The organism is Streptomyces sp. NPDC040718 (assembly GCF_055593565.1).
This window is the reverse complement of sequence record NZ_JBVIXO010000004.1, coordinates 224,998-337,704: the sequence shown is the minus strand read 5'-3', so window position 1 is coordinate 337,704 and position 112,707 is coordinate 224,998. Positions and strand designations below refer to the sequence as shown.

Genomic DNA, 112,707 nt, shown 5'->3' with positions numbered 1-112,707 from the left:
ACCCGTACCCCGGCAACGGCAACGGGGAGTACGGCGGCCAGTACCGCCACTGACGGGAGCCCGGCGGGCCGGGGCTCACTGCGAGCCCCGGAACTCCGCCCCCTCCACGATCAGCCCGGCCACCAGGGCCCCGGTCATACCGGCGTGCGCGAGCCCGCCGCCGGGGTGCGCCCAGCCGCCCGCGAGGTACAGCCCGGGCAGGGCCGTCGTGTTCGCCGGGTACAGCATCCGGCCGCCGTCCCCCGGCAGCGCGGGCGCCGGCACCGAGCCGCCGCGCGCACCCGTGGCCGCCTCCACGTCCTCCGGGGTGCGCACCTCCTGCCACAGCAGCCGCTTGCGCAGCCCGGGAACGGCCCGTGCGGCGAGGTCCAGCAGCTTCTCCGGGTCCGGGACCGCCGCACCGCCCGCGGGGCCGCACACGGCGCTCACGGTGACCGCCTCGTGGTCCGCGTCGGGCCGGGTGGCGGGGTCGTCCGGGCGCAGCACCGTGACCAGCCGGACGCCCGCGGAGCCGGGGGAGTGCACCAGCGTGCGGTGGACGGCGTCCGCCGGGCGGGCGCCGCTCAGCGCCAGCAGCAGGGTCAGCCGCCCGGGCACCTCGCCGCCCTGGGCCGGTACGCCGCCGCGCGGCCGGGGCACGGAGGCGCCCGGCAGCTGCCTCGGGTCGATGCCGCACACGACGTGGTCGGCGGCGGCCTCGGTGCCGTCGGCCAGCCGCACCCCGGCCGCCCTGCCGTCGCCGGTCAGCACCGAGCGCACGTCGGCGCCGAAGACGAACTCCACCTTCCGCTCCCGGCAGCGCTCGTACACGGCGGTGGCCAGCTCGCGCATTCCGCCGCGGACGTACCAGCTGCCGAAGGTCTGCTCCATGTACGGCAGCGCGGCCGCGGCGGCGGGCGCCGCGTCGGGGTCCAGCCCGTACGCCAGGACCCGTCCGGCCAGCAGCTCGCCGAGCCCGCCGCCCAGCTCGCGGCGGGCCACCTCAGCCAGCGTCGGAGTACGGCGGCGCAGCAGGCCGCTGCCGCGCAGCGCCGGGTACGGGTCGCGGCCCAGCACCTGCCAGTCGGGGCGCAGCGGCTCCTCCAGGAGGGGGCGGCGGGTGGCGTCCCAGGTGTCGCGGGCCCGGCCCAGCAGGGCGTTCCAGCGTTCGCCCGCGCCCGCGCCGAAGGCCTCGTCGAGGGCGGTGGCGACCCCGCCCCGGGAGGCGCCCGGGAGGGTGACGGCGGCGCCGTCCAGGACGTGCCGGACCGCGGGGTCCAGCTGGACCATGTCGACGCAGTCCTCCAGCGGCCGCTTGCCGGTCTTCACGAACAGGTCGCGGTAGACGGCGGGCAGGTGCAGCAGACCGGGTCCGGTGTCGAAGGCGAAGCCGTCGCGCTCGTACCGGCCGACGGCACCCCCGTACGTGGACCCGCGCTCGTACACCGTCACCTGGTGGCCCGCCACGGCCAGCCGGGCCGCCGTCGCCATCGCGCCCATGCCGGCGCCGATCACCGCAATTCTTGCCATGGCGCTGAGCCTATCGAGCGAGGTCTGCCGGTCACCCGGGCGGTGCCCCGCCGAACGTTCGGGCGGCGGCGAGCTGCTTCTCCTCGCGGCGCTGGGCCCGACGCCGCCGGAAGCGGCGGATCCGGCTCCAGAGGTAGACGATCAGGGCCAGGCCGATGAGGAGCAGGACGGCCGCGATGACCGCGGCCGCCTGGGGGTTGAACATGGCGAAGGTGACGATGGCGCCCACGCCGAGGTCCTCGGCGGTGCTCAGCACGATGTTGCTGAACGGCTCGGGTGAGGTGTTGACCGCCATGCGGGTGCCGGCTTTGACGAAATGGCTGGCCAGCGCCGTGGAGCCGCCGACGGCGCCGGCGGCGAGGTCGGAGAGCGAGCCGCTCTGCCCGGCCAGGAGGGCGCCGACCACCGCTCCCGAGACGGGCCGGATCACGGTGTGGACGGTGTCCCACAAGGAGTCCACGTACGGGATCTTGTCCGCCACGGCCTCGCACAGGAACAGCACGGCGGCGACGATCAGGACGTCGGTGCGCTGGAGCGAGGCGGGGACCTCGTCGGACAGGCCGGTCGCGCCGAAGACGCCGAGCAGCAGGACCACGGCGTAGGCGTTGATCCCGCTGGCCCAGCCGCTGGTGAAGACCAGGGGGAGGACACTCATCTGATCAGCATGCCGCAGCGCGGGCGATCAGGTGGCAGGAAACGGTGAGGGGACGCCCGCGGTCGCGCGGCCGTCCCCTCACCGACGGAGTGTGTGCGGGGCTACTGCCCCTGTTCGTCTCGGCGGCGCTGCCACCGTTCCTCGATACGGGTCATCATCGACCGACGCTGCCGGTTGCGGCCACGGGCCGAACCGCCTGCACTTCCGGAGACGGGCTGCTCGCCAGGCTTGGGTGCCTTGCGCCAACCGGTGACCACGAGGACCGTACAGGCCAGCATGACGAGGAATCCCACCACGCTGATCCAGAGCACTTCCTGCCAGATCACACCAGTCATGAGGAGCGCGATACCCACCACAATGCCTACGACTGCCTGGTAGACCCGTCGCCGGGTGTACGTGCGCAGTCCACTGCCCTCAAGCGCTGTCGCGAACTTGGGGTCTTCGGCGTACAGCGCTCGCTCCATCTGCTCGAGCATTCGCTGCTCGTGCTCCGAGAGCGGCACGGGAGTCCTCCTCATCCGTCGGTCGCGGGGGGTAGCGACCAGGGGTCCCCTTCAGGATAGGCGGGGAATCGCCCCCGTGATACCCGCCCTCTACGCCACGTTCTGCAAACCACCGCACCCGGCAGATCCGGCGAGCCGGACCGGTGCCGAACGAACGGGGGCTTCGAACGTACCGGCGCCAAGGCGGTCATTGAGGCGCTTATTCCCCAATGAGCAGTCCGCCATGCCGACCGGTGCACCCGATCATACGTGTCGGCGCGCCGGAAGGGAGGGGATCCGCAGGAAGCCCGTCCGAGCAAGCCCGCAGATCAGGCGGGCTTCTCGCCCAGGACGTGCAGCTGCGTGGCCACCGCGTGGAAGGCGGGCAGCTCGGCGGCGGCCTCCTCCAGACGCAGCAGCGCCTCGACCGCGCCGGGCTCGGTGTCCACGAGCACCCCGGGGACCAGGTCGGCGAAGATGCGCACGCCGTGGACCGCGCCGACCTCCAGGCCGGCGTCCCCGACCAGGGCGCCCAGCTGCTCGGCGGTGAAGCGGCGCGGCACCGGGTCGCCGGAGCCCCAGCGCCCGGCCGGGTCGGTGAGGGCGGTGCGGGCCTCGGTGAAGTGCCCGGCGAGCGCCCGGGCCAGCACGGCCCCGCCGACGCCGGCGCCGAGCAGGCTGAGGATGCCGCCGGGGCGCAGGGCGGCGACGGCGTTGGCCACGCCCTCGGCCGGGTCGTCCACGTACTCCAGCACGCCGTGGCAGAGCACCACGTCGTACGCGTCCCGCTCGACGACGTCCAGCAGGCCCTGGGCGTCGCCCTGGACCCCGCGCACCAGATCGGCGACGCCGGCCTCGGCGACCCGGCGCTCCAGCCCGAACAGGGCGTTGGGGCTGGGGTCGACCACGGTCACCCGGTGGCCCAGCCGGGCCACCGGAACGGCGAACTTGCCGGTGCCGCCGCCGGTGTCCAGCACCTCCAGTGCCTCCCGCCCGGTCGCCTTCACCCGGCGGTCGAGGGCCTCCTTGAGGACCTCCCACACCACGGCGGTGCGGAGGGAGGCGCGGGGGCGGGAAGTGTCCGACACGGCTGGTGGCTCCTCGGCGCGTAAGGGTGGGGCGGTGCGTGCCCCACCCTATTGCCTCAGCCGACCGGCCAGCTCATCCGGCGTCCGGACGCTCCGGGCGAGGCTGTGGAAGGACCTGCGCCACGGGCTGGAGCGCCAGCATCCGCTCCACCAGCCGCAGGAACATGCCCACCTCCCGTACGAGGTCGTCCGCGTCCCGGCCGCTCGCCGCGTCCGGCATCCCGGCCTCGGCCCGGGCCCGGCGGGCCGCACCCGAGGCGAACAGCGCGCTCCACTCGGTCAGCTCCGGCGCTATCTCCGGCAGCACCTCCCACGCGCTGCGGATCCGGGGCCGCCGCCGGGGGTTCGCCGGCTCGGGGCGCCCGCGCGCGGCGAGCACGGCCGCGGCGGTGCGCAGCGCGGCCAGGTGGGCGGTGGCGTACCGCTCGTTGGGCCGGGGCAGCAGGGCCGCCTCGGCCAGGCCGCTGCGGGCCTTGGCGAGCAGGTCGAGGGCGGCCGGCGGGGCGGACGCCCTGCGCGGGACGGGGTGGACAGGGGACGGGGACGGTGTGGCCATGACGAACCTCCTGTCGTTGCGTGGTGTTCGGCGTGCTGCCGGTGTCTGTGTTCGTGGGTCAATCGTGACGGTCGCCACTGACAATCCCGCTGACCTGCGGGTTTCCGCGGAAGGGGTTCCGGAGGCGGGTGGCGGGCCCCGCGGGAGGCCTGCTCGGGGCCGGTCGGGCCTCCGCCGGAATCCCGCCAAAAGCCCCCTCGTGGGCGCCCCGTGGTCCCGAACCTGCTAGTTTTTGAACTGACTGGTCAGTTCAAAAGGAGGGGGAGGGGCGTGGACAGCCCGCACGGCGCCGCCGTCAAGGCCGAGGGCTTCGGACTCAGGGGCCCGCGCGGCTGGGTGTTCCGGGGCGTGGGGATCGACGCGGCCCCCGGATCGCTCATCGCCCTCGAAGGCCCCTCCGGCAGCGGCCGGACCTGCCTGCTCCTCGCCCTCACGGGGAGGATGAAGGCCACCGAGGGCCACGCCGAGATCGGCCGCCACCGGCTGCCGAAGAAGATGGCCGCGGTCCGCCGGATCGCCGCCCTCGGCCCGGTCCCCGGGGTCAACGACCTCGACCAGTCCCTCACCGTCGCCGAGCAGCTCCGCGAGGGAGCCATGCTCCAGCGGCGCTACGACGCTCCCCTGCGGACCCTGCTGCGCAGCCCGCGCGGCGACCGCCGCGCCACCGCCCGGACCCGGATCGACGAGGCCCTGGCCGCCGTCGGACTGGACCCCGCCACCCTGCCCAAGGGGGAGCGGACCTCCGTACGCGACCTGGAGCGCCTGGAGGCCGTACGGCTGTCCATGGCCATCGCCCTGCTGGGCGGCCCCCGGCTGCTGGCCCTCGACGACCTCGACCTCAAGCTCTCGGACGCCGAACGCGCCGAGGCCTGGGCCCTGCTCCGCTCGGTCGCCGACCGCGGGACGACCGTCATCGCGGTGTGCAGTGAGGCCCCGGAGGGCGTGACGGTGCTGCGCACCGGGGCGGAACCGGACGCCGATGCGGCCGCAACCGCGAAGTCGAAGTCCGGCGGGCACACGGGGAAGGCCGCGCCCGCGCCCCGGCCCGCCGCCGCGGGCGCCGACGGTCCGAAGATCACCTGGGGCCTGGCCGCCCCGGACAAAGACACGGACCCCGCCGCCACCGACACCGCGCAGCCCGGGCCGGAGGAGCCCGGGCCGGAGGAGCCCGGGCCGGAGGAGCCCGCCACCGCGCAGCCCGGGCCCGCCGCCGGCACCGACAACGACGAAGACGAAGACGAAGACACGAAGGGGGCGGACGATGCGCTCGCCGAAACTGGCCGCGCTTGAGCTGAAGCGGTTCGGGCGGGGGAAGCTGCCCCGGGCCGCCCTCGTCGCGCTGCTCCTGCTGCCCCTGCTCTACGGGGCCCTGTACCTCTGGTCGTTCTGGGACCCGTACAGCCGCCTCGACAAGGTGCCCGTGGCGCTCGTCAACGCGGACAAGGGCGCCGACGTCAACGGCGAGCACCTCGACGTCGGCGGTGAGATCACCCGGAACCTGCGCGAGCGCAAGACCTTCGACTGGCGCGAGGTCAGCGCGGAGGAGGCGGAGAAGGGCCTGGAGGACGGGACGTACTTCCTGTCCCTGACCATGCCCGCCGACTTCAGCGAGAAGATCGCCTCCAGCGGCGGCGCGGACCCCACCACCGGGGCCCTCCAGGTCCACACGAACGACGCCAACAACTACATCGTCGGCTCGATCTCGCGCACCGTCTTCTCCGAGGTCCGCTCGGCGGCCTCCACCAAGGCCTCCCGCAAGTTCCTCGACAAGATCTTCGTCTCCTTCTCCGACCTGCACGACAAGACCGCCGAGGCCGCCGACGGCGCCGACAAGCTCAAGGACGGCGCGGGCAAGGCCCAGCAGGGCGCCAAGGACCTCGCCGACGGCCTCGACACGGCCAAGGAGAAGTCCGGGGAGCTCACCGGCGGCCTGAAGAAGCTCAACGAGGCCGCCGGCAAGCTGGAGACCGGCTCCCGGCAGGTCGCCGACGGCACCCAGAAGGTCGCCGACGTGGTCAACGGCGCCGCCGACAAGGCCCGCCCCTTCGTCAAGGACCCCAAGAACCTGGCCGACACCGCCAAGCTGGTCGCCGACACCGCCAAGGTCGTCAACAGTCACCTCGACAAGGCCGTCGAGAAGGCCCCGGCCGCAGCCGCGATCACCAAGCAGGTCTCGGGCCTCGCGGACACCAACTACACCCGGTACTGCGTCAAGCCCGATCCCCAGCTGCCCGCGGGCTTCTGCGACCTGCAGAAGAAGATCAAGGACGACGCGGCCCAGGCCGCCCTGCTGACGGGCGACGTGAACACGGTCCTCGGCAACTCCAGGGGCGACGTCACCAAGCTCAAGGGCCAGCTGACGGACCTGGAGGCCAAGGCCCGCGAACTCGCCGTCAAGGCCCCCGGCCTCGCCGCCGACCTCGACGCGGCCGTCACCAAGGCCAACGCCCTCAACGACGGCGCCCACAAGGTCGCCGCCGGCATGGTCGAGCTGCACAAGGGCATCGGCACCGCCACGGGCGGCTCCGGCAAGCTGGGCGAGGGCGTCGGCAAGCTCGGCGACGGCGCGCAGCAGCTCAACGGCGGCATGTTCAAACTGGTCGACGGCAGCGGCCAGCTCGCCGGCGGCCTGCACGACGGCGTCGGCAAGATCCCGGACTACGACCAGCAGCAGCGCGACGCCCGGACGCAGGTCATGGCCGACCCGGTGCAGCTCGCCAACCAGGCCCTGCACAAGGCGCCCAACTACGGCACCGGCTTCGCCCCGTACTTCATCCCGCTGTCGCTGTGGGTCGGCGCGATGGTCGCCTACATGCTGATCGCCCCGATGAACAAGCGGGCCCTGGCCGCCGGCTCCTCGCCCTGGCGGATCGCCCTCGCGGGCTGGCTGCCCGTGGTCGGCCTCGGCGCCGCGCAGGTGGGCGCGCTGATGTCCGTACTCCACTGGGCCCCGGGCCTCGGCCTGAAGATGGCCCACCCGGCGCTGACCATCGGCTTCCTGGTCCTGGTCACCGCCTGCTTCGCGGCGATCATCCAGTGGCTGAACGCCAAGTTCGGCGCGGCCGGACGCATCCTGGTCCTCGCGGTCCTGATGCTCCAGCTGACCTCCGCCGGCGGCACCTACCCCGTCCAGACCAGCCCGGACTTCTTCAACGGAATCCACCCGTACCTGCCGATGTCGTACATCGTCGAGAGCCTGCGCCGCCTCATCACGGGCGGCGACCTCACGCCGGTGTGGCAGGGCTGCGCGGTCCTGGCGGCCTTCACGGCCGGGGCCCTGGCCCTCACCGCGCTCGCCGCCCGCGGCAAGCAGGTGTGGACGATGGACCGGCTGCACCCGGAACTGAGCCTGTAAGGGGCTGTTGACCTGTGAGAATCAGCGCCATGGAAAGCAGCAGCACCACCGCCGGCGGCGCCCGGCGGCAGGCCACGCGGCAGAAGCTGTACGAGGCGGCCGTCACCCTCATCGCCGAGCAGGGCTTCTCCGCGACCACGGTCGACGAGATCGCCGAGCGGGCCGGCGTGGCCAAGGGCACCGTGTACTACAACTTCGCGAGCAAGACCGAGCTCTTCGAGGAGCTGCTGCGGCACGGGGTGGGGCTGCTGACCGCCTCGCTGCGGGCCGCCGCGGACGGGACCGAGGCGCGCGGCGGCAGCCGGATCGAAGCCCTCGACGCGATGATCCGCGCGGGCCTGGTCTTCATCGACCGGTACCCGGCCTTCACCCAGCTGTACGTCGCCGAACTCTGGCGGACCAACCGGGCCTGGCAGTCCACCCTGATGGTGGTGCGGGGCGAGGCGGTGGCGGTGGTCGAGTCGGTGCTGCGGGAGGGCGTGGAGCGCGGGGAGCTCAGCGCCGAGATCGACGTGCCGCTGACGGCGGCCGCGCTGGTCGGGATGGTGCTGGTGGCCGCACTGGACTGGCAGGCCTTCCAGCGCGAGCGGTCCCTGGACGACGTCCACTCGGCGCTGTCGCTGCTGCTGCGGGGACGGGTGAGCGGAAGCCGCTGACCCCCCGGTCGGCGGTGCCGTGCGGGGGGCCGGGCGGCGTAGAACTGAGTATCCGTACCTAGACGTACAGATGAGTACGTGTACGGATGGGCTCCGACCTGCGAAGACAGCAGACTGGAAGCCATGGACAGGGCCGCTCGGCCCGCACCGCGGACACGGGGCCGCGGAGCGGACCGGGTCCCTGGCCGGGAAGACGGAACGCCGGTGCGGCGGGCTCGGGGGGAACGAGCCCGTGCCGCACCGGCGTTTTCCGTTTCTCCGCCGGCCCCGCCGGGGGTCAGCCGCGGCCCCGGAGGCGGGCGGTGGCCGCGCCCACCCGGGCCGAGGCCTCCGAAGCGCGGGCAGAGGCGGCGGCGGTGACGCGGGCTCCCGACCGGGGGAGCAGCAGGGCGCGCAGCCGGGCCCGGCGGCCCACGGCCGCCAGCAGGGCCGTACCGGCCAGCCGGACGTCGGCGGCCAGCTCCGGGTACGAGACGTCCGCGCCGGGCGGGGCGTACAGCGCCCGCTCCACCGCGCCCGCGACCCGGTGCACCGCCTGCGCGGGCTCACCGTCCAGCTTGCCCAGCACCACGACCCGGCCCGCCGCCCGGCGCGGGGACAGCGCCCCGTCGGGCGGGATGCCCACGTCCCAGGCGCTGTCGCCGAGTTCCTGCCAGGCGGCCAGCACGTCCGGGGCGGCCAGCCGCCGCTCGCGGACCCGGCGGCGCCACAGCAGCGGCAGCAGCAGGAGCGCCAGGACCACGAGGGCGGCGCCGGTCCAGCCGAGGACCACGCCCACCGGGAAGCCGCCGGCTCCCCCGCCGGTGTTCTGCCGGGCGGCCGGGACGCCGCACTCGCCGAGCTTCTTCAGCTCCGGCGGGCACGCCTCGGCCTGCGAGGGCATGGGCGCCGGGGCCGACGCGGACTGCGAGGGCAGCGCGGACGGCGCGGACGGCTGCGGGGCCGGGGTCTCGGCGCGGCTGTAGTCCGGCAGCGAGATGCCCGAGCGGGGCGTCGGCTCGAACCGGGTCCAGCCCACGCCCTCGAAGTACAGCTCGGGCCAGGCGTGGGCGTCGCGCATGGAGACGTTCACGCTGCCGTCGGACTGCTTCTCGCCCGGGGTGAAACCGACCGCCACCCGCGCCGGGATGCCCAGGGAGCGGGACATCGCCGCCATCGAGAAGGCGAAGTGGACGCAGAAGCCCTCCTTGTCCGCGAGGAAGCGGGCGATGGCCTGCGAACCCGTCCCCGAGGACACCTTGGTGTCGTAGCGGAAGCCGCCGTTCACCGCGAAGAAGTCCTGGAGCCGCACGGCCCGCGTGTAGTCGTCCTGCGCGCCCTGGGTGACCTTCCGCGCCGTCTCCGCCACCACCGGCGGCAGGTTGTCCGGCAGCTTCGTGTACTCCTCCCGCACCAGCGGGTTCGGGGACGGGGCGGCCTGGAGCTGCGCGGCCGTGGGCCGCAGCAGCAGGCTCCGTACGGTGTACTGCGCGCCCTGCACGTTCTGGAAGCGGTCCTTGCCCAGCTGGTCCCCGACCAGGGTCCGGCCGGCGGGCTCGTACCGCCACTTGCCGGGGATGTCGATCTGCGTGGCCGGGTAGGGCATCGGCAGGTAGCGCTGGGCGTACGTGTCCGCCGCCGAGACGGAGGTCCGTACCTCGGTCGCGCCCTCGCGGACCCGGTCGCTCAGCCCCGTCGGGTTCGGCAGCCGCTCGGGCACGTCCGTCAGCGGGCGGCCGGAGGCCTCCCACTTGACGCCGTTGAACTCGTCCAGCGCCAGGATCCGCAGGTACTGCTCACCGAGCTGGGGGCTGTCCGTGCGGTACTTCAGCACCACCCGGTTGTCCTGCGCGTTCAGGCTGCTCTGCAGCGAGACCAGCGGGTTCACCGCGGAGATGGTGCCGCCGCCCCGGCCCGAGGCGCCCGCCTCGTCGCCCGGGGTGCCCAGCAGCCCGCCGCCGAGCGACGGCAGCGCGGCCGGCACCGCCACGGCCACGCCCAGCGCGACCACGCCGATCCGGCGCCCGAAGCGCACGGGCGCCACGGCCCGGCCGCCGCCCCCGTACCCGGAGGCCGCCGACACCCGCGTGCTCGGGGCGCCGCCGAAGACCCGGCCCCACTGCGCCAGCCGGTCGCGGCCCTCCGACAGCAGCAGCATCAGGTAGCCCGCGCCGGCCAGCAGGAACGCGAACCAGGAGCCGCCCTGGCCGGTGGAGAGCCCGGCGGCCACCGAGTACAGCGCCAGCAGCGGCAGCCCGGCCGCCGCGGCGGTCCGCAGCGTCACCGCGAGCACGTCCACCAGCAGCCCGATCAGCAGCACCCCGGCCAGCAGCAGCAGCCGGATCCCATCGGTCAGCGGGGCCGGTATGGCGAACTCGCCCACGTCCCGCACGCCCTGCCGGAACAACGCCCCGAAGTCCGTGACCAGGAAGGACAGCGGCCCGCCCCCGGCGGACTCGGCCTTCCCCGCGAAGAGGAACGCGAGCAGCACCAGGGACACCAGCAGCTGCGCCGCCACCGTCAGCCACCGGGCCAGCGGCACCCGCCGCCCGCCGGCCCCGACCGCGGCCTGTACGCCGAGCAGGGCGGCCGCCTGGAGCAGCCAGCCGGAGGACTCCACCAGCGGGGCCAGTGACCAGGAGGTCAGCAGCGTCGCCAGCATTCCGAAGAGCGTCACCCGCGTGCGCCCGCTCATCCCCGGCCTCCGTTGGTCTGCGAGCCGAGGGGAGCGTTCCCGGCCTGCCGCCACAGCTCGGCGAAGGCGGCGCCGGGCGGGACGGCCAGTGCCGACCAGCCCGCGTCCCGCAGCCTGCGCAGCCGCTCCTCCGCCCGCGAGGGCGCTCCGGTCCAGGTCGCGGAGTCCAGTACGAACGCCACGGCGCCCGCGCTGCGCTGCCGCATCCGGGCCGCCATCCCGGTCTGTTCCTCGTCGAGGTCGCCGAAGAAGGCGATGAGCAGGCCGTCGCCGCCGGAGGAGGCCAGGCCCGCTCCGCCGCTGCGGACCGCTTCGTAGGCGCGGCCCAGCCCGCTCCCGTCGGAGTGCCCGACGACCGCGAGGGTGTCCATCATCAGCCCGGCGGCCTCGGCGGACTCCGGCCCGCCGGAGGAGAAGCCACCGCCGCCCTCGCCGGGCACGGAGTCGCCGGTGTCGGTCAGCAGCCGCACCGAGAACCCCTGCTCCAGGACGTGCAGCAGGGTCGAGGCGGCGGCCGACACGGCCCACTCGAAGGCCGAGTCGGGGCCGGCGCCCTCGTAGGCGAGCTCGCGGGTGTCCAGCAGGACGGTGGCCTTGGTGCGCTGGGGCTGCTCCTCGCGGCGCACCATCAGCTCGCCGTAGCGGGCGGTGGAACGCCAGTGCACCCGGCGCAGGTCGTCGCCGCGCCGGTAGGTGCGGGGGATCACGTCGTCGTCGCCGGCCAGCGCGAGCGAGCGGCGGCTGCCGTCGCCGTAGCCGCCCGCCTCGCCGGTCATCCGGACGGCGGGCAGGGGCTGGGTGCGCGGGACGACGGTGAGGGTGTCGTAGGCGGTGAAGGAGCGGGTCAGCTCGACCAGCCCGAAGGGGTCGGTCAGGCGCAGCTGGAGGGGGCCGAGCGGGTAGCGGCCGCGCAGGTCGGAGCGGACCCGGTACGACACCTCGCGGCGGCCGCCGGATTCGACCCGGTCCAGTACGAAGCGGGGCCGCGGGCCGAGTACGTAGGGCACCCGGTCCTGGAGCATCAGCAGTCCGGTGGGGACGCGGGACACGTTCTCCAGCCGCAGCTGTACCCGGGCCTCCCCGCCGGCGGGCACCCGCGGCGGGCTCAGGCGGCGGGTCGCGGTGACCCGGTGGCGGGTGCGGTGCAGGGCGAGGACGCAGATCAGCGGCAGCGCGACGAGGAGCAGCCCGACCCGCAGCAGCTGGCCCTGGCCGAGTACGTACGCGCAGACGGCGGCGGCGGTTCCGGCGGCCAGGAACGAGCGGCCCCGGGTGGTCAGTCCGGCCAGCGAGGCGCGCAGCCCGCCGGGGTCCCTGACCTGCCCGCCGGCGCCGTGCGGGGCACCGGCCGCCATCAGAAGCTCCGGGCGCCCGCGCCGGGCGGCATCTCGCCGCGAGGGTGCGCGGCGGGGACGGGGGTGCGCTGGAGGATGTCGTGGACGACCTGCTCGGCGGTGCGCCGGTTCAGCTGCGCCTGCGCGGTGGGCAGCAGCCGGTGCGCGAGGACGGGGGCGGCCAGTTGCTGGACGTCGTCGGGCAGGACGTAGTCCCGGCCGGACAGGGCGGCGGAGGCCTTGACGGCGCGCAGCAGGTGCAGGGTGGCGCGGGGTGAGGCGCCCAGGCGCAGGTCCGGGTGGCTGCGGGTCGCGGAGACGAGGTCGACCACGTAGCGGCGTACGGGTGCGGCGACGTACACCTCGCGGACGGCTTCGATCAGCTTGACCACGTCGTGGGCGTGCGCGACGGCGGTGAGGTCGTCGAGCGGGGAGAGCCCGCCGTGGACGTCGAGCATCTGGAGCTCGGCCTCGGGGCTGGGGTAGCCGACGGAGACGCGGGCCATGAAGCGGTCGCGCTGGGCCTCGGGGAGGGGGTAGGTGCCCTCCATCTCGACCGGGTTCTGGGTGGCGACGACCATGAACGGGCTGGGCAGGGCGTAGGTGGTGCCGTCGATGGTGACCTGGCGCTCCTCCATCGACTCCAGCAGCGCGGACTGGGTCTTGGGGGAGGCGCGGTTGATCTCGTCGCCGATGACGATCTGGGCGAAGATCGCGCCGGGCTTGAACTCGAACTCGCGGCGCTGCTGGTCGTAGATGCTGACGCCGGTGATGTCGGACGGCAGCAGGTCCGGCGTGAACTGGATGCGCTGGACCGAGCAGTCGATGGACTTGGCGAGCGTCTTGGCCAGCATCGTCTTGCCGACGCCGGGGACGTCCTCGATCAGGAGGTGCCCCTCGGCCAGCAGCACGGTCAGCGCGATCCGTACGACCTCGGGCTTGCCCTCGATCACGCTCTCGACCGACCGGCGGACCCGCTCGGCCGTGCTGGTCAGATCAGCGAGGCTCGCTCGGTCGTCGTACGTGGTCACCTGGTTCTCCTCGGCCCTTTCTCCGGGCCGACGCCGTTGGCGCATGACCGGCCCACCCCGAAACACGGACACCGCCCCGGAGGGGTTCCGGGTGACGTCTCCCCGCATTCTTGACGGCGTCCGGCGGGTCTGTCACTCAGGTGGCCGGATCGATCTCCCGCAGGAGCCCGGTGTGCACGTCGAAGACGAAGCCTCGCACATCGTCCTTGTGGAGCAGGAAGGGGTTCGTCCGGACCCGCTGCATGGACTGGCGGACGTCCTGGTCGACGTCGCGGAAGGCCTCCACGGCCCAGGCGGGGCGCTGGCCGACCTCGTCCTCCAGCTCGTGCCGGAAGTCCTCGGTCAGGCTTTCGAGACCGCAGCCGGTGTGGTGGATGAGTATGACCGAGCGGGTGCCGAGGGCCCGCTGGCTGATGGTGAGCGAGCGGATGGTGTCGTCGGTGACCACCCCGCCGGCGTTGCGGATGGTGTGGCAGTCGCCGAGCTCCAGGCCCAGGGCCTTGTGCAGGTCGAGGCGGGCGTCCATGCAGGCCACGACGGCCACGTGCAGGACGGGGCGGGCGTCCATGCCGGGGTCGGTGAACTGGGCCGCGTAGTGCTGGTTGGCGGCCACCAGCCGGTCGGTGACGGAGTCGCCGCCGGCCGCCTGGGCAGAGGAGTGGGCGGGCAGGGATGCGGAAGTCGTCATGGTTATGACGTTAGTGGTCACAGCCCGGTGAGGCATTGAGTGAGGATGGACAAAGAAGGTCAACAAGCCTTGTTGTGAGCTAACCCACAGGAGTGAGACGGGGGCCGCTGTTCGGGTGATTCGCGGCTTTTGGGCTTTGTTCGGGGGGAGGGCGCACCGGGCGCGGGGCGGTTCGTTGACCGCGGCGACCGTTGCACTAAAGTGACGCGAACCGGCCGGAGCCCGGCCCTCACCGGCCGCCCGGCCCCCTGGTAACACTCCGCGTGCGCGGCGCGGCGTATGCCTGCCGCGCCGTTATCTGAGAGGGCGCTTTGACTAGCGAGTCCCGACATGTCCCGGTGATGCTCCAGCGGTGCCTGGACCTGTTGGCCCCGGCGCTGGAGAGGCCGGGGGCCGTCGTCGTCGACTGCACCCTCGGCCTCGGCGGCCACAGCGAGGCCCTGCTGACCCGGTTCCCCGAGGCGCGACTGATCGGCCTCGACCGCGACAAGGAGGCCCTGCGGCTCTCCGGGGAGCGGCTCGCGCCCTTCGGCGACCGGGCCACGCTCGTCCACGCGATCTACGCAGACCTCGCCGAGGTGCTCGACGGCCTGGGGCTCCCGGCCGTCCAGGGCATCCTCTTCGACCTCGGCGTCTCCTCCATGCAGCTCGACGAGGCCGACCGCGGGTTCGCGTACGCCCAGGACGCGCCGCTGGACATGCGCATGGACCAGACGACCGGCATCAGCGCCGCCGAGGTCCTCAACACCTACGCCCCCGGCGAGCTGGTGCGGATCCTGCGCCAGTACGGCGAGGAGAAGCAGGCCAAGCGGATCGTGTCCGCGATCGTGCGGGAGCGGGAGAAGGAGCCCTTCTCCAACAGCGCCCGCCTCGTGGAGCTGATCCGCGACGCCCTGCCGCAGGCGGCCAAGCGCACCGGGGGCAACCCCGCCAAGCGGACCTTCCAGGCCCTGCGCATCGAGGTCAACGGAGAGCTCTCCGGGCTGGAGCGGGCCATCCCGGCGGCGGTCGACCGGATCGCGGTCGGCGGCCGGATCGCGGTGCTGTCGTACCACTCCCTGGAGGACCGCCTCGTGAAGCAGGTCTTCGCCGCCGGCGCCACCTCCACGGCCCCCCCGGGGCTGCCGGTCGTCCCGGAGAAGTACCAGCCGAAGCTGAAGCTGCTGACGCGCGGCGCGGAGCTGCCGACCGAGGAGGAGATCGCCGAGAACCGGCGGGCCGCCCCGGCCCGGTTCCGGGGCGTCGAGCGCATCCGGGAGGCGCGGCTGTGACCAAGGCCCGCCCGGGCGGGGCCCGGCCGAGGCCGCAGGGCGCAGGGGCGGCGCGGATGCCGTTCGTCCTGCTGGTGGTGGCGCTGCTCGCGGGCGGGCTGATCAGCCTGCTGCTGTTGAACTCGGCACTGAACGAGGGCTCCTTCCAGCTGAGCCGGCTGAAGAAGGAGACCACCGCGCTGACGGACGAGCAGCAGGCGCTCCAGCGGGACGTGGACGCCTACTCGGCGCCGGACGCCCTTCAGCGGCGGGCGCGCGAGCTGGGCCTGGTGCCCGGCGGCAGCCCCGTCTTCCTCGGCCCCGACGGCAAGACCGCGGGCACGGCGGCTCCGGCCGAGGCGCCGGTGGCTCCGCCGGTTCCGCAGAGCCCCGCCCCCGGGTCGGCTCCGGCCCCGGCCCCCAGCGGCACCCCGCAACCCACCCCTACGCCAGGCAGGTGACGTCGTGACGCGGACCCTCCCCCAGCCACCGCCGGGGGGACCCCCAGCGGGACTCCACCCCGCCCCGCGCTCCGCCGCAACGGGGACCCCTGCGGGGCAGCTCCCCGCCCCGCCCTTCGACCGTTCCCCGGGCGCCGCCCGGGCCCGCGCCTCGATCGCCGGCGGGGCTGGGTTCGGCTGTGGCCCGGCGCGGGGTCTGGGGTGGGGTCCCGGGGGTGGGACGCCGGAGGCTCCCGCGTCGTGCGGCGGGGTGCGGCGGTGAGCCCCAAGGCGGCGGTGCCGCGGGCCCGGGTCACCGCCCGGCCAGGGCAACCGCACACCATCCGGCTCGGGAACCCGAAACCCCGGCTGCGCCTGGTCGGCGTCGGGCTCACCCTCGTCATGCTCGCCTTCGTCGTCCGGCTCCTCCAGGTGCAGGCCGTCGACGCCTCCGCGTACTCCGCCAAGGCCAGCGAGAACCGCTTCGCCAGCCACACCCTGGCCGCCGAGCGCGGGGAGATCACCGACCGCAACGGCGTGGCTCTGGCCACAAGCGTCGACGCGTACGACATCACCGCCGACCCGAAGATGTTCACCCCCCAGGAGAGCAAGGCCCCTGACGCCCCCCAGCAGGCCGCGGCCCTCCTCGCGCCCATCCTCGGAGCGGACGCCGGAGAGCTCGCCAAGCGCCTCCAGACCAAGAACAGCCGCTACGTGATCCTGGCCCGCCGCCAGACCCCCCAGGTCTGGAACCAGATCAAGGACCTCAAGAAGCTCTTCGCCGACAAGGCGGCCGCCGACAAGAAGAAGAACGGCCCCGGCGCCAACGTCATCGCCGGCATCTTCAACGAGGTCAGCAGCAAGCGCGTGTACCCGGGCGGAGACCTCGCCGCCGGGATACTGGGTTACGTCAACGCCGACGGCAAGGGCGGCGGCGGCCTGGAGTCCGCCCTCGACAAGAAGCTCGCCGGCAAGGACGGCGAACTGACCTACGCCCAGTCCGGCGGCCGCCGCGTCCCCACCGCGGGATCCAGCGAGAAGCCCGCCGTGCCCGGCGACGACATCGAGCTGACCATCGACCGCGACATCCAGTGGGCGGCGCAGAGCGCCATCGCGGAACAGGTCGAGAAGTCCGGCGCCGACCGCGGCTACGTCATCGTGCAGGACACCCGCACCGGCGAGGTGCTGGCCATGGCCAACGCCCCCGGCTTCGACCCCAACGACCTGACCCGGGCCCGCTCCGCCGCGATGGGCAACGCCGCGCTCCAGGACGTGTACGAGCCCGGCTCCACCGCCAAGGTGATGTCGATGGCCGCCGTCCTGGAGGAGAAGAAGGCCCGCCCCGACACCCACGTCGAGGTCCCCAACCGGCTCCACCGCGGCGACCGGCTCTTCAAGGACGACATCGACCACCCGACCTGGTACCTGACCCTCAACGGGGTCCTCGCCAAGTCCTCCAACATCGGCACCATCCTGGCCACCGGCCAGCTCGGCGCCACCCAGTCCGAAGCGAACAAGGTCCTCTACTCGTACCTGGACAAGTTCGGCATCGGACGCCCCTCCGGCCTGAACTACCCCGGCGAATCCCGCGGCATCCTCGCCAAGCCCGAGGCCTGGTCCACCTCCCAGCAGTACACGATCCCCTTCGGCCAGGGCCTGTCCCTCAACGCCATGCAGGCCGCGTCCGTGTACTCCACCGTCGCCAACGGCGGCGTCCGCATCACCCCGACCCTGGTGCGCGGCACCAAGGGCCCCGACGGCCGGTTCACCCCGGCCCCGGCCCCCGAGCAGACCAGGGTGATCAGCGCCGAAACGGCCAAGACCCTCTCCGAGATGCTCGAATCCGTGGTCGACGACCAGGAGGGCACCGGCACCAAGGCGAAGATCCCCGGCTACCGGGTCGGGGGCAAGACCGGCACCTCCAACCGGGTGGATCCCGCCACCGGCCGCTACAAGGGCTACACCGCCTCCTTCGCCGGCTTCGCCCCCGCCGACAACCCCCGCATCACCGTCTACTGCGCCATCCAGAACCCCACCAAGGGCAGCTACTTCGGCGGCCAGATCTGCGGCCCGATCTACAAGACGGTCATGGAGTTCGCCCTCAAGACCCTCCAGGTCGCACCCACCGGAGCGGCCCCCGCCGGCCTGCCCGTGACCTACGACGCGGGCCCGCCGCCCGCCGCCCCGAGCAGCGCCCCCACCGGTCCCCAGCCCGGGCCGTGAACCGACCGTCCAGCCACCAGAGCGCGAGGCACGACCAGTGACATCGATCACCCCGGAACCGGGGAACCAGACGGCCGCCGGCGCCGAAGCGGGGCCCTCGCTTCGCGAGCGGCCCGCCGCGCCCGGTACGCTCACCGCCGTGCCCCACGCTGATCAGCCCAGAACCGCCCAGAAAGACGCCCCGGCAGCGCCGCCGGGAGCGCCCCGGCCCGTGTCCGCCCGCCCGACCCCCCTGGGCGAGCTGGCCACCCTGCTGGGTCTGCCCGAGTCCGGCGCCGCTCAGATCACCGGCATCACGCACGACTCCCGTGCGGTACGCCCCGGAGACCTGTACGCGGCCCTGCCCGGCGCCCGGCTGCACGGTGCGGACTTCGCCGCCCAGGCGGCCGCCCTCGGCGCCGCCGCCGTGCTGACCGACCCGGAGGGCGCCGAGCGCGCCGCCGCGACCGGCCTGCCGGTCCTGGCCGTCGCCGACCCGCGCGGCCGGATGGGCGAGCTCGCCGCCGAGATCTACGGCCGGCCCGGCGAGGCCCTGCTCCAGCTCGGCATCACCGGCACCTCCGGCAAGACCACCACCGCGTACCTCGTCGAAGGCGGGCTGCGCGCGGCGGGCCGCACCACCGGACTCGTCGGCACCGTCGAGATGCGCATCGGCGACGAGCGCATCAAGTCCGAGCGGACCACCCCCGAGGCCACCGACCTCCAGGCCCTGTTCGCGGTCATGCGCGAACGCGGCGTCGAGGCCGTGGCCATGGAGGTCTCCAGCCACGCCCTGGTCCTGGGCCGGGTCGACGGCTGCGTCTTCGACGTCGCCGTCTTCAACAACCTGAGCCCGGAACACATGGAGTTCCACACCGGCATGGAGGACTACTTCCAGGCCAAGGCCCAGCTCTTCACCGAGCGCCGGGCCCGTGTCGGCGTGGTCAACCTCGACGACGAGTACGGCCGCCGCCTCGCCAAGGAGGCGCCGATCCCGGTCGTCACCTTCTCCGCCGCCGGCGACCCGGCCGCCGACTGGCGCGCCGAGGACGTGGTCAGCGGCCACATGGACTCCACCCTGACCCTGGTCGGGCCCGAAGGACAGCGCGTACGGGCCAAGGCCCCGCTGCCCGGCCCCTTCAACGTCGCCAACACCGTCGCCGCGATCGTCACGCTCGCCGCCGCCGGCCTCGACCCGCAGGCCGCCGCCGACGGCGTCGCCGCGGTCCCCGGCGTCCCCGGCCGCCTGGAGCGGGTCGACGCGGGACAGCCGTACCTGGCCGTCGTCGACTACGCCCACAAGACGGACGCCGTCGAGTCGGTGCTGCGCGCCCTGCGCGAGGTCACCACCGGCAAGCTGCACATCGTCCTCGGCTGCGGCGGCGACCGCGACACCACCAAGCGCGCCCCGATGGGCGCCGCGGCGGCCCGGTACGCCGACACCGCCGTCCTGACCTCCGACAACCCGCGCTCCGAAGACCCCCTGAAGATCCTCGCCGCGATGTTCGAGGGCGCCGTCTCCGTGCCCGCCGAGGAGCGCGGCACCGTCCTCGTCGACGCCGACCGGGCCGCGGCCATCGCCGCCGCCGTCGCGCGCGCCGAGGCCGGCGACACCGTCCTCGTCGCCGGCAAGGGCCACGAGCAGGGCCAGGACACCGCGGGCGTCGTACGCCCCTTCGACGACCGCGCCGTGCTCCGCGCGGCCATCGAGAACCAGCAGCTCAGCGCCCGACAGGCCGAGGTGGACCAGTGATCGACCTTTCCCTCGCCGAGATCGCCGACATCACCGGCGGGCGGCCCCACGACATACCGGATCCGTCGGTGCGGATCGGCGGACCCGTCGTCATCGACTCCCGCCAGGTGGAGCCCGGCAGCCTCTTCGCCGCCTTCGACGGCGAGCACGTCGACGGCCACGACTACGCCGAGCGCGCCGTCGCCGCCGGAGCCGCCGCCGTCCTCGCCGCCCGGCCCGTCGGCGTACCGGCGATCGTGGTGCCCGACGTGGAGAAGGCGCTCGGCGCCCTCGCCCGCACCGTCGTCGAACGTCTCGGCACCGACGTGGTGGCCCTGACCGGCTCCGCCGGCAAGACCTCCACCAAGGACCTCATCGCCCAGGTGCTCCAGCACCACGCGCCCACGGTGTGGACGCCCGGCTCCCTCAACAACGAGATCGGCCTGCCGCTCACCGCCCTCAAGGCCACCGCGGAAACCCGCCACCTAGTCCTGGAGATGGGCGCCCGCGGCATCGGCCACATCGCCTACCTCACCGGCCTGACCCCGCCGCGCATCGGCCTCGTCCTGAACGTCGGCACCGCCCACATCGGCGAGTTCGGCGGCCGCGAGGCCATCGCCCAGGCCAAGGGGGAGCTGGTCGAGGCCCTGCCGTCCGAGGCGGAGGGCGGCGTCGCCGTACTCAACGCCGACGACCTGCTGGTGCGCGCCATGTCCGCCCGCACGAAGGCCCGTACGGTCCTCTTCGGCGAGGCCGAGGACGCCGACGTACGCGCCACCGAGGTGCGGATGACGCCCGCGGGACAGGCCTCCTTCACACTCCACACACCGACCGGGTGCAGCGATGTGACCTTGCGGCTGTACGGTGAGCACCACGTGTCGAACGCGCTCGCCGCGGCCGCCGTCGCCCATGTCCTGGGCATGCCGGTCGAGGAGATCGCCACAGCGCTCTCCGGAGCGGGCACGCTGTCCCGGTGGCGGATGGAGGTCACCGAGCGCGAGGACGGCGTGACGATCGTCAACGACGCCTACAACGCGAACCCGGAGTCCATGCGGGCCGCCCTGCGCGCACTCGTCGCGATGGGGGAGGCCGGCAAGGCGGACGGGGGACGTACGTGGGCGGTGCTCGGCCCCATGGCCGAGCTCGGCGACGCATCGCTGGCCGAGCACGACGCGGTGGGGCGGCTTGCCGTCCGGCTCAACGTGAGCAGGCTCGTGGCAGTCGGGGGCAGGGAAGCGTCCTGGCTGCAACTGGGCGCATATAACGAGGGTTCGTGGGGTGAGGAGTCGGTGCTCGTGTCCGACGCGCAGGCGGCGGTCGACCTGTTGCGCAGTGAACTGCGCCCGGGGGACGTCGTGCTGGTGAAGGCTTCCAGGTCGGTCGGCCTGGAGCGGGTCGCGCTGGCGTTGCTGGAGCGCGAGGGCGGGGTCGCCGACCGATGAGGCAGATCCTGTTCGCCGGTGTCATCGGCATGTTCCTCACCGTGATCGGCACCCCGCTGCTGATCAAGCTGCTGGCCCGCAAGGGCTACGGCCAGTTCATCCGCGACGACGGCCCCCGCGGCCACGCCGGGAAGAAGGGCACGCCCACCATGGGCGGCATCTCCTTCATCCTGGCCACGCTCATCGCGTACGCCCTGACCAAGGTCATCACCGGTGAGGAGCCGAGCTTCTCGGGCCTGCTGGTGCTGTTCCTGATGGCGGGCATGGGCCTGGTCGGCTACCTCGACGACTACATCAAGATCGTCAAGCGGCGTTCGCTCGGTCTGCGGGCCAAGGCCAAGATGGCCGGGCAGCTGATCGTCGGCATCGCCTTCGCGGTGCTCGCGCTCCAGTTCAAGGACTCGCGCGGACTGACCCCGGCCTCGGAGAAGCTCTCCTTCGTCACGGACTTCGGCTGGTCCATCGGCCCCGTGCTGTTCGTGGTCTGGGCCCTGTTCATGATCCTGGCCATGTCCAACGGCGTGAACCTGACCGACGGTCTGGACGGTCTCGCGACCGGCGCCGCCGTGATGGTCTTCGGCGCCTACACCTTCATCGGTGTCTGGCAGTTCCAGGAGTCCTGCGCCAACGCGGCCGACCTCACCAACCCGAACGCCTGCTTCGAGGTGCGCGACCCGCTGGACCTCGCGGTCGTCGCCTCCGCCCTGATGGGTGCCTGCTTCGGCTTCCTGTGGTGGAACACCTCGCCCGCCAAGATCTTCATGGGCGACACCGGTTCGCTGGCGCTCGGCGGCGCCCTCGCGGGCCTGGCCATCTGCTCCCGCACGGAGTTCCTGATGGCCCTCCTCGGCGGCCTCTTCGTGCTCATCACGATGTCGGTCGTCATCCAGGTCGGCTCCTTCAAGCTGACCGGAAAGCGCGTCTTCCGCATGGCCCCGCTCCAGCACCACTTCGAACTCAAGGGCTGGTCCGAAGTCCTCGTCGTGGTCCGCTTCTGGATCATCCAGGGCATGTGCGTGATCGTCGGTCTCGGTCTCTTCTACGCGGGATGGGCAGCAGACAAGTGACCTCCTGGCAGGACAGGAACATCACCGTCGCCGGTCTCGGCGTGAGCGGCATCAGTGCCGCCCGCGCCCTGGCCGGCCTCGGCGCCGTTGTGACCGTCGTCGACGGCGGCGACAGCGAGGGCCACCGGGCCCGGGCCGCGGAGCTGGAGGCGGAGGCCAAGGGCGTCTCCGTACGCCTCGGCGACGCCGAGACCCTCCCCGACGGCACCGAGCTGGTCGTGACCTCGCCGGGCTGGAAGCCCGACAGTCCGCTCTTCATCGAGGCGGCCAAGGCCGGCGTGGACGTCGTCGGCGACGTGGAGATCGCCTGGCAGCTGCGCGGCGAGGACGCCGCGCCCTGGCTCGCCATCACCGGTACCAACGGCAAGACCACCACCACCCAGATGCTGGCCTCGATCCTGAAGGCGGCCGGTCTGAAGACCGCAGCCGTCGGCAACATCGGCACCCCCATCATCGACGTGGTCACCGGCGACGAGCAGTACGACGTGCTCGCCGTCGAGCTCTCCAGCTACCAGCTGCACTGGGCCCCCTCGGTACGCGCCCACTCCGCGGCCGTGCTCAACCTGGCCCCGGACCACCTCGACTGGCACGGCTCCATGGAGGCGTACGCCGCCGACAAGGGCCGCATCTACGAGGGCAACACCGTCGCCTGCGTCTACAACGCCGCCGACCCGGCCACCGAGCACCTCGTCGAGGAGGCCGACGTCGAGGAGGGCTGCCGCGCCATCGGCTTCACCCTCGGCGCCCCCGGCCCGTCCATGCTCGGCGTGGTCGACGGGATCCTCGTGGACCGGGCGTTCGTGCAGAACCGGCAGAAGAACGCCCAGGAGCTGGCGCACGTCGACGACGTCAACCCGCCCGCCCCGCACAACATCGCCAACGCCCTCGCCGCCGCCGCCCTGGCCCGCGCCTTCGGCGTCGAGCCGCGCGCGGTCCGCGACGGGCTGCGCGACTTCCGCCCCGACGCGCACCGCGTCGCGTACGTGGACGAGGTCGACGGGGTCCGGTACGTCGACGACTCCAAGGCCACCAACACCCACGCCGCGGAGGCCTCGCTGGCGGCCTTCGAACCGGTCGTCTGGATCGCCGGGGGCCTCGCCAAGGGCGCGACCTTCGACGAGCTCGTCCGGAAGTCCGCGAAGCGGCTGCGCGGCGTCGTGCTGATGGGCGCCGACCGGGCGTTGATCGCGGAGGCGCTGGCGCGACACGCCCCCGAGGTCCCGGTGACCGACCTCGAACGGACCGACACTGGGGCGATGCTCGCAGCGGTCCGGGAAGCGGCCCGGCTCGCGGAGCCCGGGGACACGGTCCTGCTGGCGCCCGCGTGTGCGTCGATGGACATGTTCGCGAACTACAACAAGCGTGGGGACGCGTTCGCCGACGCGGTGCGCGAACTGGCCTCCGGGAGTGCCGCGGACACGGCCTAGGCCGAGGCGCCGGTACAGGTTCCCTCCGGCCGGCTGCTCGCCTCGTACGAGTGGAGGGGAAGAACACAGATGCCGGCCAAGCAGATGCTGCCGGGGCGGCGGCCCGCCGCCGTCAGGGCGCAGGGCCGCAAACGCCCGGCGGGCGGGGCCAAGCGGCCCGCCGGGCGCGGGCTGCTGTCGGGGCTGCGGCGTACGCAGCGGCAGTTGAGCAAGGCCTGGGACCGCCCGCTCACCGCGTACTACCTGATCTTCGGCAGCTCGCTGCTCATCACCGTGCTCGGGCTGGTGATGGTCTACTCGGCCTCCATGATCAAGGCGCTCCAGCTGGGCCTGGGCGACGCCTACTTCTTCAAGAAGCAGTTCCTGGCCGCCCTGATCGGCGGCGTCCTGCTCTTCGCCGCCTCCCGGATGCCGGTCAAGCTGCACCGGGCGCTGTCCTATCCGGTGCTGGCCGGAACCCTGTTCCTGATGGTCTTGGTCCAGGTCCCCGGGATAGGGGTCTCGATCAACGGCAACCAGAACTGGATCTCCCTGGGCGGCCCGTTCATGCTCCAGCCCAGCGAGTTCGGCAAGCTCGCGCTGATCCTGTGGGGCGCCGACCTGCTGGCCCGCAAGGGCGACAAGGGGCTGCTGAGCCAGTGGAAGCACCTGCTGGTGCCACTGGTCCCGGTGGCCTTCCTGCTGCTCGGGCTGATCATGCTCGGCGGGGACATGGGCACCGCGATGATCCTCGGAGCCGTCCTCTTCGGCCTGCTGTGGCTGGCAGGGGCGCCGACGAGGCTGTTCGTCGGAGTGCTCGCCTTCGCGGGTGTGATCGTCGCACTGCTCATCAAGACCAGCCCGCACCGCATGGACCGGCTCGCCTGCCTCGGAGCGACAGAACCGGGCAAGAACGACCTCTGCTGGCAAGCCGTACACGGGATCTATGCCCTCGCATCCGGCGGATGGTTCGGTTCCGGTCTCGGGGCGAGTGTGGAAAAATGGGGGCAACTGCCCGAAGCCCACACCGACTTCATCTTTGCCATCACCGGTGAGGAACTGGGCCTGGCAGGGACGCTGTCGGTGCTCGCCCTGTTCGCGGCTCTAGGCTATGCGGGTATCCGCGTGGCCGGACGCACGGAGGACTCCTTCGTACGGTATGCCGCGGGAGGCGTGACCACCTGGCTCACGGCCCAGGCCGTGATCAACATCGGTGCGGTGCTCGGCCTGCTGCCGATCGCCGGGGTCCCCCTCCCGCTGTTCTCCTACGGAGGGTCGGCCCTGCTGCCGACCATGTTCGCGGTCGGACTGCTCATCGCGTTCGCGCGGGAGGAACCGGCGGCGCGGGCGGCGCTCGCGATGCGACAGCCGAGAGCCGGCTGGAAGCGGAGCGGGCCGATATGGAAGTCGATGAGACGGCGCGTCAAGAGGCGTCCGTCCGGAGAGCGGTGAATTTCGGTGCATGTCGTACTCGCCGGTGGGGGGACCGCCGGCCACATCGAGCCGGCGCTGGCCCTCGCGGACGCACTGCGCAGGCAGGACCCGACCGTGGGCATCACCGCCCTCGGCACGGAACGGGGCCTGGAGACCCGCCTGGTGCCGGAGCGCGGCTACGAGCTGGGCCTCATCCCCGCCGTGCCGCTGCCCCGCAAGCCCACCCCGGAGCTGATCACCGTCCCCGGGCGGCTGCGCGGCACCATCAAGGCCGCCGAGGAGATCCTCGTACGCACCAAGGCCGACGTGGTCGTCGGCTTCGGCGGTTACGTGGCCCTGCCCGGCTACCTCGCCGCCAAGCGCCTCGGGGTGCCGATCATCGTCCACGAGGCCAACGCCCGCCCCGGACTGGCCAACAAGATCGGCTCCCGCTACGCGCACGCCGTCGCGGTCTCCACCCCCGACAGCAAGCTGCGCGGCGCCCGCTACGTGGGCATCCCGCTGCGCCGCTCCATCTCCACCCTCGACCGGGCCGCCGTCCGCCCCGAGGCGCGCGCCGCCTTCGGTCTGGACCCCAACCTGCCGACGCTGCTGGTCTCCGGCGGCTCCCAGGGCGCCCGCCGCCTCAACGAGGTGATCCAGCAGGCCGCGCCGACCCTCCAGCGCTCCGGGATCCAGATCCTGCACGCGGTCGGCCCGAAGAACGAACTGCCGCGTGTCGACAACATGCCCGGGATGCCGCCGTATGTGCCGGTACCGTACGTGGACCGGATGGATCTCGCGTACGCCGCCGCCGACATGATGCTGTGCCGCGCGGGTGCGATGACCGTCGCCGAACTCTCCGCCGTCGGACTGCCGGCCGTCTACGTACCGCTGCCCATCGGCAACGGCGAACAGCGGCTCAACGCCCAGCCGGTGGTCAAGGCCGGCGGCGGCCTGCTCGTGGACGACGCGGAGCTGACGCCCGACTGGGTGCTCGGCCAGGTCCTCCCGGTGCTGTCCGATCCGCACCGCCTGTACGAGATGTCCCGCGCCGCCGCCGAGTTCGGCCGCCGGGACGCCGACGACCTGCTCGTCGGTCTGGTCTACGAGGCGATTGCGGCTGCACGCAGGTAACCGCTGACCCAGGAGGCACAGGAGTGGCCGGAGCGACGACGGCACAGCGCGGCCCTTCCGGCCGGGGTGGCAAGGGGGGCAAGGGCGCGGACGCCTCCAAAGCGCCCAAAGCGCCCAAGCGGCCCAAGTCGTCGAAACCACCCGGGAGATCCGGCCCGCGGGGGCCCGGGCGCGCACTGCCGCGCCGGGTCCGCGTGCTGGCCTCCCTCGCCGTCGCGGTGCTCCTCGCCGCGGGCGTCACCTGGGCGCTGTACGGCTCCTCCTGGCTCCGCGTCGAGAAGGTCACGGCCACCGGCACCGAGGTGCTCACCCCCGAGCAGGTCCTCGCGGCCGCGGCCGTGCCCGTCGGCGCACCCCTGGTGGGCGTGGACACCGATGAGATCGCGGCCCGCGTGCGGGGCCGGCTGTCCCGCATCGATTCGGTCGACGTGGTGCGGTCCTGGCCGCACGGGATCGCCCTGAAGGTGACGGAACGCAAACCGGTCCTGCTCATCAAGGAGGACGGACAGTTCGTCGAAGTGGACGCTTCCGGTGTGCGATTCGACACGGTTCGGCAAGCACCCGCGCACGTTCCGGTCCTCGAACTGGCGGCGCAGGGCTCGCCGAGCGCCCGCCGCTTCGACGGCGAGCGGCTGCTGCGCGAGGCCGTCGGCATCGCCGGGAGCCTCCCGGAGGCGGTCTCCAGGGAGACGTTGCAGGTCACGGTCCGGTCGTACGATTCGGTCGTACTACAACTCACCAGGGGCCGTACGGTCGTCTGGGGGAGCGGCGAACTGGGTGAGGCCAAAGGCAGGGCGCTGACGGCCCTGCTGAAGGCCTCGCCCAAGGCCGACCACTTCGACGTGAGCGTCCCCACGGCACCTGCGGTGTCCGGGAGTTGACGTCAGGTCGAACGCCGACGCACCCTGGTTGGCCACCGATACGGGTGATCACATAGGGTGAAAAGAAAAACGGGAGGTTCGGCGTGTTCGTTGAACACGCGCTACTTGTCGACTTAGTGTCCTGTTCGGGAGAGTCCAGGGAACAGACACACCCCTAACCCTAAACTTAAGGGTGAGGGTTCGGGTCGGCGCGTACGGACCGTCCCACATTTCGGCATCAGTCGTCGCTACGCAGGCCCGCGAGGCGGCGACACGTAACTCGAGGCGAGAGGCCTTCGACGTGGCAGCACCGCAGAACTACCTCGCAGTCATCAAGGTCATCGGTGTCGGCGGCGGTGGTGTCAATGCCATCAACCGAATGATCGAGGTCGGTCTCAAGGGCGTCGAGTTCATCGCCATCAACACCGACGCCCAGGCGCTGTTGATGAGCGACGCCGACGTCAAGCTCGACGTCGGCCGCGAACTCACCCGGGGCCTCGGCGCCGGAGCCAACCCGGCCGTCGGCCGCAAGGCGGCAGAGGACCACCGCGAGGAGATCGAGGAGGTCCTCAAGGGGGCCGACATGGTCTTCGTGACCGCCGGCGAGGGCGGCGGCACCGGCACCGGCGGCGCACCCGTCGTCGCCAACATCGCGCGCTCGCTCGGCGCCCTGACGATCGGTGTGGTCACCCGCCCGTTCACCTTCGAGGGCCGGCGCCGCGCGAACCAGGCGGAGGACGGCATCGCCGAGCTCCGCGAAGAGGTCGACACCCTCATCGTCATCCCCAACGACCGGCTGCTGTCCATCTCGGACCGCCAGGTCAGCGTGCTCGACGCCTTCAAGTCGGCCGACCAGGTCCTGCTCTCCGGCGTCCAGGGCATCACCGACCTCATCACCACCCCCGGCCTGATCAACCTCGACTTCGCCGACGTCAAGTCCGTGATGTCCGAGGCGGGCTCGGCCCTGATGGGCATCGGCTCGGCCCGCGGCGACGACCGCGCGGTGGCCGCCGCCGAGATGGCCATCTCCTCGCCGCTGCTGGAGGCGTCCATCGACGGCGCCCGCGGCGTGCTGCTCTCCATCTCCGGCGGCTCGGACCTCGGTCTCTTCGAGATCAACGAGGCCGCGCAGCTGGTGAGCGAGGCCGCGCACCCCGAGGCGAACATCATCTTCGGCGCCGTCATCGACGACGCGCTCGGCGACGAGGTCCGCGTCACCGTCATCGCGGCCGGCTTCGACGGCGGACAGCCCCCGGCCCGCCGGGACAACGTCATCGGCGCCGCGTCCACCAAGCGCGAGGAGCCGGCCCCCGCGCCGGTCCGCGCGCCCGAGCCGGTCCGCCCGGCCTTCGGCGGACTCGGCACGGTCACCCCCCGCGAGGAGCCCCCGGCGCCGGTGGAGGTCCCGGTCGAGCCCGTGGCCCCCGCACCGCAGGTCCCGACGGCCCGGCCCTACCAGGACAGCCCGGCCGAAGAGCTGGATGTACCGGACTTCTTGAAGTGACACTGGGGCAGCACAGCGAGAACGGCGCCCACTTCGCCTTCACCGACCGGTGGGGCGGGGTGAGCGCCGTTCCGTACGAGGAGCTCAATCTCGGCGGCGCGGTCGGAGACGACCCGGCCGCCGTTCGCGCGAACCGGGCGATCGCGGCCGAGGGCCTGGGCATCCGGCCGGACCTGGTGGTCTGGATGAACCAGGTGCACGGCCGGGACGTGGCGGTGGTCGACGGCCCCTGGGGCGAGGGTGCCGACATCCCCTCCGTGGACGCGGTGGTGACCGCACGTCGGGGACTCGCCCTCGCGGTCCTCACCGCCGACTGCACGCCGGTCCTGCTGGCCGACCCCGTCGCCGGGGTCGTCGGCGCCGCCCACGCCGGACGGCCCGGACTGGTCGCCGGGGTGGTGCCCGCCGCCGTCGAGGCGATGACCGCCCTCGGCGCCGACCCCGCGCGGATGGTCGCCCGTACCGGACCGGCCGTCTGCGGCCGCTGCTACGAGGTGCCCGCCGAGATGCGGGAGGCGGTCGCCGGTGTGGTGCCGGCCGCTTGGGCCGAGACCAGCTGGGGGACACCGGCCGTCGACGTGGTCGCCGGGGTGCACGCGCAGCTGGCCGGAGCGGGGGTGGCGCACGCGCACCGCTCCCCGGTCTGCACACTGGAGTCGCGGGACCACTTCTCGTACCGCCGCGACCGGGTGACCGGGCGGCTTGCCGGATATGTCTGGTTGGACTGACGAATGACGGATCGTAAGGCCGAGCTCGCGGAGAACCTCGCGCGGGTCGAGGAGCGGATCGCGACCGCCTGCGCGGCGGCCGGGCGCAAGCGGGAGGAGGTGACCCTCATCGTGGTCACCAAGACCTACCCGGCGAGCGACGTACGACTGCTGGCGGACCTGGGTGTCCGTCATGTTGCGGAAAATCGCGACCAGGACGCCGCCCCCAAGGCGGCCGCCTGTGCGGATCTGCCGCTGAGCTGGCACTTCGTGGGTCAGTTGCAGACGAACAAAGTCCGTTCCGTGGCGGGATACGCGCACGTGGTGCAGTCCGTCGACCGGCCGAAGCTCGTCACCGCGCTCTCGGCGGCCGCGGAGGGGCAGGGGCGCGAGCTCGGCTGCCTCGTGCAGATCGCGCTCGACGCCGAGTCGGGCGAGCGCGGGGCCCGCGGCGGTGCCGCGCCGGACCTGATGGCGGAGTTGGCGGACCTCGTCGCCGGCGCGCCGGGTCTTCGGATCGACGGCCTCATGACCGTCGCCCCCCTGGCGGGCCCCTACGCGGGACGCGAACAGGCCGCCTTCGAGCGGATGATGGAATTGTCATCCAGCCTGCGCGCGGCCCATCCGGCTGCCACGATGGTGTCGGCCGGGATGAGCGCCGACCTGGAGCAGGCCGTGCTGGCGGGTGCGACACATGTACGCGTCGGCACTGCGGTACTCGGCGCGAGACCCCGGCTCGGGTAACGTCGCGAAGAAAGTCGGACCACAGCAGAAAATATGGTCATTTCCGCAGATGAGCGGACAGACCACGTGGATCGCGGGCAGTTGGTGACTTTGGTGACACAGCGACTTCGCTGACGGACACTCGACACCTGCGACAGGGCGATCCACCACAGAGCGGAGGACTCGGAGAATGGCCGGCGCGATGCGCAAGATGGCGGTCTACCTCGGCCTCGTGGAGGACGACCGGTACGACAACCCGGGGTACGACCCCGATGACGAGTTCGAGCCCGAACCGGAACCGGAACGGGCCCGAGACCGGGATCGTAGACAGCAGCCGGTGCACCAAACGCCCGTAACGGACGAACCGGTACGAGCTGTACAGCCGCCGGCTCCGCGCGAACCCCTCCCAATTCCGTCAGAAAACGGACGTCCCGCGCGAATTGCCCCCGTGGCATCCATCACACCTGACCGCACCAACCTGGAGAAGAACGCCCCCGTGATCATGCCCAAGGTCGTCTCCGAGCGGGAGCCGTACCGCATCACGACGCTGCACCCCCGGACCTACAACGAGGCCCGTACCATCGGGGAACACTTCCGTGAGGGCACTCCGGTGATCATGAATCTCACGGAGATGGACGACACGGACGCGAAGCGTCTCGTGGACTTCGCCGCCGGTCTTGTCTTCGGTCTGCACGGCAGTATTGAACGCGTGACACAGAAGGTGTTCCTGCTGTCTCCTGCTAACGTCGATGTCACGGCGGAGGACAAGGCCCGCATCGCGGAGGGCGGGTTCTTCAACCAAAGCTAGACCGATCCGTCAGAAACGGGACCGGGGACAGAGCGGAAGCAGGGGAGAGGGAAGCACGGGATGGGCGTCGCACTGCAGGTGGTCTACATCGCGCTGATGTGCTTCCTCATCGTGCTGATCTTCCGACTGGTCATGGACTACGTGTTCCAGTTCGCACGTTCATGGGCACCCGGCAAGGCGATGGTGGTCGTTCTGGAGGCCACCTACACGGTCACCGATCCACCGCTCAAGCTTCTTCGGCGCTTCATCCCGCCGTTGCGTCTCGGGGGCGTGGCACTCGACCTGTCCTTCTTCGTTCTGATGATCATCGTTTACATCCTCATCAGTTTCGTGAGCACCGCTGCGAGAAGCGTGTGAACGATGAGCTCCCCCGCAGGCGCGGGGACAGTCCCGATACGGTCCTGCCGACTGCCGACGACTACGTAGAGGTGAAGAAGACATGCCGCTGACTCCCGAGGACGTGCGGAACAAGCAGTTCACGACCGTCCGCCTGCGAGAAGGCTATGACGAGGACGAGGTCGACGCCTTCCTCGACGAGGTCGAGTCCGAGCTGACCCGTCTGCTGCGCGAGAACGAGGACCTGCGCGCGAAGCTGGCCGCCGCCACGCGTGCCGCCGCCCAGAACCAGCAGCAGCAGAACATGCGCAAGCCCGAGCCCCAGGACCAGCGTCCCGGCGCCCCCGTGCCGGCGGCCATATCCGGCCCGCCGCAGCAGCAGCAGCAGATGGGCCCGCCGCAGCTCCCGGGTGGCCAGCAGCAGCCGCAGATGGGACCGCCGCAGCTCCCCGCCGGTCCCGGCGGACACGGACCGCAGGGTCCGGGCCCGATGGGCGGCCCCATGCAGCAGCAGTCCATGGGCGGCCAGCACCCGATGGCGCCGCAGCAGCAGATGGGCCAGCAGCCCATGCAGCAGCAGATGCAGCAGCAGTCCATGGGCGGCCAGAACCAGCTCGGCCAGCCGATGGGCCAGCAGATGCAGCCGATGGGCCAGCAGATGCAGCCCATGCAGCAGCAGATGCAGCCGATGGGCCAGCCGCAGCTCCCGCAGCAGGGCCCCGGTGGCGACAGCGCCGCCCGCGTCCTGTCGCTCGCGCAGCAGACCGCCGACCAGGCGATCGCGGAGGCCCGCTCCGAGGCCAACAAGATCGTCGGAGAGGCGCGCAGCCGCGCCGAGGGCCTGGAGCGGGACGCCCGCGCCAAGGCCGACGCGCTGGAGCGGGACGCCCAGGAGAAGCACCGCGTCGCGATGGGCTCCCTGGAGTCCGCCCGCGCCACGCTGGAGCGCAAGGTCGAGGACCTGCGGGGCTTCGAGCGCGAGTACCGGACGCGTCTGAAGTCCTACCTGGAGTCGCAGCTGCGCCAGCTGGAGACCCAGGCCGACGACTCCCTCGCGCCGCCGCGCACCCCGGCCGGCCCGGCCCTGCCGCCGTCGCCGTCCCCGTCGATGGCTCCGGCCGGCGCCATGGGCATGGGTGGCCCGTCCCCCATGGGCGGACCGTCGCCGATGGGCGGCCCCTCCCCGATGGGCGGCGGCCCGTCCTACGGCGGCCAGCAGCAGATGTCCCCGGCGATGACGCAGCCGATGGCTCCGGTGCGGCCGGCTGCGCCGCAGCCGATGCAGGCGCCGTCTCCCATGCGGGGCTTCCTGATCGACGAGGACGACAACTAGGCGCCGCCGCCGCGTCTGTCGGCAGTCGCTTCACGGGCCGGGCCCGGACCCCCTCAGGGGATCCGGGCCCGGCCCGTTTCTGCGTCCGGGGCCGGTGGGCCCCGCGCAGCGGTCCGGCAACGGGCCGGAGACGGCTGTGGCCCGGCACCGCCCCCGGAGGGGTGGGCCGGGCCACAGGGAGGGACCGGTTACGCCTTGCGGAGGCGGAACGTCAGGGACAGGGACTCGTCCGTGAACGGGTCACCGTAGGCGGCGTCGGCTTCGCCGGCCGCGAAGTCCGTCGCCAGGACCTCGTCCGCGATCAGCGCCGCGTGGTCCGTCAGGGCCGTCACGACCTCCGGGGAGTCCGAGGACCACCGCAGGGCGATACGGTCCGCGACGTCCAGGCCGGAGTTCTTCCGGGCCTCCTGGATCAGCCGGATCGCGTCACGGGCCAGGCCCGCCAGCCGCAGCTCCGGGGTGATCTCCAGGTCGAGGGCGACCGTCGCACCGGAGTCCGAGGCCACCGACCAGCCCTCGCGGGGGGTCTCCGTGATGATGACCTCTTCCGGGGAGAGGGAGATCTCCTCGCCGTCCAGCGAGACGGTCGCGGAGCCGGAGCGCAGCGCCAGGGACAGGGCGGCGGCATCGGCGGCGGCGACGGCCTTCGCGACGTCCTGGACGCCCTTGCCGAAGCGCTTGCCCAGCGCCCGGAAGTTCGCCTTGGCCGTGGTGTCCACCAGCGAGCCGCCGACCTCGGACAGGGAGGCCAGGGAGGAGACGTTCAGCTCCTCCGTGATCTGCGCCTGGAGCTCCGGGGACAGGGCGTCGAAGCCCACCGCCCCGACCAGAGCGCGCGACAGCGGCTGGCGGGTCTTCACGCCCGACTCGGCACGCGTCGCGCGGCCCAGTTCCACGAGGCGGCGAACCAGCAGCATCTGCTGCGAGAGCACCGGGTCGATCGCCGAGGTGTCGGCCACCGGCCAGGTGGACAGGTGCACCGACTCCGGCGCGTCCGGGGTGACCGGGACGACCATGTCCTGCCAGACCCGCTCCGTGATGAACGGGGTGAGCGGGGCCATCAGGCGGGTCACCGTCTCGACCACGTCGTGCAGCGTGCGCAGCGCGGCCGCGTCGCCCTGCCAGAACCGGCGGCGCGAGCGGCGCACGTACCAGTTGGACAGGTCGTCCACGAAGGCGGAGAGCAGCTTGCCCGCGCGCTGGGTGTCGTAGGCCTCCATCGCGTCCGTGACCTCGGTGACGAGGGTGTGGAGCTCGGAGAGCAGCCAGCGGTCGAGGACGGTGCGGTCGGCCGGCGCCGGGTCGGCGGCGGACGGCGCCCAGTTCGAGGTACGGGCGTACAGGGCCTGGAAGGCGACCGTGTTCCAGTACGTGAGGAGCGTCTTGCGGACGACCTCCTGGATCGTGCCGTGGCCGACGCGGCGCGCCGTCCACGGGGAGCCGCCGGCCGCCATGAACCAGCGCACCGCGTCGGCGCCGTGCTGGTCCATGAGCGGGATCGGCTGGAGGATGTTGCCCAGGTGCTTGGACATCTTGCGGCCGTCCTCGGCGAGGATGTGGCCCAGGCAGACCACGTTCTCGTAGGACGACTTGTCGAAGACGAGGGTGCCGACCGCCATGAGCGTGTAGAACCAGCCGCGCGTCTGGTCGATGGCCTCCGAGATGAACTGCGCCGGGTAGCGCTTCTCGAAGACGTCCTTGTTCTTGTACGGGTAGCCCCACTGCGCGAACGGCATCGAGCCCGAGTCGTACCAGGCGTCGATGACCTCCGGGACGCGGACGGCGGTCAGGGAGCAGCCCTCGGCCGTGCAGGGGAAGGTCACGTCGTCGATGTACGGGCGGTGCGGGTCCAGGGCGGAGTGGTCCTGCCCGGACAGCTCGCTCAGTTCCGCGCGGGAGCCGACGCAGGTGAGGTGGTTCTCCTCGCAGCGCCAGATCGGCAGCGGGGTGCCCCAGTAGCGGTTGCGGGAGAGCGCCCAGTCGATGTTGTTGTTGAGCCAGTCGCCGAAGCGGCCCTGCTTGACGGAGTCCGGGAACCAGTTGGTCTTCTCGTTCTCCCGCAGCATCGCGTCCTTGACGGCGGTGGTGCGGATGTACCAGGACGGCTGCGCGTAGTAGAGCAGCGCGGTGTGGCAGCGCCAGCAGTGCGGGTAGCTGTGCTCGTAGGCGATGTGCTTGAAGAGCAGGCCGCGCGCGTCGAGGTCGGCGGTCAGGCGCTCGTCGGCCTTCTTGAAGAAGACGCCGCCGACCAGCGGGACCTCCTCCTCGAAGGTGCCGTCGGCACGGACCGGGTTCACGACCGGCATGCCGTACGCGCGGCAGACCGCGAGGTCGTCGGCGCCGAAGGCCGGGGCCTGGTGCACCAGACCGGTGCCGTCCTCGGTGGTGACGTACTCGGCGTTGACCACGTAGTGGGCCGGGGAGTCGAAGGGGACCAGCGCGAAGGGGCGCTCGTAGGTCCAGCGCTCCATCTCCTTGCCCGTGAAGGTCTGCCCGGTGGCCTCCCAGCCCTCGCCGAGCGCCTTCTCCAGCAGCGGCTGGGCGACGACCAGCTTCTCCTCGCCGTTGGTGGCGACGACGTACGTGACCTCGGGGTGGGCGGCCACGGCGGTGTTTGAGACGAGGGTCCAGGGGGTGGTGGTCCACACGACGAGCGCCGCCTCGCCGGCCAGCGGGCCGGAGGTCAGCGGGAAGCGGACGTAGACGGAGGGGTCGACGACCGTCTCGTAGCCCTGGGCGAGCTCGTGGTCGGACAGGCCGGTGCCGCAGCGCGGGCACCAGGGGGCCACGCGGTGGTCCTGGGTCAGCAGGCCCTTGTTGAAGATCTCCTTCAGCGACCACCAGACGGACTCGACGTACTCGGGGTCCATGGTCCGGTAGGCGTCGTCCAGGTCGACCCAGTAGCCCATGCGGGTCGTGAGCTCGGTGAACGCGTCGGTGTGGCGGGTCACGGACTCGCGGCACTTGGCGTTGAACTCGGCGATGCCGTACGCCTCGATGTCCTGCTTGCCGTTGAAGCCCAGTTCCTTCTCGACGGCCAGCTCCACGGGCAGGCCGTGGCAGTCCCAGCCGGCCTTGCGGGCCACGTGGTAGCCGCGCATGGTGCGGAAGCGGGGGAAGACGTCCTTGAAGACGCGGGCCTCGATGTGGTGCGCGCCGGGCATGCCGTTCGCGGTGGGCGGGCCCTCGTAGAAGACCCACTCGGGGCGGCCCTCGGACTGCTCCAGCGTCTTGGCGAAGGTCTTGCTCTCGCGCCAGAAGTCGAGGACGGCGTGTTCGAGGGCGGGCAGGTCGACCTGGGCGGGTACCGGGCGGTACTGCGGCGGTGTGGTCATGAGGCTGAACTCTTCCTCCGGCGGTGTGTCACTTCCGTCCGGAGGGACGAGAGCGTCTGCTGCTCCCGCGGTACCACCCTCCTTGGCCTCCGGACGGGTCCGGCGGCCCCCTCATTGGGGTGCGAAGCCGGTTCTACTCGCCGTACGGGGATCCGTGCGGGCTTTCTTCCGGCGGCTCCGGGGTGATCCTTCGCATCGCGCTCGCCCCCGGGCTCTCACCGTCCCCGGGTCGCTCCTGGCTGCGTCCGACGCTACTCGTCCCCATCCATGCCTTTCGCTGCGCCCAGTGTACGGGCCGGGGCGCGGGTCGGCAGACCGGTTTTGCGGGGGCCGGCGGCGCGTCGCGGGGCGGGTTCCGGCGTGACCCGGATGGGCTGACGGGCTGCTCCGGGATCCGCTGGGGCGGGTGGGGCGGATTACGGGGCTCCCCGCTGGGCACAACGGATGCAGGTTGACCTCGACGGACGCGTGCCCCGTTGCCGTGGGGTCGGAGGCGATTTATCGTTCCGGCACGATCTGCGAACAAGATCACAGTATGTGAAAAGGGGCCGCGGCCATGGTGGCGAAGAAGACGGGGACACGGGAGGTGGCCGAGCCCGCGGTCAAGGAGGCGGCCGCAAAGGTCCCGGCGGAGAAGGGCGCCGCCGGGTCGGCTGCCGCCGGGAAGGCGGCGAAGAAGGCCCCGGCCAAGACGGCCCCGGCCAAGAAGACCCCGGCGAAGAAGGCCCCGGCCAAGAAGGCGGCGGTGAAGAAGGCGGTCGCCGAGGAAGTCCCGGCCGGGAAGTCGGCCGCCAAGACGGCCCCGGCCAAGAAGGCCCCGGCCAAGACGGCCCCGGCCAAGACGGCCCCGGCGAAGAAGGCCCCGGCCAAGAAGGCGGCGGTGAAGAAGGCGGTCGCCGAGGAAGTCCCGGCCGGGAAGTCGGCCGCCACGACGGCCCCGGCCGAGGCGGCGGCCGGGCGTACCACGAGCAAGGCCGCGGCCAAGACGGCCGCGTCCGAGGGGGCGGCCCCGGCCGCGCGGAAGACGGGAGCTCGGAAAGTGGTTGCCAAGAAGACTGCGGGTACGGCCAGGAAGACGGCCGGGACCGCGACCAGCGGGCTCCCCAAGGTGAAAGCCGCCACGGCCCCCGGCGAGCTCGCCGTACGCGAGGGGGAGGACCCGTGGACCCCCGAGGAGGTGGCCGAGGCGCGGGCGGAGCTGGAGAGCGAGGTGCTGCGGCTGCGGGCCGAGCTGGACGCCTCCGAGGTGGCCATCTCGGGCCTGATGCGGGACTCCGGCGACGGTGCGGGCGACGACCAGGCCGACACCGGCACCAAGAACATCACCCGGGAGTCCGAACTGGCCCTCGCCGCGAACGCCACCTCGATGCTGGAGCAGACCGAGCGGGCCCTGGAACGGCTGGGGGCGGGTACGTACGGCCTCTGCGAGAACTGCGGCAGGCCCATCGGAAAGGCGCGCATGCAGGCCTTCCCGAGGGCGACGCTGTGCGTGGACTGCAAGCAGAAGCAGGAGCGAAGGCACTAGCCAGGACCTACGCGTACTGACGTACTCTCGTGTCTCGTCGGGATGAAGGTTCCCGTACCCGGTTCGAGCTAGTTCGAGGGACTCACGTGGCAGAGGCGGAGCGCATCATCGGTATGCCGGAGGTCGGGGACGGCGCCGAGCCGCAGTCGGAGCCCGCCGCGCCCCGCGGGCGCAGGCGGATCGCGGCGCTGCTGGTCGTCGCGGTGCTCGCGTACCTGCTCGACCTCGGCAGCAAGATGGTCGTCGTGGCCAAACTGGAACACCAGCCGCCGATCGAGATCATCGGCGAGTGGCTGAAGTTCTCCGCCATCCGCAACCCCGGCGCGGCCTTCGGCTTCGGCGAGGCCTTCACGATCATCTTCACGGTGATCGCGGCGACCGTGATCGTGGTGATCGTCCGGCTGGCCCGCAAGCTGTACAGCCTGCCGTGGGCGATCGCCCTGGGCCTGCTGCTGGGCGGTGCGCTGGGCAACCTCACCGACCGGATCTTCCGTTCGCCGGGCGTGTTCCGGGGCGCGGTCGTCGACTTCATCGCGCCGGCCCACTTCGCCGTGTTCAACCTCGCGGACTCGGCGATCGTGTGCGGCGGGATCCTGATCGTGCTGCTGTCCTTCAAGGGCCTGGACCCGGACGGCACCGTCCACAAGGACTGATCGCGGAGGCCGGGCGGGCATGCTCCTCTGCCGAGTCCTGCATACTCGACAGGTGAGTACGATTCCCGAGATCCGCACCCTGCCCGTTCCCGATGGCCTCGAGGGCGAGCGCGTCGACGCCGCCATCGCCCGTATGTTCGGTTTCTCCCGGACGAAGGCGGCCGAGCTGGCGGCGGAGGGGAAGGTCTCGGTCGACGGCAGCGTCGTCGGCAAGTCCGAGCGCGTCCACGGCGGCGCCTGGCTGGAAGTCGAGATGCCCGCCCCGCCGCGGCCCGTCGAGCTCGTGGCCGAGCCCGTGCCCGGCATGGAGATCATCCACGACGACGACGACGTCGTGGTCATCATGAAGCCGGTCGGCGTCGCCGCCCACCCCAGCCCCGGCTGGACCGGCACCACCGTCATCGGCGGCCTCGCCGCCGCCGGCTACCGGATCTCCACCTCCGGGGCCTCCGAGCGCCAGGGCATCGTGCACCGCCTCGACGTCGGCACCTCCGGCCTGATGGCCGTGGCCAAGTCCGAGCGCGCCTACACCTCGCTGAAGAACCAGTTCCGCGAGCGCGTCGTCGACAAGCGCTACCACGCGCTGGTGCAGGGCCACCCGGACCCGATGAGCGGCACGATCGACGCGCCGATCGGGCGCCACCCGAGCGCCGACTACAAGTGGGCGGTGACCCAGGACGGCAAGGCGTCGGTCACCCACTACGACCTCATCGAGGCCTTCCGCGCCGCCTCCCTGCTGGACATCAAGCTGGAGACGGGCCGCACGCACCAGATCCGCGTGCACATGTCCGCCCACCGCCACCCCTGCGTCGGCGACCTGACCTACGGCGCCGACCCGACCGTCGCGAAGCGGCTGGGCCTGACCCGGCAGTGGCTGCACGCGGTGCGGCTCGGCTTCGAGCACCCGGCCGACGGGCAGTGGGTGGAGTTCGAGAGCGGCTACCCGGCGGACCTCCAGCACGCGCTGGATGTGATCCGGGCCGAGAGCCAGTGACGGCCGTCCCGTCCGTCTCGGTGAGGGTGGTCTCCTCGGAGGCCGACCTGGCGGCCTGCTACGCCGTGCGGACCGAGGTGTTCGTGGTGGAGCAGTCCGTGCCGGAGTCGATCGAGTACGACGCGTACGACGCCGTCGCGGTGCACGTACTGGCCGTCGGCCCGGACGGGGAGCCGCTGGGCACCGGCCGACTGCTCCACGGGCCCGAGGCCCTGTCCAAGACCGGGTCCCCGGAGGTCGGCTCCCTGGGACGGCTGGCCGTACGCGAGTCCGCGCGCGGGCTGGGCGTCGGGGTGGCGCTGGTCCGCGCGATCGAGGCGGAGGCCGGGCGGCGGGGGCTGGCCGCGGTGTCGCTCGGCGCGCAGACGCATGCGCTGGGCTTCTACGAGCGGCTGGGGTACGAGGCGTACGGGCCGGAGTTCGACGACGCCGGTATTCCGCACCGGGCGATGCGGCGCGCCCTGCCGTAGCGGGCGGTGCCGCAGCCGGCGGTGCCGCTGCGCGGGGCCGTCCCCTACCCGCCCTTCAACCGTTCTCGCCTCAATCGCCGGCGGGGCTGTAAACAGCCCCGCCGGCGATTGAGGCGCGGGGCTCCGCGCGGCGGGACGCGCGCGGGCACCGCGCCTCAGGGCAGGGCGCCGGCGGATGCGGCAGGGTGGGGCCGTGGATCAGCTCGCTCTGCTCTTCGTGCTGTTGCTCGGGGCCGTGGTGACCGTACCGCTCGGGGACCGGCTCGGGCTGCCCGCGCCCGTGCTGATGACCCTCGGCGGGGTCGTCCTGGCCCTGGTGCCGGTCGTGCCCAATGTCGACGTCCCGCCCGAGTACATCCTGCCGCTGGTGCTGCCGCCGCTGCTGTACGCCTCCGCGCAGCGCACCTCCTGGCGGCAGTTCGCCGCCAACGTGCGGCCGATCCTGCTGCTGGCGGTGGCCCTGGTGTTCGTGACCACCGCCGCCGTGGCCGGGGTCGCGCACGCCGTCGTGCCCGGCCTGCCGCTGGCCGCCGCCGTTGCCCTCGGCGCGCTCGTCGCCCCGCCCGACCCGGTCGCCGCCACCGCCGTTGCCGGGGCGCTCGGGCTGCCGCGCCGGATGGTGTCGATCCTGGAGGGCGAGGGCCTGTTCAACGACGTCACCGCCATCGTGCTGTACCACGTCGCCGCCGCCGTGAGCGGCACCTTCTCCTGGCCCGACGCGCTCGGGGAGTTCGTGCTGTCCGCCGTGGTGGCGGTGGCCGTCGGGCTGGCGCTCGGCTGGGCCGCGAACCGGCTGATGGGGCGGCTCGGCGACGCCACCCTCCAGATCGGGCTGACGCTGCTGGTGCCGTTCGTGGCGTACGTGGTGGCGGAGGAGCTCCAGGGTTCGGGGGTGCTGGCCGTGCTGACGACGGCCCTGTTCCTCGCGGAGTACGCGGGAGACGCCGACGACGTGCTGGGGCGGCTGGCCGGGCACACGTTCTGGGAGATCGTCGACACGCTGGTCACCGGCGTGGCCTTCGGGCTGATCGGGCTGGAGCTGCACAACGTCTTCGGGGTGGCCGGCGGCCGCGAGTGGGCCATGGTCGGCTGGGCGGCGGCGGTCGTCGCGGTGGTGGTCGGCGTACGGCTGCTCTGGCTGCTGCCCGCGGCCTGGCTGGCGAAGAAGCTGCACGGGCGCCGCGACTACGACGAGGAGATCCCGCTGAGCTGGCGGGAGAGCCTCGTGATGTGGTGGGCCGGGATGCGCGGGGTGGCCTCGGTGGCGCTGGCCCTGGCCCTGCCGTTCCGTACCGATGCCGGGGAGCCCTTCCCGGCGCGTGACGAGATCGTCTTCATCGCCTTCGCGGTGATCATGACCACGCTGGTGTTCCAGGGGCTGACCCTGCCGTGGCTGGTGCGCCGGCTGGGGGTGGAGGCGGACGCGGACGTCGAGCGGGAGACCGAGCGGCGGCTGGCGCTGCGCGCGGCGAAGGCCGCGAAGCGGCGGCTCAAGGAGATCGAGGAGGTCGAGGACCTCCCCGAGGACCTGGTGGAGATCCTGTACCGCCGGGCGTACGACGTCGGGGCCAGGATCAGCCCGGACCTGGTCGACGAGGAGCGCCGGGAGGCGTACGCGAAGCGAGTGGAGCGGATCCGCGACGTCCAGCGCATCCAGCGGGAGATGATGTCCGCCGCCCGTCACGAGGTCCTCGCGGCGCGCAGCGAACCGGGCTCCGACCCGGAGATCGTCGACCGGGTGCTGCGGCACTTGGACGTGAGGAGTCTGCGCAGCCCGTAGGCGGAGCCGGGGCGGTCTCGTCGGCGGACGGAGTCCGCCGCAGCGCCGCGAAGCCGGGGAGACCGGCCACGGCCGAGCCGTGCGAGGGGTGCGTCGGGGAGGGGGCGTGAGGAGTCTGCGCAGCCCGCAGGGGGCTGCGGATCATTCGGGGCGGACCGCTTCCGAGGTGGTGACGCGGGGGAGGGCGTACGGGTGGTGGGCGGCCAGCCAGACGATCAGCTGCTCGCGGACCGCGCAGCGCAGGGTCCACACGTCGTCGGCGTCCTTCGCCGTGACCACCGCGCGGACCACGATGGTGTTCGGGGTGGTGTCGGTGACGGCCAGGCTGCCGGTGCGGCCGTCCCACTCGGGGATGTCCTTGAGCAGCTCGGCGAGCTTGTCCCGCATGAGGGGGACCGGCGCCGAGTGGTCCAGGTGCCAGAAGACCGTGCCGGTCATCTGGGCGCCGCCGCGCGACCAGTTCTCGTACGGCTTGCCGGTGAAGTACGAGACCGGCATCGTGATCCGGCGCTCGTCCCAGGTGCGCACCACCAGGAAGGTCAGGGTGATCTCCTCGACCTTGCCCCACTCCTTGTCCACGACCACCGTGTCCCCGATGCGCACGGTGTCCCCGAAGGCGATCTGAAGCCCGGCGAAGAGGTTGCCGAGGGAGGCCTGCGCGGCGATGCCCGCGACGATGCCGAGCACCCCGGCGGAGGCCAGCACCGAGGCGCCGACCGTGCGCATCGGCGGGAAGGTCAGCAGCATCGCGGCGGCGGCGACCACCACGGCCACGGCCGTGAGCACCCGCTGGATCAGGGTGACCTGGGTGCGGACCCGGCGCACCCGGGCGTCGTCGGGAGAGGCGGCGGCGTAGCGGGCGTACGTGGCCTCGACGACCGCCGCCGCGATGCCGACGAGCAGCCAGGCGGTCGAGGCGATCTGGACCAGGGTCAGGGCGTGGCCCACGTCGGCCGCGTGGGCGGGGAGGATGCCCGCCGGCCGGTACGCGGCCTGGAGCGCCGCGGTGCCGAGGACGAGCCGGAAGGGCAGGCCGCAGCGGCGCAGCAGGCCCCACAGCGGGGTTTCGGTGTGCCGGGCGTCGGCCTTGCGCAGCAGCAGGTCGAGCACCCAGCCGGCGACCAGGGTGAGGACCAGGGCGGCGCCGACGACCAGGACGGGACGCAGGACGTTCTCCATCTCCATGCTGAGACCGTATCCACGGGGCGCCCCCGGACTCCTGCTTTCCCCGCGAATGGCACGATGGAGGGCATGAACATCATGCTCTTCCATTCGACGTACGGGCTGCGGCCCGCGGTCCACGCCGCGGCCGACCGGCTGCGCGCGGCCGGGCACGAGGTCCAGGTGCCGGACCTCTTCGAGGGCCGTGCGTTCGCCACGTTCGAGGAGGGTGCGGCCTACCAGGAGGAGGTGGGCCGCGACGAGCTGCTCAAGCGGGCGGTGCTGGCGTCGGCGCCCTTCTCCGACCGGGGCCTGGTCTACGCGGGCTTCTCCTTCGGCGGTTCCGTCGCGCAGCACCTGGCGCTGGCCGACGACAAGGCGCGCGGCCTGCTGCTCCTGCACGGCACGGCGGACCTGGACGAGGACGCGTCGGCGGACGAGCTGCCGGTGCAGCTGCACATCGCGGACCCGGACCCGTACGAGACGCACGACTGGCTGACCGCCTGGTACCTGCGGATGCGGCGCGCCGGGGCGGACGTGGAGGTGCACGGCTACGCGGGCGCGGGGCACCTGTTCACGGACCCGGACCTGGAGGACTACGACGCCGAGGCGGCGGAGGAGGCCTGGAAGGCCGCCCTGGCGTTCCTGGACACGCTGTAGGACGCGGGAGCGGGAGACGGGGCGATGCCCCCGGCCGGGCGCCGGGGGCATCGTCGTCGTTGCGGGTGAGCCGGTGGATCAGCCGCGGTAGGCGGTCCACATGCTCTTCATGCGCGAGACCTGGCCCGCGGTGAACTGGTACATGCAGGAGTCGTACGTGTAGTCCATGAAGTTGTGGATCGGGTCGACGCCGGCCTTGCTGGCGCAGGAGTCGCGGCCGGTCGGGCACTCGAAGGCGGCGCTCTTCTCGGCCGGGGTGTCGGAGACGGAGTCGCCGCTGCCCGTGCAGCCGCCCTGGAAGGTGTGGTACAGGCCCATCCAGTGGCCGACCTCGTGGGTGGCGGTGTCGCCCTCGTTGTAGTTGGCGGCGGAGCCGCCGGGCAGCGAGGTGTTGAGGAGGACCACGCCGTCCATCTTGGGCTGGGAGGCGTAGGAGCTCGGGAAGGTCGCCCAGCCGAGGAGGCCGCCGCCGAGGTTGGCGGTGTAGATGTTGAGCGCGTTCTTGTCGCCCTTGCGCAGGGCGTTCTTCATGTCCTTCTCGGCCTGGGTGCCGTCGGAGACGTTGTACCAGGCGGCGTTGTCCGTGTAGTCGGTGCCGGCCAGGGTGAACTGGAAGCCGGCGTCGACGTTGCCGCTGCCCTGGCCGCTGTAGGCGGCGTTGAGGACGGCGAGCTGGTTGTTGATGTCCGTGGCGGTCAGCTTTCCGGCGGTGCCGGAGGTGATGACGTGGACGTACACCGGGATGTTCGTGGCGGCGGTGGCGAGCGAGGCGCCGGCGCCGGAGCCGAAGACCTGCTGGGGGGAGAGCTGGAGGCCCTTGAGCTTCTTCTGCAGGTCGGCGTCCATGGCCTTGACCTGGGCCTCGCTGACCTCGTTGGGCTCGGCCGCGTGGCTGTCCTTGGGCTTGGCGACGCGGGCGTTGGCAGGGGCGGAGCCCTGCTCGGCACAGGCCTCGGCACCGGTGCTGGAGGCTGCGGCGGCGACCGTGGTGGGGGCGGTCAGAGGGGCGAACGCCAGGGTGGAGGCCAGGACGGCCGTACCCATGAGGCGGCGGCGGAGAAGGGGGGATATGCGGGCAGAAGCGCGCACGATGGCTCCTCGGCAAGCGTGGTGGGGGGTGAGGGATTTCCTCACGCTGGCCGGAAGTTTATGTGTGCATGTCATCGAGATGGCAAGTACCCGTAGGTTAAAGATTTGTTGCCGATGTGCCGGATGGGGCTCCTGGTCTGCACCAGGAGCCCCCTTTTGCAGCAAATTTGACGGAGGGTCAGTTAACCGGGCGGTCGGCCCGTTCCACCTTCTGGCTGCCGTTCAGCGTGCGGTACGAGCGGGCCCAGGACGAGCTCGCGTCCTGCCGCCGCTTGTCCGAGACCACGTAGTAGTCCATCTGCGAGCGCTCGGCCGTCACGTCCAGCACGCCGTAGCCGTGCGAGTCCATGTCCAGCCACTTCACGTGCCAGTTCGCCGCCTTGACGGCGCCCTCGGCCACCACCGAGAGGGTGTGCGGCGCCACGTGCAGCATGTCGTCGATGTTGTCGGAGGTCACCGAGGTCACCACGAACTCGGTGGCCGCCGTGCCCGAACCCGGGTACGTCGCCATGTTCACGGGGACGTCGTTCGCCCATGCCATGTGGATGTCGCCGGTCAGGAACACCGTGTTCTTGATGTTCCGGTCCTTCAAGTGGCCCAGGAGTTCCTTGCGGTCGTCCGTGTAGCCGTCCCACTGGTCCGTGTTGACCGCTATGCCGCCCTCGGGCAGGCCCAGCAGGTGCGCGAGCGGCTTCAGCAGGTGCGCGGGCAGCGAGGCGAAGGCCACCGGCGAGATCATCACCGAGGTGCCGACCAGCTTCCAGGTCGCGTTCGAGGCCGCCAGCCCGGACTTGAGCCAGTCCAGCTGGGCGCGCCCGGTGATGGTGCGCTCCGGGTCGTCCACCGAGCCGCTGCCGGTCTTGGCCTGCTGCGAGCGGAAGGAGCGCAGGTCCAGCAGGTGCAGGTCGGCGAGGGTGCCGAACTGGAGCCGCCGGTAGACGGTACCCGCGACGGAGGGGCGCACGGGCATCCACTCGAAGTACGCCTGCTTGGCGGCGGCCGCGCGGGCCGCCCAGTCGCCCTCGGCGCCCGGGGTGTGGTTCCCGGCGCCGTCGGACCAGGAGTTGTCGGCGAACTCGTGGTCGTCCCAGATGGCCACGATCGGGTGGGCCGCGTGCAGGGCCTGGAGGTCGCCGTCCGTCTTGTACTTGCCGTGCCGGGTGCGGTAGTCGGAGAGCGAGACGATCTCGTTCTTCGGCTCGTGCTGGCGTACGACGTACTTCGCCTCGGGGTAGCCGCCGGTCTGGTACTCGTAGATGTAGTCGCCCAGGTGCAGCACCGCGTGCAGGTCGGTGCGGGCGGCCAGGTGCCGGTACGCGGAGAAGTACCCGGACTCCCAGTTGGCGCAGGAGACCACGCCGAAGCGGATGCCGGGCGTGGTCGTGCCGGCCGCCGGGGCGGTCAGGGTGCGGCCGGCCGGGGAGACGGTGGAACCGGCGGTGAACCGGTACCAGTACGGGGTCTGCGGGCGCAGGCCGCGCACGTCCGCCTTGACGGTGTGGTCGGAGGCGGCGGTCGCGGTGACGGAACCGCTCGCGACGATCCGGGAGAAGGCCTTGTCCTCGGCCACCTCCCAGCCCACCGCGGTGGCCGGGCCCAGGCCGGAGCCGGGCACCGCCTCGGGAGACGGGGTGACGCGGGTCCAGAGCAGGACCCCGTCGGGCAGCGGGTCGCCGGAGGCGACGCCGTGGAGGAAGGCGGGCGCGGCCCCCGCCGCGTGGGCCGCCTGGGCGCCGAGGGTGGTGATCGGCGCGAGCGCGGCCGTGGCCGCGGCGGCCAGCACGACCGTACGGCGGCGCGGGTGCGAAGGGGTGAGATGACTGGTCACGGCCGATCATATTACTGATCGGTATGTGGCTGGGAACAGACACGGAACGGCAACGGGCGGGCGAACTCCGAGAGTTCGCCCGCCCGTGCGCCACGGTCCGGAGCTATGTCCGGATCTGTCAGGTCATCAGCCCGCGAGGGCCTTGTCGATCGCGGCGGTGAAGGCCTCCGGCGTCGCCGGGGTCTCGATCTTCTTGCCGTCCATCTTCAGCGTCGGGGTGCCCGTCACCCCGGACTTGTTGAAGGCGTCCGACATGTCCATCGCCCAGCGGTCGTACGTGCCGTCCTGGACCGCCTTCTTGAACTCGGCGTTGTCCTTCAGCGCCGGGACGGTGTCCGCGACCTTCAGCAGGTAGTCGTCCTTCGCGAACGCGTCGTTCGTCTCCTCGGGGTGCAGCGCCTTCGAGTAGAGCGCCCCCTTGTACTCCAGGAAGGCCTCGGGGCTCACGTTCAGGGCCGCGCCCAGCGCGCTCAGGGCGTTCTTCGAACCCTCGCCCTTGACGCCGTTGTCGATGAAGGTCGCGCCGAAGTAGCGGAGCTTGTACTTGCCCGCGTCCACGTCCTTCTTGATCTGCTCGCCGGTCGACTGCTCGAAGGCGGCGCAGGCCGGGCAGCGCGAGTCCTCGTACAGCTCCAGGGTCTTCTTCGCCTCGGGCTTGCCGATGACCACGGTCAGGCCGTCCTCGCCCGTGGTGTTCTTCGGCTTGACCAGCTCGGCCTCGGCGGCCTTGTCCCAGTAGCCGGGCTCGTTGGCCTGGACGACCGCGTAGCCGACACCGCCGGCCAGCGCGAGGACGGCGACGACCGCGCCGGCCACGACGATCTGGCGGCGGGCCTTGTCCTTCTTCGCCTGCTGCTCGCGCTCGATGCGCAGCCGCTCGCGGGCGGCGGCCTTGTTCTGCTGGCTGTTGCGTGAACTCATGATGATCTCCGTGGAACGGGAAGGAACGAGGGGGGACCGCGTACGTGCTCAGGCGCTCGTGAGCGCCGCACGTACGGGAGGGCCCCGCCGGCCCACGGAATGCGCCGGGAAGCGGGTACGGGCCACCGCCCCGCGGAACACCGGCCGCAGCGCCCGCCCGGCCCGCCCGGGGACGGCCCCGGCCGGGGCCGTCGCCAGCAGCAGCGGCCGGAACGCGAAGGCGGCGACCGCCCGCAGCAGCCGCACCAGGGCCCGCTCGCCGTGCCGCAGCCACGCGGCGGCCACCAGCCCGACGGTGACGTGCGCGCCGAGCAGCAGCCAGGGCGTCCACGGCCCGGGCGAGGCCAGCAGCGCCGCCGGATCCCCGGCGGGCCCGGCCACCCCGGTCAGCGGTCCGCCCACCGGGGTCCCGCCGCACAGCTCGTCCAGGCCCAGCGCGCGCAGCGGCCCGGCCACCGGCCCGCCGGCGGGGCCGTAGCAGAGGTGCTGGCCGGCGGTGAAGACGGTGTCGGCCGCCAGCTCCAGCGGCACCAGCAGCCCGGCGATCGGGCCGAAGCCCCGCTCCCGGCCGGCCAGCGCGAAGGCGATCGCGAAGACCCCGGCGAACGCCCCGGCGATCATCGCGGGCGGCAGCGGCACCCGGGACATGAGCACGTGGGACCCGGCCGAGAGCAGCACCACGAGCGCGCTGAACAGCGCGGCCCGCAGCCCCCGGATCCTCACCCCTGATATGTCCATCGCCGCGAGTCTGCCATGAGTTCCTGTGCGAGAGGCGCCCCGGTCCCTGTGAATCAGCGCCCGGAGCACCTCGCGCCCCAGGACTTACGACATGATCCGGCCGTTGCGGAACAGGTCCACGAAGATCTGGTGGTCGGCGCGCGCCCGGGCCCCGTAGGCGTGGGCGAAGTCGACCAGCAGCTCCGGGAAGCCCTCCTCGTCGGCGGCGATCACCGCGTCGATCGCCCGCTCGGTGGAGAACGGCACCAGGGACTGCCCGCTCTCCGCCTCGTCGGCCGAGGCGTGCATGGTGGCCGTGGCCCGCCCGAGGTCCGCGACCACCGCCGCGATCTCCTCCGGGTCGTCCAGGTCCGACCAGTCGAGGTCCACCGCGTACGGGGAGACCTCCGCGACCAGCTGCCCGGCGCCGTCCAGCTCGGTCCAGCCCAGCCACGGGTCCGCGTGCGCCTGGAGGGCTCGCTGCGAGATCACCGTGCGGTGGCCCTCGTGCTGGAAGTACTCCCGGACCGCCCGGTCGGTGATGTGCCGGGACACCGCCGGGGTCTGCGCCTGCTTGAGGTAGATCACGACGTCGTTCTCCAGGGCGTCGCTGTGCCCCTCCAGCAGGATGTTGTACGAGGGCAGGCCCGCCGAGCCGATGCCTACGCCCCGGCGGCCCACCACGTCCTTGACCCGGTAGGAGTCCGGGCGCACCAGCGACTCCTCCGGCAGGGTTTCCAGGTACCCGTCGAAGGCGGCCAGCACCTTGTACCGGGTGGCCGCGTCCAGCTCGATCGCCCCTCCGTCCGAGGTGAAGCGGCGCTCGTGGTCGCGGATCTCCGTCATCGAGTCCAGCAGCGCGAAGCGGGTGCGCGAGCGTGCCGCCCGCAGGGCCCCCAGCAGGGCGCCGTCGGCGGTGTCCAGGGTGAAGGAGGGCACCTCCTCGTTCTTGGCGCCGGTCGCCAGCTGGTGGATCCGCTCCCGGTAGGCCGCCGCGTAGGTCCGCACGAGGGAGCCGATCTGCTCGTCGCTGAGCGCCTTGGTGTAGCCGATCAGGGCGACGGAGGCGGCGAAGCGCTTGAGGTCCCAGGTGAAGGGGCCCACGTACGCCTCGTCGAAGTCGTTCACGTTGAACACCAGCCGGCCGTTGGCGTCCATGTACGTGCCGAAGTTCTCGGCGTGCAGATCGCCGTGGATCCACACCCGGCCGGTGCGCTCGTCCAGGTAGGGGCCGCCGTGCCGGTCGCGCTCCAGGTCGGCGTAGAAGAGGCAGGCCGTACCCCGGTAGAAGGCGAAGGCCGAGGCCGCCATCTTCCGGAACTTGACCTGGAAGGCAGCGGGGTCGGCGGCGAGCAGCCGGCCGAATGCGGTGTCGAACACATCGAGTATCTGCTCGGCGCGCTGCTCGTCGGTGGTCTCGGTGACCGCCATGGCGGATGCCTCCTGGTGCAAGGGGTGGTACGGCTTCTGACCGACTGGACGCCGGACCGGTCTTCCCGGTTCTGCAACGCACGACCGTACCCGTCGGTGCCCGTGGTCTGTCACTCGCGGGACGTAGGATTCGTAGCTGCCGCCCCTCTCTCCTCAGGAGGCCCCCACCGTGTCCAAGACGCCGTTCACGCACCTGCACGTCCACACCCAGTACTCGCTGCTGGACGGTGCCGCGCGGCTGAAGGACATGTTCGCTGCCTGCAATGAAATGGGCATGACGCACATCGCCATGTCCGACCACGGCAACCTCCACGGGGCCTACGACTTCTTCCACACCGCGCAGAAGTCCGGGATCACCCCGATCATCGGCATCGAGGCGTACGTCGCCCCCGAGTCCCGGCGCAACAAGCGCCGCATCCAGTGGGGCCAGCCGCACCAGAAGCGCGACGACGTCTCCGGTTCCGGCGGTTACACCCACAAGACGATCTGGGCGGCGAACGCCACCGGCCTGCACAACCTCTTCCGGCTGTCCTCCGACGCGTACGCCGAGGGCTGGCTCACCAAGTGGCCGCGCATGGACAAGGAGACCATCTCCAAGTGGTCGGAGGGCCTGATCGCCTCCACCGGCTGCCCCTCCGGCGAGCTCCAGACGCGCCTTCGCCTCGGCCAGTTCGACGAGGCCCTGAAGTCGGCCTCCGAATACCAGGACATCTTCGGCAAGGACCGGTACTTCCTGGAGCTGATGGACCACGGCATCGAGATCGAGCGCCGGGTCCGCGACGGACTGCTGGAGATCGGCAAGAAGCTCGGCATCCCGCCGCTGGTGACGAACGACTCGCACTACACCTACGCGAGCGAGGCCGGCGCCCACGACGCACTGCTGTGCATCCAGACCGGCAAGAACCTCTCGGACCCGGACCGCTTCCGCTTCGACGGCACCGGCTACTACCTGAAGTCCACGGAGGAGATGTACGCCATCGACTCCTCGGACGCCTGGCAGGAGGGCTGCGCCAACACGAAGCTGGTCGCGGACCAGATCGACACCGAGGGCATGTTCAAGTTCCGGAACCTGATGCCGAAGTTCGACATCCCGGAGGGGCACACCGAGGTCAGCTGGTTCCGCGAGGAGACCATGCGCGGCATGCACCGCCGCTACCCCGGGGGCATCCCGGACGACCGGATGAAGCAGGCCGAGTACGAGATGGACACGATCATCTCGATGGGCTTCCCGGGCTACTTCCTCGTGGTCGCCGACTTCATCATGTGGGCCAAGAACCAGGGCATCGCGGTGGGCCCGGGCCGAGGCTCCGCGGCCGGCTCGATCGTCGCGTACGCCATGGGCATCACCGACCTCGACCCGCTCACCCACGGCCTGATCTTCGAGCGGTTCCTGAACCCCGAGCGCGTCTCCATGCCCGATGTCGACATCGACTTCGACGAGCGTCGGCGCGTCGAGGTGATCCGGTACGTGACGGAGAAGTACGGCCAGGACAAGGTGGCCATGATCGGCACCTACGGCACCATCAAGGCCAAGAACGCGATCAAGGACTCGGCCCGCGTGCTGGGCTACCCGTACGCCATGGGCGACCGGCTCACCAAGGCCATGCCCGCCGACGTCCTCGGCAAGGGCATCCCGCTCTCCGGCATCCTCGACCCCTCGCACCCCCGCTACGGCGAGGCCGGCGAGATCCGCGGGATGTACGAGAACGAGCCGGACGTGAAGAAGGTCATCGACACCGCCCGCGGTGTGGAGGGCCTGGTCCGCCAGATGGGCGTGCACGCCGCCGGCGTGATCATGTCCAGCGAGACGATCACCGACCACGTGCCCGTCTGGGTGCGGCACACGGACCAGGTGACCATCACCCAGTGGGACTACCCGAGCTGCGAGTCGCTCGGCCTGCTGAAGATGGACTTCCTCGGCCTGCGCAACCTCACGATCATGGACGACGCCGTCAAGATGGTGAAGGCCAACAAGGGGATCGACATCGATCTCCTGGCCCTGCCGCTCGACGACCCCAAGACCTTCGAACTGCTCGGCCGCGGTGACACCCTCGGCGTGTTCCAGTTCGACGGCGGGCCCATGCGCTCCCTGCTGCGCCTGATGAAGCCCGACAACTTCGAGGACATCTCCGCCGTCTCGGCCCTGTACCGGCCGGGCCCGATGGGCATGAACTCGCACACGAACTACGCCCTGCGCAAGAACAAGCAGCAGGAGATCACCCCGATCCACCCGGATCTGGAGAAGCCCCTCGAAGAGGTGCTCGCGGTCACCTACGGCCTGATCGTGTACCAGGAGCAGGTGCAGAAGGCCGCCCAGATCATCGCCGGGTACTCCCTCGGCGAGGCCGACATCCTGCGCCGCGTGATGGGCAAGAAGAAGCCCGAGGAGCTGGCGAAGAACTTCACCATCTTCCAGGAGGGCGCCCGCAAGAACGGGTATACCGACCAGGCCATCCAGGCCCTCTGGGACGTCCTGGTCCCCTTCGCCGGCTACGCCTTCAACAAGGCCCACTCGGCCGCGTACGGCCTGGTCTCCTACTGGACCGCGTACCTCAAGGCGAACTTCCCGGCCGAGTACATGGCGGGACTCCTCACCTCGGTCAAGGACGACAAGGACAAGTCCGCGATCTACCTGAACGAGTGCCGGCGCATGGGCATCAAGGTGCTCCCGCCGAACGTGAACGAGTCCGAGTCCAACTTCGCCGCCCAGGGCGACGACGTGATCCTCTTCGGCCTCACCGCCGTGCGCAACGTCGGACAGAACGTCGTCGACTCGATCATCAAGACCAGGAAGTCCAAGGGGAAGTTCTCCTCCTTCCCCGACTTCCTCGACAAGGTCGAGGCCGTAGTCTGCAACAAGCGCACCGTCGAGTCGCTGATCAAGGCCGGCGCCTACGACGAGATGGGCCACACCCGCAAGGGCCTGGTCGCCCACCACGAATCGATGATCGACAACGTGGTCGCGGTCAAGCGCAAGGAGGCCGAGGGACAGTTCGACCTGTTCGGCGGAATGGGTGACGAGGGCGGCGGCGACGAGCCCGGCTTCGGCCTCGACGTGGAGTTCTCCGACGTCGAGTGGGAGAAGTCCTACCTGCTCGCCCAGGAGCGCGAGATGCTCGGCCTCTACGTCTCCGACCACCCGCTCTTCGGCCTGGAGCACGTCCTGTCCGACAAGACGGACGCCGGGATCTCCCAGCTCACCGGCGGTGAGCACTCCGACGGCGCCGTCGTCACCATCGGCGGCATCATCTCGGGCCTCCAGCGCAAGATGACCAAGCAGGGCAACGCCTGGGCCATCGCCACCGTCGAGGACCTGGCCGGCTCCATCGAGTGCATGTTCTTCCCCGCGACCTACCAGCTCGTCTCCACCCAGCTGGTCGAGGACACCGTCGTCTTCGTCAAGGGCCGCCTCGACAAGCGCGAGGACGTCCCGCGCCTGGTCGCCATGGAGATGATGGTCCCCGACCTCTCCTCCGCCGGCACCAACGCCCCCGTCGTCCTCACCATCCCCACCGTCAAGGTCACCCCGCCGATGGTGACCCGACTGGGCGAGATCCTGCGCCACCACAAGGGCAACACCGAGGTGCGGATCAAGCTCCAGGGCCCGCGCACCACCACCGTGCTGCGCCTGGACCGGCACCGGGTCCAGCCCGACCCCGCCCTCTTCGGCGACCTCAAGGTGCTGCTCGGCCCCTCCTGCCTGGCCGGATAGCCCGCGCGGGTGCTTGCGCCCGCGTACGGGAGGGCCCCACCGGCGACGCTGCCGGTGGGGCCCTCCCGTCGTCCGCGCGCGGCGTCAGTTGTGGCCGAAGCGCTTCTGCTTGCTCTTGTGGGCCATGTCCAGCGGGCTCGGCGACTGCGACGAGCGCTCTTCCGGCGTGGCCTCGGCCGAACTCCGCTCCGGGGAGGACGAACGCTGTTGCTGCTTGGCGGGCTGCTTCTGGTTCTTGTTCTTGGCCATGGAATGCCTCCGTGGGGGGTGTAGGGGCCAGGGCCGCCTTCACACTCACACACCCCCACAAACCCCGCATTTTGGATCATTGTCATGCGCGTCGGGGGTCGCTTTCGAGGCCCCCTGAGAGATACGCCACGCCGATGATCGAGTTCCGGCCGTCAACACCCTTGCGGTCGGGCAGACTCGGGGAAAACCTGTCGAGGACCCCCACGGAAGAGGGTGGAACGCGTGGACCGCTGCGTCGTCCTGGTGGACGCCGGATACCTGCTGGGGGCCGCCGCGAGCCTCCTCGCCGGGGAACCCTCCCGCTCCCGCATCACCGTCGACCACTCCGCCCTCATCCAGGGCCTGCGCGAACGCGCCGAAGCCGACACCCAGCAGCCCCTGCTGCGGATCTACTGGTTCGACGGCGCCCCCGACCGCGTCCCCCAGCCCGAACACCGGCGGCTGCGCGTCATGCCCCGCGTGACCGTCCGGCTCGGTGCCCTGACCCGCAGCGACGGCCGCTGGGCGCAGAAGGGCGTCGACGCCGCCATGCACGCCGAACTCACCGAACTCGCCCGCAACCGGGCCTGCTCCGACGTGGTCCTCGTCACCGGCGACGGCGACCTCCTGCCCGGACTGATGTCCGCCAAGGAACACGGCGTCGCGGTCCACCTCTGGGCCGTACAGGCCGCCGACGGGGACTACAACCAGTCCGAGGACCTCGTCGCCGAGGCCGACGAGCGCCGCGTCCTCGACCGCACCTGGATCACCCGCGCCGTCCGCGCCCGCGACCTCGCCGGACTCTGCGCCCCGCCGCCCGCACCCCGCCCCGAGATCGCCGCGATCCTCTCCGCGCCCCTGCCCGAGGCCGCCCTCGCCGAGGCCGCCCGCAACGGCACCCCGGCCACCCCCGAGGCCCGCCCGAACGGAGCACCCGTACCGGCCCCCGCCACCGAGGGGGCCAAGCCCGTCCCCACCCCCAAGGACCTCGCCGCGCTCCGCGCCCCCGCCCCGGTCCCCGCCGCCGCACCGGCCGGCCACAGCGCCGCCGGCCCGGCCGGCAGCGCCCTGCGCTGGTCCTCCGACAAGGGCTGGATCGACCGCGCCGGCCCGCTCGGCGAACCGGCCGAGACCGCCTCGCTGCCCACCCTCGCCCAGCTCACCAGCGCCGAGCAGCGCTGGGCCGACCGCGAGGAGGACATCACCACTGTCGGCGGCGACCCCTTCGAGGTCGGCCAGGTTTTCGCCCGACGCTGGATGGAGCGCCTCCCGGAAGCCGCCCACCTGCAGAAACTCGCCACCATGTACCCCCGCGTCCCCCACCGCATCGACGGGGAGCTGCTGCGCTACGCCGCCCGGTTCGGGCTCCTCGCCCACAAGGACGACCAGATCGACGAGCACGACCGCTACGCCATCCGCGCCGGGTTCTGGAGGGAGATCGACGTGCGCGCCGCGGCCGAGCACGTGGGCGGGCCGGCGGCCGCCGTGCCCGGGGCGCCGATGACCCCGGCGGCCGAGTAGGGCCGGAAGCCGCGTAGGCTGCTCCCTCGTGAGTACGGGCACAGCACAGGCAGGAACGACCACGGCGGCGGCCGCCGGAGCCGCTTCGGACGTGGTCTGCGCGGTGCGTGACCTGGTCAAGACGTACCCCGCCGTACGCGGTCGGCGCGGGGCCCCCGCCCTGCCCGAGACCCGCGCCAACGACGGGATCACCCTGGACGTCCGGCGCGGCGAGGTCTTCGGCCTGCTCGGCCCCAACGGCGCCGGCAAGTCCACCCTGGTCCGCCAGCTCACCGGGCTGCTGCGGCCCGACTCCGGTTCCGTGACCATGCTCGGCCACGACCTCGTACGCCACCCCGAGCGGGCCTCCCGGCTGCTGGCCTACCTCGGACAGGAGTCCACCGCCCTCGACGAGCTCACCGTCGCGCTGGCCGCCGAGACCACGGGCCGGCTGCGCGGGCTCGGGGCGCGCGAGGCGCGGGCCGCACGGGACGACGTACTGGAGGAGCTCGGGCTCACCGGAATCGCCGCGCGCCCCCTCAAGAAGCTCTCCGGCGGACAGCGCCGGCTGGCCTGCTTCGCCGCCGCCCTGGTGGGGGAGCGGCCCGTCCTGGTCCTCGACGAGCCGACGACCGGCATGGACCCGGTGGCCCGGCGGGCCGTCTGGGAAGCCGTGGACCGCCGCCGCCTCGCCCGGGGGGCCACCGTCCTGCTCGTCACCCACAACGTCATCGAGGCCGAGACGGTCCTCGACCGGGTCGCCGTCGTCGACCAGGGCAAGGTCATCGCCTGCGACACCCCGGCCGGCCTCAAGACCCGGGTCTCCGACGAGGTCCGCCTGGAGCTGGTCTGGCGCAACGCCCCGCCGCTGGAGGTCCCCGAGGTCGCCGCGCTCGCCCCGAAGGCGGCCGAGTCCGGCCGCCGCTGGGTGCTGCGGCTGCCCCAGGACGAGGCCCGCGCGGCCGTCGCCGCCGTCACCGGAGGCCCGGCCTTCGCCTCCCTCGACGATTTCACGTTGGCCACGCCGAGCCTGGAGGACGTGTACCTCGCGCTGGGCGGCCGTATGAAGGGTCTGGTCAAGTCGTGACCACCGCTGCTGCCCCCGTCGGCGTCCTGGCTCCGAAGGCGCGGCTGTTCCCCGCCCTCGCCGCCGTCTACCGGGCCCAGCTGTCCCGCGCGCGGGTCGCCCGGATACCGCTCCTGTTCGTCGCCACCTTCCAGTCCGTCGGGATCATGATCCTGATGCGGGGCGTGGTCGACGGGGGCGGCGGCTCGGAGGCCCGCGCCGTCGTCGCCGGCTCCTCCGTCCTCGTCGTCGCCTTCGTCGCGCTGAACCTGCTCGCGCAGTACTTCGGGCAGCTGCGGGCCGGCGGCGGCCTCGACCACTACGCCACCCTGCCCGTGCCGCCCGCCTCGGTGGTGCTCGGGGCCGCCGCCGCGTACGCCTCCTTCACCCTGCCGGGAACGCTGGTCACGGCCGTCTTCGGCTGCGTGCTGTTCGGCCTGCCGATGGGCGGGCTGTGGATCCTCGCCGCCGTCGTCCCCCTGGCCGGGGCCGCGCTCGCCGGCCTCGGCGCCGCGCTGGGGCTGCTCGCGCCGCGCCAGGAACTGGCCACCCTGGCCGGACAGCTGGGCATGTCGGCGGCGCTGCTGCTGGGCGTGCTGCCCGCGGAGCGGATGCCGGAGGTCATCGTCTGGGCGCGGGACCTGCTGCCGTCCACGTACGGGGTCGAGGCCTTCGCGGAGACCTTCGCCCCGCACCCCGACTGGACGGCCGTCCTCCTCGACCTCGGAGTGTGCGCGGCCGTCGGAGTGCTGTCCCTGACCCTCGCCACCTGGGCGTACCGGCGGGCCGCGGTCCGCTGACGCGGGTCGCTGCCGCACCTGGCACGATGTGGGGGTGACCGAAGCCGTGACCCCGCAGCAGCAGCCGACCGTGCCCCCGCTCCCCGAGCCGGAGGCCGCCGTCACCCCGGCGGACATCCGCGACGCGGCCGCCGTCACCCTGGCGGTGGGCGTGTCCGGCGCGCTCCTCGGACTCCTGTGGACGTGGCTCGCGCCGCGCGTGCAGTACGTCTCCAACGGCGAGGCCGTCTTCCTGCGCAACACCGAGAGCGAGGCGCGGATCGGCGCCGACGGCACCTTCTTCCTGCTGGCCCTCGGGCTCGGGGTGCTCAGCGCGGTCGCGGTGTTCCTGTGGCGCCGGCACGGGGGCGTCCCGCTGGTGATCGGGCTGACCGTCGGGGCCTGCTTCGCCTCCCTCGTGGGGTGGCGGCTCGGGCTCTGGCTGAGCCCCGGCACCGACGTCCCGGCCGCCGCCGCCAAGGCGGGCAAGGGCGTACCGTTCGACGCGCCGCTACAGCTGCTCGCGTACGGGGTCCTGCTGGTGTGGCCGATGGCGGCCGTCGCCGTCCACCTGGCCCTGACGGCCCTGTGGGGCCCGCGCGACCCCGGCCCGAAGGACGCCTGGCCCCTGGAGGACGGCGCCTACCCGCCGCCCCACGTCCACGCGAAGCCCACCCCGGACACCGCTTAGGAACGGGCGATCGGGGCCAGCGTGGCTTCCGTGAGGGCCGCCAGGTCCGTGGGGGAGAGTTCGACCTCCAGGCCACGGCGGCCCGCCGAGACGCAGATGGTGGCGTGCCCCGCCGCCGAGGCGTCCAGCACCGTACGCAGCCGGCGCCGCTGCCCCAGCGGGGAGATGCCGCCCCGCACGTAGCCCGTGGTGCGCTCCGCCAGCGCCGGATCGGCCATCGCCGCCCGCTTCCCGCCCACCGCGCCCGCCAGCGCCTTCAGGTCCAGCGAGCCCGACACCGGCACCACCGCCACCGTCAGGGCCCCGTCCACGTCGGCGACCAGGGTCTTGAACACCTGCTCCGGGGAGACGCCCAGCGCCTCGGCCGCCTCCTCGCCGTACGAGGGGTGCGCGGGGTCGTGCTCGTAGGCGTGGGTGGTGAACGCCACGCCCGAGCTGGTGAGGGCGGTGATGGCCGGGGTGCCGGCCGACTGCGGCTTCTTCTTCGCCATGGCCTCAGTTCGGGCTCGTCGGGGTACGGGTCAGGTCCACCGCCGGCAGGGACGGCAGGTGGCGGATCACGGCCGTCTCGGTACGGAGCAGCTTCAGCTCCTCCGCGAGGCGCGTCGCCGTGTCCGGGGCCTGGAGCAGCCGCTGCTTCGACGGGGTGTCCAGCACGGCGGCGGCCGCCACCAGGTACGACACCACCGAGGGCTCGTCCGGCAGGTCCGGCGCCGAGGCCAGGGTCCGCTCACGGGCTCCCGCCAGCCGCTTCTGGTAGCCGCGGAAGGCCCGCAGCACCCCCTCGGACAGGGCGCCCGCGCCGTCGCCCGCGTCCTCCGCGAGCTCCTCCAGCTCCGCCACCAGGAACGGCCCCGACGCGTCGACCGACAGCAGCCGCACCCGGGTCGTGCCGGTGGCCAGCACCTCGAAGCTGCCGTCCTCCCGCTCCCGGATCGTCGCCGCGTCCGCGATGCAGCCCACCCGGTGGAACGCCTGGATCGGGTCGGAGCCGAACCCCGCCGCCGGGCCCTTCTCGGGCAGGGCGGTCTGGTCCGGCAGCCCGGGCGCGGTCGGGGCGACCTCCCGGCCGTCGCGGATCGCGACGACCGCGAACCGGCGCGGCTCGTCCTCCCCGGTCTTCAGCAGCTCGCGCATCATGGCGCGATACCGCTCCTCGAAGACGTTCAGAGGCAGCACGAGGCCCGGGAACAGCACCGAGTTCAGCGGGAAGAGGGGCAGGCGAACGGTGGTCACGAGGCACAGGGTAGTGGCCGGACGGCCCGGGCCGTCACCCGTTAACCCCGCCTCAGCAGCCGCGACGCGCCCGCAGCCACCGTCGTGGCCAGGATCCAGCCCAGCAGCACCAGCCCCGCCGAACCCCACTGCCAGCCGCCCTCCAGCTTCCACTGCCCCTGCTGGCCGAGATCGATCACCGGGAGCAGGAGGTCCAGCGCGTACAGCGCGGCGTCCCACCGCGGATGCTCGTCCGCCTTGATCGGCGCCGGCTCGTGCCGCAGGAACAGCAGGGTGCCCGCCGCCCACAGCACCGCCATCCACAGCGCCGCCCGCCCCGGCCGGTACCCGTACACCACCGTCCAGTCCTGGAGGTACCCCCATGCCCTCGCGGCCGGTGGCAGCGTCGCGCGGCGGCAGCGCTGCTTGGCCACCAGCACCTCGCGGGCGCCGGCGTCCTCCCCGCTCGCCCGCAGCACGGCGGCCAGCCGCTCGTACGGCTCGGGCGAGTACTCGGGGGTGGCCGCCTCCAGCCACTCCAGCCGGCGGGAGAGCGGGAAGTGCCCCCGGGGCGCGAGCTCCTCGTAGACGAAGCCCTCCATCGACACCCGGCCGCGCCCGGGCCAGCTCGTCGACCGGTCGACGAGCTTGACCACCTTCGCGCCGGAGACCACCACCCGGCCCAGATCCGGGGCCTCCCCGACGAACCGCAGCTCGGGCGTCTGGACCCGCCGCAGCGACACCTCCTGGTCCGCGCGCAGGTCGAAGCGGGCACCGTAGAAGTCGGCCGAGTCGCCGAACCGGCCGTCGTCCAGCCGCAGCCCGCCCCGGCACTCGAAGCGCTGCGCCGGCCCGCCCGTCGTCGGGGTCCGGCCCCAGTCGTACGGGTGCTCCGGGTCGCTCGTCGGGGAGGCCAGGCCGATGGACGTCAGGTACAGGGTCCGCTCGACGGTCAGCGTCGGGGCGTTCAGCGCCCGGCGGCCGCCGCGGTTGCTCAGCCGCGCCCCGCGCAGGCTCATCGAGGCGCCCACCTTCGCCCCGCGCAGGCTCACCTCGCCGTGCGTCTCCAGCATGTCCGCCTGGAGGTCCTGCGCCACCGCCAGTCCGTCCGCGGCGATGGCCCGGCCCCGGTTGTCCCGGTGGACCACCGTGCCGCTGAGCAGCAGGTCGGTGCCGATCTGCGCGTCGGTCAGCCGGATCCCGCGCGCCACCCGGCAGCGCGCCAGGTGCAGGTCGCCCTCGGTGTGCAGCCGGGCCCCCTCCAGCCGGGGTATCGCGCAGTCGGCCAGCCGGAGCGTGCCGAACCGGGTCTCGGACACCTGGACCTCGCCGTCGAAGCGGCACGCGCGGATCTCCACGTAAGGAGCCACCGCGGCACCGGACAGATCCAGCCGCCCGGTGATCTGCGCACCGCGCAGCTTCAGCCGCCCCACCCGTCCCGGGACCGGCGCGGGCCCGGCCAGCAGCAGGTGCGCCACCACCTCCGCCCGGACCCGGCGCCCGGGCCCCCAGGCCCGGCCCGAGTGCGGATCGTCCAGGTCGGCGTCTCGGGCTCCGAGGTCGCAGACGGTGCCCGTGCGGAAGGCCTCCCACATCCGCTGTTCGGCCCCGGTCAGGCCGTCCGGCCGTCCGTCCCCGTGCGCTTCGGTCATGGCAGCCCCCCGCTGTCATTTACGTGTACGAGAACGCTAAGGGGCGGCGGTGACGTCCGGGGCGTGTATCAGCCAGTGATACGGGCGGACGGCGGTGGGAGGCGGTCTGAGAGAATTGGGAGGTGATCTCTCGTATCGACCTGCGCGGTGACGCCCTCCCCGAGGGCGGCGCCCTGCGCGACCTGCTGCCCCGTGCCGAGTTCGACGTGGAAGCCGCCCTGGAGAAGGTGCGGCCCATCTGCGAGGACGTCCATCATCGCGGCACGGCGGCGCTGATCGAGTACGCGCAGAAGTTCGACGGGGTCGAACTCACGCAGGTCCGGGTGCCCGCGGAGGCCCTCAAGGCCGCCCTGGAGCAGCTGGACCCGGCCGTCCGCGCCGCCCTGGAGGAGTCCATCCGGCGCGCCCGGATCGTGCACCGCAACCAGCGCCGCACCGAGCACACCACCCAGGTGGTCCCCGGCGGCACCGTGACCGAGAAGTGGGTTCCGGTCGAGCGCGTGGGCCTGTACGCCCCCGGCGGCCGCTCCGTGTACCCGTCCTCCGTCGTGATGAACGTGGTCCCGGCCCAGGAGGCGGGCGTCGAGTCGATCGCGCTCGCGTCCCCGCCGCAGAAGCCCGCTTTCGAAGGTGATCCTGCCGGAGGCCTGCCGCACCCCACCATCCTGGCCGCGTGCGCGCTGCTCGGCGTGGACGAGGTGTACGCGGCCGGCGGTGCCCAGGCCGTCGCGATGTTCGCGTACGGCACGGACGAGTGCGCCCCCGCGAACATGGTGACCGGCCCCGGCAACATCTGGGTCGCCGCCGCCAAGCGCTACTTCACCGGGAAGATCGGCATCGACACCGAGGCCGGCCCCACCGAGATCGCGGTCCTCGCGGACTCCACCGCCGACCCCGTGCACGTCGCCGCCGACCTGATCAGCCAGGCCGAGCACGACCCGCTGGCCGCCGCCGTCCTCGTCACGGACTCCGCGGAGCTCGCGGAAGCCGTCGAGAAGGAGCTGGAGCCGCAGGTCGCCGCGACCAAGCACGTCGAGGACCGGATCAAGCCGGCGCTCGCGGGCAAGCAGTCCGCGATCGTGCTGGTCGACAGCCTGGAGGACGGCCTCAAGGTCGTCGACGCGTACGGCGCCGAGCACCTGGAGATCCAGACCGCCGACGCCTCCGCCTGGGCCGCCCGGGTCCGCAACGCCGGCGCGATCTTCGTCGGCCCCTGGGCGCCCGTCTCCCTCGGCGACTACTGCGCCGGCTCCAACCACGTCCTGCCCACCGGCGGCTGCGCCTGCCACTCCTCGGGCCTGTCCGTGCAGTCCTTCCTGCGCGGCATCCACATCGTCGACTACACGCGCGACGCCCTCGCCGAGGTCACCCACCACGTGGTGACGCTGGCCGAGGCCGAGGACCTGCCCGCGCACGGCGCGGCCCTCAAGGCCCGCTTCGGATGGAAGGTGCCGAACCAGTGACCGGTGACCCCTCCGTGTCCCCCTGGGACGAACTCCCCATCCGGGACGAGCTCCGCGGCAAGACGCCCTACGGCGCCCCGCAGCTCGACGTGCCCGTCCAGCTGAACACCAACGAGAACCCGTACGAGCTGCCCGAGCCGCTCGTACGGCGCATCGCCGAGCGCGTCGCCGACGCGGCCCGCACCCTCAACCGCTACCCCGACCGGGACGCGGTCGAGCTGCGCACCCAGCTGGCCGCCTACCTCACCCGTACGGGCAAGCACCCCGTCGCCAAGGAGAACGTCTGGGCCGCCAACGGCTCCAACGAGGTCCTCCAGCAGCTGCTCCAGACCTTCGGCGGCCCCGGGCGCACGGCCATCGGCTTCGAGCCCTCGTACTCGATGCACGCGCTCATCGCGCGCGGCACCGGCACGGGCTGGATCTCCGGGCCGCGCCGCGAGGACTTCACCATCGACGTGGCGGCGGCGGAGCGGGCCATCGCCGAGCACGCCCCCGACGTCGTCTTCATCACCTCGCCCAACAACCCCACGGGTACCGCGGTCGAGGCGGAGACGGTCCTCGCCCTCTACGCGGCGGCGCAGGCCGCCAAGCCCTCGATGGTCGTCGTGGACGAGGCCTACGTGGAGTTCTCCCACCGGGACTCCCTCCTCCCGCTGATCGAGGGCCGCCCCAACCTGGTGGTCTCCCGGACCATGTCCAAGGCCTTCGGCGCCGCGGGCCTGCGCCTGGGCTACCTGGCCGCGCACCCCGCCGTCGTCGACGCCGTGCAGCTCGTACGCCTGCCGTACCACCTGTCCGCCGTCACCCAGGCGACCGCGCTGGCCGCGCTGGAGCACACCGACACCCTGCTCGGCTACGTCGAGCAGCTCAAGGCCGAGCGGGACCGCCTCGTCACCGAGCTGCGGGCCATCGGCTACGAGGTAACCGAGTCCGACGCGAACTTCATCCAGTTCGGGAAGTTCGAGGACTCCCACACCGCCTGGCAGAAGATCCTCGACCAGGGAGTCCTGGTCCGGGACAACGGCGTACCGGGTTGGCTGCGGGTCACCGCCGGCACGCCGGCCGAGAACGACGCGTTCCTGGAAGCGGTTCGCGCACTGAAGAAGGAGCAGCAGGCATGAGCCGCATCGGACGGGTCGAGCGCACCACGAAGGAGACCACGGTCCTCGTCGAGATAGACCTCGACGGCACCGGCAAGGTCGACGTCTCGACGGGTGTCGGCTTCTACGACCACATGCTCGACCAGCTCGGCCGCCACGGCCTCTTCGACCTCACGGTCAAGACGGACGGCGACCTGCACATCGACAGCCACCACACCATCGAGGACACCGCCCTCGCGCTGGGCGCCGCCTTCAAGCAGGCCCTCGGCGACAAGGTGGGCATCTACCGCTTCGGCAACTGCACCGTCCCGCTGGACGAGTCCCTCGCCCAGGTGACCGTCGACCTGTCCGGCCGCCCCTACCTCGTGCACACCGAGCCCGAGAACATGGCGCCGATGATCGGCGAGTACGACACGACGATGACCCGGCACATCTTCGAGTCCTTCGTCGCGCAGGCCCAGATCGCCCTGCACATCCACGTCCCGTACGGCCGCAACGCCCACCACATCGTGGAGTGCCAGTTCAAGGCCCTCGCCCGGGCCCTGCGCTACGCCGCCGAGTTCGACCCGCGCGCCGCCGGCATCCTGCCCTCCACGAAGGGCGCCCTCTAGCCGTGAACGGCCTGAACACCATCCTGATCGTCCTCGGCCTGTTCCTGGCCGGGGGCGTCTACTCCTTCCAGAAGCAGAAGATGCCGAAATCGGTGATCATTCTGCTCGCCCTCGGCTCCGTGATGTGTCTGGCAGCGGGAGTCCTGCGAATCCAAGGAATCTGGGAATGAGCGCCAAGAAGAACGTCGTCGTCTTCGACTACGGCTTCGGCAACATCCGTTCCGCCGAGCGCGCCCTCGCGCGCGTCGGCGCGGACGTCGAGATCACCCGCGACTACGACAAGGCCATGGACGCCGACGGGCTCCTCGTCCCCGGTGTCGGTGCCTTCTCCGCCTGCATGCAGGGCCTCAAGGACGCGCGCGGCGACTGGATCATCGGCCGCCGGCTGTCCGGCGGGCGGCCCGTCATGGGCATCTGCGTCGGCATGCAGATCCTCTTCGAGCGCGGCATCGAGCACGGGGTGGAGACCGAAGGCCTCGACGAGTGGCCCGGCACCGTCGGCCCGCTGAAGGCCCCCGTCGTCCCGCACATGGGCTGGAACACCGTCGAGGCCCCGGCCGACAGCCAGGCCTTCGCCGGGCTGGACGCCGACGCCCGCTTCTACTTCGTGCACTCCTACGCGGCCCACGACTGGACGCTGGAGGTCACCAACCCCCGGATCAGGGGTCCCAGGGTCACCTGGGCCACCCACGGCGAGCGGTTCGTCGCGGCGGTGGAGAACGGGGCCCTGTGGGCCACCCAGTTCCACCCCGAGAAGTCCGGCGACGCCGGAGCCCAGCTCCTCACCAACTGGATCGAGACCCTCTGATGCCGAACACGCTTGAACTGCTCCCCGCGGTCGACGTCCGCGACGGCCAGGCCGTACGCCTCGTGCACGGCGTGTCCGGCAGCGAGACCTCCTACGGCTCCCCGCTGGAGGCGGCCCTCGCCTGGCAGGCCTCCGGCGCCGAGTGGCTGCACCTCGTCGACCTGGACGCGGCCTTCGGCACCGGCGACAACCGGTCCCTGGTCGCCGAGATCACCCGCGCCATGGACATCAAGGTCGAGCTGTCCGGCGGCATCCGCGACGACTCCACGCTCGCCGCGGCCCTCGCCACCGGCTGCACCCGCGTCAACCTCGGCACCGCCGCCCTGGAGACCCCCGAGTGGGCCGCCAAGGCCATCGCCGAGCACGGCGACAGGATCGCCATCGGCCTCGACGTCACCGGCACCACCCTCAAGGGCCGCGGCTGGACCAGCGAGGGCGGAGACCTCTACGAGACCCTCGCCCGCCTGGACTCCGAGGGCTGCGCCCGCTACGTCGTCACCGACATCGGCAAGGACGGCACGCTGACCGGCCCCAACCTGGAGCTGCTGCGCAACGTCTGCGCCGCCACCGACCGGCCCGTCGTCGCCTCCGGCGGCGTGTCCTCCCTGGACGACCTGCGGGCCCTGTCCGAGCTGGTCCCCCAGGGCGTCGAGGGCGCCATCGTCGGCAAGGCCCTGTACGCCAAGGCCTTCACCCTGGAAGAGGCCCTGGAGGCGGTGCGCGCATGAGCACCTCCGACGTGCGCCGGATCTCCTCCGGCGGCCCCTACGAGGACGTGATCGGCTACTCCCGCGCCGTGGCCCTCCCCAACGGCCTGGTGCTGGTCTCCGGCTGCACCGCGGCCGAGGCGGGCGGCCCGTACGACCAGACGCTCAAGGCCTTCGAGGTCGCCTTCAAGGCGCTCGCCGAGGCCGGCCTGGGCGCCGAGGACGTGGTCCGCACCCGGCTGTACCTCACGCACGCCCGGGACGTGGACGAGGTGGGCCGCGCCCACAAGGCCCTCTTCGACGCCGTCCGCCCCGCCGCCTCCATGATCATCGTTTCCGGCTTCGTCGACCCGAACATGGTCGTCGAGGTGGAGGTCGAGGCGTACAAGGAGGTCGCGCGATGACCCTCGCCGTACGAGTGATCCCCTGCCTGGACGTGGACAACGGCCGGGTCGTCAAGGGCGTCAACTTCCAGAACCTGCGCGACGCCGGCGACCCGGTGGAGATGGCCAAGCTGTACGACGCCGAGGGCGCCGACGAGCTGACCTTCCTGGACATCACCGCCTCCTCCGGCAACCGCGAGACCACCTACGACGTGGTCCGGCGCACCGCCGAACAGGTGTTCATCCCGCTCACGGTGGGCGGCGGCGTCCGCACCGCCGACGACGTCGACAAGCTGCTCCGGGCCGGCGCCGACAAGGTGGGCGTCAACACCGCCGCCATCGCCCGGCCCGAGCTGATCCAGGAGATCGCCGAGCGCTTCGGCCGCCAGGTCCTCGTGCTGTCGGTCGACGCCCGCCGCACCGAGACCGGCTCCTTCGAGGTCACCACCCACGGCGGCCGCCGTGGCACCGGCATCGACGCCGTCGAGTGGGCGCACCGCGCGGCCGAACTGGGCGCCGGGGAGATCCTGTTGAACTCCATGGACGCCGACGGCACCAAGGACGGCTACGACACCGAGATGATCGCGGCCGTGCGCGCGCACGTCACCGTCCCCGTGATCGCCTCGGGCGGCGCCGGCAAGCTGGAGCACTTCGCCCCCGCCATCGGCGCGGGGGCCGACGCGGTCCTCGCCGCCTCGGTGTTCCACTTCGGCGACCTGCGGATCTCCGAGGTCAAGTCGGCCCTCCGCGAAGCCGGCCACCCGGTCCGCTGAGCAGTGGCCGGTTCCGGCCGCCCCGCGCGGGGCGGCCGGAACCGGACCTCAGATGCCCAGCTGGGCCACCGTCAGCTTCGCGACGGCCTCCTTCTCGCCGTCCAGCTCCACCGCGGCCGAGTTCTGCCGGCCGAAGCAGAACAGCGTCAGCTCACCGGGCTCCCCGGTCACCGTCACGACCGGAACGCCCTTGTGCGCCACCGCCGTGCGCCCGTCCGGGCGGCGCAGCACCAGGCCCACCGGCGAGCGGCGTCCCGTCAGCCGGGCCAGCTTCTCCAGCCGGGACCAGAGGGCGTCCGAGAACACCGGGTCCAGCGTCCGCGGCGACCAGTCCGGCTGGGCGCGCCGCACGTCCTCCGCGTGGACGTAGAACTCCACGGCGTTCGCCGCCTCGTCGATCTGCTTCAGCGCGTACACGGACAGCTTCGGCGGGCCGGTGCGGATCAGCTGGATGAGCTCCTCGTACGGCTTGGCCGTGTACTCGGCCATCGCCCGGTCGAGGCGGTCCTTCAGCACGTTCAGCAGCAGCCCGCCCGCCGCGTCCGGGCGGCGCTCGCGCACCACCACGTGCGCCGCCAGCTCCCGGCAGGTCCAGCCGTCGCACAGCGTCGGCGCCTCCGGTCCCGCCGCCTCCAAAAGGTCCGCCAGCAGCAGGCGTTCACGCTTCGCATGGGTAGACATGCGGGCCAGCCTACGGCCGCGGCCCGCCGCCCGGCTGCTCATCAGGCGGACGGTGATCCGTAACGGGTCCTTCCGCGCGGCACAATGGGGCGCATGAGTACGTCCTCCCTCGACCCCGCCGTCGCCGCCCGCCTCAAGCGCTCCGCGGACGGCCTGGTTCCGGCCATCGCCCAGCAGTACGACACCGGTGAGGTGCTCATGCTCGGCTGGATGGACGACGAGGCCCTGCACCGCACCCTCACCACCGGCCGCTGCACCTACTGGTCCCGCAGCAGGCAGGAGTACTGGGTCAAGGGGGACACCTCCGGCCACTTCCAGTACGTGAAGTCCGTCGCCCTCGACTGCGACGCGGACACCGTGCTCGTCAAGGTCGACCAGGTCGGTGCCGCCTGCCACACGGGTGCCCGCACCTGCTTCGACGACGATGTCCTTTTCAGTGATGCCAAATAGCCAGTTAGGGCCCCATCCCATGGATCTCGAGACGTTCCGCAAGCTCGCGGCCGACCGCCGCGTCATCCCCGTGAGCCGCCGGCTTCTCGCCGACGGGGACACACCCGTCGGGCTCTACCGGAAGCTGGCCGCCGAACGCCCCGGCACCTTCCTGCTGGAATCCGCCGAGAACGGCCGTTCCTGGTCCCGCTACTCCTTCGTCGGCGTCCGCAGCGACTCCACCCTCACCGTCAAGGACGGCCAGGCGCACTGGATCGGCACCCCGCCCGTATGCGTCCCCACGGAGGGCGACCCCCTGGACGCGCTGCGCGCCACCGTCGAGGCCCTGCACACTCCCCGCGACCTCGCGGGCGGCATGCCGCCCTTCACCGGCGGCATGGTGGGCTACCTGGGCTACGACATCGTCCGCCGGCTGGAGCGCATCGGCGACCACACCGAGGACGACCTGCAGCTCCCCGAGCTGACCATGCTCCTCACCTCCGACCTGGCGGTCCTCGACCACTGGGACGGCACGGTCCAGCTGATCGCCAACGCGATCAACCACAACGACCTGGACTCCGGGGTCGACGAGGCCTACGCCGACGCCGTAGCCCGGCTCGACGCCATGGAGGCCGACCTCGGGCGGCCCGCGCCGTACGCCCCGGCCCCGCTGCCCGCCTCGGAGCTGCCGGAGTTCTCCGCGCTGTGGGGCGGCGAGAAGTACCAGGCCGCCGTGGAGGACGTGAAGGAGCGCATCCGGGCCGGCGAGGCCTTCCAGGTGGTGCCCTCGCAGCGGTTCGAGACCCCCTGCCGGGCCTCCGCGCTGGACGTCTACCGGGTGCTGCGGGCCACCAACCCGTCCCCGTACATGTACCTCTTCCGCTTCGAGAACGGCTTCGACGTGGTCGGGTCCAGCCCCGAGGCGCTGGTCAAGGTCGAGGACGGCCGGGCCATGGTCCACCCGATCGCGGGCACCCGGCACCGGGGCGCGACCCCGCAGGAGGACAACGACCTCGCCGAGGAGCTGCTGGCCGACCCCAAGGAGCGCGCCGAGCACCTCATGCTCGTCGACCTGGGCCGCAACGACCTGGGCCGGGTCTGCGAGCCGGGCTCCGTCGAGGTCGTCGACTTCATGAGCATCGAGCGCTACTCGCACGTCATGCACATCGTCTCCACCGTCACCGGCCGGGTCGCCGAGGGCAGGACCGCCTTCGACGTGCTCACCGCCTGCTTCCCCGCCGGCACCCTCTCCGGCGCGCCCAAGCCGCGCGCCATGCAGATCATCGAGGAGCTGGAGCCCTCCCGGCGCGGCCTCTACGGCGGCTGCGTCGGCTACCTCGACTTCGCGGGGGACTCCGACACGGCCATCGCCATCCGCACCGCGCTGCTGCGCGACGGCACGGCGTACGTGCAGGCCGGGGCGGGCGTGGTCGCGGACTCGGTGCCCGAGATGGAGGACCTCGAGTGCCGCAACAAGGCGGCGGCCGTGCTCCGCGCCGTGGGAGCGGCGAACCGCCTCCACCGCGCCTGAGGCCGTAAGGGATAGTGGGGTACGTGAGTGCCGTACCCCACCCCCACAGCGAGGCCGAGGCCCCCGAGAGCAGCACCGGCCGCCGCACGGTGGCCGTCGCCCTGCTGCTCGGCGCGCTCGGCGCCACCGTCGTCCTGCTCGCCTCCGGTCGCACCTGGGCCCGGGGCAGTGCCTCCATCGGGGGCGGGACCCTGCCCCTGACCGCGGACGGGCGGGCCGTCACGGGCCTTCCGGCGGCCCTGGCCATCGTCGGCCTCGCGGCCCTGGTCGCCGTGTTCGCCGTACGGGGCCGGGGGCGGCTGCTGGTCTCCGGGCTGCTCGCGCTGAGCGGCCTGGGCGCGGCCCTGGCCGCGGTGGCCGCCGCCGACGACCGGCGCGCGCTGGACGAGCGGGCCGCCACGGCGACGGCCGACACCGCCGCCCGGGTGGTGGAGCTGTCCCATACGGCGTGGCCGTACGTCACCGCCTCCGGGGCTGCCCTGATCCTGCTCGCGGGACTGCTCGCGCTGCGGTTCGGCAGCGGCTGGCCCGCGATGGGAGGCCGCTACGAGCGCGACGGGAGGCCCCGCGGGCGCACCCCGGCCCCGGTGGACCCGGACCGGCCGGAGGACCTGTGGAAGGCGCTGGACCGCGGCGAGGACCCCACCCGCTAGACCGGCCGCCGGAGATCGCCACCCACTGGAGAATCCGGCGGCGTCGTGCGGGACAATGACAGCGAGCGTGCGGCACCGCACGCGAGACAGAGCAACGAGGAGCAACTCATGGCGGGCACGAGCCACGGACACACCCCGGCCGCCTGGACCGGTGTCGTCATCGCCTTCATCGGTTTCTGCGTATCCGGCGCCTTCATGGTGCTGGCGAACCCGCTCGGGTTCTGGGCGGGCCTGGTCGTCGTCGCGCTCGGCGGTGTGGTCGGCATGGCGATGCGGGCCGCCGGCATGGGCGCGCCCAAGGCCGCCCACCGCGACCTCGCCGAGGTCATCGCCGCCAACCGGGTTCCCGCCAAGGTCTGAGCGCGATCCCGCGGGTCTGCCGGTCCGCTGTTCGAAAGGCGCGGCCCCGTCGGGCTGCGCCTTTTGTCATGAGCGGAGAGAATCAGCGGGTGGACGCCTCTCGTACCGACGCCCCGCAGACGGGCCCCCGGGAGCCGCTGCCGTCCGACCGGGCGCCCGTAGGGGCCTCCGGGGCCCGGCGGCGGGCCGCACCCGTACTGACCCTGGCGGGGGCCGTGGCGGCTTTCGCGTACGTGGGCGCCGTGGACCCCAACGAACCCGGGCACTATCCGGTCTGCCCGCTGTTCCGGCTGACCGGGGTGCTGTGCCCCGGCTGCGGCGGGCTGCGCAGTGCGCACGCCTTCGCCACCGGAGACCTGGCGGCCGCCGTGGGCGCCAATGCGGTGGCGGTGGCCGGCTACCTCGTCTTCGCCGCCTTCACGGCCCTGTGGCTGCTGCGGGCCGTCCGCGGCGGCCCGGTCCCCCGGATCGCCCTGCGGCCGGCCTGGTGGTGGGGCGTGGGGGCCGTGGTGCTGGCTTTCTCGATTGTCCGGAACCTCCCATTCGGCTCCGCCTTGGCCCCCTGACCCCGGCGGAAGCCTGGCGGGAACCACGGGAAGGCCATGTTCCGAATGTCCAGTCCCTGGGAAACCGGGAAGTCCGTGCGGAGGCCCCGGCGGCCTGCGGATACCATTTGAGTGCTGACCTTGCAGTGGAACGTGTCTGCAAGGCGGCCGACCGTCATCAACCCGGAAGGGGGCCGCTCGCGTGAGTGTGCTCGACGAGATCATCGAAGGGGTCCGCGAAGACCTTGCCGAACGGCAGGCCCGCGTGAGCCTCGACGAGCTCAAGGAGCGTGCCGCCAAGGCGCCCCAGGCCAAGGACGGCGTCGCCGCCCTGCGTGGCGACGGCGTCAAGGTGATCTGCGAGGTCAAGCGCTCCAGCCCCTCCAAGGGCGCGCTGGCCGCGATCGCGGATCCGGCCGGGCTCGCCGCCGACTACGAGGCCGGCGGGGCGGCGGTCATCTCCGTCCTCACCGAGCAGCGCCGCTTCGGCGGCTCGCTCGCCGACCTGGAGGCCGTCCGCGCCCGCGTGGACATCCCGATCCTGCGCAAGGACTTCATCGTCACGGCGTACCAGCTGTGGGAGGCCCGCGCCTACGGCGCCGACCTCGTGCTGCTGATCGTCGCCGCCCTGGATCAGGAGGCCCTGGTCTCCCTCATCGAGCGGGCCGAGTCCATCGGTCTCACCCCGCTCGTCGAGGTGCACGACGAGGAGGAGATCGAGCGTGCCGTCGCCGCCGGCGCCAAGATCATCGGCGTCAACGCGCGCAACCTGAAGGACCTCAAGGTCGACCGCTCCACCTTCGAGCGGGTCGTCGGAGAGATCCCGCCCCACATCGTGAAGGTCGCCGAGTCCGGCATCCGCGGACCGCACGACCTGATCGCCTACGCCAACGAGGGCGCCGACGCGGTCCTCGTCGGAGAGTCCCTGGTCACCGGCCGCGACCCGAAGGCGGCCGTGGCCGACCTCGTCGCCGCCGGCGCCCACCCCGCCCTGCGTCACGGGCGGAGCTGACCACTCCCATGCCTCCCGCCTCCTCCTCCGTCCGCACCCGCCCGGGCCACGGCCCGGCCGGCGTGCCGACGGCGCACGCGCCGCTGGCGCGCGGCTGCCGCCCCCGCGGCTGCCGCGCCCCGGCCCGCCGCGTGCACGGCAGGCGGGTGCGCTACGTGATCGGGTCCGAGCCCGGACAGGTCAACGGCATGCGATGGCGCGGCGCGGTCGCGCCGTGACAGCGGCCCTCCCGGCCCGGTACCCCTGACGTACCGGGCACGGACGGCTGCGTACGGCCCCGCCCGTTCGTGGGCGCGGGCCGGCGCGTCCCTGCTCCGCCCACCCCTCAGCGGGGTGCGCGGGCCGTGGACCGGCGGCGCAATACGGTGCATCCAGCCCGCGTCGAGCGAAGCCTCGCATTCCGTACCCGTAGGAGTAGTGGCACATGTCCACCAGCTCGTTCTTCATCCCGGACCCGGAGGGTCACGTCCCCAACGCCGAGGGCTACTTCGGTGACTTCGGCGGCAAGTTCATCCCGGAGGCCCTCGTCGCCGCCGTGGACGAGGTCGCCGTCGAGTACGAGAAGGCCAAGGGCGACCCGGCCTTCGCCGCCGAGCTCAACGACCTCATGGTCAACTACACCGGCCGGCCCAGCGCCCTGACCGAGGTGCCCCGGTTCGCCGAGCACGCGGGCGGCGCCCGGATCTTCCTCAAGCGCGAGGACCTCAACCACACGGGCTCGCACAAGATCAACAACGTGCTGGGCCAGGCGCTGCTCACCAAGCGCATGGGCAAGACCCGCGTCATCGCCGAGACCGGCGCCGGCCAGCACGGCGTGGCCACCGCCACCGCCTGCGCCCTCTTCGGCCTCGACTGCACCATCTACATGGGCGAGATCGACACCCAGCGCCAGGCCCTCAACGTGGCCCGCATGCGCATGCTCGGCGCCGAGGTCATCGCCGTGAAGTCCGGCTCCCGGACCCTCAAGGACGCCATCAACGAGGCGTTCCGCGACTGGGTCGCCAACGTGGACCAGACCCACTACCTCTTCGGCACCGTCGCCGGCCCCCACCCCTTCCCCGCCATGGTCCGCGACTTCCACCGCGTCATCGGCGTCGAGGCCCGCCGCCAGATCGTCGAGCGCGCCGGCCGGCTCCCCGACGCCGTCGCCGCCTGCGTCGGCGGCGGCTCCAACGCCATCGGCCTCTTCCACGCCTTCATCCCCGACGCGGACGTCCGCCTGGTCGGTTTCGAGCCCGCCGGACACGGTGTGGAGACCGGCGAGCACGCCGCCACCCTCACCGCGGGCGAGCCCGGCATCCTGCACGGCTCCCGCAGCTACGTCCTCCAGGACGAGGAGGGCCAGATCACCGAGCCCTACTCCATCTCCGCCGGCCTGGACTACCCGGGCATCGGCCCCGAGCACTCCTACCTCAAGGACACCGGCCGCGGCGAGTACCGCGCCGTCACCGACGACGCCGCCATGCAGGCCCTGCGCCTGCTGTCGCGCACCGAGGGCATCATCCCGGCCATCGAGTCGGCACACGCCCTCGCCGGCGCCCTCGACCTGGGCAAGGAGCTGGGCAAGGACGGCCTGATCGTGGTCAACCTGTCCGGCCGCGGCGACAAGGACATGGACACGGCCGCCCGCTACTTCGGGCTGTACGACGGCACGGAGCCCGAGGGGGAGAACAAGTGAGCACCGCCAACGAGAAGACCGGCCGCCTGGAACTGCTGGGCGCGACCCTCGCCAAGGCCAAGTCCGAGGACCGCGCGGCCCTCGTCGCCTACCTCCCGGCCGGCTTCCCGACCGTCGACGGCGGCATCGAGGCCGTCAAGGCGGTCATCGCGGGCGGCGCCGACATCGTCGAGATCGGCCTGCCGCACAGCGACCCGGTCCTGGACGGCGCAGTCATCCAGACCGCCGACGACATCGCCCTGCGCGGCGGCGTCAAGATCGCCGACGTGCTGCGCACCGTCCGCGAGGCCTTCGAGGCCACCGGGGTCCCGATCCTGGTCATGACGTACTGGAACCCCATCGACCGCTACGGCGTCGAGCGGTTCACCGCCGAGCTGGCCGCCGCCGGCGGCGCGGGCTGCATCCTGCCCGACCTGCCGGTCCAGGAGTCCGCGCTGTGGCGGGAACACGCCGCCGAGCACGGTCTGGCGACCGTCTTCGTCGTGGCCCCCAGCAGCAAGGACGAGCGCCTGGCGACCATCACCGCCGCCGGCTCCGGCTTCGTCTACGCCGCCTCCCTCATGGGCGTCACCGGCACCCGCGAGTCCGTCGGCAACGAGGCCCAGGAGCTGGTGCGCCGCACCCGCACGACCACCGACCTCCCGGTCTGCGTGGGCCTGGGCGTCTCCAACGCCGTGCAGGCCAAGCAGGTCGCCGGCTTCGCCGACGGTGTGATCGTCGGCTCGGCCTTCGTGAAGCTGCTCCTGGACGCCCCGGACCTGCCGGCGGGCCTGTCGGCCGTACGGGCACTGGCGGGCGAGCTTGCGGAAGGCGTACGCAGGTCCTGACCCGCGACGGGCCCAGGACGAGGTTCTGTAGCCCGATCGGGTGGATTCGACGTCGGGGAGGCACGCGAGTGCCTCCCCGCTTCGTTTGGCCGAACGTGAGCGAGAAGAACGACGGTGCGAACCGCGATGCGACGAAACGATCGGCCCGGGAGCGACTCCAGGAGGAGCGCGAGCGGCAGAAGACCCGGGACAAGCGCCGGCGGACCTTCCTGGTGGCGGGAGCCGTCGTCGGCGTGCTCGGCCTGGCAGCCGTCGTAGGCGTGATCGCGGCCAACGCGGGCAAGGGCGACAAGTCCGCCAAGGCCGGCCCGGTGGCCGCGCCCTCCGGAGCCACCGGCAAGGACGCTCTCGCCATCCAGACCGGCAAGGACGGGGCCAAGTCCACCCTCACCGTGTGGGAGGACTTCCGCTGCCCCGCCTGCAAGGCCTTCGAGGACAACTACCGCACCACCATCCACGACCTGGAGGCCAAGGGGCTGCTCAAGGTCGAGTACCACCTGGTCACCCTCATCGACGGGAACATGGGCGGCACCGGCTCCCTGAAGGGGGCGAACGCCGCCGCCTGCGCCCAGGACGCCGGCAAGTTCTCCGCGTACCACGACGTCCTCTTCCAGAACCAGCCGCAGGAGACCGACGACGCCTTCGGCAAGAACGCCAAGCTCCTGGAGCTGGCGGGCAAGGTCGACGGGCTGGACACCCCCGCCTTCCGCTCCTGCGTGGAGGACGGCACCCACAACAGCTGGGTGGGCAAGTCGCACGAGGCCTTCCGCGACGGAAAGTTCCGCGGCACCCCCACCGTGCTGCTCGACGGCAAGGACATCTTCTCCGACCAGGCCAATCCGCTGACCCCGCAGAAGCTGAAGGAGAAGGTCGAGGGCACCGGCGGCAAGACCGCTGCCCCGCCGTCGCCGTCCCCCTCCGCGTCCGCCTCCGGGAACGGCGGCTCCAAGACCGGCACCAAGGGCTCCCCGGCCGCCGGATCCGGTTCCGCTTCCGGCTCCCGGGCGGGTTCGGGGACCGGGACGGGGGCCGGCTCGGGAGGCTGAGCGGCGGCCGCGCCGTGTGTGGTTTTGGTTTCAGCTTGCCGGGCGGGTTGCGGTGCGTACCGCCCGGCAGGGTAGCGTCAGGTCTGCCATGGACCTTGCTTACATCCCCAGCCCGTCGACCGGCGTGATCCATCTCGGACCGATCCCGCTGCGCGGCTACGCGTTCTGCATCATCATCGGCGTCTTCGTCGCCGTCTGGCTCGGCAACAAGCGGTGGATCGCGCGCGGCGGAAAGCCGGGCACGGTCGCGGACATCGCCGTGTGGGCGGTGCCCTTCGGCCTGGTCGGCGGTCGCCTCTACCACGTGATCACCGACTACCAGCTCTACTTCGGCGAAGGCCGGGACTGGGTCGACGCCTTCAAGATCTGGGAGGGCGGCCTCGGCATCTGGGGCGCGATCGCGCTCGGCGCGGTCGGCGCCTGGATCGGCTGCCGGCTGCGCGGCATCCCGCTGCCCGCCTGGGCCGACGCGCTCGCCCCGGGCATCGCCATCGCCCAGGCCTTCGGACGCTGGGGCAACTGGTTCAACCAGGAGCTGTACGGCCGCGCGACCGACCTGCCGTGGGCGCTGAAGATCAGCGAAGGCCCGAACCGCGAAGCCGGCACCTACCACCCGACCTTCCTCTACGAGTCCCTGTGGTGCCTGGGCGTGGCCGCGCTGGTCATCTGGGCCGACCGGCGCTTCAAGCTGGGGCACGGGCGGGCGTTCGCCCTGTACGTGGCGGCGTACTGCTCCGGGCGCGTGTGGATCGAGTACATGCGCGTCGACGAGGCGCACCAGATCCTGGGCCTGCGGCTGAACGTGTGGACCGCGATCGTGGTGTTCGTGCTCGCGGTGGTGTACTTCGTGCTCTCGTCGAAGCTGCGCCCGGGGCGCGAGGCGGTCGTCGAGCCGACGGCCTCCGGCGGTTCGGGTGAGGCTGCAAAGGCCGTCCCGGCCGGCGCCGATGCCGAGGCCGTCCCGGCGGATGCCAAGGCCGATGTCAAGGCCGTGCCGGCGGACGCCAAGGGCGATGCCGCTCCGGCCGACGCCGATGCGGCGAAGCCGGCCACCAGCCTCACGAAGGCCGCGGAGGCCGACAAGAGCTGAACGGGTCGTACCGGAGGGGGCGCCGCGCACATCGCGGCGCCCCCTCCGCCGTACCCGGCCCGTCCGCGCCGGGTACGGCTTACTGCACGGCGCTGCCGCGCCCGCGCCTCAATCGCCGGCGGGGCTGAAATCAGCCCCGCCGGCGATTGAGGCGCGGGGTCTGGGGCGGAGCCCCCGGGAACGGTGGAAGGGCGGGTGGGGGACCGGCCCCGCGCAGCGTGCGACGGCCGGAGCGCGTCAGGAAGGGGCTGGGCTGCGCCGGGCGAGGGACAGGGTGCGGTGGGCGGCGGCCACTACCGCGGGGTCGACGAAGCGGCCGTCCGGGAGGGCGAGGGCGCCGGGGGTGGCTCGGGCCGCGGTGACGATCTCCTCGGCGGCGGTGACCTCCTCCGGCCCGGGGAGGAAGGCCCGCTCGATCACCGGGAGCTGGCGGGGGTGGATCGCCGCACGGCCGAGGAAGCCGAGGGCCCGGCCCCGGGCGCAGGAGGCGGCCAGTGCCTCCAGGTCCCGGATGTCCGGGAAGACCGACTGGGCCGGCGGCGCCAGCCCGGCGGCCCGGGCGGCCACGACGACCCTGGAACGCGGCCAGTCCAGCCCGCCCTCCGCGCAGACGCCGAGGTCCGCGCAGAGGTCCGCCTCGCCCAGCGTCAGCCCTTGCAGGGAAGGATGGGCGCGCGCGATCTCGTACGCCCTCTCCACCCCCAGCGCGGACTCCAGCAGCGCGTACAGCGCCACCCCTCCCGTGCGGTCCGCGACCCGGGTGATCTGATCCGGCGCGTCGATCTTCGGCAGACGCAGGCCCGCGAGCCCGTGCAGCCGGGCCAGCGCGGTGAGGTCGGCGCCCGACCAGGGGGAGCCGAGGGCGTTGACGCGGACGTGGACGGGGACCGGCGGCCGCTCGGTCAGCAGGTCGGCGGTGGCCGCGCGGGCGTACTCCTTGCGCGAGGCCGACACCGAGTCCTCCAAGTCGACGATGACGGCGTCGGCCCCGCTGCGCAGGGCCTTGGCCACCACCTCCGGGCGGTCCCCGGGCGCGTAGAGCCAGGTCAGGATCACAGGGCCCCCTCCAGGCGGAGAGCGGAGATCTCGGCCCCGGTGAGGCCGAGCTCGGTCAGGACGGATTCGGTGTCCGCGCCGTGCGGGCGGCCGGCCCAGCGGATCCCGCCGGGGGTCCCGGACAGCCGGAAGAGGACGTTCTGCATGCGGATCGGCCCGAGTTCGGGGTCCTCGACCTCGGTGACCGTGTCGAGGGCCGCGAACTGCGGATCGGCCATCACGTCCCGGACGTCGTAGACCGGGGCGACGGCGGCCTCGGCCTCCTCGAAGGCCGCGACCACCTCGTCGGCCTTGTGCCGGGCGATCCAGCCGCCGACCGCCCTGTCGAGGACCTCCGCGTGCGCGGCCCGCCCGGAACCGGTCGCGAACCAGGGCTCGGCGATCAGCTCCGGCCGGCCGACGAGCCGCAGCACGCGCTCCGCGATCGACTGGGCCGAGGCGGACACCGCCAGCCAGCGGCCGTCCGCGCTGCGGTAGGTGTTGCGGGGGGCGTTGTTCGCGGAGCGGTTGCCGGTGCGGGGCTGGACGTAGCCGAGCTGGTCGTACCAGAGCGGGTGCGGGCCCAGCACGGTCAGGATCGGCTCGACGATCGCCAGGTCGACGACCTGGCCCCGACCGGTCCGGTCCCGCCCCGCGAGCGCGGTCATCACCGCGTACGCGCAGGTCAGCGCGGCGATGGAGTCCGCGAGGCCGAAGGGCGGGAGGGTCGGAGGGCCGTCCGGCTCCCCGGTGATCGCGGCGAAGCCGCTCATCGCCTCCGCGAGGGTGCCGAAGCCCGGCCGGTGGGCGTACGGGCCCTGCTGGCCGAAGGCCGTGACGCGGGCCAGGACGAGCCGCGGGTTGGCGGCCGACAGCTCGGGCCAGCCCAGGCCCCACTTCTCCAGGGTGCCGGGCCGGAAGTTCTCGACGACCACGTCGGCGGTGGCGGCCAGCCGCAGCAGGGTGTCCCGGCCGCCGGGCGTGGACAGGTCGAGGGTCATCGTCCGCTTGTTCCGCCCGAGCAGCTTCCACCACAGCCCGACCCCGTCCTTGGCCGGACCGTGCCCCCGGGAGGGGTCGGGCCGGTGCGGGTGCTCGACCTTGACCACCTCGGCGCCGAAGTCCCCGAGCAGCGTGGCGGCCAGCGGCCCGGCGAACAGGGTGGCCAGGTCGAGTACGCGCAGCCCCGCCAGCGGCCCGCCGGGAGAGCCGGGGGCGGCGGCCTCGGCGGCGCCGGCCGTCATGACGCCGCCCCTTCCGCCGCCCGCGCCACCTCGGCGCGGGTCGGCATCGAGTCCTGCGCCCCCGGCCGCTGGACGGACAGCGCCGCCGCCACCGAGGCCCACGCCAGCGCCTCGGGCATCGCGCGGCCCTCCCCGAGCGCCACCGCGAGCGCCCCGACGAACGTGTCCCCGGCGGCGGTGGTGTCCACCGCCCGGACCCGGGGCGCCGCCACCGTGAGCGGCTCGCGCCCCCTGGCCGCGTACAGGCAGCCGGCCGCGCCCAGGGTGACCACCACCTCCGGCACCTCGCGCAGCAGCGCCTCCGCGGCCCGGTGCGGGTCGGTGAGCCCGGTGAGGGCGGCGGCCTCGTGCTCGTTCGGGACCAGCAGGTCGGTGGCGGCGAGCAGCCCGGCCGGCAGCGGCTGCGCGGGGGCCGGGGTGAGGACGGTGCGGACGCCGTGCGCGCGGGCGGCCTCCGCGCCGGCGAGGACGGCCTCCAGCGGGAGTTCCAGCTGGAGCAGCAGGCAGTCGGAGGCGCCGATCCGCGACGCGTCGCCCGCCTCCAGACCGGTGACGCGGGCGTTGGCGCCGGGAACCACGATGATGCTGTTGCCGCCCTCGTCGTCGACGGTGATGTGCGCGGTGCCGCTCGCGCCCTCGACGGTGCGCAGCGCGGCGGTCTCGACGCCGGCGGAGGCCAGCCCGGCCCGCAGCCGTACGCCGAACTCGTCCGCCCCGACGGCGCCGATCATCACCACCTCCCCGCCGAGGCGGGCGGCGGCCACCGCCTGGTTGGCGCCCTTGCCGCCGGGGGCCGTGCGGAACTCCCGGCCGGTGACGGTCTCCCCGAGCCGGGGGGCCTTGGGCACGTAGGCGACGAGGTCCATGTTGGTACTGCCGAGCACGGCGATGGCCGTCATGAGCGGGTTGCCTCCTGGGTGGTGAGCCGGTCCGTGAGGTCGGCGAGGGTGTCGAAGCCGATGCCGTCGAAGCCGGCGACGGTGGTGGCGAGGCGGTTCTTCAGCGGCGCGGTCCAGCGCTCCGGGATCCGGTCGGGGGACCCGGCCAGGAGGCCCGCGACCGAGCCGGCGGTGGCGCCGTTGGAGTCGGTGTCCCAGCCGCCGGAGACCGCGAGGCAGACGGAGCGGGTGAAGTCCCCGTCGGCGTGGGTGAGGGCGGCGGCGACGAGGGCGGTGTTGGGGACCGCGTGCACCCAGTGGTAGCGGCCGTAGCGGTCGTGCAGCCGGTCCACGACCCGGTCGAAGTCGGGCTCCTCGCGGGCGGCGCGGATCCCGGAGCGGACGGCCTCGGCGAGGCGCGAGCCGGGCGGTACGACGGCCAGCCCGGCCCGCAGCGCGCCGTGCACGTCCGCCTGGCCGCCGGCGGCCTCGGCGATGGCGGCGGCGGCGAAGAGGGCGGCGTAGACCCCGTTGGCGGTGTGGGTGAGGGTGGCGTCCCGCCAGGCCTGTTCGGCGGCGGCGGCCGGGTCGCCGGGGTTGGTCCAGCCGTGGACGTCGGCGCGGATGAGGGCGCCGATCCACTCGCGGAACGGGTTGTGGCGGGTGGCCGTGTGCGGGGGCTCCAGCCCCTGGAGGAGGTTGCGGTAGGCGACGCGCTCGGCGGTGAAGGTGCGGCCGGCGGGGAGCTCGTCGAGCCAGAGCCGGGCCAGGTCGGCGGTGCCGAAGCCCTTGCCGTGCCGCTGGAGCAGCAGCAGGCCGAGGAGGGGGTGGTTCAGGTCGTCGTCCTCGGGCGCGCCGTCGATGTTCTCGGCGAGGGAGGTGGGTGCGGAGCGGCGGTTCCACGGGTACGCGGCCAGCAGCTCCGGGGGGACGCCGCGTGCGGTGAACCAGTCGTCCAGCGGCCAGTTCCCGGCGGCGCGGGCGAGGGCCCGGATGCCGTCGAGGGGGAGCTTCTCGACGGGCTTGCCGAGTACGCAGCCGACGGCCCGGCCGACCCAGGCGGCCTCCAGCCTGCGGCGCAGCCCGGGGGCCGGCGTGCGCGCGGCCGGTGGCGGGGCCGCGGGCCGGGCGGCCCGGATGGCCTGCCAGTCGGTGGGCTCCGCGGCCGCCGTGGGGACGGGGAGCTCCGCGAGGCCGTCCAGCAGGCGGGCGGCGAGCGCGCGCAGGCCCGGCGCGGCGGGGGAGGGGGAGGCCCCGGCCCGGGCGGGGGCGGGGCGGCCGCCCGCGGCGAGCCAGGCGGCGAGGGCCGGGCCGGGGTCGCGGCCGTCCTCCGCGGCCTGGCGCAGCTCGTGGCCGAGGAGGTCCTCGGGCTGGACCCAGGTGAGGCGTACGCGGTCCGCTGCGCCCTGGGCGGTGGCGGGGCGCGGGGCGGTTTCGGCGGCCGGGTCCGTGGTGGCGGGGCCTGCCGTGACCGGGTCTGTGCGGGCCGGGTCCGTGGTGGCGGGGCCTGCCGTGACCGGGCGCGCCGTGAACGGGGGTGTGGCCGGGGCGCCTCCGGCGCAGGAGCCCGTCATCGCGGTGAGGCGATGGCGTCGAAGGCGGCCTCGTGGGCGCGCCGGCGGGACCGGTCCCGGTCGAAGACCTCCCGGGCGACGGCCGCCAGCGCCGCCGCCGGGGCGCGCAGGTCGAGCCGGCTGGCCTCGGCGACCTGCTTGGCCCACGCGGCCGGCACCGCGGACTCCCCGCCCAGGGCGCCGGCGACCGCCCCGGCCATGGTGGCGATGGAGTCGCAGTCGCGGCCGTAGTTGACGGCGCCGAGCACGGAGGCCTCGTACCGGCCGTCCGCGACCAGCAGCATGCCGAGGGCGACGGGGAGTTCCTCGACGGAGTGCAGGCGCGAGGGGCGCCGGGCGCCGAGGGAGGGCGCGCGGTAGTCGGGCCCGACCGAGTCGTACGGGGCCACGGCCGCCCGCAGGGGTGCGAGCGCGGACTCGAAGTCCCGGTGCCGCGGCGCGACTTCGCGTACCGCGGCGATGGCGTCGCGGGTGCCGTCCTTGGCCAGGGCGAGCGCGGTGTCCACCACGGACGCGGCCGTCGCCCCCGGGGCGCAAGCGGCCGCCACGGCCGCCGCGAAGACCCCGGCCGCCTCGCGCCCGTACGAGGACTGGTGCGCGCCCGCGAGGTCCAGCGCCTCGGCGTAGGCGGCGGCCGGGTTGCCCGCGTTGACCAGGCCGACCGGCGCCATGTACATCGCCGCACCGCAGTTGACGATGTTGCCGGTGCCGGCCTCGCGGGGGTCCGCGTGCGCGTAGTGCAGCCGGGTCACGATCCACTTCTCGGCGAGGAAGATCCGCTGGAGGGGCAGGGCCTCGGCCTCCAGCTCGGGGATCCAGCGGGGGGTGCCCATCAGGTCCGGCACGAGGTGCTCGGCGACCGCGTAGGCGTCCAGGTGGTCGCGTACGGCCGCGTAGACCCGTACCAGCGCGTGCGTCATGAGGGTGTCGTCGGTGACGTGGCCGTCGCCCTTGTGGTACGGCGCGATGGGCCGGGCGGTGCGCCAGTCCTCGTACCAGGGGCCGACGATGCCGTGCACGCGGCCGCCGTGCCGTTCGGCGATCTGTTCCGGGGACCACCCCTCCACCGGTCCGCCGAGCGCGTCGCCCACGGCGGCGCCGACGAGGGCGCCCGTGAACCGGTCCTCCAGTGTGAGGGTCATGCCCGAATCATCCCTTCAGGGTGGTGAGTTCCGTACGCGAGAGCAGTGCGGCGAGCTCGACGAGGTCGGTTCCGGCCAGCCGGGGCAGGGCGCAGCCGGAGAGGGTGCGGCAGGCCTCGCGCCAGGCGGCGGGGAGGGAGTCGCCGCCGCCGAGGGCCCCGGTGAGGGCGCCCGCGAGGGCGGGGGCGGAGTCGGCGACGCGGGAGAGGCAGGCGGCGGCGGGGACGGCCCCGCAGGCCTTTCCGCGGGCGGCGGTGGCGAGGGCGAGGGCGACGGGGACGGTCTCGGCGGCGGCGATGCCGTAGCTGTAGACGTGGTCGACGATCTGGTGTTCCAGGAGGGGGACGAGGGCGAAGGCGCCGCCGGTCTCCGCGCGGGCGAGTTTGACGGCGTGCCGGGCGTTGCGGCCGATCTCGGTGGGGGCGGGCAGCTGCGCGAGCGCGGCGTCGACGGCGCTGTCGGTGTCCGCGCCGGCGAGGGCGGCGGCGACGGCGGCGGCCATGGCGCGGGCGCCGTGGACCCCGTCGCCGTCCTGCGTGTAGCGGGCGTCGAACTCGGCGAGGTCCGCGGCCGCCTCCGGGTCTCCGGGGTGCACGACGGCGAGCACGCAGGCGCGGACGCAGGCGGCGTCGTCGAAGTAGTGCGGGTTGTCGTGGCCGGTGGCGGGCGGGCGCAGGCCGGCGGCGAGGTTGCCGAGCCCGGCGCGTACGGAGATCCGGGCGCGCATCGGCAGTACGGCGGACTCGACCTCGGGGGCCCGTTCCGCGGCGGCGGCGACCTCGCTGGCGAGGGCGTTCCAGGCGAGGTCGATGGCGGCGCGCATGCGGCGGGACCGGGAGAGGTCGCTGAGCAGCACCCCGGCGGCGGTGAGTACGGATTCGGCGGCGAAGGCGGCCCATTCGGCGTCGTCGGAGGGGCCGAGGCGCAGCGGTTCGGGGGGCTGGTTGAGGGCGATGGGGACGGGGAGGGTGGTGGTGGCGTTCTGCTCGGCGAAGGTGTCGAGCTCGCGGGTGAGTCGGCGGGTCCACTCGGGCATCCGGCTGGCCCGGTGCCGGGCGGCGGGCCAGCCGGCCGCGTCGCCCGCGGCGAGGCCGAGGAGGAGCCCCTCGATCCGCCGGGCCGCCGGTGCCTCCGGCGGGGTGGCGGGGGTACGGGTCTCCGTGCCGGCGGCCTCCGGTGCGGTCGCGGGGGTACGCGGCTCCGTGAGCGGGATGCGGCCGGGGGCGGAGATTCCCCCCGTCCCGCCCCTTCCCGCTGCGCCGACCGGTGCGGCTCCGCCGCGTGACGGGGGCGGACCCCCGGCCCCCGGGGCCGTCGTTCCGGCGGGCGCGCCGATCCGGCCCGCCGGGGCGGGGGCGAGACCCGCCCGGGGCGGGTGGCCCGGGGCGGGCGCGGTGGCCGGGGCCCACGTTCCCTTGGCGGCGTCCGGCTGTGGCGGGTGCTCCCGGGCGGGCGCGGTGGCCCCGCCCGCCGGGGCGGGGGGTGCGGCCACGGCCGCCACCGGGCCGCCGCCGGTGGCCGGGGTCGTCGCCGCCGGGGCCCCCGGGGGCGGGGCCGGGGGTTCGGGCTCGGGGGAGCCGGACGGCGGGGCGGGGTCGGTGAGGGTGGTGTGGTGGCTCATCGGGCGGGCTCGGTTTCCGGGGTGAGGAGGTCCGCGATGTCCAGGACGTGGTAGCCGCGCATCGAGGGGAGGCAGGAGCCCCGGACCGGGCCGATGGCCGAGGCCCAGGCGGCGGGGATCGCGGCGGCGCCCGACAGGGCGCCGGCCAGGGCACCCGCCACCGCCGCGGTGGTGTCGGCGTCCCGGCCCATGTTCACCGCGGTGAGGACCGAGGACGGGAAGTCGCCCGCGCAGGCGGCGAAGGCGCCGAAGGCCAGGCCCACCGCTTCCGGGGCCAGGTCCGTCCACGGGTAGCCGCCGATGACCACCGCCGAGCGGACCGCCCGCTCCCCGCGCGGGGCGGCGGTCACCGCGCGGCGCAGCGAGCGGGCCGTCCAGGAGTCGGACGGGATGACGGACAGGGCCGCCGAGACCACCGAGGCGGGGGAGCCGCCGGCCATGGCGGCCGCGACCCCGGCGGCTACGGCCTGGCCGCCGTAGATGCCCTCCCCGTCGTGGCTGACCGTGCCGTCGATCGCGACCAGGCGGGCCGCCTCCGCCGGGCGGCCCGCCGCGAAGACCCCGAAGGGGGCCGCCCGCATGGCCAGGCCGTCCGACCAGGCGTGCCGGTGCTGTGCCGAGATCGGCGCCGCCAGGCCCCGGCGGAGGTTCTCCAGGGTGCCGCGCTCCGAGAAGCCCGCGCCGCGGAAGGGGCCCTCGTCCAGGTCGGCGATCCAGTGGTGCCAGGCCCGCTCGACGTGCGCGACGGTCAGGGCGGAGCCGTGCCGGGCCAGCAGCAGGCCCGAGAAGATCGCGTACTCGGTGTCGTCCGTGCCCGCCGGGTCGTCCGAGACGAACCCCTCGATCCGGCCCCACTTCGCCCGGATCTCCGACGGCTTCATGTTCTCCGCGGGGGCGCCCAGCGCGTCACCCACCGCGAGGCCGAGAAGTGCGCCCCTGGCCCGTTCCAGGAGGACCTGCGGATTGCATGCAATCAGCTCCATGGGGCGCCTCTCCACGTGGTGGGGGACTCATCATGAGCCCTTGGGGGATTTGTGCCACGGCATGAGGTTTGTCGGTCGCCGCGAAACGCCCCCCACCCGCCCCCGTCACCCGGTCGCCGACCCGCGAAACCCCAGGTAAGTACGGCCTTCCTTGCTAGCGGGAACCAAAAATCGTGCGTACTTTCGAGGTGTTCAGGGGGGTGTCCCGCGTCGGGCACAGCTGCGCGTTGCTTTCGCGTACCCGCTCGTACCCATTCGCGCAAAGGGGATATACGCCGCATGTCCATCATCGACATCGAAGCGCCGCTGCACACCGCCCACCGTGACAACCACACCCACCGCGACGTCAACGGCGGATGGCTGCGTCCGGCCGTCTTCGGCGCCATGGACGGGCTCGTCTCCAACCTGGCCCTGATGACCGGTGTGGCCGGCGGCGCGGTGGCCCCCGCGACGATCGTCATCACCGGCCTCGCCGGTCTGGCGGCCGGCGCGTTCTCGATGGCGGCCGGCGAGTACACCTCCGTCGCCTCGCAGCGCGAGCTGGTCCTCGCCGAGCTGGACGTGGAGCGCCAGCAGCTGCGCAAGCACCCCGTCGACGAGATGGAGGAGCTGGCCGAGCTCTACGTCTCGCGCGGCGTCGAGCCCGCCCTCGCCCGCGAGGTCGCGATGCAGCTCTCGCGCGACCCGGAGCAGGCGCTGGAGATCCACGCCCGCGAGGAGCTCGGGATCGACCCCGACGACCTGCCCTCGCCGCTGGTCGCCGCCGTGTCGTCCTTCGGCTCCTTCGCGCTGGGCGCGCTGCTCCCCGTACTGCCCTACCTGCTCGGGGCGACCGCCCTGTGGCCGGCCGTGCTGCTGGCGCTCCTCGGGCTCTTCGTCTGCGGCGCGGTGGTCTCGCGGGTCACGGCCCGGTCGTGGTGGTACAGCGGTACGCGCCAGCTCGTCCTGGGTGGCGCCGCCGCGGGTGTGACGTACATCCTGGGAACCTGGATCGGCGGCGCCATAGGCTAACGGCCGCGGGAGTGAGACACTATGCAGCACGCAACATAAGTAGTCCGTTACCCGGTGGTTTCGATTCCGTGACCGCTGGGCATCAGACCAGGGCGCCGGGCAATGATGCCCGTCTCGCGCCGGGACCTTCACCCCGTGTTGTGCCCAGCGGAAGCCCTCAGCGGGAGGACCTGCAGAGCTGCAGGAGTCCTCGCCGGAAGCGTCTGCGACTCGAGAACCCCTTGAAGGTCCCTTCTTTCTGCCTCGCGCAGTGTCCGCATGCTGGAATGTGATATCCGGTTCTCGGAATTACCGTCATCATGTAACCTGCACGAACTTTCGCAGAGGGCCAACGTCGTCCCTCGGCTGCACATTGCCACGACGACGACGGGAGAGCCGATGCGTTCCGCATCCACGCACTCCGCGACCGGGCTCAGCAACACCGCCTGGTCGCCCATGGACGGTCGCCCCGCCCAGCAGGGCATGTACGACCCGCGCAACGAGAAGGACGCCTGCGGCGTCGGATTCGTGGCGAACCTCACCGGCGAGGCCACCCACACGCTCGTTGAGCAGGCCCTGACCGTTCTGCGGAACCTCGAGCACCGCGGCGCCACCGGCTCCGAGCCGGACTCCGGCGACGGCGCGGGCATCCTGTCCCAGGTGCCGGACGCCTTCCTTCGCGAGGTCGCGGGCTTCGACCTCCCCGAGGCCGGCGCGTACGCCGTCGGCATCGCCTTCCTCCCCGCCGACGGCACCGCACAGGCCGTCGCCGTGGAACGCATCGAGGCCATCGCCGCCGAGGAGAACCTCACGGTCCTCGGCTGGCGCGAGGTCCCGGTCACCCCGGACCTGCTCGGCAACGGCGCGCGCACCACGATGCCCGCCTTCTCCCAGCTCTTCGTCTCCAACGGGAGCACCGGCATCGAGCTGGACCGCAAGGCCTTCGTGCTGCGCAAGCGCGCCGAGCGCGAGGCCGGCGTCTACTTCCCGTCGCTGTCCGCCCGCACCATCGTCTACAAGGGGATGCTGACCACCGGCCAGCTGGAGCCCTTCTTCCCGGACCTCTCCGACCGCCGCTTCGCCTCGGCGCTCGCCCTGGTCCACTCCCGGTTCTCGACGAACACCTTCCCGTCCTGGCCGCTCGCCCACCCGTACCGCTTCGTCGCGCACAACGGCGAGATCAACACGGTCAAGGGCAACCGGAACTGGATGAAGGCCCGCGAGTCCCAGCTGGCGACCGACGCGTTCGGCGAAGGCGCCCTGGACCGCATCTTCCCGATCTGCACCCCCGACGCCTCCGACTCGGCCTCCTTCGACGAGGTCCTGGAGCTGCTCCACCTCGGCGGCCGGTCGCTGCCGCACAGCGTGCTGATGATGATCCCGGAGGCCTGGGAGAACCACGCCTCCATGGACCCGGCCCGCCGCGCGTTCTACCAGTACCACTCCACGATGATGGAGCCCTGGGACGGCCCGGCCTGCGTCACCTTCACCGACGGCACCCAGGTCGGCGCGGTCCTCGACCGCAACGGCCTGCGCCCCGGCCGCTACTGGGTCACCGACGACGGCCTCGTCGTCCTCGGCTCCGAGGTCGGCGTCCTCGACATCGACCCGGCCAAGGTCGTCCGCAAGGGCCGCCTCCAGCCCGGCAAGATGTTCCTCGTCGACACCGCGCAGAAGCGCATCGTCGAGGACGACGAGATCAAGGACGAGCTGGCCGCCGCCGCCCCCTACGCGGAGTGGCTGGAGACCGGCGAGATCGAGCTGACGGACCTGCCCGAGCGCGAGCACATCGTGCACACCCACGCCTCGGTCACCCGCCGCCAGCAGACCTTCGGCTACACCGAGGAAGAGCTGCGCGTCATCGTCGCGCCGATGGCCCGCACGGGCGGCGAAGCCCTCGGCTCCATGGGCACGGACTCGCCCATCGCGGCCCTGTCCGAGCGCCCCCGGCTGCTCTTCGACTACTTCACGCAGCTCTTCGCGCAGGTCACCAACCCGCCGCTGGACGCCATCCGCGAGGAGCTCGTCACCTCGCTGCTGTCCTCGATCGGCCCGCAGTCCAACCTGCTGGCGCCGACCTCCGCGTCCTGCCGCAGCGTCACCCTGCCCTTCCCGGTGATCGACAACGACGAGCTCGCCAAGCTCATCCACATCAACGCCGACGGCGACATGGCGGGCATGAAGGCCGCCACCCTGTCGGGCCTCTACCGGGTCTCCGGCGGCGGCGAGGCCCTCGCCGCCCGGATCGAGGAGATCCGCGCCGAGGCCGACGCCGCCATCGCGGCCGGCGCCCGCCTGATCGTCCTGTCGGACCGCCACTCGGACGCCGAGCACGCGCCGATCCCGTCGCTGCTGCTCACCTCCGCCGTGCACCACCACCTCATCGCCACCAAGCAGCGCACCCAGGTGGGCCTGCTGGTCGAGGCCGGCGACGTCCGCGAGGTCCACCACGTCGCCCTGCTCATCGGCTACGGGGCCGCGGCCGTCAACCCGTACCTGGCCATGGAGTCCGTCGAGGACCTGCTGCGCGCCGGCACCTTCCTCTCGGACATCGAGCCCGAGAAGGCCATCAAGAACCTGATCTACGCCCTGGGCAAGGGCGTCCTCAAGGTCATGTCGAAGATGGGCATCTCCACCGTCGCCTCCTACCGCGGCGCCCAGGTCTTCGAGGCCGTCGGCCTGAACGAGGAGTTCGTCGGCACGTACTTCGCGGGCACCGCCACCAAGATCGGCGGCGCCGGCCTGGACGTCATCGCCAAGGAGGTGGCCGCCCGCCACGCCAAGGCGTACCCGGCCTCCGGCATCGCGGCCTCGCACCGCGCGCTGGAGATCGGCGGCGAGTACCAGTGGCGCCGCGAGGGCGAGCCGCACCTGTTCGACCCGGAGACGGTCTTCCGCCTCCAGCACGCGACCCGCAACCGCCGGTACGACATCTTCCGCAAGTACACGGACCGTGTGAACGAGCAGTCCGAGCGCCTGATGACGCTCCGCGGCCTGTTCGGCTTCAAGTCCGACCGCCCGTCGATCTCCATCGACGAGGTCGAGCCGGTCTCCGAGATCGTCAAGCGCTTCTCCACCGGCGCCATGTCGTACGGCTCCATCTCCAAGGAGGCGCACGAGACGCTCGCCATCGCCATGAACCAGCTGGGCGCCAAGTCCAACACCGGTGAGGGCGGCGAGGACCCGGACCGCCTGTACGACCCGGCGCGCCGCTCCTCCATCAAGCAGGTCGCCTCCGGCCGCTTCGGTGTCACGAGCGAGTACCTGGTCAACGCGGACGACATCCAGATCAAGATGGCGCAGGGCGCCAAGCCCGGCGAGGGCGGCCAGCTGCCCGGCCACAAGGTCTACCCGTGGGTCGCCAAGACGCGTCACTCGACGCCCGGCGTCGGCCTGATCTCCCCGCCGCCGCACCACGACATCTACTCCATCGAGGACCTGGCCCAGCTGATCCACGACCTCAAGAACGCCAACCCGGTCGCCCGCATCCACGTGAAGCTGGTCTCCGAGGTCGGCGTCGGCACGGTCGCGGCCGGCGTGTCCAAGGCCCACGCGGACGTCGTCCTGATCTCCGGCCACGACGGCGGAACAGGCGCCTCCCCGCTCACCTCGCTCAAGCACGCGGGCGGCCCCTGGGAGCTCGGCCTCGCCGAGACCCAGCAGACCCTGCTGCTCAACGGGCTGCGCGACCGCATCGTCGTCCAGACCGACGGCCAGCTCAAGACCGGCCGCGACGTGGTCATCGCCGCACTGCTCGGCGCCGAGGAGTTCGGTTTCGCGACCGCGCCGCTCGTCGTCTCCGGCTGCGTCATGATGCGCGTCTGCCACCTGGACACCTGCCCCGTGGGCATCGCCACGCAGAACCCGGTCCTGCGCGACCGCTTCTCCGGCAAGCCCGAGTTCGTCGTCAACTTCTTCGAGTTCATCGCGGAGGAGGTGCGCGAGCTCCTCGCCGAGCTGGGCTTCCGCACGATCGAGGAGGCCGTCGGCCACGCCGAGCTCCTCGACACCAGCAAGGCCGTCACGCACTGGAAGGCCCAGGGCCTCGACCTCGAGCCCCTCTTCTACGTGCCCGAGCTGCCCGAGGGCGCGGTCCGCCACGCCCTGATCGAGCAGGACCACGGTCTGGAGAAGGCCCTCGACAACGAGCTCATCGAGCTCGCCGCCGACGCGCTGAACGCCGACTCCGCCGAGACGGCCCAGCCGGTCCGCGCCCAGGTCGCGATCCGCAACATCAACCGGACCGTCGGCACCATGCTCGGCCACCACGTCACCAAGAAGTTCGGCGGCGCGGGCCTGCCCGACAACACCATCGACCTGACCTTCACCGGTTCGGCCGGCCAGTCCTTCGGCGCCTTCCTGCCGAGCGGTGTCACCCTGCGCCTGGAGGGCGACGCCAACGACTACGTCGGCAAGGGCCTCTCCGGCGGCCGCGTCGTGGTCCGCCCGGACCGCGCCGCCGACCACCTCGCCGAGTACTCCACCATCGCCGGCAACACCATCGGCTACGGAGCCACCGGCGGCGAGATGTTCCTGCGCGGCCGCACCGGCGAGCGCTTCTGCGTCCGCAACTCCGGCGCGCTGGTCGTCTCGGAGGGCGTGGGCGACCACGGCTGCGAGTACATGACCGGCGGCACGGCGGTCGTCCTCGGCGAGACGGGCCGCAACTTCGCGGCCGGCATGTCGGGCGGCGTCGCGTACGTCATCGACCTCGACCCCCGCCAGGTCAACGTCGGCAACGCGGAGGCCGTGGAGGCCCCCTCCGACGCCGACAAGCAGTGGCTGCACGATGTGGTGCGCCGCCACGAGGAGGAGACCGGCTCGACCGTGGCCGCGAAGCTCCTGGCTGACTGGGACGCCGCCGCGGCCCGCTTCAGCAAGATCATCCCGACCACGTACAAGGCAGTGCTCGCCGCCAAGGACGCCGCTGAGCTGGCCGGACTCTCCGAGTCCGAGACCACCGAGAAGATGATGGAGGCGGCGACCAATGGCTGACCCGAAGGGCTTCCTCACCACCCCGCGCGAGACCGCCTGCACCCGTCCCGTGGCCGAACGCCTCAAGGACTGGAACGAGGTCTACGTCCCGGGCTCGCTGCTGCCGATCATCAGCAAGCAGGCCGGCCGCTGCATGGACTGCGGCATCCCGTTCTGCCACAACGGCTGCCCGCTCGGGAACCTGATCCCCGAGTGGAACGACTTCGCGTACCGCGAGGACTGGTCGGCGGCGGCGGAGCGGCTCCACGCCACGAACAACTTCCCGGAGTTCACCGGGCGGCTGTGCCCGGCCCCGTGCGAGTCGGCGTGCGTCCTCGGCATCAACCAGCCGGCCGTCACGATCAAGAACGTCGAAGTCTCGATCATCGACCAGGCCTGGGACAACGGCGACGTCACCCCGCAGGCGCCGGAGCGCCTGTCCGGCAAGACCGTGGCCGTCATCGGCTCCGGCCCGGCGGGGCTGGCCGCCGCCCAGCAGCTGACCCGGGCCGGCCACACCGTGGTGGTGTACGAGCGCGCCGACCGCATCGGCGGCCTGCTGCGCTACGGCATCCCCGAGTTCAAGATGGAGAAGGTGCACATCAACCGCCGCATCGAGCAGATGCGCGCGGAGGGCACCAAGTTCCGCACCGGCATCGAGGTCGGCCGCGACATCACGGCGACCGACCTGCGCAAGCGCTTCGACGCGGTCGTCGTCGCGGCCGGCGCGACGGTCTCCCGCGACCTGCCGGTCCCGGGCCGCGACCTCAAGGGCATCCACTTCGCGATGGAGTACCTCCCCCTCGCGAACAAGGTCCAGGAAGGCGACTTCCTGGCCCCGCCGATCACCGCCGAGGGCAAGCACGTCGTCGTCATCGGCGGCGGCGACACCGGCGCGGACTGCGTGGGCACCGCCCACCGCCAGGGCGCCCTGTCGGTCACCCAGCTGGAGATCATGCCGCGTCCGTCGGAGGACCGCCCGGACTCCATGCCGTGGCCGACCTTCCCGATGCTGTACAAGGTCACCTCGGCCCACGAGGAGGGCGGCGAGCGGATCTACTCCGTCTCCACCACCCACTTCGAGGGCGACGAGGACGGCAACGTCCAGGCCCTGCACCTGGTCGAGGTCTCCTTCGAGGGCGGCAAGCTGGTCCAGAAGCCCGGCACCGAGCGGGTCATCCCGGCCCAGCTGGTCACCCTGGCGATGGGCTTCACCGGCACCGACCAGGCCAACGGTCTGGTCGAGCAGTTCGGCGTGGACCTGGACGAGCGGGGCAACATCGCCCGCGACGCCTCGTACACCACCAACGCCGACGGCGTCTTCGTCGCCGGCGACGCGGGCCGCGGCCAGTCGCTGATCGTGTGGGCCATCGCGGAGGGCCGCTCGGCCGCCCGCGGCGTGGACCGCTACCTGACCGGCACCAGCACCCTCCCGTACCCGGTCAAGCCGACGGACCGCTCGCTGATGGTGTAGCCCCTCCCGGACGCCGTACTCGCACCGCTCGGCCGCTGGCGGCCTCCCGGGCTCCGCCCGGCTGCGCCGGCCTCCGGCCGTCGGTGCGCGGCGGCGTCACTGGTAGCACCCCCGCCGCGCGAACGGCGGGACCCCTCATACGGTCCGTACAAGGGCGTACGGAACTCCGACACCGCGCCCGCCATGTCCCCGACCAGGGATGGCGGGCGCGGTGGCGTTTCGGCGGCTACCCGGCAAGGGACAGCGGCCCGGGCGTGCCGCCTGTCGGACGGCCAGGCGTGGAGGCCGCGGCCGGCCGGGGGCCGCGGCTGGTCTCCGAACTCGCCGATGGCCTCGGGGTCATCGACCACCTGGTGGGGAAGACCGTACGGGTGCGCTTCAACGGCACCGCGGTCCGCCACCGCGCCCGTCAGGCCCCTGGCCGGGGATGACGGGCGGCGTGGGTTCCGGCGGCGGCTACTCCGGCTGGACGACCGTGGCGGCCCAGCGGAGGGTGGGGGTCGAGGTGGTGACCACGGCTCCGAAGCCGCCGTGCAGGCCCGTGCCCAGGGGGATGGTGATGCGGGCCGGGGTGTCCGCGGGGCAGTCCAGGGTGAAGGGGGCCGGGTTGCGGTCCGGGTGTTCGTCGAGGGTGAAGGACACCACCATGCTGCCGCCGCCCTCGCAGGCGAAGGTGGTGTAGGTGTCCAGGCGCGGGGAGAGGCCGCCCGAGACGAAGCCGCTGGAGCCGGCCACCTCGGGTACCCAGATCAGGCCGTCGGGGCCCGGGTGGGGGAGGAGTTCGTCCTGCGCCGCCCGCGCGGTGCCGGTGGCCAGCGCGAGGGCCGCCGTGGTCGCCGCGAGCGTGAGCGCGGTGCGTCGTCGTACCTGGAACTTCTGCTTCATGGGTCCCCCCGGAGGTGTGTTCGACTGCCTCCACGCTACGGGCCGGCACTGACAACGCGGGCGGCCGTGCGGTACGCGGAAGGGGTGAGGCCCGTGTGCCGCGCTCGGGCGGGACCGGGGTCTCGATGGACTGGGCCTGGCCGCCCGGGTGGACCGGGTGGACCGGGGCGGCCACCACCAGGCGCGCGGTGGTGTTCGCGACGGCCGCCCCGTGGTCGCAGCGGATCACGTGCAGGCACGGGCCCGCCGCCCGCCGGGGTGGCGGTTTGACCCGGACGGGTCAACCGATGGGTGTCGCGGGGGAGTTGGCGGGGGGTAGGGGGGAGCGTGGGGGCCATGCCCTCACGAACCCTGTTGCGCTGCCTGCTGGGTGCCGCCCTGTTGATGCCGCTCGCGCCCGCCGCCACCGCCGCCGGTGACGGGCCGGCCGTCGAGTACCGGGGGCTGCGCCTGTCCCTGCCCGCCGGCTGGCGGGTCGTCGACCTGGAGCGGGAGCCCGGCGCGTGCCTGCGCCTGGACCGGCCCACCCTGTACCTCGGGCACGCCGGTACCCAGGCCGACTGCTCCGGCCGCCGGGCCGTCGTCACCCGCGCCGACACCCTGCACCTCGAGCCGCTCGCCGGAGCCCCGCCGCGCGCCGATGTCCCCACCTTCACCGTGGAGGGCGGGTCCGCGGTGCCGCCCGCCGAAGGAGACAGCGCGGAGGTGCGGTACGCCCTGCGCGGGCCGGGGGTGATGGCCACGGTCTCGTACGGGGCCGGACCCGAGGCCGTACGCGGGCTGCTGGCGCGGGCCGTCGGTGGTGAGGGCCGCGCAGTGGCCCGGCCCGTCGCCCCCCTCGCCCCGCCGCCGGCCGCCGTCACCGCCCAGCGGGCCGTCACCGGCGAGGGCTTCGACGCCTGCACCGCCCCGCCGCAGCGGTCCATGGACGCCTGGCGCGCAGCCTCCCCCTTCGGCGTGGTCGGCGTCTACATCGGCGGCCGCGCCCGCGCCTGCGCCCAGCCGCAGCTGACGGCCGGCTGGATCCGCAAGCAGGCCGACGCGGGCTGGCACCTGATGCCGATCTGGGTCGGACCGCAGCCCTGGCACAGCTCCACCACGGGACTGTCCACCGACGCTTCCGAGGCGAACGAGCAGGGCCGGGAGGCCGCCGACGGCGCGGTCGCGGCGGCCCGCGCGCTGGGCCTCACCGAGGGCACCCTCCTCTACAACGACCTGGAGAACTACAACGACCGCACCACCTGGGACCCGCCGGTCGTCGCCTACCTCACGGCCTGGACGGTACGCCTGCACGAGCTGGGCTACCGCTCGGCCGCCTACGTCTCGGCCGGCTCCGGTGCGAAGGCGCTCAGCGCCCACCACCACCAGGCCCCGCAGGCCATGCCGGACGTGCTGTGGGTGGCCCGGTGGAACGGCGGGGCCTCCGTCACCGACGCCGACATGGGCCTGCCCGAGGACAAGGCGCTGTGGGCCGGCCCGCGCCGGGCCCACCAGTTCCGCGGCGACCACGATGCCTCGTACGGCGGGGTGACCATCAACATCGACCGCAGCTGGGTGGACGTCGACCCGGGCGTCCTGCCCCCGCTCGCCGGAGCCGGCCCCGCGGCCGTCCCGCGCCTCAGCTAGCCGGCACCTCGCGCGGCGGTTCGTCGTCGTTGCCCCGGCGGAGGGTCCGCACGCCGTGCGCCGGGGTCCAGGAGCGGATCACCAGTTCCTCGCCGTCCACCGAGATGTGGACCACCTCGGTCAGGTCGGCGTGGAAGAGGTGGAAGGGGTGCGGGGAGTCGGTCTCCTCCGCGTACCGGTGCAGCTCGGGCGGGTCCACGATCTCCACCGCCCGCCCGGAGATCCGCACGTCCCCGTCGGGCATCGCCATGTCCTCGCCCGGGTTGGTGTGCAGGGCGAAACGGGGGTCGCGCTGGAGGTCGCGGGCCTTCATCGAGCCCGCCATCATGCCGAGCCACAGCTCCCCGCCGCGGAAGTCGACGTTGAGCCCGGCGACCCGGGGCGAGCCGTCCTTGCGCAGGGTGGCCAGGACGTGGTGCGGGAACCGGGTGAAGCGGGCCCGTACGGCCGCCGCGAACTCCGGTTCCGCCTTCTCGAACGCTGCCCAGTTGTTCGTCGTCATGCCGCCATCAAAGCACCGACGGCGGGCCGTCAGGCGCGCACTACGCCCGCCGCGCGCGCCGCCGCCAGCCAGGCGGGGAACTCGGCGACGAGCCGGTCGTACAGCTCGGAGTCCGGGACCGCGCCCGGCTCGGGGCCGGCGTGGAAGTAGCCCGCGTTGTCCACGACCCGCTTGCCGGGCACGGGCAGTTCGTCGAGGCGGCGCAGGAAGTCGAACTGGGTGCTGCGGGTGTTGCCGAAGCCGACGAACTGCCAGAAGAGGGGGAGGCGGGCGGCCTTGCAGAGGTACCTTTCCGCCGCGAGCTTGTCGACCGGGCCGCCGTCCGTCTGGAAGACGACCAGGGCCGGATCGGCGGACCCGGAGTCGAGGTAGTGGTCGATGACCGCGTCCATCGCCAGGTGGTAGGAGGTCCTGCCCATGTGGCCGAGGCGGGCCGCGATCTCGGTGACCCGCCCCTCGTGGCCCGCCAGGGTGACCTCCTCGACCGCGTCGACCTCGGTGGAGAAGAACACCACCGGGACCCGGCCGTCGGTGTCCAGGTGCGCCGAGAGGCCGAGGATCCGGTCGGCGAAGGCCTGCACGCTGCCGTCGTCGTAGTACGGGCGCATGGACCCGGAGTGGTCCAGGACCAGGTACACCGAGGCGCGCCCGCCCTCCAGGCCGTGCTTGCGGAGGGAGACCCCGGCGCTCTGTGTTTCGGTTAGGCATATACCTAGTAGGAATAACTCCGAATGACCTTGGCAGGAGCGGAAGCCCTGCCCCGGGAGGTCCCCGTGTCGACCCTCATCACCCCCGCCCCCACTCCCACCCCCGCGGACATGAAGGAGGCCCTCGCCGGCTTCTGCACCGGCGTCGCCGTCGTCACGGCGCGCGGGAGCGACGGCCGTCCCGCCGGAATGGCCGTGCAGTCCTTCTCGTCCGTCTCCCTCGACCCGCCGCTGGTCTGCTTCTGCCCCGCCCGCACCTCGACGACCTGGCCGCGGATCCGGGCCGCCGGGGCCTTCGCCGTCAACGTCCTGGCGGCGGACCAGGAGGAGCTGTGCCGCCGCTTCGCCGTCACCGGCGGGGACAAGTTCGCCGGGGTGGCCTGGCGTCCGGGCGCGGGCGGCGCGCCCCTGCTCGACGGGGCGCTCGCCACCGTGGAGTGCGTACTGGAGGACGTGCTGGACGGCGGGGACCACGCCGTCGTCCTCGGCCGCGCCACCGCCCTCGCGGCGCACCGCGAGGGGGTGCCGCTGCTCTACTTCCGGCGCTCCTACGGGCGGTTGGCGGAACCCTCGGCGGCGGCGCGGGCCGCCTCCAGCGCGTCGATGTCCTCCAGCATGGAGGCCGTGAGGTCGCGCTCGGAGGTGTAGTACCGCTCGGCCCACTTGAGGGTCAGGGTGGGGTAAGCCCAGGCCGCCTCGTCCTTGGCGCCCTCGGCGTCGGCCTCCGCCCGCCGGCGCATGCCCTCCGCGAACTCCTGGTGCCGGAGCAGTACTTCGCGCATCTGCTCCGGCTCCAGCAGGTGCCCCAGCCACAGCCGCAGCATCGGCCCGTGCTTGAGCACCGGCGGGTCGACCGGCGCCTCGCGCGCCCAGGTCCGTACGGCGGCCATGCCCGCGTCCGTGATCCGGTACACGCGCTTGTCGCGGGTGCCGGTGTCCTGGGCGACCATCCGCGAGGAGGCGTAGCCGGCCTTCTCCAGCCGCTTGAGCTCGCTGTAGATCTGGCTGAAGGACGGGCTCCAGTAGAAGAAGCGCAGCGACCAGTCCGACCACTTCTTCAGGTCGTAGCCGGAGAGTTCCTCGCCGAAGGAGAGCAGCCCGAGGACCGCCCAGCTGGTCGCGGGGAGGGTGCGCGGGTTCGTCCCCGCCGCCGTCTCGTCTGCCGTCTCGGCCGTCTCGTGTGCCACGCAGCGCAGTCTACGACCGGTCGCGCGGGCCTTCCCCCTGTTGGGTATGCCTGCTAGAAGTATTCCTATTAGAAATAAACGCCGGTTGGAGGGACCCTCCGTGAAGTTCTCGATGATCTTCGAGGCCCAGCTCGTCGACCCCACCCCCGAACGTGAACGCCAGGTCATCCACGACTGCGTCGAACAGGCCGTCCTCGCCGAGGAGATGGGCTTCGACCGGATCTGGGCCGTGGAACACCACTCCCTGACCCAGTACGCCCACATGAGCGCCTCCGAGATCTTCCTGACCTGGGTCGCCGCCCGCACCAGCACCGTCCGCATCGGCCACGGCGTCGTCACCATGCCCTTCGGCTACCAGCACCCCGTCCGCGTCGCCGAACGCGCCGCCATGCTCGACGTGCTCAGCGGCGGCCGCGTCGACATCGGCGCCGGACGCGGCGCCACCCGCCAGGAGATGTCCATGTACGGGGTCCGCCCGGAGGACACCTACCCGCAGATGGAGGAGGCGCTGCGGATCTTCGCCTCCGCCTGGAGGGAACCCCTCTTCGAATGGCACGGCTCCATCGACATCGGCCCCGGAGCGGTCCTGCCCCGCCCCGTACAGGACCCGCACCCGCCGCTGTTCATGGCCTGCTCCAGGCACGACACCCTCAAGCTCGCCGCCGAACTCGGCATCGGAGCCCTCGTGATGGGCTTCGCCGGCGCCGACGACGTCCGCGCCATGCGCAAGGTCTACGACGAGGCCATCGCCACCCGCAGCGGCGAACGCCTCGTCTCCGGCACCGTCAACGACCACCTCTCCGCCCTCTGCCCCACCATCGTCCTCGACGACGCCGAGCGCGCCCTGCGGCTCGGCACCCGGGGCCAGCGCTTCTTCGCCGAGTCCATCGCCCACTGGTACGGCAACGGGCCCGAGCCCACCGGCTACGCCGAGGACGCCTCCGCCGAGGACCACACCGCCGCCCTCGCGCAGGGCCGCGCCGACCTCGTCGCCAAGCTGCACGAGGCCCGCATCCCCGCCCGCCCCGTCGACACCGGCACCTACAACGCGGAGCACGCGTACGGCAGCGCCGAGACGGCCATCGCCTACGTGGAGCAGCTCCGCGAGATCGGCGTCGACGAGGTGATGTGCCTGATCCAGATGGGCACCGTCCCGCAGGAGGCCTGCCTGGAGACCATCCGGCAGTGGGGCGAGAAGGTCATCCCGCACTTCCGCGCGCAGGAGGCCTGACATGGGGTCCCTGGAGGGCAAGGTCATCGTCATCACCGGCGCCGCGCGCGGGCAGGGCGCCGCCGAGGCCCGGCTCTGCGCCGAGGCCGGCGCGCGGGTCGTCGTCACCGACCTCCGCGAGGAGGAAGGCCGGGCGGTCGCCGCCGGACTGGGCGGCCGGGGCCTGTACGTACGACACGACGTGGCCGACGCCGACAGCTGGGCCGGGGTGGTGCGCGAGGCGGTGGCAGCCTTCGGGACGGTCTCGGCACTGGTCAACAACGCCGCCCTGTGGCGCACCGCGCACGTCGAGGAACAGAGCCAGGAGGGCTTCGAGGAACTGCTGCGGGTCAACCTGCTCGGACCCTTCCTCGGGATCCGGGCACTGGCCCCGGTGCTGCGCGCCGGCGGGGGCGGCTCCGTCGTCAACGTCTCCTCCACCGCCGGGCTGGTCGGCATCCCCGGCCACGCGGCCTACGGCTCCGCCAAGTCCGGCCTGCGCGGACTGACCCGGTCGGCGGCGCTGGACCTGGCCCCGGACGGGATCCGGGTCAACTCGGTGCACCCCGGGGCCATCGACACCCCGATGGTGGCCGACGCCGTCGCGGGGCGGGACTGGTCGCACGTGCCGCTGGGGCGGATGGGCCGGCCCGGGGAGGTCGGGGAACTGGTGCTGTTCCTGTGCTCGGACGCGTCCTCGTACATCACGGGCGCGGAGTTCGCGGTCGACGGGGGGATGACGGCGCGATGACGCGGGACGAGCTGTCGGAGGCCGCGCGGCGGCTGTGCGACGCCATGGCCGCCGGCTTCCCCGGGCCCGGGGACGTGGCCGCACTCCGGGCCGCGGTGGCTTCCGGGGCCCCGGCCCGCCCGGCGGGGCCGGAGGTGGCCTCGGTGTACGACACCACCGCGGGCGGGGTGCCGGTACGGGTCTACGACCCCGCGCCCGGGGCGGCGGGCCGGCCGCTGGCCGTGTACCTCCACGGCGGCGGGTGGGTGATGTGCGGCCCGGACACCCACGACGCCCTGTGCCGCGCCCTGGCCTCGGCCTCCGGGGCGGTGGTCGTCTCCGCCGACTACCGGCTCGCCCCGGAACACCCCTGGCCGGCGGCGGCCGACGACGCGCTGGCCGTGCTGCTGTGGGCCCGGGCCGAGGCGGTCCGGCTGGGCTGCGACCCGGACCGGGTGGTGGTGGCGGGGGACTCCAGCGGGGGCAACCTGGCGGCGGTCACCGCGCTGCGGGCCCCCGGACTGCTCGCCGGGCAACTGCTGGTGTACCCGCCGCTGGACGCCTCGATGGGCTCCGAGTCGGTGGCGGCGTACGGGCGGGGGTACTTCCACACCGCCGCGCACATGGCCTGGTACTGGGACCAGTACGGCGGCGACCCCGCCCACCCGCACGTCTCGCCGCTGCGGGCCGCCGAGGTCGCCGGGCTGCCGCGCACGCTGATCGTCCTCGCGGACTGCGACCTGCTGCGGGACGAGGGGCTGGCGTACGCGCGCCGCCTGGCGCGGGCGGGGGTCGACTGCGAGGTCCGGCTCTACCCGGGGGTCTTCCACGGCTTCCTCGGCCTGCCCCTGCCGGCCGCGCGGACGGCGGTGTCCGGAGCGGCGGCCTGGCTGGCGGCGACGCCGTGAAGAGGTGAGGGGCGGGGCGGCCGGATTCGAACCGGCGTCCTCCTCCATGCCGTGTAGGCGCACTACCTCTGTGCTACGACCCCGCTTGAGCCGGATCCTAGACGGCACCGGGCGGGGTGTGCACGGCAATGGCCCCGGCATGATGTGTCCATGCCTGCCTTCCTGCTGCGCACCCTCCTGCTCCTCGCCGTGGAGTCCGGGGCCGCCGCGCTGCTGCGCGACCCCGGGACGCCGTGGATCCCCGTGCTGCTGGCGGTGTTCGTGGCCGGCTCGGCCGTACCGCACGGCACCGAGGCGGAGTTCGCCGGCCGCTTCCTGGTCGCGCTGACCGCGGTGGCTGCCGCCCGGCTCGGAGCCACGGCCTGGGAGGGGCGCGCCCTGCCCGCCGTGGTGGGCCTCGGGGCCCTGCTGCTGTTCCAGACGGCGGTGCTGATGCGGCTGTCCCTGCGCGGGCGCCGCCGGCCGCGGCGCCGGGCGTAGGAGCAGCGGCCGGCGGCTAGCCGTACCGCACGGACCGTGGAGCTGACGGCGGGGGAACGCGCTGCCGGGCGGGTCCGGCGGCCCGTTCGCGGGGGCGATTTGGAGGACCTCCGCGGACCGGGTATTTTCTCTCCCGAGGCGCCGCTAGCTCAGTTGGTTAGAGCAGCTGACTCTTAATCAGCGGGTCCGGGGTTCGAGTCCCTGGCGGCGCACCTGTCCTTCGGGCGGTTTCCGGTTCACCGGGGGCCGCCCGAAGTCGTTTCCGTCCGGGAGTGGGCTCGCCTAGGGTCGCGGGCATGTCAACCACCACCCTCTGGCGTCCCACTGGCCCCGTCGAGCTCGAACTGGTGCGCGCACTCGACTGGCGGGCCTGGCCGCCGCGCCTGCCGGAGCAGCCGATCTTCTATCCCGTGCTCAACTTAGGCCGCCCCTTCCGGATCCCGCCCGGCCCGCGGGATCCGGAAGGGACGGCCTAACCCACCACCTCCGCCCGGCACTGCGACGGCCCGCCCCACGCGTCGCGCAGCGGGCGGGCCTTGCGCAGCCACAGGGAGAGGTCCAGCTCCTCGGTGTAGCCGACCGCGCCGTGCAGCTGGAGGGCGGTGAGCGCGGCAGCGTACGCCGCCTCGCCGGCGGTCAGCTTCGCCGCCGCCACGTCCCGGCGGGACAGCGACAGCGCCGCCGCCCACAGCAGGGGCCGGGAGAACTCCAGTGCCAGCAGGGTGTCCGCCAGCCGGTGCTTGACGGCCTGGAAGCCGCCGATCGGCGTACCGAACTGGGTGCGCTGCTTCGCGTACTCCACCGTCCGGGCCAGCAGCGCCTCGCCCACGCCCAGGCACTGCGCAGCCGTGAGCAGCCGCGCCCAGCGCAGGGCCGTCCCCGCCGCCGCGGTCACCGCCGGGCCCGCCGCCAGCAGTTCCCCGTCCCCGGCCGGCCGGTACAGCCGCCTCGCCGGGTCGGTGGACGCCAGCGGATCGCCGGGCCCGGCGGCCAGCCGCAGCTCGCCGGTCTCCGTCACCGTGAAGCGGTGCGTCACCGCGTCCGAGTCCAGGGCGTACGGGGAGCCGCCCGGCAGCGTCACCGTCGCCGACGCCTCGCCCGAGGCCAGCCCCGGCAGGAAGCGCTTCGACAGCGTCCCGTCGCCCAGCTCGGCGAGGAGCACCGCGGCCGCCGCCGTCTCCACCACCGGGCCCGGCACCCCGGCCCGCCCCAGCTCCACGAAGCCGAGCGCCAGCTCCACCGGCAGCGGGCCCACGCCGTCGTACGCCTCCGGCACGGCCAGCGCGAACAGGCCCGTCCCGGCGAGCCTGGACCACAGGGCCCGCCCGGGCCCGTGCTCCCCGGCCGCCCAGGCCCGTACGGCCGCCGGGACCCCGGCCGCGCCCAGCAGGGAGCGCAGCGTGCCGGCGTAGTCGGACTGTTCCTCGGTCGGCAGGAAGCGCATCAGCGGCGGCCCTTCGGGAGGCCGAGCAGCCGCTCGGCGATGATGTCGCGCTGGATCTCGTTCGTGCCCGCGTAGATCGGCCCGGCCAGCGAGAAGACCCACGGTTCGGCCCACTCGCCCTCGGCGAGCTCCGCGTCCGCGCCCAGCAGGTCCAGGGCCGTCTCGTGCAGGGCCATGTCGTACTGGGACCAGAACACCTTGTTCAGGCTGGACTCGGCGCCGATCCGCTCGCCCGCCGCGAAGCGGGAGGCGCCCGTCCAGGTGAACAGCTCGTAGGCGCGGGCCCCGACCACCGCGTCCGCGACCCGGTCGCGCAGCGCCGTGTCGGCGGGGTCGCCCTGCGCGCGCCACAGCCTGGTCAGCCGGTCGGCGGCGGCCAGGAACCGGCCGGGGGAGCGCAGGGTCAGCCCCCGCTCGTTGCCGGTGGTGGACATCGCGATCCGCCAGCCCTGCCCGGGGTCGCCGATCACGTCCTCGTCGGGGACGAACACCCCGTCGAGGAAGAGCTCCGCGAAGGCCGGCTTGCCGTCGAGGCGGCCGATGGGCCGGACCGTCACCCCGGGCGCCCGCAGGTCGAACATCAGGTAGGTCAGCCCCTGGTGCGGCTTCGGCGCTCCCGGACCGGTGCGGAAGATGCCGAAGGCCCGGTCGGCGAAGGCGGCCCGCGAGGACCAGGTCTTCTGCCCGTGCAGCAGCCAGCCGCCGTCCGTACGCTCCGCCCGCGAGCTGAGCGAGGCGAGGTCGGAGCCGGACTCGGGTTCCGACCAGGCCTGCGCCCAGATCACCTCGCCGCTCGCCATGGGGGGCAGTACGCGCGCCCGCTGCTCGGCGGTGGCGTGGTCGAACAGCGTCGGGGCCAGCAGGCTGATGCCGTTCTGCGAGACCCGGCCGGGGGCGCCCGACGCCCAGTACTCCTCCTCGAAGACGAGCCACCGCTCGATGTCCGCGCCCCGGCCCCCGTACTCCTCGGGCCAGGACACCGCCGACCACCGGTCCGCGTGGAGCAGCGCCTCCCACTCGCGGTGCGCGGCGAATCCCCCTTCCGTCTCCAGGGAGGGCAGGGGGCGGGCCGGGACGTGGGAGCGGAGCCAGTCGCGGGCCTCCGCCCGGAAGGCCTCCACCTCGGGGGAGTGGTCGAGGTTCACGGGGTGCCCGCCTCCTTCATCACGGCCTCCTTCATCACGGCCTCCTTCATGGCGGCCAGGTTCATGCCGCCGAGGGAATCCGCCGCCGTCTCGGCGTTGTGGGCGTGTGCCAGGTGGTGCAGGCCGAAGACCGAGTCCATGCCGGTGTGCAGGCCCTGGAGGTCCTCGGCCTGGTTGAGGGCCCGTTTGGCCAGGGCCAGGCCGAAGCCGGGCATCTCGGCGATCCGCCGCACCAGCCTGTCGGTCTCCTCCGTGAGGTCCGCCCGTGCCACGACCCGGTTGACCATGCCGACCTCGTACGCCCGGCGGGCCGGCATCCGGTCGCCGGTGTAGAGGAACTCCCGGGCGATGCGCGGGGGCATCGCCCAGGGGTGCGCGAAGTACTCGACGCCGGGGATGCCCATCCGCACCACCGGGTCCGCGAAGAAGGCGTCCTCGCTCGCCACGATCAGGTCGCAGACCCAGGCCAGCATCAGCCCGCCCGCCACGCACGCCCCCTGGACGGAGGCGATCACCGGCTTGGGCAGCTCCCGCCAGCGCCGGCACATCCCGAGGTACACCTCCGACTCCCGGGCGAACCGGGACTCGGCGCCGGGCCGCGCGGTGTGGTCCCACCACAGTCCGGCGCGCCGTTCGAAGGGCAGGTGGGCGTCGCGGCCCGGGGTGCCGATGTCGTGGCCCGCCGAGAAGTGTCCGCCGGCCCCGGCCAGGACGACCGCCTTCACGGCGGGGTCGCCGGCGGCCCGGTAGAAGGCGTCGTCCAGGGCGTAGGTCATCGCGCTGTTCTGGGCGTTGCGGTAGCGGGGGCGGTTCATGGTCACGTACGCGACGGGGCCGCGGACCGCGTACAGCACCGGGGAGTCTGCGGACGGATCCGCGGGCGGGTCGGCGGGGGAGCCTTCGGCATGGGCGTCGGCGGCGGGCATCGGCACATCCTTCCCTAACAAGTGTTTGGTAGGTTAACGTACGGCCATGAGCAGCGTCGAGGAGTTCCGCACCGAGGTCCGCAGTTGGCTCCGCGCCCACCTCACCGGCGGGTTCGCGGCACTCAAGGGACGCGGCGGACCGGGCCGGGAACACGAGGCCTTCGCCGGCCGCCTCGCCTGGGAGCGGCACATGGCGGCCCACGGCTGGACCTGCGTCGGCTGGCCCGTCGAGTACGGCGGGCGCGGCGCGACCACCGCCCAGCAGATCGCCTTCCACGAGGAGTACGCCCTCGCCGACGCCCCCGCCCGCGTCAACCACATCGGCGAGCAGCTCCTCGGCCCCACCCTCATCGCCCACGGCACCGAAGCGCAGAAACGCCGCTTCCTGCCGCCCGTCCGGGCCGTGGAGGAACTGTGGTGCCAGGGCTACAGCGAGCCCGACGCCGGCTCCGACCTCGCCGCCGTCAGCACCCGCGCCGCCCTCCACGGCGGGCAGTGGACGGTCGACGGCCAGAAGATCTGGACCTCCCTCGCCCACGAGGCCCAGTGGTGCTTCGTCCTCGCCCGCACCACCCCCGGCTCCCGCCGCCACGCGGGCCTGTCCTGCCTCCTCGTCCCCATGGACCAGCCCGGCGTGGAGGTCCGCCCCATCACCCAGCTCACCGGAACCTCCGAGTTCAACGAGGTCTTCTTCGACGGAGCCCGCACCGACGCCGCCCACGTCGTCGGCGCCCCCGGCGACGGCTGGACCGTCGCCATGGCCACCCTCGGCTACGAACGCGGCGTCTCCACCCTCGGCCAGCAGGTCGGCTTCCGCCGCGAGCTCCAAGCCCTCGCCGCACTCGCCCGCGCCAACGGAGCCCTCGCCGACCCGCTGATCGCCGACCGCCTCGCCCGCGCCTGGACCGGCCTCCAGGCCATGCGCGCCACCGCGCAGCGCCCCGGCGCGGCCCCCTCCATGGCCAAGCTGTACTGGGCCCGCTGGCACCGCGACCTCGGTGAACTCGCCATGGACGTGTGCGGCGCCGCCTCCCTCACCGCGGCCGGCACGCCCGGGGACCCGTACGAACTCGACGAATGGCAGCGGCTCTTCCTCTTCTCCCGCGCGGACACCCTCTACGCGGGCTCCGACGAGATCCAGCGCAACATCGTCGCCGAGCGGATCCTCGGCCTTCCCAAGGAGGTACGGGCATGACCGCCCCCGCGTACGTCCCGGCCCACGGGCTCCTCAAGGACCGCACCGCCGTCATCACCGCCGCCGCCGGAGCCGGCATCGGCGGCGCCACGGCCCGCCGCTTCCTCGAAGAGGGCGCCACCGTCCTGATCAGCGACGCCCACGCCCGGCGCCTGAAGGAGACCGAGGACGCCCTCGCCGCCGAGTTCGGGCCCGGCCGCGTAGCCTCCCTGCCCTGCGACGTCACCGCCGAGGAGCAGGTCCGGGCCCTCTTCGCGCACGCCGAGGAGCTCCACGGCGGCCTCGACGTCGTCGTCAACAACGCCGGCCTCGGCGGCACCGCCGCCCTCGTCGACATGACCGACGAACAGTGGGGCCGGGTCCTCGACGTCACCCTGAACGGCACCTTCCGCTGTACCCGGGCCGCCCTGCGCTCCCTGAAGGCCTCCGGACGCGGCGGGGTCCTCGTCAACAACGCCTCCGTCATCGGCTGGCGCGCCCAGACCGGCCAGGCCCACTACGCCGCCGCCAAGGCCGGGGTGATGGCCCTGACCCGCTGCGCGGCCCTGGAGGCCGCGGAGTTCGGCGTACGCGTCAACGCGGTCGCACCCAGCCTGGCCATGCACCCGCACCTGGTGAAGGTCACCAGCGAGGAGCTGCTCGACGAACTGACGGCCCGCGAGGCCTTCGGCCGGTACGCCGAGCCCTGGGAGATCGCCAACGTGATCGTCTTCCTGGCCAGCGGCTACTCGTCGTACATGACGGGCGAGACCGTCTCGGTCAGCAGCCAGCACGCGTAGCACCAGAATGGGCCCGTGCCAACGAACAAGCCGAAGAAGACGCAGGTGACCGCCTCGCCGGAGCGCCGCAGGGAACTCCTCGACACCGCCGCCGAGGTCTTCGCCGCCCAGGGCTACAACGCCACCACCGTCCGCAAGATCGCCGACGCCGCCGGGATGCTCGCCGGCAGCCTCTACTACCACTTCGATTCCAAGGAATCGATGCTCGACGAGATCCTCTCGGCCTTCCTGAACGAGCTGTGGGCGGGGTACGACACCGTCCTCGCCGCCGGCCTCGGCCCCAGGGAGACCATCGAGGCCCTCGTCACCGAGTCGTTCCGGGAGATCGACCGGCACCGGGCCGCCGTCGCCATCTACCAGAAGGAGGCCCGCACCCTCTCCGCGCAGCCCCGCTTCCACTACCTCTCCGACTCGCAGGTCAAGTTCGAGAAGGCGTGGCTGGGGACGCTGGAGCGGGGCGTCGCCGCCCGGGTCTTCCGCGCCGACCTCGACATCCGCCTCACCTACCGGTTCGTCCGCGACACGGTGTGGGTCGCGGCGTCCTGGTACCGGCCGGGCGGCCAGCACAGCCCGGAGGAGATCGCCCGCCAGTACCTGTCGATGGTGCTGGACGGGATCGCCGTACGCCCCTGACCCCCCTTGAGGAGCCCGTCATGCCCGAGGCCTACATAGTCGACGCCGTACGCACCCCCGTGGGGCGGCGCGGCGGCGGCCTGTCCGCCGTGCACCCCGCCGACCTGGGCGCGCACGTCCTGAAGGCGCTGGTCGAACGGTCCGGGGTGGACCCGGCCGCGGTGGAGGACGTGGTGTTCGGCTGCCTGGACACCGTCGGGCCGCAGGCGGGCGACATCGCCCGGACGGCCTGGCTGGCGGCCGGACTGCCCGAGGAGGTCCCCGGCGTCACCGTCGACCGGCAGTGCGGGTCCTCGCAGCAGGCCGTGCACTTCGCGGCGCAGGGCGTCCTGTCCGGGACCCAGGACCTGGTGGTCGCGGGGGGCACGCAGAACATGTCGATGATCCCCATCGCCTTCGCCTCCCGGCAGGCCGCCGAGCCGCTGGGCCTCACCGAGGGCCCCTACGCGGGATCGCGCGGCTGGCGGGCCCGGTACGGGGACGCGCCGGTCAACCAGTTCCACGGGGCGCAGCTCATCGCCGAGAAGTGGGGGATCTCGCGGCAGGACATGGAGGAGTTCGCCCTGCGCTCCCACCGGCGGGCGGTCCGCGCCATCGACGAGGGCCGCTTCCTGCGGGAGACCGTCGCGTACGGGGACGTGGCGGTGGACGAGGGCCCGCGCCGGGACACGACGCCGGAGAAGATGGCCGGCCTGAAGCCGGTCGTCGAGGGCGGCACCATCACTGCGGCCGTCTCCTCCCAGGTCTCGGACGGAGCGGCGGCCATGCTGATCGCCTCCGAGCGGGCGGTCGCGGAGCACGGCCTGACCCCCCGGGCCCGCATCCACCACCTGTCGGTCCGCGGCGAGGACCCCATCCGCATGCTGTCCGCCCCGATCCCGGCGACCGCGCACGCCCTGAAGAAGACCGGGCTGACCCTGGACGAGATCGACCTGGTCGAGATCAACGAGGCCTTCGCGCCGGTGGTGCTGGCCTGGCTGAAGGAGACGGGCGCCGACCCGGCCCGGGTCAACGTCAACGGCGGCGCCATCGCCCTGGGCCACCCGCTGGGCGCGACGGGCGTGAAGCTGATGACCACCCTGCTGCACGAGCTGGAACGCACGGGCGGCCGCTACGGCCTCCAGACCATGTGCGAGGGAGGCGGGCAGGCCAACGTGACGATCATCGAGCGGCTCTGACCGGGCCCCGTCCGGCGGGGCTGGGGCCGTATGGCCTGGGTCGCAGCGCCGCCCGGCCGGGGTGTGCTAGCTTAGAGGCGTTGCAGTTGTGGTACCCATGAACTTTATGTGCGCCTGACGGGATTGCTCCGACAGGCGCTTTTATCGTTTCTCCCGGAATCTCCCGGATGGGGCCCTTGCCGCCTATTCAGGAGATTCAAATGGCTAACGGTACCGTGAAGTGGTTCAACTCGGAAAAGGGCTTCGGCTTCATCGAGCAGGACGGCGGCGGCCCGGACGTCTTCGCCCACTACTCGAACATCGCCACCCAGGGCTTCCGTGAGCTCACCGAGGGTCAGCGCGTGACCTTCGACGTCACCCAGGGCCAGAAGGGCCCCCAGGCGGAGAACATCCTCCCCGCCTAATTTCTTCAGCATGCCGGGGTCCGCACCGCGAGGTGCGGGCCCCGGCTTGTCTGCTGTCTCGACCTTTGTTTTACCTGCCGGTTTCAGGAGGGCTTTCTCGCATGACCAGCTCCAGCTCCGCACGACCCAGCCGCCGCCCCACCCGGGGTCGAGGTGCGGCACAGGGGCGTCCGAAGGCTGGCGCGGGACGGCAGAAGTCCGCCCCCGCCCCCCGGCCCCAGGAATTCACCATGCCCGAACCGCAGGCCCCGGCCCTCCCGCCGGTCGACGCGTTCGAGGACATGGACATGCCCGAGGCGCTGCTGAAGACCCTCGCCGCCCAGGGCGTCACCGAGCCGTTCCCCATCCAGGCCGCAACCCTGCCGAACTCGCTCGCCGGCCGTGACCTGCTCGGCCGCGGCCGCACCGGCTCCGGCAAGACCCTCGCCTTCGGCCTGGCCCTGCTCTCCCGCACCGCCGGCCGCCGTGCCGAGCCCAAGGCCCCGCTCGCGATGGTCCTCGTACCGACCCGCGAGCTCGCGCAGCAGGTGACCGACTCCCTGGCCCCGTACGCCACTGCCGTCAACCTGCGCATCGCCACCGTCGTCGGCGGCATGTCCATCAACCGGCAGTCGGGCGCGCTGCGCCGCGGCGCCGAGGTGCTCGTCGCCACCCCCGGCCGCCTCAAGGACCTCATCGACCGCGGTGACGCGGACCTCTCGCAGGTCACGATCACCGTCCTCGACGAGGCCGACCAGATGACCGACATGGGCTTCATGCCGCAGGTCACCGCCCTGCTCAAGCAGGTCGCGCCCGAGGGCCAGACCATGCTGTTCTCGGCGACGCTGGACAAGAACATCGACAAGCTCGTCAAGATGTTCCTCAGCGACCCGGTCGCCTTCTCGGTGGACCCGTCCGCCGGCGCGGTCAGCACCATGGAGCACCACGTCCTGTACGTCATGGACGAGACCGACAAGAAGGCCGTGGCCACGCGCATAGCCGCTCGCGACGGCCGGGTGATCATGTTCGTGGACACCAAGCGCGGCGTCGACCGCATGGTCAAGAAGCTCCTGGCCGACGGCGTCCGGGCCTCCGGCCTGCACGGCGGCCGCTCCCAGCCGCAGCGCAACCGCACCCTGGACTGGTTCAAGAGCGGCGAGGTCACCGCGCTGATCGCCACCAACGTGGCCGCACGCGGCATCCACATCGACGACCTCGACCTCGTCGTCAACGTGGACCCGCCGACCGACCACAAGGACTACCTGCACCGCGGCGGCCGCACCGCCCGCGCCGGCGAGTCCGGCAGCGTGGTCACCCTGGTCCTGCCCGACCAGAAGCGCGACATGTCCCGCCTGATGTCGGACGCCGGGATCACCCCGCGCACCGCGCAGGTCAAGTCCTCCGACGAGGAGCTGTCCCGCCTCACCGGCGCCCGCGAGCCCTCCGGCGTCCCCGTGGTGCTGGAGGTCCCCCAGCCCCCGCAGCCCAAGCCGCGCACCGGCTCCGGCTCCGGGTCCTCCCGTCGTCGCTCCGGCGGCTCCCGCGGCGGCTCCCCGACCGGCTCCGCCCCCGCGGCCGGCGGCCGCGGCCGACGCTCCGGCGGCTCCGCCTCCGGCCAGGCCCCCGCCGCCGGCTCGGGCCAGGCCCGCCGCGGCCAGGGCGGCGGCCAGGGCAACGGCGCCCCGGCCCAGGGCCGTCGCGGTGGCGGCTCCGGCGGCGGTGCCGCCGCGGCCTCCGCGCGCAGCCGCGTCGGCACGGGCGGCCAGGGCCGCCGCCGGGCGGTCTGACCCCCGCGGCACCCGAAGCACAACCGGACGCCGGGCCGCGCGCAGCACGCGCGCGGCCCGGCGTCCGGCGTTCCGGCCCCCGCGGCCCGGCTAGCGGACCAGCTTGTCCTGCATCTTCATCAGCGTCCGCAGGTCCAGGCCCAGGCCGTCCGTGAGGTAGCCGTAGAAGCTCCCGTAGTCGGCCTCCAGCTGCGCCGTCGCCGCGTCCAGGTAGTCCTGGCGGACCTCCTGGAGCGGGATCAGCAGGTCCGGGTTCTGCATCCGACCCGACTGCTTCAGACCCGCCCGCACCTGGGCGTCGTACGCCGCCCGGAACGTGTTCGAGGCCAGGTAGTCCCGCTCGGCCGTCTCCTGCGGCACGGCCAGCGACCGCAGCAGTACGTAACTCAGCCAGCCCGTCCGGTCCTTCCCGGACGTGCAGTGGTACAGCAGCGGGCCCTGGTTCCCCTCCGCGATCTCCCGCAGCGTCGTCGCCAGCTGCGCCCGGTTCTCGGGGCTGGTCACGAAGGTGCGGTAGATGTCACGCATGTACGCCTCGGCGCGCCCGCCGCCGAGCATCTGCTCCTGCTTCACGGGGTCGCCGGTGGCTATCGCGCCGACCAGGGTGCCGTACAGGCCCAGGTCGCTGATCGGGCGGGAGGTGGCCGAGAGCCCGGACGGCAGCCGGTCGGCGCCGTCGTACTGGAGCTCCATCGGGATGCGGAAGTCCACGACCTTCGTGAGGCCGAGACCCGAGACGGTGGTGATGTCCGCCGGGGTCAGCTTGCTCAGCGCGTCGGAGCGGTACACCAGCCCCTGGCGGACCTGACCGCCGGTGTAGGTGCGGTAGCCGCCGATGTCCCGGAGGTTGACGGCGCCCTGGAGGGGGATCTGCCGGATCGTCTCCGGGGAGTACTGCCAGTGGTACGGGTGCCTGGCGGAGGCGGCGCCGTCCGCCGGCGCCGCGTACGCGGAGGCGGCGGGCAGGGTCCCGATGGCGAGGGCGGCGGCGGCCGCCGCGGTCGCCAGGCGGATTCGGGCACGGCTCATCTTTGCGACTCCTGTAACGGAGAAGGGGGATCACCCTGGTGGTGGCAGGGTGTGGAGCGAGTGCAGTGCTTCCATTGCCTGTCGTGCTTCGGCCATGACCCGGGAGACGAGTTCCGCACACGACGGAAGATCCTCGATCACCCCCGCGACCTGGCCCGATGCCATGACACCGAGGTCCGTACGGCCCTCGACCATGGACGCCTTCAGGAGCATCGGGGTGTTCGCCGCCAGCAGGACCTGGCTCCAGGACAGGTCCTTGCCGTGTTTCATCGCCAGGCCGTCGCGCACCATCTGCGCCCAGGACAGGCCCGACAGCTTCCGGAAGCCGGCGGCGTGCCGGACCGCCCGCGCCAGCGCCCCGGCGCTGCCCGACCGCTCCAGGGCCGTGACCAGCTCGGTGCGCAGCATCCGGTGCGGCAGCCCGTCGACGGCCGTGGTGACGGTCACGTCCTTGACCGTGGCCTTCAGGTACTCGGCCTTCACCGCGTCCGGGACGGTGGAATCGGAGGTCAGCAGGAAGCGGGTGCCCATCGCGATGCCCGCCGCCCCGTACGCCAGGGCCGCGACCAGGCCGCGGCCGTCGCTGAAGCCGCCCGCCGCGATCACCGGGATGTCCACGGCGTCGACCACCTGCGGCAGCAGCACCGTGGTGGCCACGTCACCGGTGTGCCCGCCGCCCTCGCCGCCCTGCACGACCACCGCGTCCGCGCCCCAGGCCGCGACCTTCTCGGCGTGCCGGCGCGCCCCGATCGAGGGGATCACCACCACCCCGGCGTCCTTCAGCCGGGCGATCAGCTCCCGGGACGGGGCGAGCGCGAACGAGGCCACCCGCACGCCCTCGTCGATGATCAGCCGTACCCGCTCGGCCGCGTCCCCGGCGTCCGCCCGCAGGTTCACCCCGAACGGCGCGTCCGTACGGGACCCGACCTCCCGGACCGCCGCGCGCAGCTGCCCGGTGGTCATCGTCGCCGAGGCCAGGATGCCCAGCGCCCCCGCGTTCGCCGCCGCCGACACCAGGCGCGGCCCGGCGACCCAGCCCATGCCCGTCTGCACGATCGGGTAGCGGACCCCGACCAGCTTGGTGAATGCCGTCTCCATCGCTGCCTCCCGCCTCTCCGGCCCGCGGCCTCAGACCCGGACTTCCCGGTCGCGCAGGCCCCGGGGGTCGATCACCTCGCGGATCAGCCGCAGTTCCTCGGCGCTCGGCTCCCGCGTGTACGGGACCCCGTCCGCGACCGCCAGCTCGAACCCGGTCGCCGCGCGGACCTGCTCGACCGTGACGCCGGGGTGCAGGGACGCGAGGCGCATGGAGCGGTCCGGGCCGGTGAAGTCGAAGACCCCGAGGTCGCTGACCACCCGGGGCAGCCGGTGGAAGCGGGTCACGCCGGCCGCTTCGGCGCGGTCGTACCCCACCCCGCTGACCATGTCGACGCGTTCGACGAACACCCGGGGGGAGTGCTTGGGGACCCAGTAGCTCACCGGGTTGTTCAGGGTGTTGACGGGCGCGCCGCGCACCCCGAGGAGCTGGCGGGAGGGCCGCTCCCAGTCGCCGATGCAGGAGATGTTCTGGTTGCCGTACCGGTCGATCTGGCTGGCGCCCATCATCACGTGCCGCCGGCCGCCGGTGACCATCGTCAGGTGGCGGCGGTACGGCAGCCAGCCCTCGGGCGTGCCGTCGATGCCGACCAGCATGGCCTCGCCGTCGGTGAGCAGCAGGTCGGGGGAGAAGGTGCGCTTGGCGAGGCGGGCCCCGAAGGAGGGGATCAGCCCCATCGGGCTGGCGAGCACCTCGCCGTTGTCGCGCCAGGCCTCGGCGCAGGCGATCACGCAGTATTCCTGTCGGGTGGCGGCGGTCGCGGCGGTCACTTCTGCTCCTCGTGCCAGGTCCGGACGGCGCTCTGGTAGGCGTGCTCGCTGCCGCCGGCCAGGAAGCGGGCGGCGAACTCCGTCCAGGGGGTGGAGGCGTACAGCTTCTGGAAGGCCTCGTCGCGGCCGTAGTCGGGCGCGCAGGAGGTGAAGTGCGCGCCGTTCGGGGTCTCCACGACGCCGGTGACGGAGTGCCGGCTGACCAGGAGGGACTGCGGGGGGCCGGACTTGGCCAGCTCGGCGGTCTCCACGAGCTGTTCGCAGGAGACGTACGCGGCGTCGGCGGCCTCGCAGAAGAGGTCGTCGAAGTACGGGTCCGGGCCCAGGTACTGGGCGTTGCCGAGCCGGTCGGCACGGTTGAGGTGCACCAGGGCCGCGTCCAGGCGCAGGGCGGGGACGGCGACGAACTCCTCGCCGTCGGCGTACGGGGAGGTGACGGTGCGCAGTTCGGGGTTGACCCGCATCACGTCGGAGCCGAGGCCGGCCCGGACGGGCATGAAGGGGAGGCGGTTGGCGGCGGCGTGCAGCCCCCACATGAACATGGCCTCGTCGTACTCGGTGAGGGCGATGGCCCCGCTCTCGCGGGCGGCCCGGAAGTTCGGCTCCAGGGCGACGGAGTCGAGGGTGGCGAAGGGAGCCACGAGTCTGCGGATCCGTCCGGCGGCGGCCAGCAGCCCGACGTCGGGGCCGCCGTAGGAGA

The 112,707-nt window shown here is 72.9% G+C and carries 105 protein-coding genes, 2 tRNA genes and 1 pseudogene (2 of these 108 cut by a window edge); 68 read left to right on the top strand and 40 right to left on the bottom strand.

What is annotated here, in order from left to right:
• Positions 1–53, top strand: partial view of a hypothetical protein gene (locus tag ACZ597_RS13085; RefSeq protein ID WP_471328488.1) — the end only. It extends 832 nt beyond the left edge of the window; 53 of the gene's 885 nt are visible here — the last part of the coding sequence; its start codon lies off the left edge, out of view; it ends in the stop codon at positions 51–53.
• Positions 54–75: 22 nt separating this feature from the next.
• Here ACZ597_RS13085 and ACZ597_RS13080 read toward each other — a convergent pair whose 3' ends face one another.
• The 5 genes from ACZ597_RS13080 to ACZ597_RS13060 all read right to left on the bottom strand — a co-directional run bounded on the left by ACZ597_RS13080 (position 76) and on the right by ACZ597_RS13060 (position 4,290).
• Positions 76–1,509 carry a phytoene desaturase family protein gene (locus tag ACZ597_RS13080; protein WP_471328486.1) on the bottom strand — a complete coding sequence of 478 codons (1,434 nt, stop codon included), beginning with the start codon at positions 1,507–1,509 and terminating at the stop codon, positions 76–78.
• A 31-nt stretch (positions 1,510–1,540) separates the two neighbouring features.
• Positions 1,541–2,164 (bottom strand): DUF4126 domain-containing protein, encoded by a 624-nt coding sequence (locus ACZ597_RS13075; protein WP_471328485.1) that lies wholly within the window; start codon positions 2,162–2,164, stop codon positions 1,541–1,543.
• A 101-nt stretch (positions 2,165–2,265) separates the two neighbouring features.
• Entirely contained in the window at positions 2,266–2,667 is a 402-nt protein-coding gene (locus tag ACZ597_RS13070) for a DUF3040 domain-containing protein (protein ID WP_401252724.1), read from the bottom strand.
• A 308-nt stretch (positions 2,668–2,975) separates the two neighbouring features.
• On the bottom strand, positions 2,976–3,734 hold the full coding sequence (locus tag ACZ597_RS13065; RefSeq protein ID WP_471328483.1) for a methyltransferase: 759 nt from the start codon (positions 3,732–3,734) through the stop codon (positions 2,976–2,978).
• Positions 3,735–3,807: 73 nt separating this feature from the next.
• Positions 3,808–4,290, bottom strand: a complete 483-nt coding sequence (locus tag ACZ597_RS13060) for an SAV_6107 family HEPN domain-containing protein (protein WP_471328481.1) — start codon at positions 4,288–4,290, stop codon at positions 3,808–3,810.
• 270 nt (positions 4,291–4,560) lie between these two features.
• Here ACZ597_RS13060 and ACZ597_RS13055 point away from each other — a divergent pair, with 270 nt between their 5' ends.
• The 3 genes from ACZ597_RS13055 to ACZ597_RS13045 are packed head-to-tail and all read left to right on the top strand — an operon-like array spanning position 4,561 to position 8,301.
• The gene (locus ACZ597_RS13055; RefSeq protein WP_471328479.1) at positions 4,561–5,580 is read left to right on the top strand and encodes an ATP-binding cassette domain-containing protein; all 1,020 of its coding nucleotides are present in this window, start codon (positions 4,561–4,563) and stop codon (positions 5,578–5,580) included.
• Positions 5,552–7,645 (top strand): YhgE/Pip family protein, encoded by a 2,094-nt coding sequence (locus ACZ597_RS13050; RefSeq protein WP_471328477.1) that lies wholly within the window; start codon positions 5,552–5,554, stop codon positions 7,643–7,645. The genes ACZ597_RS13055 and ACZ597_RS13050 overlap by 29 nt, the downstream gene beginning before the upstream one ends.
• A 29-nt stretch (positions 7,646–7,674) precedes the next feature.
• A complete protein-coding gene (locus tag ACZ597_RS13045) occupies positions 7,675–8,301 on the top strand; it encodes a TetR/AcrR family transcriptional regulator (RefSeq protein WP_471328475.1) in 627 nt (208 codons plus the stop codon).
• Between the two features lie 277 nt (positions 8,302–8,578).
• On the opposite strand, the gene ACZ597_RS13040 is transcribed toward ACZ597_RS13045, so the two are convergent.
• The 4 genes from ACZ597_RS13040 to ACZ597_RS13025 all read right to left on the bottom strand — a co-directional run bounded on the left by ACZ597_RS13040 (position 8,579) and on the right by ACZ597_RS13025 (position 14,028).
• Complete coding sequence (locus ACZ597_RS13040) at positions 8,579–10,975, bottom strand: transglutaminase TgpA family protein (protein WP_471328473.1); 2,397 nt, start codon at positions 10,973–10,975, stop codon at positions 8,579–8,581.
• Positions 10,972–12,330 (bottom strand): DUF58 domain-containing protein, encoded by a 1,359-nt coding sequence (locus ACZ597_RS13035; RefSeq protein ID WP_471328471.1) that lies wholly within the window; start codon positions 12,328–12,330, stop codon positions 10,972–10,974. The genes ACZ597_RS13040 and ACZ597_RS13035 overlap by 4 nt, the downstream gene beginning before the upstream one ends.
• Positions 12,330–13,340: an AAA family ATPase gene (locus ACZ597_RS13030; protein WP_471328469.1), complete on the bottom strand. Its 1,011-nt coding sequence runs from the start codon at positions 13,338–13,340 to the stop codon at positions 12,330–12,332. The genes ACZ597_RS13035 and ACZ597_RS13030 overlap by 1 nt, the downstream gene beginning before the upstream one ends.
• A gap of 136 nt (positions 13,341–13,476) precedes the next feature.
• Positions 13,477–14,028, bottom strand: coding sequence for a beta-class carbonic anhydrase (locus ACZ597_RS13025; RefSeq protein WP_471328467.1), 552 nt, complete (start codon positions 14,026–14,028; stop codon positions 13,477–13,479).
• Between the two features lie 341 nt (positions 14,029–14,369).
• Here ACZ597_RS13025 and rsmH point away from each other — a divergent pair, with 341 nt between their 5' ends.
• The 16 genes from rsmH (at position 14,370) to ACZ597_RS12945 (ending at position 32,388) form a co-directional block, all read left to right on the top strand.
• Complete coding sequence (gene rsmH, locus ACZ597_RS13020) at positions 14,370–15,299, top strand: 16S rRNA (cytosine(1402)-N(4))-methyltransferase RsmH (protein WP_470965513.1); 930 nt, start codon at positions 14,370–14,372, stop codon at positions 15,297–15,299.
• Complete coding sequence (gene ftsL, locus ACZ597_RS13015; RefSeq protein ID WP_471328464.1) at positions 15,296–15,739, top strand: cell division protein FtsL; 444 nt, start codon at positions 15,296–15,298, stop codon at positions 15,737–15,739. The genes rsmH and ftsL overlap by 4 nt, the downstream gene beginning before the upstream one ends.
• A gap of 240 nt (positions 15,740–15,979) precedes the next feature.
• Entirely contained in the window at positions 15,980–17,941 is a 1,962-nt protein-coding gene (locus tag ACZ597_RS13010; protein WP_471328463.1) for a peptidoglycan D,D-transpeptidase FtsI family protein, read from the top strand.
• A gap of 37 nt (positions 17,942–17,978) precedes the next feature.
• Positions 17,979–19,673, top strand: coding sequence for a UDP-N-acetylmuramoyl-L-alanyl-D-glutamate--2,6-diaminopimelate ligase (locus ACZ597_RS13005; RefSeq protein WP_471328461.1), 1,695 nt, complete (start codon positions 17,979–17,981; stop codon positions 19,671–19,673).
• Complete coding sequence (locus ACZ597_RS13000; RefSeq protein ID WP_471328459.1) at positions 19,670–21,094, top strand: UDP-N-acetylmuramoyl-tripeptide--D-alanyl-D-alanine ligase; 1,425 nt, start codon at positions 19,670–19,672, stop codon at positions 21,092–21,094. The genes ACZ597_RS13005 and ACZ597_RS13000 overlap by 4 nt, the downstream gene beginning before the upstream one ends.
• On the top strand, positions 21,091–22,161 hold the full coding sequence (gene mraY, locus ACZ597_RS12995; RefSeq protein ID WP_471328457.1) for a phospho-N-acetylmuramoyl-pentapeptide-transferase: 1,071 nt from the start codon (positions 21,091–21,093) through the stop codon (positions 22,159–22,161). The genes ACZ597_RS13000 and mraY overlap by 4 nt, the downstream gene beginning before the upstream one ends.
• Positions 22,143–23,588: a UDP-N-acetylmuramoyl-L-alanine--D-glutamate ligase gene (gene murD, locus ACZ597_RS12990; protein WP_471328455.1), complete on the top strand. Its 1,446-nt coding sequence runs from the start codon at positions 22,143–22,145 to the stop codon at positions 23,586–23,588. The genes mraY and murD overlap by 19 nt, the downstream gene beginning before the upstream one ends.
• 69 nt (positions 23,589–23,657) lie before the next feature.
• Positions 23,658–25,019 carry a putative lipid II flippase FtsW gene (ftsW, locus tag ACZ597_RS12985; protein ID WP_471328453.1) on the top strand — a complete coding sequence of 454 codons (1,362 nt, stop codon included), beginning with the start codon at positions 23,658–23,660 and terminating at the stop codon, positions 25,017–25,019.
• 6 nt (positions 25,020–25,025) lie between these two features.
• Positions 25,026–26,117 (top strand): undecaprenyldiphospho-muramoylpentapeptide beta-N-acetylglucosaminyltransferase, encoded by a 1,092-nt coding sequence (gene murG / locus ACZ597_RS12980; RefSeq protein ID WP_471328451.1) that lies wholly within the window; start codon positions 25,026–25,028, stop codon positions 26,115–26,117.
• A 23-nt stretch (positions 26,118–26,140) separates the two neighbouring features.
• Positions 26,141–26,998 carry a cell division protein FtsQ/DivIB gene (locus ACZ597_RS12975; RefSeq protein ID WP_471328449.1) on the top strand — a complete coding sequence of 286 codons (858 nt, stop codon included), beginning with the start codon at positions 26,141–26,143 and terminating at the stop codon, positions 26,996–26,998.
• A 280-nt stretch (positions 26,999–27,278) separates the two neighbouring features.
• The gene (ftsZ, locus tag ACZ597_RS12970) at positions 27,279–28,481 is read left to right on the top strand and encodes a cell division protein FtsZ (protein WP_471328447.1); all 1,203 of its coding nucleotides are present in this window, start codon (positions 27,279–27,281) and stop codon (positions 28,479–28,481) included.
• Positions 28,478–29,209: a peptidoglycan editing factor PgeF gene (pgeF, locus tag ACZ597_RS12965; protein WP_471328445.1), complete on the top strand. Its 732-nt coding sequence runs from the start codon at positions 28,478–28,480 to the stop codon at positions 29,207–29,209. Before ftsZ ends, pgeF begins: the two co-directional genes overlap by 4 nt.
• A gap of 3 nt (positions 29,210–29,212) precedes the next feature.
• Positions 29,213–29,932 carry a YggS family pyridoxal phosphate-dependent enzyme gene (locus ACZ597_RS12960; protein ID WP_471328443.1) on the top strand — a complete coding sequence of 240 codons (720 nt, stop codon included), beginning with the start codon at positions 29,213–29,215 and terminating at the stop codon, positions 29,930–29,932.
• Positions 29,933–30,101: 169 nt separating this feature from the next.
• The gene (locus ACZ597_RS12955; protein WP_007263604.1) at positions 30,102–30,719 is read left to right on the top strand and encodes a cell division protein SepF; all 618 of its coding nucleotides are present in this window, start codon (positions 30,102–30,104) and stop codon (positions 30,717–30,719) included.
• A 60-nt stretch (positions 30,720–30,779) separates the two neighbouring features.
• Complete coding sequence (locus ACZ597_RS12950) at positions 30,780–31,076, top strand: YggT family protein (protein WP_007263603.1); 297 nt, start codon at positions 30,780–30,782, stop codon at positions 31,074–31,076.
• An 82-nt stretch (positions 31,077–31,158) separates the two neighbouring features.
• Positions 31,159–32,388, top strand: a complete 1,230-nt coding sequence (locus tag ACZ597_RS12945; RefSeq protein WP_471328441.1) for a DivIVA domain-containing protein — start codon at positions 31,159–31,161, stop codon at positions 32,386–32,388.
• 188 nt (positions 32,389–32,576) lie between these two features.
• On the opposite strand, the gene ileS is transcribed toward ACZ597_RS12945, so the two are convergent.
• The gene (ileS, locus tag ACZ597_RS12940; RefSeq protein WP_471328439.1) at positions 32,577–35,723 is read right to left on the bottom strand and encodes an isoleucine--tRNA ligase; all 3,147 of its coding nucleotides are present in this window, start codon (positions 35,721–35,723) and stop codon (positions 32,577–32,579) included.
• Between the two features lie 556 nt (positions 35,724–36,279).
• On the opposite strand from ileS, the gene ACZ597_RS12935 reads away from it, so the two are divergent.
• From ACZ597_RS12935 to ACZ597_RS12915, 5 genes are all read left to right on the top strand, one after another.
• Positions 36,280–37,248 carry a TraR/DksA family transcriptional regulator gene (locus tag ACZ597_RS12935; protein ID WP_471328437.1) on the top strand — a complete coding sequence of 323 codons (969 nt, stop codon included), beginning with the start codon at positions 36,280–36,282 and terminating at the stop codon, positions 37,246–37,248.
• Positions 37,249–37,334: 86 nt separating this feature from the next.
• Positions 37,335–37,901 carry a signal peptidase II gene (gene lspA / locus ACZ597_RS12930; protein ID WP_471328435.1) on the top strand — a complete coding sequence of 189 codons (567 nt, stop codon included), beginning with the start codon at positions 37,335–37,337 and terminating at the stop codon, positions 37,899–37,901.
• A 52-nt stretch (positions 37,902–37,953) separates the two neighbouring features.
• Positions 37,954–38,895: an RluA family pseudouridine synthase gene (locus ACZ597_RS12925; RefSeq protein ID WP_007263598.1), complete on the top strand. Its 942-nt coding sequence runs from the start codon at positions 37,954–37,956 to the stop codon at positions 38,893–38,895.
• On the top strand, positions 38,892–39,365 hold the full coding sequence (locus tag ACZ597_RS12920) for a GNAT family N-acetyltransferase (protein ID WP_471328433.1): 474 nt from the start codon (positions 38,892–38,894) through the stop codon (positions 39,363–39,365). The genes ACZ597_RS12925 and ACZ597_RS12920 overlap by 4 nt, the downstream gene beginning before the upstream one ends.
• Positions 39,366–39,558: 193 nt before the next feature.
• The gene (locus tag ACZ597_RS12915; RefSeq protein WP_471328431.1) at positions 39,559–41,145 is read left to right on the top strand and encodes a Na+/H+ antiporter; all 1,587 of its coding nucleotides are present in this window, start codon (positions 39,559–39,561) and stop codon (positions 41,143–41,145) included.
• Between the two features lie 141 nt (positions 41,146–41,286).
• On the opposite strand, the gene ACZ597_RS12910 is transcribed toward ACZ597_RS12915, so the two are convergent.
• Positions 41,287–42,324, bottom strand: coding sequence for a mechanosensitive ion channel family protein (locus tag ACZ597_RS12910; RefSeq protein ID WP_471328884.1), 1,038 nt, complete (start codon positions 42,322–42,324; stop codon positions 41,287–41,289).
• A gap of 72 nt (positions 42,325–42,396) precedes the next feature.
• On the opposite strand from ACZ597_RS12910, the gene ACZ597_RS12905 reads away from it, so the two are divergent.
• Positions 42,397–42,966, top strand: coding sequence for a dienelactone hydrolase family protein (locus ACZ597_RS12905; protein WP_471328430.1), 570 nt, complete (start codon positions 42,397–42,399; stop codon positions 42,964–42,966).
• 78 nt (positions 42,967–43,044) lie between these two features.
• On the opposite strand, the gene ACZ597_RS12900 is transcribed toward ACZ597_RS12905, so the two are convergent.
• The 5 genes from ACZ597_RS12900 to ACZ597_RS12880 all read right to left on the bottom strand — a co-directional run bounded on the left by ACZ597_RS12900 (position 43,045) and on the right by ACZ597_RS12880 (position 48,952).
• A complete protein-coding gene (locus tag ACZ597_RS12900; RefSeq protein WP_471328882.1) occupies positions 43,045–44,010 on the bottom strand; it encodes a zinc metalloprotease in 966 nt (321 codons plus the stop codon).
• Between the two features lie 223 nt (positions 44,011–44,233).
• Entirely contained in the window at positions 44,234–45,883 is a 1,650-nt protein-coding gene (locus ACZ597_RS12895) for an alkaline phosphatase D family protein (protein WP_471328428.1), read from the bottom strand.
• 126 nt (positions 45,884–46,009) lie between these two features.
• Positions 46,010–46,804, bottom strand: a complete 795-nt coding sequence (locus ACZ597_RS12890) for a DsbA family protein (RefSeq protein WP_471328426.1) — start codon at positions 46,802–46,804, stop codon at positions 46,010–46,012.
• Positions 46,805–46,852: 48 nt separating this feature from the next.
• Positions 46,853–47,542, bottom strand: a complete 690-nt coding sequence (locus tag ACZ597_RS12885) for a hypothetical protein (RefSeq protein ID WP_471328424.1) — start codon at positions 47,540–47,542, stop codon at positions 46,853–46,855.
• An 84-nt stretch (positions 47,543–47,626) separates the two neighbouring features.
• Positions 47,627–48,952 carry a DUF2252 domain-containing protein gene (locus ACZ597_RS12880; protein ID WP_471328422.1) on the bottom strand — a complete coding sequence of 442 codons (1,326 nt, stop codon included), beginning with the start codon at positions 48,950–48,952 and terminating at the stop codon, positions 47,627–47,629.
• Between the two features lie 169 nt (positions 48,953–49,121).
• On the opposite strand from ACZ597_RS12880, the gene dnaE reads away from it, so the two are divergent.
• Entirely contained in the window at positions 49,122–52,664 is a 3,543-nt protein-coding gene (gene dnaE, locus ACZ597_RS12875; protein ID WP_471328420.1) for a DNA polymerase III subunit alpha, read from the top strand.
• Positions 52,665–52,748: 84 nt separating this feature from the next.
• Here the strand turns inward: dnaE and ACZ597_RS12870 are convergent, their stop codons facing one another.
• Positions 52,749–52,913, bottom strand: coding sequence for a hypothetical protein (locus tag ACZ597_RS12870; protein WP_471328418.1), 165 nt, complete (start codon positions 52,911–52,913; stop codon positions 52,749–52,751).
• Between the two features lie 213 nt (positions 52,914–53,126).
• Between ACZ597_RS12870 and ACZ597_RS12865 the strand changes: the two genes are divergently transcribed.
• From ACZ597_RS12865 to ACZ597_RS12850, 4 genes are read left to right on the top strand one after another with little or no spacing between them, the layout of a single operon-like run.
• Positions 53,127–54,413: an NYN domain-containing protein gene (locus tag ACZ597_RS12865; RefSeq protein ID WP_471328416.1), complete on the top strand. Its 1,287-nt coding sequence runs from the start codon at positions 53,127–53,129 to the stop codon at positions 54,411–54,413.
• Positions 54,414–54,441: 28 nt separating this feature from the next.
• Positions 54,442–55,479 carry an ABC transporter ATP-binding protein gene (locus ACZ597_RS12860; protein WP_471328414.1) on the top strand — a complete coding sequence of 346 codons (1,038 nt, stop codon included), beginning with the start codon at positions 54,442–54,444 and terminating at the stop codon, positions 55,477–55,479.
• Positions 55,476–56,258, top strand: coding sequence for an ABC transporter permease (locus ACZ597_RS12855; RefSeq protein WP_471328412.1), 783 nt, complete (start codon positions 55,476–55,478; stop codon positions 56,256–56,258). Before ACZ597_RS12860 ends, ACZ597_RS12855 begins: the two co-directional genes overlap by 4 nt.
• Before the next feature lie 34 nt (positions 56,259–56,292).
• Positions 56,293–56,928, top strand: coding sequence for a hypothetical protein (locus tag ACZ597_RS12850; protein WP_471328410.1), 636 nt, complete (start codon positions 56,293–56,295; stop codon positions 56,926–56,928).
• On the opposite strand, the gene ybaK is transcribed toward ACZ597_RS12850, so the two are convergent.
• Genes ybaK through ACZ597_RS12835 form a run of 3 tightly spaced genes read right to left on the bottom strand, consistent with a single transcriptional unit; the run spans position 56,925 to position 59,795 of the window.
• The gene (gene ybaK, locus ACZ597_RS12845) at positions 56,925–57,419 is read right to left on the bottom strand and encodes a Cys-tRNA(Pro) deacylase (protein ID WP_471328408.1); all 495 of its coding nucleotides are present in this window, start codon (positions 57,417–57,419) and stop codon (positions 56,925–56,927) included. The genes ACZ597_RS12850 and ybaK overlap by 4 nt on opposite strands.
• A 4-nt stretch (positions 57,420–57,423) precedes the next feature.
• Positions 57,424–58,164, bottom strand: a complete 741-nt coding sequence (locus tag ACZ597_RS12840) for an LON peptidase substrate-binding domain-containing protein (protein ID WP_471328406.1) — start codon at positions 58,162–58,164, stop codon at positions 57,424–57,426.
• 41 nt (positions 58,165–58,205) lie between these two features.
• The gene (locus ACZ597_RS12835; RefSeq protein ID WP_471328404.1) at positions 58,206–59,795 is read right to left on the bottom strand and encodes an oxidoreductase; all 1,590 of its coding nucleotides are present in this window, start codon (positions 59,793–59,795) and stop codon (positions 58,206–58,208) included.
• 122 nt (positions 59,796–59,917) lie between these two features.
• On the opposite strand from ACZ597_RS12835, the gene hisD reads away from it, so the two are divergent.
• The 8 genes from hisD to hisF are packed head-to-tail and all read left to right on the top strand — an operon-like array spanning position 59,918 to position 65,640.
• Positions 59,918–61,258, top strand: a complete 1,341-nt coding sequence (gene hisD, locus ACZ597_RS12830; protein WP_471328402.1) for a histidinol dehydrogenase — start codon at positions 59,918–59,920, stop codon at positions 61,256–61,258.
• On the top strand, positions 61,255–62,379 hold the full coding sequence (locus tag ACZ597_RS12825; protein WP_471328400.1) for a histidinol-phosphate transaminase: 1,125 nt from the start codon (positions 61,255–61,257) through the stop codon (positions 62,377–62,379). Before hisD ends, ACZ597_RS12825 begins: the two co-directional genes overlap by 4 nt.
• Positions 62,376–62,969, top strand: a complete 594-nt coding sequence (gene hisB / locus ACZ597_RS12820; RefSeq protein ID WP_007263577.1) for an imidazoleglycerol-phosphate dehydratase HisB — start codon at positions 62,376–62,378, stop codon at positions 62,967–62,969. The genes ACZ597_RS12825 and hisB overlap by 4 nt, the downstream gene beginning before the upstream one ends.
• 2 nt (positions 62,970–62,971) lie before the next feature.
• The gene (locus ACZ597_RS12815) at positions 62,972–63,139 is read left to right on the top strand and encodes a hypothetical protein (RefSeq protein WP_266838544.1); all 168 of its coding nucleotides are present in this window, start codon (positions 62,972–62,974) and stop codon (positions 63,137–63,139) included.
• Positions 63,136–63,777 carry an imidazole glycerol phosphate synthase subunit HisH gene (hisH, locus tag ACZ597_RS12810; RefSeq protein ID WP_471328398.1) on the top strand — a complete coding sequence of 214 codons (642 nt, stop codon included), beginning with the start codon at positions 63,136–63,138 and terminating at the stop codon, positions 63,775–63,777. The genes ACZ597_RS12815 and hisH overlap by 4 nt, the downstream gene beginning before the upstream one ends.
• Positions 63,777–64,505 carry a bifunctional 1-(5-phosphoribosyl)-5-((5-phosphoribosylamino)methylideneamino)imidazole-4-carboxamide isomerase/phosphoribosylanthranilate isomerase PriA gene (gene priA, locus ACZ597_RS12805; protein WP_471328396.1) on the top strand — a complete coding sequence of 243 codons (729 nt, stop codon included), beginning with the start codon at positions 63,777–63,779 and terminating at the stop codon, positions 64,503–64,505. Before hisH ends, priA begins: the two co-directional genes overlap by 1 nt.
• Complete coding sequence (locus ACZ597_RS12800) at positions 64,502–64,888, top strand: RidA family protein (protein WP_471328394.1); 387 nt, start codon at positions 64,502–64,504, stop codon at positions 64,886–64,888. Before priA ends, ACZ597_RS12800 begins: the two co-directional genes overlap by 4 nt.
• The gene (hisF, locus tag ACZ597_RS12795) at positions 64,885–65,640 is read left to right on the top strand and encodes an imidazole glycerol phosphate synthase subunit HisF (protein ID WP_471328393.1); all 756 of its coding nucleotides are present in this window, start codon (positions 64,885–64,887) and stop codon (positions 65,638–65,640) included. Before ACZ597_RS12800 ends, hisF begins: the two co-directional genes overlap by 4 nt.
• A 48-nt stretch (positions 65,641–65,688) precedes the next feature.
• On the opposite strand, the gene ACZ597_RS12790 is transcribed toward hisF, so the two are convergent.
• Complete coding sequence (locus tag ACZ597_RS12790) at positions 65,689–66,321, bottom strand: TIGR03085 family metal-binding protein (RefSeq protein ID WP_471328392.1); 633 nt, start codon at positions 66,319–66,321, stop codon at positions 65,689–65,691.
• A gap of 84 nt (positions 66,322–66,405) precedes the next feature.
• On the opposite strand from ACZ597_RS12790, the gene hisI reads away from it, so the two are divergent.
• From hisI to lgt, 11 genes are all read left to right on the top strand, one after another.
• Complete coding sequence (gene hisI, locus ACZ597_RS12785) at positions 66,406–66,771, top strand: phosphoribosyl-AMP cyclohydrolase (protein WP_471328389.1); 366 nt, start codon at positions 66,406–66,408, stop codon at positions 66,769–66,771.
• 19 nt (positions 66,772–66,790) lie between these two features.
• The gene (locus ACZ597_RS12780; protein WP_471328387.1) at positions 66,791–68,281 is read left to right on the top strand and encodes an anthranilate synthase component I; all 1,491 of its coding nucleotides are present in this window, start codon (positions 66,791–66,793) and stop codon (positions 68,279–68,281) included.
• Between the two features lie 14 nt (positions 68,282–68,295).
• Complete coding sequence (locus ACZ597_RS12775) at positions 68,296–68,934, top strand: TIGR02234 family membrane protein (RefSeq protein WP_471328385.1); 639 nt, start codon at positions 68,296–68,298, stop codon at positions 68,932–68,934.
• 108 nt (positions 68,935–69,042) lie between these two features.
• Positions 69,043–69,294: an HGxxPAAW family protein gene (locus tag ACZ597_RS12770; protein ID WP_362472489.1), complete on the top strand. Its 252-nt coding sequence runs from the start codon at positions 69,043–69,045 to the stop codon at positions 69,292–69,294.
• Positions 69,295–69,362: 68 nt separating this feature from the next.
• The gene (locus ACZ597_RS12765) at positions 69,363–69,860 is read left to right on the top strand and encodes a DUF2752 domain-containing protein (RefSeq protein ID WP_471328383.1); all 498 of its coding nucleotides are present in this window, start codon (positions 69,363–69,365) and stop codon (positions 69,858–69,860) included.
• Positions 69,861–70,041: 181 nt separating this feature from the next.
• Complete coding sequence (trpC, locus tag ACZ597_RS12760; protein WP_045950211.1) at positions 70,042–70,851, top strand: indole-3-glycerol phosphate synthase TrpC; 810 nt, start codon at positions 70,042–70,044, stop codon at positions 70,849–70,851.
• 8 nt (positions 70,852–70,859) lie between these two features.
• Positions 70,860–71,069, top strand: coding sequence for a tryptophan biosynthesis modulator TrpM (gene trpM / locus ACZ597_RS12755; RefSeq protein ID WP_471328381.1), 210 nt, complete (start codon positions 70,860–70,862; stop codon positions 71,067–71,069).
• A 206-nt stretch (positions 71,070–71,275) separates the two neighbouring features.
• Positions 71,276–72,529 (top strand): tryptophan synthase subunit beta, encoded by a 1,254-nt coding sequence (gene trpB, locus ACZ597_RS12750; protein WP_471328379.1) that lies wholly within the window; start codon positions 71,276–71,278, stop codon positions 72,527–72,529.
• Positions 72,526–73,356, top strand: coding sequence for a tryptophan synthase subunit alpha (trpA, locus tag ACZ597_RS12745; RefSeq protein WP_471328377.1), 831 nt, complete (start codon positions 72,526–72,528; stop codon positions 73,354–73,356). Before trpB ends, trpA begins: the two co-directional genes overlap by 4 nt.
• 95 nt (positions 73,357–73,451) lie before the next feature.
• Entirely contained in the window at positions 73,452–74,402 is a 951-nt protein-coding gene (locus ACZ597_RS12740; protein ID WP_471328375.1) for a DsbA family protein, read from the top strand.
• Between the two features lie 88 nt (positions 74,403–74,490).
• Entirely contained in the window at positions 74,491–75,492 is a 1,002-nt protein-coding gene (gene lgt / locus ACZ597_RS12735; RefSeq protein ID WP_471328373.1) for a prolipoprotein diacylglyceryl transferase, read from the top strand.
• Positions 75,493–75,729: 237 nt separating this feature from the next.
• On the opposite strand, the gene ACZ597_RS12730 is transcribed toward lgt, so the two are convergent.
• Genes ACZ597_RS12730 through ACZ597_RS12700 form a run of 7 tightly spaced genes read right to left on the bottom strand, consistent with a single transcriptional unit; the run spans position 75,730 to position 83,969 of the window.
• Positions 75,730–76,548, bottom strand: coding sequence for an HpcH/HpaI aldolase/citrate lyase family protein (locus tag ACZ597_RS12730; protein WP_471328371.1), 819 nt, complete (start codon positions 76,546–76,548; stop codon positions 75,730–75,732).
• Positions 76,545–77,771 (bottom strand): CaiB/BaiF CoA transferase family protein, encoded by a 1,227-nt coding sequence (locus tag ACZ597_RS12725; protein WP_471328369.1) that lies wholly within the window; start codon positions 77,769–77,771, stop codon positions 76,545–76,547. Before ACZ597_RS12725 ends, ACZ597_RS12730 begins: the two co-directional genes overlap by 4 nt.
• Complete coding sequence (gene rbsK / locus ACZ597_RS12720) at positions 77,768–78,670, bottom strand: ribokinase (protein WP_471328367.1); 903 nt, start codon at positions 78,668–78,670, stop codon at positions 77,768–77,770. The genes ACZ597_RS12725 and rbsK overlap by 4 nt, the downstream gene beginning before the upstream one ends.
• Positions 78,667–80,223, bottom strand: coding sequence for an ADP-ribosylglycohydrolase family protein (locus tag ACZ597_RS12715; RefSeq protein WP_471328365.1), 1,557 nt, complete (start codon positions 80,221–80,223; stop codon positions 78,667–78,669). Before ACZ597_RS12715 ends, rbsK begins: the two co-directional genes overlap by 4 nt.
• The gene (locus ACZ597_RS12710) at positions 80,220–81,365 is read right to left on the bottom strand and encodes an ADP-ribosylglycohydrolase family protein (protein ID WP_471328363.1); all 1,146 of its coding nucleotides are present in this window, start codon (positions 81,363–81,365) and stop codon (positions 80,220–80,222) included. Before ACZ597_RS12710 ends, ACZ597_RS12715 begins: the two co-directional genes overlap by 4 nt.
• A 7-nt stretch (positions 81,366–81,372) precedes the next feature.
• Positions 81,373–82,986 (bottom strand): ADP-ribosylglycohydrolase family protein, encoded by a 1,614-nt coding sequence (locus tag ACZ597_RS12705; protein ID WP_471328361.1) that lies wholly within the window; start codon positions 82,984–82,986, stop codon positions 81,373–81,375.
• Positions 82,983–83,969 carry an ADP-ribosylglycohydrolase family protein gene (locus ACZ597_RS12700; protein ID WP_471328359.1) on the bottom strand — a complete coding sequence of 329 codons (987 nt, stop codon included), beginning with the start codon at positions 83,967–83,969 and terminating at the stop codon, positions 82,983–82,985. The genes ACZ597_RS12705 and ACZ597_RS12700 overlap by 4 nt, the downstream gene beginning before the upstream one ends.
• Before the next feature lie 279 nt (positions 83,970–84,248).
• Here ACZ597_RS12700 and ACZ597_RS12695 point away from each other — a divergent pair, with 279 nt between their 5' ends.
• The 4 genes from ACZ597_RS12695 (at position 84,249) to ACZ597_RS12680 (ending at position 91,838) form a co-directional block, all read left to right on the top strand.
• Positions 84,249–84,980: a VIT1/CCC1 transporter family protein gene (locus ACZ597_RS12695; protein ID WP_471328357.1), complete on the top strand. Its 732-nt coding sequence runs from the start codon at positions 84,249–84,251 to the stop codon at positions 84,978–84,980.
• A 435-nt stretch (positions 84,981–85,415) separates the two neighbouring features.
• Complete coding sequence (gene gltB / locus ACZ597_RS12690) at positions 85,416–89,954, top strand: glutamate synthase large subunit (RefSeq protein ID WP_471328880.1); 4,539 nt, start codon at positions 85,416–85,418, stop codon at positions 89,952–89,954.
• Positions 89,947–91,407, top strand: a complete 1,461-nt coding sequence (locus tag ACZ597_RS12685) for a glutamate synthase subunit beta (RefSeq protein ID WP_471328355.1) — start codon at positions 89,947–89,949, stop codon at positions 91,405–91,407. Before gltB ends, ACZ597_RS12685 begins: the two co-directional genes overlap by 8 nt.
• Before the next feature lie 278 nt (positions 91,408–91,685).
• The gene (locus ACZ597_RS12680) at positions 91,686–91,838 is read left to right on the top strand and encodes a hypothetical protein (protein ID WP_471328353.1); all 153 of its coding nucleotides are present in this window, start codon (positions 91,686–91,688) and stop codon (positions 91,836–91,838) included.
• A 25-nt stretch (positions 91,839–91,863) separates the two neighbouring features.
• Here the strand turns inward: ACZ597_RS12680 and ACZ597_RS12675 are convergent, their stop codons facing one another.
• Positions 91,864–92,292 (bottom strand): hypothetical protein, encoded by a 429-nt coding sequence (locus tag ACZ597_RS12675; RefSeq protein ID WP_471328351.1) that lies wholly within the window; start codon positions 92,290–92,292, stop codon positions 91,864–91,866.
• 336 nt (positions 92,293–92,628) lie between these two features.
• On the opposite strand from ACZ597_RS12675, the gene ACZ597_RS12670 reads away from it, so the two are divergent.
• Entirely contained in the window at positions 92,629–93,918 is a 1,290-nt protein-coding gene (locus ACZ597_RS12670) for a glycoside hydrolase domain-containing protein (RefSeq protein ID WP_471328349.1), read from the top strand.
• On the opposite strand, the gene ACZ597_RS12665 is transcribed toward ACZ597_RS12670, so the two are convergent.
• Positions 93,911–94,420 carry a pyridoxamine 5'-phosphate oxidase family protein gene (locus ACZ597_RS12665; RefSeq protein ID WP_471328347.1) on the bottom strand — a complete coding sequence of 170 codons (510 nt, stop codon included), beginning with the start codon at positions 94,418–94,420 and terminating at the stop codon, positions 93,911–93,913. The genes ACZ597_RS12670 and ACZ597_RS12665 overlap by 8 nt on opposite strands.
• A gap of 29 nt (positions 94,421–94,449) precedes the next feature.
• A complete protein-coding gene (locus tag ACZ597_RS12660) occupies positions 94,450–95,130 on the bottom strand; it encodes a VWA domain-containing protein (RefSeq protein ID WP_471328878.1) in 681 nt (226 codons plus the stop codon).
• 21 nt (positions 95,131–95,151) lie between these two features.
• On the opposite strand from ACZ597_RS12660, the gene ACZ597_RS12655 reads away from it, so the two are divergent.
• Entirely contained in the window at positions 95,152–95,775 is a 624-nt protein-coding gene (locus tag ACZ597_RS12655; RefSeq protein ID WP_471328345.1) for a flavin reductase family protein, read from the top strand.
• Here the strand turns inward: ACZ597_RS12655 and ACZ597_RS12650 are convergent.
• A complete protein-coding gene (locus tag ACZ597_RS12650; RefSeq protein ID WP_471328344.1) occupies positions 95,676–96,314 on the bottom strand; it encodes a PadR family transcriptional regulator in 639 nt (212 codons plus the stop codon). The genes ACZ597_RS12655 and ACZ597_RS12650 overlap by 100 nt on opposite strands.
• Before the next feature lie 100 nt (positions 96,315–96,414).
• On the opposite strand from ACZ597_RS12650, the gene ACZ597_RS12645 reads away from it, so the two are divergent.
• The 3 genes from ACZ597_RS12645 to ACZ597_RS12635 are packed head-to-tail and all read left to right on the top strand — an operon-like array spanning position 96,415 to position 99,162.
• Positions 96,415–97,545: an LLM class flavin-dependent oxidoreductase gene (locus ACZ597_RS12645; protein WP_471328342.1), complete on the top strand. Its 1,131-nt coding sequence runs from the start codon at positions 96,415–96,417 to the stop codon at positions 97,543–97,545.
• Position 97,546: 1 nt separating this feature from the next.
• Entirely contained in the window at positions 97,547–98,275 is a 729-nt protein-coding gene (locus tag ACZ597_RS12640) for an SDR family NAD(P)-dependent oxidoreductase (RefSeq protein ID WP_471328340.1), read from the top strand.
• On the top strand, positions 98,272–99,162 hold the full coding sequence (locus tag ACZ597_RS12635; protein WP_471328339.1) for an alpha/beta hydrolase: 891 nt from the start codon (positions 98,272–98,274) through the stop codon (positions 99,160–99,162). Before ACZ597_RS12640 ends, ACZ597_RS12635 begins: the two co-directional genes overlap by 4 nt.
• A 10-nt stretch (positions 99,163–99,172) precedes the next feature.
• On the opposite strand, the gene ACZ597_RS12630 is transcribed toward ACZ597_RS12635, so the two are convergent.
• Positions 99,173–99,247: transfer RNA gene (locus ACZ597_RS12630), tRNA-Ala, on the bottom strand.
• A 65-nt stretch (positions 99,248–99,312) separates the two neighbouring features.
• Between ACZ597_RS12630 and ACZ597_RS12625 the strand changes: the two genes are divergently transcribed.
• The 3 genes and pseudogenes from ACZ597_RS12625 to ACZ597_RS12615 all read left to right on the top strand — a co-directional run.
• The gene (locus tag ACZ597_RS12625) at positions 99,313–99,642 is read left to right on the top strand and encodes a hypothetical protein (RefSeq protein ID WP_471328338.1); all 330 of its coding nucleotides are present in this window, start codon (positions 99,313–99,315) and stop codon (positions 99,640–99,642) included.
• A 138-nt stretch (positions 99,643–99,780) separates the two neighbouring features.
• Positions 99,781–99,854 (top strand) — tRNA-Lys (locus ACZ597_RS12620).
• 84 nt (positions 99,855–99,938) lie between these two features.
• Positions 99,939–100,061: pseudogene (locus tag ACZ597_RS12615) on the top strand (ADP-ribosylation/crystallin J1); the annotation flags it as partial.
• 53 nt (positions 100,062–100,114) lie between these two features.
• On the opposite strand, the gene ACZ597_RS12610 reads toward ACZ597_RS12615, so the two are convergent.
• Genes ACZ597_RS12610 through ACZ597_RS12600 form a run of 3 tightly spaced genes read right to left on the bottom strand, consistent with a single transcriptional unit; the run spans position 100,115 to position 103,157 of the window.
• Positions 100,115–101,086, bottom strand: coding sequence for an acyl-CoA dehydrogenase family protein (locus ACZ597_RS12610; protein WP_471328337.1), 972 nt, complete (start codon positions 101,084–101,086; stop codon positions 100,115–100,117).
• Positions 101,086–102,231: an acyl-CoA dehydrogenase family protein gene (locus ACZ597_RS12605; RefSeq protein ID WP_471328335.1), complete on the bottom strand. Its 1,146-nt coding sequence runs from the start codon at positions 102,229–102,231 to the stop codon at positions 101,086–101,088. Before ACZ597_RS12605 ends, ACZ597_RS12610 begins: the two co-directional genes overlap by 1 nt.
• Positions 102,228–103,157 (bottom strand): enoyl-CoA hydratase, encoded by a 930-nt coding sequence (locus tag ACZ597_RS12600; protein WP_471328333.1) that lies wholly within the window; start codon positions 103,155–103,157, stop codon positions 102,228–102,230. The genes ACZ597_RS12605 and ACZ597_RS12600 overlap by 4 nt, the downstream gene beginning before the upstream one ends.
• Positions 103,158–103,203: 46 nt before the next feature.
• On the opposite strand from ACZ597_RS12600, the gene ACZ597_RS12595 reads away from it, so the two are divergent.
• The 6 genes from ACZ597_RS12595 to ACZ597_RS12570 all read left to right on the top strand — a co-directional run bounded on the left by ACZ597_RS12595 (position 103,204) and on the right by ACZ597_RS12570 (position 109,112).
• Positions 103,204–104,352, top strand: coding sequence for an acyl-CoA dehydrogenase family protein (locus ACZ597_RS12595; protein WP_471328331.1), 1,149 nt, complete (start codon positions 103,204–103,206; stop codon positions 104,350–104,352).
• Positions 104,349–105,131 carry an SDR family oxidoreductase gene (locus tag ACZ597_RS12590; RefSeq protein WP_471328329.1) on the top strand — a complete coding sequence of 261 codons (783 nt, stop codon included), beginning with the start codon at positions 104,349–104,351 and terminating at the stop codon, positions 105,129–105,131. Before ACZ597_RS12595 ends, ACZ597_RS12590 begins: the two co-directional genes overlap by 4 nt.
• Positions 105,132–105,146: 15 nt before the next feature.
• Positions 105,147–105,764: a TetR/AcrR family transcriptional regulator gene (locus tag ACZ597_RS12585; protein ID WP_405981157.1), complete on the top strand. Its 618-nt coding sequence runs from the start codon at positions 105,147–105,149 to the stop codon at positions 105,762–105,764.
• A 20-nt stretch (positions 105,765–105,784) separates the two neighbouring features.
• Entirely contained in the window at positions 105,785–106,942 is a 1,158-nt protein-coding gene (locus tag ACZ597_RS12580; protein ID WP_471328327.1) for an acetyl-CoA C-acetyltransferase, read from the top strand.
• Positions 106,943–107,142: 200 nt separating this feature from the next.
• Positions 107,143–107,346: a cold-shock protein gene (locus tag ACZ597_RS12575; protein ID WP_007263537.1), complete on the top strand. Its 204-nt coding sequence runs from the start codon at positions 107,143–107,145 to the stop codon at positions 107,344–107,346.
• 101 nt (positions 107,347–107,447) lie between these two features.
• Positions 107,448–109,112, top strand: a complete 1,665-nt coding sequence (locus ACZ597_RS12570; protein WP_471328325.1) for a DEAD/DEAH box helicase — start codon at positions 107,448–107,450, stop codon at positions 109,110–109,112.
• Positions 109,113–109,202: 90 nt separating this feature from the next.
• On the opposite strand, the gene ACZ597_RS12565 is transcribed toward ACZ597_RS12570, so the two are convergent.
• The 4 genes in view from ACZ597_RS12565 to ACZ597_RS12550 are tightly spaced (at most 30 nt apart) and all read right to left on the bottom strand, a layout consistent with a single transcriptional unit that may run on beyond the window.
• Complete coding sequence (locus ACZ597_RS12565; RefSeq protein ID WP_471328323.1) at positions 109,203–110,141, bottom strand: tyrosine-protein phosphatase; 939 nt, start codon at positions 110,139–110,141, stop codon at positions 109,203–109,205.
• Between the two features lie 30 nt (positions 110,142–110,171).
• The gene (locus tag ACZ597_RS12560) at positions 110,172–111,239 is read right to left on the bottom strand and encodes an NAD(P)H-dependent flavin oxidoreductase (protein WP_471328321.1); all 1,068 of its coding nucleotides are present in this window, start codon (positions 111,237–111,239) and stop codon (positions 110,172–110,174) included.
• Between the two features lie 30 nt (positions 111,240–111,269).
• Positions 111,270–112,007 (bottom strand): CoA-transferase subunit beta, encoded by a 738-nt coding sequence (locus ACZ597_RS12555; protein ID WP_471328319.1) that lies wholly within the window; start codon positions 112,005–112,007, stop codon positions 111,270–111,272.
• A protein-coding gene (locus tag ACZ597_RS12550) for a CoA transferase subunit A (protein ID WP_471328317.1) crosses the window boundary here: on the bottom strand, positions 112,004–112,707 show its 3' portion. Its footprint extends 148 nt past the window's final position; 704 of the gene's 852 nt are visible here — the last part of the coding sequence; the start codon falls outside the window, past its right edge — the gene reads right to left on this strand; the stop codon is at positions 112,004–112,006. Before ACZ597_RS12550 ends, ACZ597_RS12555 begins: the two co-directional genes overlap by 4 nt.

Bases quoted from the DNA above. Each gene is read 5' to 3' on its own strand.
- ACZ597_RS13080 (WP_471328486.1), bottom strand. From the start codon at position 1,509: ATGGCAAGAATTGCGGTGATCGGCGCCGGCATGGGCGCGATGGCGACG.
- ACZ597_RS13075 (WP_471328485.1), bottom strand. From the start codon at position 2,164: ATGAGTGTCCTCCCCCTGGTCTTCACCAGCGGCTGGGCCAGCGGGATC.
- ACZ597_RS13060 (WP_471328481.1), bottom strand. From the start codon at position 4,290: ATGGCCACACCGTCCCCGTCCCCTGTCCACCCCGTCCCGCGCAGGGCG.
- ACZ597_RS13050 (WP_471328477.1), top strand. From the start codon at position 5,552: ATGCGCTCGCCGAAACTGGCCGCGCTTGAGCTGAAGCGGTTCGGGCGG.
- ACZ597_RS13045 (WP_471328475.1), top strand. From the start codon at position 7,675: ATGGAAAGCAGCAGCACCACCGCCGGCGGCGCCCGGCGGCAGGCCACG.
- ACZ597_RS13040 (WP_471328473.1), bottom strand. From the start codon at position 10,975: ATGAGCGGGCGCACGCGGGTGACGCTCTTCGGAATGCTGGCGACGCTG.
- ACZ597_RS13035 (WP_471328471.1), bottom strand. From the start codon at position 12,330: ATGGCGGCCGGTGCCCCGCACGGCGCCGGCGGGCAGGTCAGGGACCCC.
- ACZ597_RS13025 (WP_471328467.1), bottom strand. From the start codon at position 14,028: ATGACGACTTCCGCATCCCTGCCCGCCCACTCCTCTGCCCAGGCGGCC.
- rsmH (WP_470965513.1), top strand. From the start codon at position 14,370: ATGCTCCAGCGGTGCCTGGACCTGTTGGCCCCGGCGCTGGAGAGGCCG.
- mraY (WP_471328457.1), top strand. From the start codon at position 21,091: ATGAGGCAGATCCTGTTCGCCGGTGTCATCGGCATGTTCCTCACCGTG.
- murD (WP_471328455.1), top strand. From the start codon at position 22,143: ATGGGCAGCAGACAAGTGACCTCCTGGCAGGACAGGAACATCACCGTC.
- ftsW (WP_471328453.1), top strand. From the start codon at position 23,658: ATGCCGGCCAAGCAGATGCTGCCGGGGCGGCGGCCCGCCGCCGTCAGG.
- ACZ597_RS12960 (WP_471328443.1), top strand. From the start codon at position 29,213: ATGACGGATCGTAAGGCCGAGCTCGCGGAGAACCTCGCGCGGGTCGAG.
- ACZ597_RS12955 (WP_007263604.1), top strand. From the start codon at position 30,102: ATGGCCGGCGCGATGCGCAAGATGGCGGTCTACCTCGGCCTCGTGGAG.
- ACZ597_RS12950 (WP_007263603.1), top strand. From the start codon at position 30,780: ATGGGCGTCGCACTGCAGGTGGTCTACATCGCGCTGATGTGCTTCCTC.
- ACZ597_RS12945 (WP_471328441.1), top strand. From the start codon at position 31,159: ATGCCGCTGACTCCCGAGGACGTGCGGAACAAGCAGTTCACGACCGTC.
- ileS (WP_471328439.1), bottom strand. From the start codon at position 35,723: ATGACCACACCGCCGCAGTACCGCCCGGTACCCGCCCAGGTCGACCTG.
- ACZ597_RS12935 (WP_471328437.1), top strand. From the start codon at position 36,280: ATGGTGGCGAAGAAGACGGGGACACGGGAGGTGGCCGAGCCCGCGGTC.
- ACZ597_RS12910 (WP_471328884.1), bottom strand. From the start codon at position 42,324: ATGGAGAACGTCCTGCGTCCCGTCCTGGTCGTCGGCGCCGCCCTGGTC.
- ACZ597_RS12905 (WP_471328430.1), top strand. From the start codon at position 42,397: ATGAACATCATGCTCTTCCATTCGACGTACGGGCTGCGGCCCGCGGTC.
- ACZ597_RS12900 (WP_471328882.1), bottom strand. From the start codon at position 44,010: ATGGGTACGGCCGTCCTGGCCTCCACCCTGGCGTTCGCCCCTCTGACC.
- ACZ597_RS12890 (WP_471328426.1), bottom strand. From the start codon at position 46,804: ATGAGTTCACGCAACAGCCAGCAGAACAAGGCCGCCGCCCGCGAGCGG.
- ACZ597_RS12885 (WP_471328424.1), bottom strand. From the start codon at position 47,542: ATGGACATATCAGGGGTGAGGATCCGGGGGCTGCGGGCCGCGCTGTTC.
- ACZ597_RS12880 (WP_471328422.1), bottom strand. From the start codon at position 48,952: ATGGCGGTCACCGAGACCACCGACGAGCAGCGCGCCGAGCAGATACTC.
- ACZ597_RS12870 (WP_471328418.1), bottom strand. From the start codon at position 52,913: ATGGCCAAGAACAAGAACCAGAAGCAGCCCGCCAAGCAGCAACAGCGT.
- ybaK (WP_471328408.1), bottom strand. From the start codon at position 57,419: ATGGCGAAGAAGAAGCCGCAGTCGGCCGGCACCCCGGCCATCACCGCC.
- ACZ597_RS12835 (WP_471328404.1), bottom strand. From the start codon at position 59,795: ATGACCGAAGCGCACGGGGACGGACGGCCGGACGGCCTGACCGGGGCC.
- hisB (WP_007263577.1), top strand. From the start codon at position 62,376: ATGAGCCGCATCGGACGGGTCGAGCGCACCACGAAGGAGACCACGGTC.
- hisH (WP_471328398.1), top strand. From the start codon at position 63,136: ATGAGCGCCAAGAAGAACGTCGTCGTCTTCGACTACGGCTTCGGCAAC.
- priA (WP_471328396.1), top strand. From the start codon at position 63,777: ATGCCGAACACGCTTGAACTGCTCCCCGCGGTCGACGTCCGCGACGGC.
- ACZ597_RS12800 (WP_471328394.1), top strand. From the start codon at position 64,502: ATGAGCACCTCCGACGTGCGCCGGATCTCCTCCGGCGGCCCCTACGAG.
- hisF (WP_471328393.1), top strand. From the start codon at position 64,885: ATGACCCTCGCCGTACGAGTGATCCCCTGCCTGGACGTGGACAACGGC.
- ACZ597_RS12790 (WP_471328392.1), bottom strand. From the start codon at position 66,321: ATGTCTACCCATGCGAAGCGTGAACGCCTGCTGCTGGCGGACCTTTTG.
- hisI (WP_471328389.1), top strand. From the start codon at position 66,406: ATGGGGCGCATGAGTACGTCCTCCCTCGACCCCGCCGTCGCCGCCCGC.
- ACZ597_RS12780 (WP_471328387.1), top strand. From the start codon at position 66,791: ATGGATCTCGAGACGTTCCGCAAGCTCGCGGCCGACCGCCGCGTCATC.
- ACZ597_RS12770 (WP_362472489.1), top strand. From the start codon at position 69,043: ATGGCGGGCACGAGCCACGGACACACCCCGGCCGCCTGGACCGGTGTC.
- ACZ597_RS12765 (WP_471328383.1), top strand. From the start codon at position 69,363: ATGAGCGGAGAGAATCAGCGGGTGGACGCCTCTCGTACCGACGCCCCG.
- trpM (WP_471328381.1), top strand. From the start codon at position 70,860: ATGCCTCCCGCCTCCTCCTCCGTCCGCACCCGCCCGGGCCACGGCCCG.
- trpB (WP_471328379.1), top strand. From the start codon at position 71,276: ATGTCCACCAGCTCGTTCTTCATCCCGGACCCGGAGGGTCACGTCCCC.
- lgt (WP_471328373.1), top strand. From the start codon at position 74,491: ATGGACCTTGCTTACATCCCCAGCCCGTCGACCGGCGTGATCCATCTC.
- ACZ597_RS12725 (WP_471328369.1), bottom strand. From the start codon at position 77,771: ATGACGGCCGGCGCCGCCGAGGCCGCCGCCCCCGGCTCTCCCGGCGGG.
- rbsK (WP_471328367.1), bottom strand. From the start codon at position 78,670: ATGACGGCCATCGCCGTGCTCGGCAGTACCAACATGGACCTCGTCGCC.
- ACZ597_RS12715 (WP_471328365.1), bottom strand. From the start codon at position 80,223: ATGACGGGCTCCTGCGCCGGAGGCGCCCCGGCCACACCCCCGTTCACG.
- ACZ597_RS12710 (WP_471328363.1), bottom strand. From the start codon at position 81,365: ATGACCCTCACACTGGAGGACCGGTTCACGGGCGCCCTCGTCGGCGCC.
- ACZ597_RS12705 (WP_471328361.1), bottom strand. From the start codon at position 82,986: ATGAGCCACCACACCACCCTCACCGACCCCGCCCCGCCGTCCGGCTCC.
- ACZ597_RS12700 (WP_471328359.1), bottom strand. From the start codon at position 83,969: ATGGAGCTGATTGCATGCAATCCGCAGGTCCTCCTGGAACGGGCCAGG.
- ACZ597_RS12695 (WP_471328357.1), top strand. From the start codon at position 84,249: ATGTCCATCATCGACATCGAAGCGCCGCTGCACACCGCCCACCGTGAC.
- gltB (WP_471328880.1), top strand. From the start codon at position 85,416: ATGGACGGTCGCCCCGCCCAGCAGGGCATGTACGACCCGCGCAACGAG.
- ACZ597_RS12685 (WP_471328355.1), top strand. From the start codon at position 89,947: ATGGCTGACCCGAAGGGCTTCCTCACCACCCCGCGCGAGACCGCCTGC.
- ACZ597_RS12675 (WP_471328351.1), bottom strand. From the start codon at position 92,292: ATGAAGCAGAAGTTCCAGGTACGACGACGCACCGCGCTCACGCTCGCG.
- ACZ597_RS12670 (WP_471328349.1), top strand. From the start codon at position 92,629: ATGCCCTCACGAACCCTGTTGCGCTGCCTGCTGGGTGCCGCCCTGTTG.
- ACZ597_RS12665 (WP_471328347.1), bottom strand. From the start codon at position 94,420: ATGACGACGAACAACTGGGCAGCGTTCGAGAAGGCGGAACCGGAGTTC.
- ACZ597_RS12655 (WP_471328345.1), top strand. From the start codon at position 95,152: ATGACCTTGGCAGGAGCGGAAGCCCTGCCCCGGGAGGTCCCCGTGTCG.
- ACZ597_RS12640 (WP_471328340.1), top strand. From the start codon at position 97,547: ATGGGGTCCCTGGAGGGCAAGGTCATCGTCATCACCGGCGCCGCGCGC.
- ACZ597_RS12635 (WP_471328339.1), top strand. From the start codon at position 98,272: ATGACGCGGGACGAGCTGTCGGAGGCCGCGCGGCGGCTGTGCGACGCC.
- ACZ597_RS12625 (WP_471328338.1), top strand. From the start codon at position 99,313: ATGCCTGCCTTCCTGCTGCGCACCCTCCTGCTCCTCGCCGTGGAGTCC.
- ACZ597_RS12610 (WP_471328337.1), bottom strand. From the start codon at position 101,086: ATGCGCTTCCTGCCGACCGAGGAACAGTCCGACTACGCCGGCACGCTG.
- ACZ597_RS12600 (WP_471328333.1), bottom strand. From the start codon at position 103,157: ATGCCCGCCGCCGACGCCCATGCCGAAGGCTCCCCCGCCGACCCGCCC.
- ACZ597_RS12595 (WP_471328331.1), top strand. From the start codon at position 103,204: ATGAGCAGCGTCGAGGAGTTCCGCACCGAGGTCCGCAGTTGGCTCCGC.
- ACZ597_RS12590 (WP_471328329.1), top strand. From the start codon at position 104,349: ATGACCGCCCCCGCGTACGTCCCGGCCCACGGGCTCCTCAAGGACCGC.
- ACZ597_RS12580 (WP_471328327.1), top strand. From the start codon at position 105,785: ATGCCCGAGGCCTACATAGTCGACGCCGTACGCACCCCCGTGGGGCGG.
- ACZ597_RS12575 (WP_007263537.1), top strand. From the start codon at position 107,143: ATGGCTAACGGTACCGTGAAGTGGTTCAACTCGGAAAAGGGCTTCGGC.
- ACZ597_RS12570 (WP_471328325.1), top strand. From the start codon at position 107,448: ATGACCAGCTCCAGCTCCGCACGACCCAGCCGCCGCCCCACCCGGGGT.
- ACZ597_RS12565 (WP_471328323.1), bottom strand. From the start codon at position 110,141: ATGAGCCGTGCCCGAATCCGCCTGGCGACCGCGGCGGCCGCCGCCGCC.
- ACZ597_RS12560 (WP_471328321.1), bottom strand. From the start codon at position 111,239: ATGGAGACGGCATTCACCAAGCTGGTCGGGGTCCGCTACCCGATCGTG.